The following is an 82,064-nucleotide window of genomic DNA, read 5'->3' as shown; positions in this document are numbered from 1 at the left end:
GGTTCTCTCATTTAATCAGCAATCCTCCAAATTTGGAAAAAAGCGCCCTTCGCGTTAGCTAAGGTGTTAAGGACTAGCTCTGTCAACGATCACTCATATCTAATATACGCTAAACACCGCTTTCTGAACTTTTGTAATTTTTCGACCTTGTCCATCCCTCAATGTCAATACCCTCGTGCCTTAAATAATTGTAAAGCGTTGTTTTACTTCCAATCTTTAATTGCTCGCAAATTTGATTGGTAGTGTATTTTTTACTCAAATACAAAGTTGCTGCTAAGCCAGCAAGCTCCTTTGACTTCTTGGTCAGTCCTTTAGGTCGCCCCCCTACTCTTCCACGCGCCCTTGCAGCTTCCATTCCTGCCAAAGTACGCTCCATCAATATTTCTCTCTCGTTTTCAGCAAATACTAAGCTAAGCATGTACCATAGCCTACCCATTTTGGTAGAAGTGTCAATACCCTCCGAAATACTCCGGAAGTCCACGCCCATTTCCTTCCATTCAACCATCAGCTTGATCAACTCATAAGTTGTCCGACCCAGGCGGTCAATTCTCCATACAACTATAACGTCCCCTTTCCGAAGCTCCGAAATCATCCTCATATATTCCGGCCTTTGCGTAGAAGCACCGGAAATCTTTTCATGATAAATTTTTTCACAACCTGCTTTCTTAAGAGCATCAAATTGCAGATCCTGGTTCTGCTCAGTCTTCGAAACCCTTATGTATCCAATCACCATTCTGAATAGTACAGTTTAACGTGTCAGTTGGCAATATACAGTAATTTGTTTTGGTGTACCACTAAAATGTAATTTGAAATTGGCAAAAAGCGCCTTTTCATGAACTAAAAGGGAAGAAAAATCCTGGTGCCTGAGAGTACAGAAATACCACAGTTTGAATGTACCCTACTGTGCAAAATATTTATGTTAAAATAGTGCAAGACAATTCTGAAGTTTACACCAAATGGGAAAAGAGATTGAGAGGTCCGAGAGTACGGAAAAACCACCGATTCATGAACAATTAAAGTATCAAATTATATGCACATTTCTCGATGCTAGCATTTAACCCTGTCAGATCAAAATACTGCGGCTACTTCATTAGCTTCTCAATGTCCTTCCTGTTACTTCCCCTCCCGTCCATGACCATTGTTATTTAGATTGTTGTTAATTATATACGAATCCATCATTTAACGACACATCCGTAACATAATTGACGTAAAACTCTCGTAATCTGTCACAATTCTTGCCATTACGACACGTTTAGCACGCATTTGTCGTAATGTGTCGTAATGAACAAAACACATTTCATTATATCTCAAGAACTTGACTTAATAATAAAGGCTCTCGAACGATTCCCACAATATGCACAGGAGAATTTGCAAAGACTACTGATTGACTTGTCATGGAATTCAAGCCGTTCCCTACCCTCAGCCTTTTGATGATGTAAATAAACGGGTTTCGCGTCTTGCTACCAATATTCCGCTGAATAAACACAATCTAGCCCCATTGGTATTTGTTGACGTTCCCGACCAACTTTATGTGCAGGGACTTGTTGGGGATTTATGAGCTGAACCAAATTGAACTGTTTAAAGATGTCTTTCTTTGGGCATACGAGCGGTCTGCTTTACGATATGCCGCTGTCATTGGGAGAGCCCGATTTATTTCGTCTTCAACACCGGGAAGAGGTCCGGCCTCTTGGCTCTGGAATTGTTTCTAGTACCATGTCCCAGGTAGAAGCATTGCGAATCATTCGTGATACCGCCCAAAAATTACCTGAAACCGATCAAACAAGATTTATTGAGACTGTTGATACAGAACTTCTATCAATGCATGAGGGGAACTACGCCTGATACAGGGTCAGCCCGTTACAGTATTCGCGCTGGAAAGAAGTTTGGGGGAAATAGGCCGTTGTAAATTTACCAGAGCAGCAAAATCTACTGCGAGTGCCCTTCCTTTATGGAAGCCGGAAGCACAGGTAGAGTAATACCTATTTTGTAAAAACCCATGTAATCTTTGATCGGAGCTAAACGGATTTCATCGGGCAATGCATCATATCCATTTTCTTGGTCAGGGTAAATGATCAAACAATCAATAAGTAGGTTATCAGGAATACTTAGGGTTTGGTAAACCTTTTTCAATCGTGCATAACCGCTTACCTGCCGAATGTCCAAATGATCTGCGCGGGAAGCGTATCGCGGCTTATATTTTGCGTCGACCACCATCTTATATCGTTCTGAATTTAATAGAAAATCCAATTTGCTGCCCCTGTTGCCAAATTGATAACTGATCGCGTTCGGATGCGGGAAGCGATCTTTAAATAGTCCCAGTACATACAATTCGAAAAGCTTGCTCATATCGATCCAGAAAGGTGGCGTCCTGACCACGGCACTCCATTCGGTATTTGAAATATTGTAGCCAAATCTTCTCAGAATCAGCCGTGCCAGGGCAAGTGCCTCCGAATATTCTTTATAAAAAGCATTTGTTTGGCTGTGCTTCATTTCTTCCAGATTCACATCGACATTCACCGCTTCGAACGCCGGCACAATATAATTGAGCATATCCTGTACAAGCTCCGAGGAGTGATCCATTTTAAAAGCGAGCCAATGGCGTTGAACAAAATTAAGGGCCTTTTTCAGAATTCGATTTTCGAGGCTGTTTACCCCGAATTCATCAAAGGTGCATAAAGTGTACAGCGGTTTATTTTTGGAGATATTTTGCTTCATAGTCTGTGCCACCATCACCTTACCTTTTACTCGTGCGTGCAGGTTACTCCCTACTTTGTAGTACGACTTTTTTAGTCCTTTTCTAACAATTTCCGTCATCACACGCAGAAACTGCGCAATGAGAAGCGGGGTGAGCAAATCCAGTTGCTGCGGTATTTCGATGTAGGGTGCATCAAACCTGATTTCAAATAATTCGTCGGTATAGTTAGAAACATCAGGATGCTTCAACCCCGAAAAGAGCATTTTTAAGTAATCCGTCTGGCCGCTATTCTTGTTGAGCTTAGGCTCAACATAAAGTGCCGTCTCATTTTCTACCACCCAGTCGACACCTACGAAATATGAAAGCTTGCAGTGATATCCCGCTTCGTCTCGGGTAATCGTGTAGCAATTTTGATCGTCCTTCCTTTTGAGAAAATCGTATTTGTAAACGCCAGCGGGTACCAACGGGAGCTGCACTGCCACTTTTCCATCAAAATGCTCAAAATGAGTAAGCAGCTTAAACATGCAGGGCAGCAATTTTTTCTTCGGCCATTGACATTAACAAGCCATCCTTTACATATTCTTTTAATAAAGGTAATATTTCATATTTGAGTCGGATCTCCATCTCCGCGACCACTTCATGATCGTTTTGCTTGTCAGACATGAAGTAACTGTGACCAATCCATACATCGTCCGGGCGAAAGTCCGATGCCAGATACACAGATCTAAGAGGCCTTGGATTTTGCCAGTCCATCGAGTCGTAATTTTTCACAAACAATTCCGAAACCTGTCTGAAAAGATTTTTCGCTATCGGATGAATTGGAAACTCCGATGGGAGGATATCTACAAAGGCAAACCTACGGCGAATTGCGTAATCGATGTGGCCAACACTCCGGTCCGCAGTGTTCATGGTGCCGATGACGTAAAAATTGGGCGGCAGTCTCAAGCTTCTGTAACCGTCAATATCGTACATACTCGAAACAGATTCATCCCGGTACTCCAACGCGTAAATCAGCTCTCCAAGAACTGCCGGCAGGTTAGCTCTATTGATCTCATCTATGATAAGGACATATTTACGTTCCCTCACCACGCCGGCGGAATAAACGGGTTCATTCGGCAGGAATTCTTCCAGTTTCTGCAGCATCTTAAAATCATAACTAGCGTGCTGCCTCGCTCTACCCGACAATGCCTTATCGCCCTTAATGTCCTGTCTGCTTTTTGCCCCGCTGGCAAAGGCCGTTGTCAGGTCAGAGAATTTCATCCGTTGCCCATTTTCAACTGCCCACGAATCTCCAGAATATCTGAAGGCATCATCATCTACCTGAAAAATTGCCACTTTCTCATTGATTTTGTATTTCCCATCCCTGTCGATAGTATCCTGAACATGCTCTGCAAAAAGCTTAATCTGTTCCTTTATCCAGATTTCTTTTGAGAGAAGGGCATTGTCTTTACGGGAGTCCAGATAATTTTCCAGCGCCTGTCCAGCGAAATCGGCCAATATTTTATTTTCTGTTATATATTCCACATTTGCCCCGTTGCTTTTGACAGTAATTCCCCGCACAAAATCTTCGTAACTATAAGCAGGATGGAACTGAATGAGTTTGATTTGTTCATTTTCAGAAGATTCGGTCCCTTTCTTTAAGAGGTATTTGGCAACTGCATTAGGATACGCCTCCGAGCCTTTCTCTAAAAAGCTTTCATTGCTCAGGCTTTGTAGTACACGCTCGTATTTAAAGGACACGTTGCCATCCTGAGGCGACTTAGTGCTGATTGTCTGACTGCCCAGTGCTGTAATAGTGATAAATTGCTCGTTATAAGGGATCGTTTCTCCTATATATAGACCTGCTTTGATGTCGTCGGCGGTCAGAACCATACCCTCTTTGTTTTGCCCGAGCCCGACCAATGCCCTAGCTATCTGCTTCGCTGTAAAGGTCTTGCCCGTTCCTGGAGGCCCTTGTAGAATTATTTGTTTTTTGTATTCTAATAGATTGATAATATCCGACACACCCGCTGTCGGACTAGGTATTGATAGTTGTTCTTTTAATTCAAAAAAAAGCGGGGTTGTGTTATCGATTTCCTGTAATTTTTGCCAGCCGAAGTCCGCAGATACTTCTTTGACTGTTCCGTATGTGCCGCCGGCAATAGTATCCGCTTGTATTCCGTGTAAGGATACGCCATCCTCAATCATTTCTGGATTTTTGAAAAACCATCGTTCCACATCAGTAGACAAATTCCAGTCTTCGATATCTGTTATTCGGTTCCCAACTGATTTTCCATAAGCAATTAGCTTCCTCTCATATTTTAATAGTAATATGCTTCCAGCTTCAATTTTTTCGTAAACTCCTTTCTGCTTTGTGTCCTTATGAAGAATGAAGGCCGAATTATTTACAATCCGGCTAAGATTTTGTTTCGCATAGTCTTTTGTAGGATCTCCAACACTACAAACATAGAATTTAACCAAATTTTGCATCATAAAATATTCGTTACCAAGCTTTTGAAATTGAAGATTTGCTATTAGCCGTTAAAAATTAAGAGTTCTTTTCGGGTTAGACTGCGCCCAGCACCCGTTTCAACGAATCGATAAATGCCATTTTTGTTGCATCATCTTTTGAAATAGCCCGATACAGATCCAGCTCGTTCCGGCGCTGCTTGCCCATTACTTCTTCGAAAATGCGCCTGAAAGCCAGTTCACGGTTTTGAACGTCGGGATTATTCAGATACTTCTCTTCGTAGTCAGGGTGAACCTGCATGGATTTTGCCAGACTAACAAACTTTACACGCTGCTCCTCCGGCGTCGCTTCCCATCCTTGGAACCAGCGTTCATTGAAACTGTTGACAATCAAATCCAGCGCATCTTCTGTTGTTTCCGAACCATGAGCGCCACGTGGATTTGGATTTTGAGGTTCCAATTCTGTTTCTGAAGCATCTAGACCAATGGATGCGTTTAGTTTCACACGTTCGAGTCCGTATGTAGAAAGATCCACCGAATCCAACAGTTCGTCGTAGACAGTCTTCTCATCTGTTTTAATAGTAAGTTTTGGGATCAGGAACTTAAGGAACCAGAACAGCTTTTCCCAGGCAACGATTTCATAGGGAAGAATAGAAGCCATTTGCCCGTATATCTTCACAAACTGCTTGGCTAAAATCTTGATCTCAGCTTTACCATTATCGTCCAGTTCCAGGTCTGAGTTGAAGCGTTTGGCGACCACATCAATGATCACGCTCAATTGCTGCGCATCAACACCGGCAAAATATTTTTGAACAAAATCCTCAACTTCCGCCCATTCATATACGCCCGTATCATCCAATGTACTTTTGATATCATGCAGTACATTTACATCCGTTGCGGAGTTGAGCGTTGTAGACGTGTAGAAAGGATCAAATGCAACTTTAATTTCATCGGTCGAATTGAAAAAATCAAGCACAAACAAATCTTCCGTTTTCTTTCCCAAATGATCTGCTGAACGGTTTAACCGGCTCAGCGCCTGAACGGCCAGCACGCCTTGCAACTTTTTATCGACATACATCGCTGAGAGCTTTGGTTGATCGAAACCCGTCAGATATTTGTTCGCCACTACTAGCATACGATATTCGTCCATATTGAAATAACGGGCTATCTTGTCGCTAATGTAACCCGGATCTGATGGTTTAGCTGTATCGAGTGACGTCGGAAAATTGTTGATCGTGTCTTCGGTATATTCAATGCCATCCACTTCCTTTTTTCCCGAAAATGCGATGGCAATACTGAACGGATTTCCCCGGTCATTCAACAATTGCCTGAGAGCAAAGTAATACCTTACAGCCGACTCAATGCTCTGCGTGACCACCATCGCTTTGGCTTTGCCCTTCAATTTCTTAGTAGTAACAACCTTTGAAATAAAATGGTCCAGCATGATTTCCGCCTTAGTGCCAATTGTCTGTCGATGCTGTTCAACAAAGCCTTTCAATTTCTTTTGCGCCTTGGCAGTATCAAAAAGCGGATTATCCTCTATAGACTTTTCAATTTCATAGTAGCTGCGATAGGTAGTGTAATTGGCCAGCACGTCCAGAATAAATCCTTCTTCAATCGCCTGCTTCATGGAGTACAAATGGAATGGACGGAAACCGCCACCTTCCTTTGGCACGCCAAACTTTTCGAGTGTGCTGTTTTTGGGCGTGGCCGTGAAAGCGAAGTAGGACGCATTGCCACGCATTTTGCGCGAGCACATTATTTCAATGATCTTATCCTGCGGATCTGGGTCTTCTTCTTCGTTTGATGAACTGCCCAGCGCACGGTTCATATTATCGGCCGCCGAGCCGCTCTGACTTCCATGAGCTTCATCAATAATCACAGCAAAACGCTTATCGCTCAAATCTGCAATCCCGTCCACGATAAACGGAAATTTCTGAATCGTGGTGATGATGATTCGCTTGCCGCTTTCGAGGCTATCTTTCAGTTCCTTCGACGAATAAGCCGGAGCGACGATGTTTTTTACTTCCGAAAACTCGCGGATATTTTCACGCAGCTGCTTGTCGAGCAGTCGTCGGTCGGTCACCACAATTACTGAATCGAATAGCGGATTTTCAATTCCTTTTGCTCCTGGAACCTGGTCGTTTTCCGGGTAGGTTTCTATCAACTGATAAGCCGCCCAGGTGATTGAGTTAGATTTTCCTGAACCTGCTGAATGTTGGATTAGATAACTCTTCCCAACACCGTATCGACTGGCATCAGCAATCAGTTTTCTGACCACATCCATTTGATGATAGCGCGGAAAATACAAACGTTTTTTCGTCAAAGGATCGGTATCCTTACCATCAAAACGGACGAAATGCTGCATGATGTTGGCCACACTCTGGCGTGTCAATACTTCATTCCACAGATATGCCGTTTTGTGCCCGAATGGATTAGGAGGATTGCCTTTGCCAAAATCGTCGCCCAAGTTAAATGGCAGAAAGAAAGTGTTCTTTCCATCCAGCTTCGTAGTCATATAGGCTTCATCCGTATCCACTGCGAAATGCACCAGGCATCGGCCGAAGTTCAGTAGAGGCTGGGTGATATCCCGTTCATTTTTATATTGGTTTTGCCCATGAAACTTGGCATTTTGCCCTGTCCAGTGGTTTTTAAGCTCCATTGTTGCAAATGGTAAACCGTTTACAAACAGCACCATATCAATTTCCTCGCCCGGCTTGGTAAGCGAATAACGAACCTGACGGGTTACGCTAAACTGGTTGCTTTCAAAATTCTGTTTTATTGCCTCACTACTGCTAGCAAGTGGCAGCACATATAGGAATGTAAAATGCGCGTCCTCCACATCCAATCCTTTGCGCAGAATGCGAATGATGCCATTCTTTTTTAGCATACGATCCAGCCGTTCCAGTATTTTGAGTTTCCAGTCACTTTGCTTTTGCAACTTGGCCAGCTCGTCTTTTTGGGTAGTTTTCAAAAAATCCCACAGCCTCACCTCATCCACCGCATAACGTGAATTGAAATCACTTGGTAAGCCCAGATAATATCCCTGACCACTTCTATACAACTGCTTGCGTTCTTCGCAGGATGGAACAGAGGAAATAGCCTTCAAATGTTCTTCGAGCGTTGACCCGGTTAGCTTTTTTTCAATGGCAGATTCGAGGGCGGCTTCGTTGGTTTGGCTGGGCATTAGGAGGTTTTATAAATTACTAAAATTAGGTTACATTTGAAAGTATGAAATTATTTGAAAAATATTCCAAACTGCGCCAGAAGGCATATGTTACATCCATGGTCACCGATGTGGTGAGCGGTAGCATGGCGTTGGAAAATCAGGAAGTTCCCCAGCCGCAGGTACAGGCAATTGTCATTGCGCTGCTACGTGAAGCAGAACTAAAAGGCCGTGAGTTCACTAAGAATTAAATTAGTAAGCTCTTGAACATTGCCTCCGTCCGCTTTTCGTAAGGCATCAATATACTCTTTTCTCGCTTCCCCTTCTCTGTGATACAATTGTACTGGTTCAAATCCTTTTAGCATCGCCGCCGCATTCAGAAGTAAGCGGGCGGTGCGTCCGTTTCCATTATTGAAAGGATGAATCCATACAAAGCGATGATGTAAATAGGCTAATAGCTCGGCGATTTCAGCCTTTTCCTTTACAAATTTCAATCTATAATTTACGTCATCTGCATACTGATACATCAAATTAGGCACTTGTGATGGATGAGGTGGAGTTAACTTTCCAACCTGAACTTCTATTGTCCTCCATTTTCCAGCCCATTCATACAATTCACCAAAAGCACTTCGATGAATGTTCAGAATCAGGCTGATATCAAACTCTGCTTCCTCGTCCAATTCCTGAATCATGATTTCAGATTTAGCAATACCACTAGCCTCATATAAATTCAAAAGATCCTTGTCTGCGATATTTAGCAGATTTTCGTCAATTGATGGCGTATAATTTGTTCCGTCTGCCATGTTGTTTGAACTTTGATCCATTTTTTTGATTGCTATGATTATCAGCAAGTAATCAGGCGTCGAGTGTCAACCTTTCCCTCCTGAGGTGTCAACCTTATCGTTTGGAGGTGTCAACCTTACTCGTCGAAGTATCAACCTTACGTTGTAGAACTGTCAACCTTTTGTATTTGTAGTGTCAACCTTTCCAAAACGTTAAATGCTCGCCCGGCTTGCAACAATAAAGTCTCTCATCAAATCCACCGAGTCAGTAAGCTGTTGAAAGGTATATCTTGTGTTGTTGGCATTCTCAGGATGGTGAATTTGATGTCTTATATACTCTGTCAATATTACGGAAGTCGGACCGACCGTACCGTTTCTAAATACCTTATTGTAAGTAACAGTTTGTTTCCCAAATCTATAAGCACCAAGGAGCTCCTCCGCTTCAATATATCCGTAAAGCTCATTATGATACTCTTCTGTTAGATCTCTGAATGCGATATAGTTAATCTCGTTTAAAGATGGATACGGTAATTGATGAGGTGCTATACTTTCAATACATTTGTTTCCACCTGCATCGACTGAAACCAATCTCAAATTACCAAAATCGAGTCCTTTCACAATTGTGCAACTATGGGTCGTGAGTAACACCTGTGTGTTGGCCGCACTAGCTAATTGCTTGAAAGCCCTGATCAGCATTTTCTGATGATCAGTATGCTGAGACGTCTCAGGTTCCTCAATAGCGTAAATTATTGATCGCGAGTTGCCTTGCCGTTGTCTTCGCTCTGCCTCCGCTCGAAAAAAATTCAATAATACAAGCCGTTTGATCCCACTCCCTCTTTTATTGATTGGAATATTCTCGTCACCAGTTATGGATACTGATTTAAATACATCAACCCATTTAAGAGCGCTGGCGGGCGGAATTACTGGCTTCAACGACGACGCTACTTCCGGATTCATTTCCCTTAACTTTTCCAAAGTGCTATTGGAAACATCTATCAGCCGTTGCTCAACACGCTCAGCGACATCTGCCAGCAAAGCTGTAATCGCGGCATCTGCCATGATCTGTTTTACAGCTTCTTTAAGTGGATCTTGTACTTCACTGTCGCTATCGCTGTTCTTTCTGTCTGACTGGAATAGTGTGTAGAGCGGCAAATATGTTTGCAGCTTTTCCCAAATATCTTTCGTATCCCCCTTGGTTACGTCAAGCTCAATCTCTCCAAGTTGCAAGTCTTCGGCAAAGTGATTCCAAATAGCCGATCGCATCTCCGCATTTACCGATTGATTCGAGCATTCTATGTCGTTGTCTTTGATTATCTTCTTTAACTCTGCGTTCTTCCTGACTAACAAATCAGCACAAGTTGAATTATTAGGGTGGTCTGCATTAATAAATATTTTGGCAGCTCCGGTGTGAGGATATCTCTTGATCACTTCTAAACACCCATTAGCGTTAACCAAGTATTCGCCTTCAAGCGTTGTTTCGTTGGTACTGTCAATCACCACCGAAGTAGGCAAATCATCAAAGATCACGGCAATTGATATATTACTATCTCCAGCGGCTAGTGCAGTCTTGTTTACATCGTCTTTGTCAAGTTTTACAACACCTTTACCATCGTTGAAGAAAATATCGAGAGCTTCCAGCACGGTGGACTTGCCAATATCGTTTTTTCCGATGAGTACCGTCAAGTCATCGAAGTCAATGCAGGTTTCGTTGTAATAACCCCGGAAGTTTTTGAGACGTAGAGATTTAATGCGCATTTTAAAGAAAGTTTTATGGAGGGTTTGTAATTATTAGCTAATTTTTAGGCGACCTTTATCTTCCCCGTCACCGCACTATTGGTCAAAGTCGATTTGTACTCCTTCAACTTTTCAATTTCTTTTTGTTTCAGCGAAACGGCGGTGGCGATTTTTTCACTTATATCACTCAGCTTCTTAGCAATTTCTATTTGTTCCAAAACAGGTGGTAAAGTAATGTACATATTTCTTACTTCGTCTTGATTGATATTTGGATCGATTCTTGTTCCCTTCGCATTTATCATCCAATACTGTCTGCAAAATTTTACATAATAATACACAAACTCAGGATGTGTCTTTTTAGACGGTAAAATCCCACAAAGCGCCTGGTTTAGCGTTGCTTCAAATCTTAAAATGGAGTGTTTTCCTATTGTTCCAGGGCCGCCATACATAGCAACACAAACAGTATTTTTGGGAACTAACTTACAGGCTGTCTCTCTTAACGCCTTGCTCGTGATCTTTTCGGGCACAGTAAAAAGTTCGTCATTATTTAGATCCATAGTCCTTACCCACGGAATATGACCATCATAATAGTCCTTCAAATTTCCGCTTGGCGGTGTTCCACCACTGGTAGTTTGCCCTATTTTTTTTATTTGAGTTAAAAACCAATGCTCCGGAATCTCCCCAATCCATTCAACCCCACTATCCTTCATCTTCACACCCGGATCCAACCCACGCGTTACGGCATTGTGAATGAGTATTTGCCTGCGTTCTTTGAGTAATTCTATTTGTTTTTCTTTGATGGAAATGGCCTGGTCAATTTGGGCCGTTTTGCGATCGAGGAAGTTGGCGATGGCGGTTTGTTCGGCGAGGGAGGGAAAAACAAGCTCACAATTTGCTATATGAGCGAAACTCAACGTTTGCCTAACACCAGAACCTAAGGTCTTCATAAATGCTACATCGAAGATATGAAGCAGCCATTTGTAGTATTGTTTATCTAGTTTAAACTGCGCGTCCAGTACTATATAACCTGAACTTACCACAACATCAATTTCAGACAACGCTATCCGTAAGCTTATTAAGTCATAGTTTAAATTTAACGGATTAATCAAAAAGTCGCCCCTCAGTACAACTTGATAAGATTTTTTGGTAGATTCTGGAATTTTTTCGTCGTCTTTGTAGACAACTTTACCGAAACTTATTGAGCCACAGTTTAAGTTGACATTTGTCGTTTTCTTCTTTTCGAGAAACAATCGTTTGAACTTAGTAATTTCCCAATGATTGGGAATATCTCCCAACCAGTCAACGCCTGAATCTTTATATACCTCGTATTGGCCTTCTATTTCTGTCACGGTTCAAAAGTTTAAAATATCGTGAATCAATCCATCGCTTTCCGCTTCCAAAGCCAAGATATCTTTTGCCACCTCTTCAATACTTCTCAAAGGCTTGTGACGGTAGAAATACTTGTTGAAACTGATCTCGTAACCGATCTTGGTAGCGTCGAGCGTAATCCAGGCTTCTTCAACGTGGGGTTTTACTTCGTGTAAAAAGTATTCGTATATATTCTCTTTGAGCGGCACATTTTCCGTATCCCGCAAATCACTTTCTGTTTCATATTGCAGGTATTCGCCTTTTTTGTTGGTTAGAAAATATCCATAATCAGCCAGTTGGTCTTCCGTACAATCCAGATAATCCAATAGCTTTTCCAGTTTCTCACCTGTAAGTTTGGTGATCCCTTTCACCACTTTTTCAGCCGAGGGATCATACCAGCTCACGGCATTCAGGATTGCGTTCTTTTCAGAGGCAGTTAGCTTGGCACCTTGCTTTTTAAGGACGCTGTCTACCTTGTCTTTAAAAATGTTAAAGTCGTTGAATTCTGCTGTACCCATCGCTGCCAGCAATGCTGTCGCGCTATTTAACAGGTCCAATTGCTTTTGCCAGGTCTCTTTGCTGGTGAGTGATTTGGTTTGTTTAGCATTGAGATTCAGGTCATTTTTTTCACAATAATCCAAAATCGCTTTTTCATGCGCCGCCAGATTGGTATACACTTCTTCGCCAAATTCGGCATATGCCCACGTCATAGGCTCGCGCAAGGATTTTTCAAAACGCAAATCTGCAATACGTCCTTCGGTAAACTGCGCTTTCAGGCGTTTGGGCCGGTCGATGGTCACTTTGTAATAGCCAAAGTCTGCATTCTCAAAAATCTGCGAAGCAATGCCGTCGTCGCCCTCCCGCTCAATCGCTTCAAGGCTGGTATATACCTGCACGATTTCCTTAATATGTTCAGGAGCAAATTCACAGTTTTTATTGCCCAGGTTTTTACGAAGCTTTCGGTAAAGCTGTCCAGCGTCGATCAACTGAACTTTCCCACGGCGATGTGGCGCTTTGTTGTTGCTTAAAATCCAGATATAAGTTGTGATTCCAGTATTGTAAAACAAGTTGTTTGGCAACTGTACGATAGCTTCCAGCCAGTCATTTTCAATGATATACCGGCGAATGTTGCTTTCTCCGCCACCGGCATCACCAGTAAACAAGCTCGAACCGTTGTGAACAGAAGCAATTCGTGAGCCGGATTGACTTTTCTCCTTCGATTTCATTTTCGAAACCATTTCCATCAGGAATAGCAATTGTCCGTCCGATGAACGTGGCGTGGCGTCTGCATCATCCTCCCCACCCCAATAATCTTTGAGTTTGATCTGAAAACGTAGATCAATAATATCCTTGCCGTCTTTGATATACTTCTGTTCACTCGCCCAGGATTTACCATACGGCGGGTTCGACAGCATAAAATCGAAACTCGTTCCGGCAAACTCGTCCGTTGAAAGCGTAGAGCCTACCCGGATATTTTCCGGATTGTTGCCCTTAATCATCATATCCGACTTGCAAATCGCATACGTTTCATCATTGATCTCCTTGCCATACAGATACACATCACCTTTGGCACGTATCTCGCCTTCTTCATCTTTGATGAAATTCTGAGATTCCGTGAGCATACCACCGCTTCCGCAAGCCGGATCGTAAATCGTCATCACAGGCGGCAGGTTGTCTTTGATCGGATCAAAAATGATATGCGTCATCAGATCAATCACTTCACGCGGCGTAAAGTGCTCTCCCGCTTCCTCATTATTATCCTCATTGAATTTCCGGATCAGCTCTTCAAAAACATAGCCCATGCCGAGATTGGAAAGCGGCTGTAACTTGCGACCATCCGGATCCACCTTTTCAAAAGGCGTGAGGTTGATATAAGACGAAGTGAATTTTTCAAGTACGTTCAGCAGCACGTCCTTGCTCGCCATATGCCTTACCTGGCTTTTTAGCTTAAACTTGTCGATAATCTCTTTGACGTTCGAACTGAAACCATTGAGATATTCTTCGAAATTCCCTTGCAATATCTGTTGGCTGTTGGTGGCGGTACTGTGCAACCGCTGCAAAGTCCAGGGGCTTGTATTATAAAACACATAGCCGGAAGCCTGCGTTAGACCATTCTCATCCCATTCCGTAAAACCCGCTTCGTCTTTTTGAAACGCAAGCTCTTCCATCACCGCATCTTTGGTTGGTTCAAGCAGGGCGTCCAACCGCCTCAATACCACCATCGGAAGGATTACATCGCGGTATTTTCCGCGCACATATACATCCCGCAAACAATCGTCAGCGATGGACCAGATAAAAGAGACAAGCTTGTTGTGTACTGCGTTATTCATAAGATATTGTAAATCTGAGGACTGAGCCGTTTAGATGTGGCCGTTAAAATTAGTTGGTTTTCAAGGTATTTAAAAAGATATATATCATTTCGGAACTCGCGAAGCGATTTATCCTGACAACGCAAGACGGAAATGCGATACCTGTCTTAACCCCTACTTGATATTCAGTGTAAAGTCAGCAAATATGGGAACGTGATCTGATAATTTTCTCGCGAGTTTCAAATCATCGAAAGCCCGATAAAAGTGAAGCAATCCACCATTCGTTTTACTTACGAGATTTAGATTGTAGAAGAAATTATCGAACTCAGAAGCAAGACAGTCGTTATTAATACACTTTTGTCGCAACGAAGTTTTCTGTCCCTGAAGCACCGGTCGATAACTCATCTTTTTAAGAGGATTAAAAACCGAATGCGACTGAGGCAAATTAAAATCCCCGCAAAATATAAGGTTATCATTGGGGTACTGCTCAGGCAAGAATTTAAAATATTTAACCTCAGTTTCTGGTTGCATCTTTTTGGTAATCGCATGAAAATTTACCAGGGTAAGCTCACTTCCTCCTATCTTGAATCTCCCATAGTATGGTTCCCTTTCAATGAGCAATCCGTATTTTTTCTCTAGCCAACATTTTCCAACCAATTTCGCCTTCGCCCGTTTCCAAATAAATGCATACTTTTCCACCTTGTGGCTTGAACTTCCTGAAGTGGCATCGCTGATCGCATAGTCGAAAGATGAACCGGTTCGGTTGAGCGCAGTTGCTAACCGAGCCACAGCCTGCGAGCCACCGCTTCCGGCAACTACTTCCTGAATGGCAATGATATCATAAGACTTTATTATAGCCGCTATGAAATCAATTTCCTGAGCATCCTTGGAAACACCAAAGTCCTTCAAATTCCATGAAACGATACTGACATGGTTCTGGGCCTGGGCGATTATGCATACGAGAATTAATTGGAAGGTGTAGAGAAACTTCAAATCGAACTGGTTTAACTAATAATATCAGATAGATAATTTTGAAAATTAAAACAGCCTGATTCCCAAACTGAACAACGTCGTCTGAAAACGCGCATTCACCTCCCGGTTCGCAGATGAACCGCTGTTCTTAGAGTCATGATAGTAAATACTCTGCAAGCCGATTCCTCCATGCAATTCAGTGAACATCATTACTTTGCCTAGTTTGAATTCAACTCCGAAGCCACCAATAAAAGTGGGAAGAAACTTCTTAAGCTCATTGCCGTCACCAATTGTCGTGTAAGTGGAATAGGGTTCATACTGATATAAAATCGGCAATAATCCCTCGAATCCGCCTTTTAGATATGGCCTCACGCGCCATTTTTTGAAAGGGTTCAGTTTAAAGGCCATTGATCCTACGATGCCATTGATCGTGAATTTTTCGAGATAGTAATCGAAATTATCCAGGGAATAATAGCTCGTGCTTTGATATCCCAGTCCCAGAATAAGGTCGACAGGGCTACGGGGATTTACATACGCAAATTGCACTCCGCCACCGTAAGTGAGACCATAATCCATTTTCTGGCTTACTGAATTGATTTCATACGACGGTTTATTGGCTCCTATCGAAGCTAATAGTGCCATATGGAATACTCCTTTCTCTTCCATTTCATCCAGTTCTTCAAGCCCTTTTTGAATTTCAAGGTCTCGCGCAACTTTGTCGCATACGTCTATCTCCGACAGTTTTTTATATTTTGCCCGAGCTTCCTTCAATTTTCCCTCAGCGGTGGCCGTGTTTGCTTCCGTCAATTTTTTCTTGAATTGATTGTTGATCGACTGCATTTGGTCCGCCTTTGTGCGCAGGTCGGCATGAGTTGCAATAAGCAATTTCTTTTCGTCACAATCTGCCTGTCTTTCAAGTTCATCCCATATCAGTCTGGCCTGTTTAGGATCACACTTCTCCAAAAGTTCTTTAGATTTATCGATCGCTTTGCGAAAGGTCTCCAGTCCCGAACAGCTATTGGCCCGGTGATCTTCGATTCCGACTTCACGGGCCAAGATGCTTTGATATTGTTCCGTTGCACGACCATCACCCTCGTTTTTTGCCTGCGCGAGAAAACCCTGGGTCGCGGATACCCGGTTGTTTTCTACACATTTTTTTAGACCTTCCTGAATCTCTGCCGGGAATGCCGATATGAAAGAAGTGAGACTCCTATAGCCACTATACACCGTGGAATCGTTCTTCCTATCACTTTTTAAAATTTGAATCTTTTGGTACACACTTTCGAATTGGTACCTCTTGTCCCGTACTTCCGGAGAACTTACAGTTTGACTGGCCGCTAGATTTTCCAGAACACGTTCGATTTCGCAATTTCTAACCGCCTCTGCAACTGCATTTTTCCCGTCAATTTCCTCAATTAGTGTGGCTAACCTCCTGTTGAGTGACGGCACTTTGACGATAGGGATATAACCCAGCTCGACCAACAGATCGCGCTCCTGGACCTTGCTAAATCCATTATTTTTTTGTGCACTATATTTTTTCTGCCATGCGATGAACTGTTGCGTTGCCACCAGACTCTTGTCAACCTGAATTTTGATATTGCCTGAAATTGAGCCAATCACTGATTTCGCTCTAGTGAAATCCCTAAGGGCATCTTCCGCTTCCCCTAACTCCAACTTTTGCTGTCCCTGATATATGAGTTCCGCAGCAAACACTTGTCGTTCAAGAGATTTGAGTCTGGATTCCTTTGACGCGGCCAATTTGTGAACGCATTCGTCAATACGTTTTTCGAAAATCGATAAACTGCCAATGCCGGCAATGGATCTATGCTTTTTGTAGACGTAAATAGCCTCAGGTAATTTTCCCGCCTTCTGCAATTGCTGACCTTGACTATATAATTCCTCCAATTGCTGAGTCTGAGGAATTCTGAAACCGAAATTCGAACGATAGGCTTTAAAAAGAACCATGGCATCTTCGAACCTTCCTTCATTCAGCTTTTTGTTTGCCTCTTCCCAAACCGTCCATAACTCAGCAGTTTTATCGATTTTTTTCTGTGCAAAAACGGCAACAGGAGAAATCGGCAATACGAACAATAATAGAAGTAAAGCTATTCGCATACCTTCGGAGTTGAATGGGCCAATTCAGCGGCATAGTTATAATACTCGTTGGCGATATGATAAAGCTGTGGAGTATTTGCTTCCTTAAATGCTTTGCATTTTTCATCGCCCATCGCAATATTTTTTGCAATCAAAGCAGCCGTGTCGGATGACACATGCACTTCTGCAAGCTTGACAACAGACGCTTTAACAGAAGACTCCTTTGTTAAAAGAGGCTGGCCAGACTCTGAACTCCCTTGAATAAACTCGTCGATAACCGTGTTGGTTTTGCTGCTCGCATCATTGTGACGCTGAAAGAAGGTTTTATAGTCCACTTTTGCACCCATTGCAGAAAGCCAGTTGTACCAGAGCGTCTTATTGTCCTGATATTCGCCAATGTTCCTTTCATGGATTTCTAACATTAATACCTCCATGCCATCCAGTCGTGTTGACGGATCAACCGGGATGGGATTAGATTTGTTAAAAATGGGCCCATTGGTTACTTCCAGATAACCATCGGTGATCAGTATCGCGATATTTCTATATCGATCAAATAGAGTTGATTTTTTAATGTTGGAGGCTGCCCTATTGTTAAAAAAATCGCGGAAGTCTGCACCCCTAACACCCGCATTTCCCAAGCGGTAAAGCTCTTGGATACGGGATTGAAACTGTGATTCTTCTTTTCTAAGGTAAACAATCGGCGAAGCTGCGCCCAGCGTCGACAAATCAACGATTAGTTGATTGGCCAGGCTTTTAAAATCGCCTTTTGCGGCTTCCTTATCCGAAATATCGACCGCCAGCCGATCATGCATCGTTTCAGGGTAACGATACCGGGAGGGTATGGTTTGTAGAAATGCCTTCCAAGTATGAAATATGATAGCTGTGTCGCTACGCGTTTGGTCAGGGAGGTGTAACCTATTGGACAAATCAGGAACGATGGTAATATTGAGATGTCGGCGAACAGGATACCACGTTTCCAGGTCACGTTGTTGGGCAAACGTAGGTTTGAGCGATTCGATTTTCTCCTCTATACTTTTCAGCCATTTTTCTTGATTTTGAATTTCACTCCACTTTGAATATAATCCTTTTACATGATCATAGGTAGAAGCAGACCTGAGTTCTTTTTGGGCAATAGTAAATTTAGAAGGCCTGATTATGATGTAAATAAATCCTGCAAAAAATAACAAGATCAATAATACAATTAACAGGGGTTTTCGATTCATCATAGCGTGTTGGAGTTTTCATTTAGTTTAGATGAGACCTGATCAAACCAGCGCTTGGCAGCTTGGTTAGCTTCCAATGCAGATCTTTCCGCCATTTCTTTTTGTGCGTGAAAAAGATAATTGATCGTAAAGCTCCAACCTCCGACATATTCCCCGACCATACCATTGAGTGCTGTCAGATCAATTACAATCCCTCCTGACCTCAGGATATTACATTTCCTTTCGATATCCTCTTTTTTCTGGTCGAGATTTTGGAGTTTATTTTTTAGAAGTGCAATTGTGTTACTAAACTCAGACCCCTCGTTGGTCATATTTAATATTTGCGTCTTTAACTTTTCAATTTCTGCTTGTTTTACCTGGTCGGGCTGAATAGTGTACCATTGATGGATTACATGGTTTAATAAATATCCCCAAATCACATACACCACAAAGCCAGCGGCAATTATGATATAGAAATTTATATCTTCATAAGCCATGCCGGCATGCCATTCCTCGCTTGTCTGACCCGTTGCAAATAGAATTCCATGCGCATTTTTGGCAATTTTATAGGCCATAAAGGTATCGAACGCCAAAGTAAACGCCAGTACTGCAACCAAGCCGATATAATTCTTTTTCTCCAGGAAAGTATGGACCACATAACCCATTGCGAGAAAAACGATTGGAAACAAAATAATGAATATCAACGCCCCATTGCCATCCACGGCAGCGTCTTCAAAAACCGTCGGCGCTAAAAAGCCCCCTATCAGCTTGGATGGAACACCGAAAAAGGCGGAGTATCCAGTCGAAGCATAAAACATGAACAAATAGAGTGTCAATAAGACAATAAGCAATGTTGCAATAATAAATGGAAGTGTGTTCGTCTGCACCTGCCCTGAACGTACTTTTTGCAAATCCAACTTTTTATCTTCGATGTCATCGTCTTTCAATTGCTTTTGCACAATCACCTTTTCGAGCTCGCCTTCGGATTTCCCTTTATCAAGTGTGATAGATTGGACTTCCAGCTCATATTGTGTAATTCGTTCCTTTGTGAAGTTCTTTTCTCTTTTTTGAAACTCCGCATAGGCACTGTCCAGACCGGGACTAAGCGCAAAGACGGCAGCTTTCGCATTCAATGCCGCGGCCTTACCTATTTCGAAATAATATTTGCCAGACGTATTGTCATTCGCACGGTGATTGGTCTCAAAATCTGTCATCTTGTGAATTTTACTGAATAGGTAATGGTTACGATTTAATGGTGATCATTTCACCTTCTTTTTGAACAAGTCCTTGTTTGATGCTGAGATCAATAACGGATAATATCTGCTTTTTCATTTCCTCGGTTACCCTGGAGAAACCGAACATTTTGGCAACAAAAGGGACTGCTGCTTCGGGTTGTATCGCCAATGAGTCTCCCACTGTTTTATAAATGGCCTGTTGAATTTCTTCCGGTGATATAAAGTGTAACCGTTTCGACGTACCAGGCATGCCACTGCGCTCTCGAATCATGGGCGTCTCCATTTCAGGAAGCCACAAGAAATTCTCTTTCATTTTAATCTTTCCTGTCCATTGTGCGTGGCCAGCTGCCTCCACTATAGACTGTCGAATCCGGGAACCGACTTTCGAAACACCTGCTGCGTCAGCCAGCCGTCGTGCCATTTCGTCAAAATGTATCGGGCTTTCTATTTTTACTACTTCGTGAATCCATTCTGCTAACTTTCCCATTGCATGCATATGCAGCTCCTGGGTTGAGACCTCGATTGGTAGTGTCGCCATCTGGTAGGAAGAAGCGAGTACCTTTTCTGTTATTTCCTCTCTTAAAACAGTGGGGATATCTTGCAAAATGTCTTGTTCCATGGCGTCATCGAGGGAAATCTGCTGACGAGCTTTTTCAATAGACTCGACTAATCGCTTCAGTTCTCGTTCCTGGTTCCGGTACCAATCTGTACTCCAGACACGATACATGTTCCAGCCCATCCCTTCCAATACTTCTCTGCGAAGACGGTCGCGGTCTCTGGCCGATTTTGCATTGACATAATTATGTCCATCACACTCAACCCCTAAAAGATAACGCCCTGGGTTTTCATCATCGACTACGGCAAGATCGATATTGTATCCCTCAGAACCTACATGTCTACGGACCGTATAACCTGAATTGGTTAAGCAGGCTTCAACATGGTCTTCAAATGGATTGGAAATTGGAACTTTCAGGCCGGAAGTTTCATTGAATTTTCCGTTTTGAGCAAAATAAAGAAAACTCTTCAACGCCCTTATTCCAAACTTTTTGCCCGGAGAAGTGTCGATATCGTCGGCTATCAAATTTGTAAATACTTCACAACGAAGCTTTGCACGTGTGATCAAAACATTCAGCCTTTTTTCTCCGCCCTCATTATTGAGAGGGCCGAAGCTTTGGGGCACCGAGCCGTTTGCAACACGACCGTAGCCAACACTAATGAATATGACATCTCTTTCGTCACCCTGGACATTTTCGAGATTTTTGACAAAAAAGGGCTCGTTGGAATGATTAGAAAAAAATGCTTCGACCTCTGGATTTTTTCTTCGTCTGACTTCCAGGGCATATTGTATTGCCTGCATTTGTTTGGAGCTAAAGGCAACCACACCCAGGGTTTGCTTTGGATGTTTTAACGCATGCTCTATAACGGCATTGGCTACATGTTCTGCCTCTTTTGGATTGCTGCTACTGCTCCCTTTTTCATAAACTGTGTCCGGCAGATAATGATATCGAAGCCCCATCCTTGTTTTAGAACCCGGGCTAGGAAAAATGACAAGTCGATTCTCGTAAAACTCCTTATTGGAAAGACTAATTAATGACTCATGACGACTTCGATAATGCCAGCGAAGCATCCTTTCCGACGCTCCTTGCCCCGTACACATTCCCAGAATGCTTTCCATGTCGGCAGTAACATTTTCTTCGTCATCGATATCACTATTTACTTTATCAAAAAAGCTTGTAGGTGGAAGTTGCTTAGTATCGCCTACCACAACCAATTGTCGACCACGCAGTAGAGCTCCTAGTGCCTCCACCGGTCGTACCTGACTCGCCTCGTCAAAAATAACCAGATCAAATTCGATTGAACCCGGAGGTAAAAAATTCGCAATGGACATGGGACTCATCATGATTACAGGCTTAATGGCCTGAATGGCAAGCCCAGCTTCTTGTACCAATTTCCGAATCGGCTTATGTCTCGACTTTTTGTTGAACTCCGCCTTCAGGATATTTACTTGTCCGCCAGCCTCTTGTCGTGGTACTCCCTCCCAATGCCTCAACGCAGCAACGGCACGGTCATATTGAAATTTCAATTGATCCGCTTTTTTGAAGTTGCTTACTACCTCCTCATGGCTTGCCCTTTCAAATCTTTGCAATGCCATACTTGAGGAAAAAGACACCTCGAGTAGTTTTTCATACCATGCTTTTTGCAAAGTCAATTTCAAGTATACCGGCGCGTCAGGCCAGTTTGCTGCAATTTCAGTCAGAAATAAAAAACCATCCTGTACGACTTTTTCTTCAAGTGTGTTCCAGGCAATTACTTGATGAATTTCCGGAAGTCTGCACTTCCATTGATTGAGTAATTCGAGCTGATTTTCAAATGACTGTTTCGTCGATGGCCAATTGGCTCCCGTCTTATTGCTATCGTACTGCAATAAATTGAGTACATTTTGCGACCATTCCTGAAAATTGTTTTTGTTAACCAAAAGCCTCGCCGCTGAGTTTTTTGCTATTTCACTTGCATCAGCTAGGGACAAAAAAGCCAAAATCTCTCTTGGTAGTTCATTTGACTGAATTCGTTCGTGAACAGTCTTCAGATAGGCAGCACATTTACTAAGTGTCGACCAATCGGACCGCTCTCCAAGCCATCTTTCCCCAAAAAGCTTTTTACCTATTGGTTCCAACTCCTCGATCGACTGTTTTAATCTTTTGGCTTCGAGTATTGCGTCGACATAGCTGATCCTTACCTGTAAGTCGGCCGGCAACTTTGCAATACAGACTGACGCAAGCCTCTTATTGCTTGACTTATATGAACCTATGAGAAAATTATACCATTTGGAGCCATTAGATATCAAATCCTGTCGGATATCCAAAACATCTTGATCCCAGGCTTCGGGAAGAAATATACTGCGATATTCATCCCGTATTTTTGCCAATCGGTCTCCACTTTCAAGCAATTCAATCAGGTCTTGTCTGTTCCGAATCCAGCTTTCGTCTTCAATTTTGATTGCATATACATTAGGACTTTCAGAAACAATATTGGCAAATTGACATAGCAAGTCCACTGCAGCATGATTTCTAGGTAACGATAATCCAAATACCGAAGAAATGCCAATAGTGGCTGAATTCAATTCGGTCAGTGCATTAAAACTATCGTTAAGGAGCATTTGAATTTCCTCCTGTTTATTTGCCAGCAGTAATTTTAAATTACTACCCCAGAACAGCAGATTGAACGGGAGTCCTATATCTAGCAACCGTGCCTGAATTCGATCGGCAGTTGCCTCTGCCTGAGCCATTCTTTCACGACTCCAGTAATATATATCATCAACATGAAGCCTTGGAAGGGTGATTCCCTCCGACAATTCATCGATTTGCAATAAATGTCCAATAACCTGTTGCGCCGATAGCCCACTAGACCCGATCAGGGTGTTGACATCGTCACAATAAGCAGTTAGCTCGTTCCTATGCTCCTTCAAAAGGGACACTTCTTTTTCCAAATGAGTTAACATCGGTTTGCCCAGATCGAGAATTCTTTTCAGTTCCTCATGGAGTTCCTTTTTATTTGCCTTGTGACTATGAAGTTCAAGGCATGCCTCTCCCAACCCTATCCGATCCAACCGCCGTTTAACCACTTCTAATGCCGCCATTTTTTCCGCGACAAACAGTATCTTCTTGCCCTGTCCAACAGCGTTTCCGATGATATTCGTGATAGTTTGAGATTTACCAGTTCCAGGCGGCCCCTGAATAACCATATGCTTTCCTTCCTGGACAGCCAGCATAGCCAAAACTTGAGAGCTGTCCGCATCGACAACGTGGAGTAAATCGTCGGCATTTGTATCCTTGTCGAGATGATCGTCTTCCGTAAATGTCGGCAACGTATCACGAAAGCCATTTTCAAAAAGCGCCTGAAGAATGGGATGATCGGATGGCTTTTTGTGATCCGGCCAGTTGGAACTGTCCAAATCATTATATATCATAAATTTCCCGAAGGAAAAAAAACCCAGTTCGATTGCATCTTTTTCTATCGACCACAACGGCAGATGAGCCACTTTTCCCGCAATCTGATCAAAGTAGTTTTCAAGATTCAACTCGTCATTTTCTGGCAGATTGGGAGTTGTTATGTTAAAATCTGTCAACATTTTCGCTTGCAATGACAGATTGCCTCCTATCTCGCTTCCTGTATATCTCACCCGAAAACGCTCATTCGCACTTGACCTTTCCAGAGAGACCGGAATCAGTATCAATGGAGCCAATCGATGATTCTTCTCGTCGTTTGAGTCAAACCATTTTAGCATTCCCAAGGAAATATACAATATATTGACCCCTTGCTCTTCAATACTCGTGCGAGCAAAATAGTAAGTATTTAGAATTCTCGTTTGGAGTTTCTTCTCAGTCTCATTCGTTTGCAACCGGGTATCGTTATAGGCATCAAACAGCTCTTCCTCTGAAAGTTCGGGTAATTCAGGAACATCTGCGTCATCATCCTTTCCAGGCCTGGACAAAAAGGACATTGGTTTAGACTGTCTTACAAGCAGGTCGTAAATTGAACTGGATTTTTCCTGAACGATATGAAGTCCCCGGGCTTGGGGAACCTTGTAGTTAATGAGGGAATTACGCATTCCCAAATCGAGAAGTTCTTTTCTGGAAGCTTCCAGCTTTGGAAATAAAGTTTCAATCATACCACAAAAAACACTAACAAAAAAATTAATCCCACATGTGCTACAAATAGAACTAGTTGTAACAAGTTGCAAAACTAGATATTTGAAAGGTTACATACCATGATTTCTTTGAATATTTAAATCTTTTTTATTTAACGGTAGAAATTTTGGAAAAAGGAACATTCCTTCCCGTCATAGCTCAAAGCTTAGGGTCAACAACCTCATCAATCTAAAAACTATACTAGATTTCGAATCAATTAGTGGGGATTACGGCGTAGTGATAACTTCGAATCGAAAAAACCAGATTCCCTACCTTTCACCAGAATTAAAATCCTACCAGAAATACAATTTCGATTCTTTTCCTTTCTTGGATTAAAAAATATGGCCAAAGCACCAAAGCTCTGAATATCAGCACAATAATATATAGGCCCCAGGTCCTATTTGACTGCACAGCAACTTGGCTTTTCCTTCAATACAAAGGTATGCCAATGATCTTCACTGTCAAGGGTAGATGAACGTCTCATCCTTCGTCGCCCTTGACAGTTTCGCTCATCGGCATGATAAAGTATTCAAAGAAAAGGCCGTCTCGGGTTAATTGTAAGAGTGCCTTCACTTTTAATACTCGAAACGACCTACCTGATGCTATCGATCCTTACTTAAAATATCCTTTAACCGGGCCATATCATCACTTATCTTTCTGTCCACAATCTTGGCATATTGCTGGGTTGTCTTAATGTTCCGATGCCCCAACATCTTTGAAACACTCTCGATAGGCACACCATTCGTCAAAGTAACGGTAGTTGCAAACGTATGCCGAGCTAAGTGAAAGGTAATATTCTTTGAAATGCCGCACAAATCTGCAATCTCTTTCAAATAAGAGTTCATTTTCTGGTTAGATAGTACGGGTAACACTCTATTTTCGTTCTCGCATTGTGGATGATCTTCATACTTCTGCATTATTTCTAATGCTGCTGGCAAAAGCGGAATCCTGGAGGGCGTGTCCGTTTTTTGCCGTTTGGTGGTAATCCATTTACCGCCGTCAATGCCCTCAATAATTTCGGTCCGCTTCAACTTATATACATCGGCATAAGCAAGACCTGTGTAGCAGCAGAATAGAAAAATATCCTTGACCAGTGTGAGTCGTCCGTCGCCCATATCTTTGTCCCATACTCTTTTCATCTCGCCCTCAGTCAACGCTTGTCGATCGACTTCTCGTCTCGAAAATTTGAAAGCGTAGAATGGGTCACGTTGTAACCAACCCCTTTTTACACACGAGAGCACAATCTTTTTGAAGTTAGCTAAATACTTCATCGCAGTATTATGGCTGATCTTTTTGATTGCCTTAAACCAGAACTCAAATTGTGAGATAAAATCGTAATCCAACTTCTTGATTTCAAAGTCATCCGACTGATATTTCCATTTAATGAAATCGCGGGTATGTTTGAGGGAGGTTTCATACCGCTCTAATGTGCCAGGCGCAAAATCAGCACCGACTAAGGCGGCGATTTGATCGTTATGTTCGCGAAAAATTGTCAAGATGGTTCTCCCTTTTTCGACTCTACCCAAAAGAATATTTTTGATCGCATCCGAAGTCACCTCCTTATCGGCTTCTAGCAATGCTCTCTTGGCTTGGTAGATTTTGGAGGTAAGTGTGTCCAGGTAGGCATTCAGGGTTTTGCTGTCTTCCTTACCCCCTGTGGCCCTACCCGCGCTAACACTCCATTTTGATGGGTGCCAAATACGTTTGGTAGAGATGTCCTTTGGAATGCCATTGACGGTGACCCGGCAGTAGACATAGCGCATTCCATCTGCTAATTCTGGATTGGGTCTTTTCAAAAAGAAAATCAACCCGAAGCTTGTTTCTAACATAGTACATAATGTTTAAGATGAACAAAAATCGAATTGTTATCATTGAAAGTAAAGATGTTCATGAGGTAAACATCTTTTTATCAGCCAGTTAAGTACGTAATCATGGAAGTTTTTTTGAGATTTCTGACTTCCACGATTCGCTACATTTTTGTTGGGAATTTTTGAATATTTTGGTGTAGCTCAAAAAAGCAAAAACCCCATTTAAAGCGTTTAAATGGGGTTTTTGAATGTTTTGACATCATGTCCAGCAGAGAGAGAGGGATTAACGTGCAGATATAGAAAAACATGCTCACAATCAATTAAATAAGGTTTTTACAAAAAGTGACAGGGCTAAAAACCGTTTTTTTTAGCCCCGAAAGTGACAAATACAGTGACAAAATCAGGCTTTCCTTTTCAACATTTTGACCATATCGCGCAGTAGTTTATTTTCTCTTTTTATCATTTCTAGCTCGATTGATTTCGAGTCATGTCTATAATCGATATCACTTGCTCCAACCGAATTTGCATTGCCGATTTGTACTACGTTATTAATATTTAAGGGTGGGTTTTGCTTGTCTATGTCCTTTGATTTTTGGCAACACGGGCTGTGGTTATTAGCTACCAAATTCATCATCAGGCATAACGTAAAATTCTTACACATAATAGATTAGGGGTATTTTTTAGATTTGTACAATTCAATCATGTCCTCAAGAAGCTTGATTTGTTTCTTAAGGTGCTGGTTCTCATTTTCTGTGACGTTGAGCTTATTTTCCATTGCAATAATTTTACTATCCGTGTCTAATCGTTCAGACACTTTATAGCTGATCTTTCCATTTCCGACCATGTTGGCGTTTCCTTCCTGTGATATGTTAATGGCATCGCTTTTAAGAAAATACTCCATACCTACGCCAAACTGATCGCATATCTTTTTTAACACCGACGTGCTAACGTCCCTCTTATTCAATATGTCGGTGAAGTTCTGCCTCGAGTAACTCAAAAGTTTCGCTCCATCTGTAATAGTTACACCTCTACTCTCGATTAACTCCTTAATTCTCAGTCCGAAATCGATGTCTGTAATATTTTCCATTGCATTATTAAAAAAATATTGTCTTGTTTTACTTGACACGTAAGGTTTTTATTTACTATCATTGTACCGTCAATATGCGACGCATTATAGGCAAAAGAAAACATTAATTATTAAACGGTAAGAAAAATGATCAATGAACAGCATTACACTGACTTTTGGAGCCTTTGGAGTAAGTATTTACCTGTTGGCTTTGACAAGAAAAAGGCTAAGGAACAACTTAGCTTATTCTACGGCATCACAGAAAGGAATGTCGAGAAAAAACTAAAAGACAATAAAATACTTACTAGAGACGTCAATTTTATGTACAAAAACCTTGCAATAACATTTGATAGGGAAAAAGGATTTTCCTTCGATCAGCGACAATACGAACTCATTCGCCAAAATGAAGAAATGGAATGCGCTTCAATGTTTGGCCTCTCAAAATCCTGCTGATATGGGAGAGTCTACCAAAGAGAAAATCCCGCTACTGTCAGAACTCATTGAAAGAGCTTCCGAGACACTTTTAAGAGCATCATTGATTGTTGCAGATTTCCGGGTACTAAAAGAGAAATTTCGGTCAATTGAATTCTTAGCAAAACAAGATGATCTTGAACTATTGCGAAGCTACATTTTAAATGAAAATTTAAGCCACGACCCCAAATCAACGACCACAGCACCCAAGCCGGATATCACCCTCAAAAAAACCCTCGAAGCGTACAGAAACGGCAAAAACCTGACACAAGACGACGTTGCGAAGTCACTTCAAGTTTCCCGCACTCAATATGCCTACTGGGAAAAGAGAGAGGCGAAGCTAACCATAGAACAGGCCGTTTTCATAGCCAAGGCAATCGGGATGCCAGTGCAAGACATTTTCAAACCATTTTTTTAATAATCCACCAAAAACAACTCAAATCATGACTGTTCAAGAACTAATAGCGAAGCGTGACGAAATGACAAAGTCAATAAATAAACTTATTGACGCAACCGAAAAAAGAGACGAGCTAATGGGAGCCAAATCTATTGTCCTGTCTATGTCAGTCGACGGTAGCTACAACAAATTAATCGATAATAAGCCCGTCTGCGAAGCTTTCAAAAAATCATATCTGGAAGCATTGGAAAAGGAAATAAAGGAATTAGAAACGGGTTTCGCCTCGCAACTATCCCAAACATTGTACCCATTAACCTAATTCGCTATGTGTACGCTACTTGAAGAAAAAAGAACACTGGTTGGCAAGGTTAATCAGTTGGAAAAGGAAAAAGCGGAGTTAAAAGACCAGATAAAACAAATAGTGCGCCTCGTTTCCGACTTAACTAATGATGGTTATTTGGAAACTAGCTACCCCCTCGAAGTAATTCAAAAAATTGTTAATCCGATCCCAAATGATATACAAAAAGGAAGTCCAACCAACGGGAACGATTGTGTTTTCTGCGATTGACCCGGACTACGAACACGAACTGCAAGTAGTTCAGACTTCCAAAGGGCTACCCTACCAGATCGGATTTTCCCCCAAACCAAAGGCAGATTCACGTCAGGAAATCGACATTAAGGAATTCGCCACAGCATACAACAATGCTATTGATACATATTCTTACTTTTTAAAAATCGACTAATGCACCAGATAACAATAATAACAGGAAAACAAGGTGTTGGTAAAAGCACACGTTGCCGTGAAATTACACGCGGAAAAGAAACCGTATTTTTTAATAGCATAAACTCAGAAAGAGATTTAGGGGCTATAAAAAAAACGACGGAATTTCTAGTGTTAGAAGAATTCGATTTGAAAAGGCAATTGAGCTTGCTAAAGTTCCTAATAAGGTCTCCTCAATTAACATTGAGACACCCGTACAGTACATCATGGGTTACTTTTCCAATGCCCAAAATCATAATTGTTACATCAAGCAAAATTGATTCAGAAACGAGTAAACTACTTTCTAACGCTAAAATTATTAACGTACAATGATAACCTACGACCAACGCCAAAACATAAAACGAGTGCCTATTACCTCATATCTTGCTCAAAAAGGGATATTGCCTGTTCTGGAATCAGGTGGTGAGTATTGCTACTTCTCACCGTTCAGGGACGAAAGAACGCCGTCATTTTTCGTCAATCCTGCTAAAAACTGGTTTCATGATTTTTCAGACGGAAACGGCGGAGACAATATAAAGCTTGTCGGAAAACTTGAAAACACGGATTTCATAGGTGCAATATCGATTTTACAATCAGTTGACCAATCATTTGAAATCGAACTTCAAACTAACTTTCCCGCTTCGCCTCAATATCAGTCTTTCATCAAGAAGGTTGTACCGCTTACTTCCACTGCTCTAAAAAAATACATATATCAGGAGCGAGGTATATTCATGGCCGTTGCCAATAAAAACTTATCAGAAGTTCATTACAGAACGTCCAAAGGCGATTTTTTTAGTGCAGGATTTAAAAACGATTCTGGCGGCTGGGAACTCCGAAATCCAAAGTTCAAAGGCTGTATTGGAAAGAAAGATATTAGCATCCGGGGAAATCTCACGGCATCGCATATATACATTTTCGAGGGGTTTATGGATTACCTTTCCTTCTTATGTTTATATAGGTCGCGACGGAACGTATCAGAGGACAAATACATAATTCTTAATTCATTGTCGATGTTAAACAAGCTTCCTGATCTTTCTGATGCAAAAAGTATTGACCTGTTTCTTGACAACGACGACGCGGGAAAAGAAGCGGCCATCAAACTAACGGAAAGGTACGACCAAGCGATTGACAACTTCGGAACCGCCGAAAACGAATTTAAAGATTTAAATGACCTGCTAATTTTCTCGCAACAGTTATGACAAAACGGCAAAGGATAGAAGAAGCCTTGGCCGATAAGTACGAGTTCAGATGCAATGTCTTGACAGGAACAATTGAATTTCGCTTCAAAAATCAGGCTAAGTATCAAAATCATACTGATTATCACATGAATACGATAATCAGAGAAATTGACAGGGAGCGCGGCGAAAGTGTTAGTCCGAACATGTATCAGAGTATTGTAATGTCTGACTTTTCCGAAAGGTATCATCCAATACGATTCTATTTCGAAAAATTCCTTTCCGAGCTTGACAGGTCAACAGATACGGAAAATATCAAAAAATTGGCGCAAACCGTGACGGTTCCCAATCCAGAAGCGTGGGAACTTTCCTTGAAGCGTTGGTTAATTGCCAGTGTTGCCAATGGGTTGAACGATAAGGATTGCCAGAATCACACTTGCATAGTTTTAACGGGCGGAATGGGATTATTCAAAACCACTTGGTTAATGAACCTTTGTCCGCCAATGCTTTCCCCTGACATGGCATTTACGGGAAAGCTGGACTTGAACCTTGCCAATAAGGACACATTCACGCGGCTAGGAACCAAGTTTATAATTAACCTGGACGATCAGTTACGCAACCTTATGAAAAAGGATAGCGAGACTATGAAAACAATTATTACGCATCCTGAAATCAGTATCCGCCGACCTTATGCCAAGTTTGACGAAACAATTCCGCGTATTGCAAATTTCCTTGCTTCGTTAAATGGTGATGAATTCTTGGCAGAAAATGAAAATCGCCGATTCCTTCCGTTCCGAGTTTCGGCAATTGATATCAACCAAGCTCTAAGGATTGACATGAACTCAGTATGGAACGAAGCTTACTCAATCTATTTGAAGGGCTTGGAGCTTCAAAAATTGGGCAAGAATGGCGACGAAGAGGCAATAGGAGTTTTTGAAAAGGAATACCGCTATTGGTGGACAAAAGCGGAACTGGAAGAAGCTTTCCCGGACATGCAAAGTTTCGCTTATGCGTCCGATGAATTGGAAATGATCACGTCCTACTTTGATATTCCAGAAACCAAAGAACGGGCAAACGTTACAATGACTGCTACCGATGTAGCGTCTTTTCTCAAAGCTAAAACGGGTGGATTACTTCCAAGTACAAAGAAAATCGGCGAAGCTTTAAAAACCCTCAAGGCCATTCAATTCAGTGTTAGGCACAACGGTACTCCGGTCAAAAAGTACGCACTGATTGATAAAAGTTCGACGCCGGAACCGCTTGAAAAACAACCAGAATCGCCTTATTCCAAGCCCAAAAAAGTACCTTTTTAACCTAATAATATGGGACTTAACAGAGTTTTCAGGGTTGTTTTTCAACCAAAAGACCGATCCGAATTTGGGGGCAAAAGAAGGTTTCTTATCAGCTCTAACTCCCTACCTGTCTACATAGGCGAAGAGAACGCAAATAAAGCCGTTGAGAGGGCTTTAAAATCTACGGGTGATAAATACCGCGTGAAACTCCGAAAACACGGCACAATCGATTTTTACTTTAAATAACTATCCAAATGGACTACTTAATCGCAGCATGCATTGTACTTGTCCTGATCGTCATTTTGCTTATATGGAGAATTAGAATATTGGAGATATACCTAAACCTATCCAATTACGAGCGGGATCTTTTCAGAAAAGAGTTGTATTCCTTGAAATTGCATTTCGCCAAAGTGACGGGCACCGAATGGATTAAAAAGGTTCACGGCGGTGAAATTACCTACACAAAAGGAAAACGAGTTGTCTAATTTAAACCAATCAATTTAAATCAATATCAATGAAAACAACAAAAATGGTAATTAACAAGGTTCATGCCAGAAAAACTGAACTACAAGACCTTGTAAAAAAGGCTTCGGTATTCGCTCCCGATTTAGACTTTTTCAGTTCCCAGATATCAAAAGGAACTACCTACATTCTTGACATTATTATGTTTGGAGATTTGGAGGTAATCGGTCAAGTCCTGTCAATAATGCGTGAAGAATCAGAAGAGTTCAGCTATTTACAATCTAACTAATCATATCAAAATGCAAAAACTATCATTAATCGGAAACATTGGTAACGAGCCTACAATCAAAAAACCAAAAAATGGCGGGGAGGAATTTTTATCATTCACAGTTGCATGTAACCAAGTCTATAAGAACCCGGAAGGTGTGAAGGTCGAAAAAACAACTTGGTATGACTGCATATTCAAAAGAACGAAGCTTGCGGCACATATTAAGAAAGGGCATCAGATACATGTTGAGGGTACGCCGTCATTCTCAATATATAAGGATAAGGACGGCAACAGCCAAATTTCTGTAACTGTTTCAGTATCAGAAATCAACCTTTTGAACAATAAGAAAGAAGAAACCGCAAAGTAAATTATCCACTTTAGGTTACAATAAAATTTCAATCTTTCTCCATTTTTACAAGCCCGCCGATTTCGGTGGGCTTTAATCATAACCCCAAACATCTATCTTATGAAATGGTACTTTTTTATTTTCTCTCCTTTAATAGCTCTCCCGTCGTTTTCCCAAGATGTGATACATACACACAATGGCAAAGATATTACAGGGAAGATTTCTGCTATTTCTGAAACATTGATCACATACACATATACTGGTGAAACTTTCGTCAACTCTATCTCAAAAAACGCCGTCGAGTCGATACGCTTCGAATCTGGACGAACTGAACACGTATCCGCCAAAGTTGACATTTCTGGAAAAGAAGGGTACAAAAATGTCATTATAACCAACAATCCGGCAGATGTGGTTGGTTTGGTTAGAAAGGGGGAAGTAAAGGGGAAAGCTGGTGGCTATTGGGGTGCACCTAGATCGCGAAATGGCCAAGACAGAAAGGCAACAGAAAGGATTCAACAAGAAGCATCTAAACTTGGAGCGCATATTGTTTTAGTATTAGTTAATGAAAATTCACGATATTCTCCATATCAGGGAATGGCAGAAAGTTTCAAATCCGGGAATGCCTACGGTTATTGAGAGAATAATCCCTCGATTATCACTCTAAAATCACTCAATTAAGGCTCAATCTTCTTAAAAACCAAACGCGATTTTGCCGCATGAATGCGTCAGAATCGCGTTTTTTCATACATTATTGAGACCTAAATCATAGGTATCCTTTATAAATCGGGCATTCCTTGCCTGTTCCCTCCCACAATTCCCGGGTATCCGCCCGATTCTTCGACGCTAAACCGGGGGAATTTCCAATTTTTCGAGGAATCCCCTCACCTTTGGCCCGTTCTTACTACACTTTTTGGCGAACATACTACATAACCTACTACTAGAAAAATACAATTCTTGTAAGTAGTAGTTTTTGCGGGCTAAGAAAAAAGGAACTGATTTTCAGCACTTTGGCCTTTTTTATATTTTCTTTATATAATTAAGTTACTACATAATAATATATAATAATAAATAGCCTTACGGCTCTGGAAACGAACAAAAAGTGTAGTAAGATAGAATTTTGATACCTACTACATCTTACTACCAACGTTACTACACGGTGCAATTATTTGCAGAAATGAACGAGTGTAGTAAGATCACTTTCAAAACATCATAAAAAAATCCGATCATATTGACCGGATCACGTTTTCCTTTTTCCTTAGCCCGCAAAAATCCTCTTCCCTATCCCCCCAATTCTTCCCTTTGAAGCGGCAAACCAACTATTGCAATCAATTCCCTGAACTGCTTTGGCGTAAACTTTTGCTTACCTGCTTTCCATCCTAATACTTCTTGTCCCGCGTCTCCGATGAAGCGTTCAAACTGTTTATGATCTTGAATATTCCACAGTTTCATTATATCTGCTTTGGAGTAAAAATGAGTTAAAAACCTTGGCTTTTTGGGTTCGGAAATGTTCGCAAATAGTGAAGTTTGTTCGCTCATAATGTGATAGTTACGTTTAATTCTGTATACAATTTACGAATATTTCAACTCACAACAAAGCATTGCACCTTTGTATTAACCAACACGGAAATAAAAAGAAATGTCCTATGTAAACGTAAAAACAGCGGTGGTATTAAATCCTGATTATTTCAGGAATGCGGCACTTGCATACAACGCAAACCAGACCGACAGAAAACAATGGTTGCAAAGGCAGATAATACTACTTGAATCAGCAATCTACAAATACAAAGTTGCGATTCAGGACTTAATGAATCAGGGGGCAACACTCGATGGAAAAAGCGACGCGGCACAATGGATGCAAAGTATCGGCTCCGTAGCAGTTGTTATTCCGAACATTTGGGTTCAAGCGGCAGGCGCGATTGTATCAATTGCCGGGGCGATAGTTGGTGCGTCGGAGCGAAAAAAGGATAGCAAGGCGTTGGCGCAACTTGGAAAACAAGCCGCATTAATTCAGCTTGAAGCAAGCCAGATTAAGACCTATTATGACAATTACAACTCTGAATTACAGAAAATAAAATTATTACCAATCGCCCTGTTTGGAACGGCAGCATATCTATTTAGAAAATGAGCGAGTACACAAGTTCACGCGGAGACGGTAAAGGCCGTAGCGAAACTCCCGGAGGCACATATACACCGCCTGATACAAGTGTATCGCGACCAACAGGAGGATATTCCAATAATGGAAACACGGCAAAAAAGGGGCAATTCGTATATGTTAAAGCAGGTTATCGAATCAATTTTTACAACCAGTCGATTGGAGATGAAAAGGTGGGCAAGGCAGGAGGAAAAGGGGGACAATCCGAAGACCCAAACCGGACAGGACCCGACTATGTAGGCGTTACCACAGGAAAACTAGAAAACGGGAGAGTGCAAGTTGATTGGGTAAATCGATGGTTTCAGAGTGGCGGAATTTTTAATTGGAAAGGAGAGTATAAAACAGAAAACAAAACCAGTTGGGTCAATTTGGATTCGGTTGATATCGTAGACAAATACACCGACTCGTCAAATCCAACAACCGACGATTACATTCCTGATACGGACGGCGGCGGGGGTGGTACCAGTAGCGGAATCGACGCTACTACATTAGGGCTTGCGGCAGTTGGCGCGGCTTTGATTTTCGGAAAGAAGAAACGGAAAAGGAGATGAAATACACCAAGTATAAAGGCGAACCGATTATCAAATTTAACCCTGACTCATTGCTTTTGTCTGGTTATGTTTCCGTTAATCCGAAAACCGATACCAACGAATTCGCAAGCCCCCTACTACTGAAAAACGGGAAGCCATTGCCAAAGGCGGGAACCATGTTTACAGTGGGAGCTGAAAGGGTTTTTTACTATACGGATAAGGAGCTTTCCAGCGTGTACAAAAACCCGGCAAGACCGGATTATGATTTAAGCGTTGCAACAGTTGAGGGATTTGAAGTAGGCTTGTTTACGGGCAATTTCTTTGCAAAAGATGGCAAGCTATTTTCCGTTGAAGTCAACCACATTTCACCATTAAATGATAGCGGGGAATTTTTCAAATATACCTCACAGATTAATTGGGTTGCGGTTGACCTTGATTACGTGTCTGAGACGCAAGGGGAATTACCAAAAGGCTACATTATCAATTCATCAGGTCTGATATCCTATGATTTTGATTCAATGCCTAAAACCGACTTAACCAAGGAAACGGACGAAACCCCGAAAAAGAAAAATAACTATTGGTGGATTATCGGTTTGATAATTCTATTTCTATCAAGAAAATGAAAAACAAAAACGTATTCATCCTGATAATTATAGGTTTTGTACTCTGGATAATTCAGAAAAAGCGGGCATTCGATTCTCTGGAATTGCGCCCGGCATTTCCAAAGAATTTCAGATTGCAGGGAACAACCCTTGTTTTCGACCTTCCTTTTAATGCTTTCAACGGTTCATCCGGGACGCTAAACATCGGTGGGGTTGATTTAAAGGTGTATGCTGAAAACCAATATATAGGCCGGGCGTTCTCTTCATTACAACAGCGTATAACGCCATACGGTCAAAGCATTTTGACCACGCAGGTAATAATATACCTGGGCGATTTGGCATCAGCAATGCCGGGCTTTTTGAATGGAATTCAAGATCAGGCCGTCAATATGCATTTCAGGGGAAATATCAATGTAGAGGGCATCTATGCCAATGTTGACGTTCCACTTAGTTTCAACTTACCAAAATTCAGATAATGGAAGTCACTGATTACATATACAATGCTGACGGAACCGTCACAATTGTATACGCAGATGGGAGTTCAAAAACCTATCAGCAAACGGGCGGATATGGCGGCACTAATCCCACATCAACCACGCCCCCCGGAACGTACGGCGGAACCACAACATCAAGCGGTGTAAAATGGTGGGAAAAATTGTTTGGCATAGTTCCGGCATTAGCTCAATCCATTTTCGGAGGAAATCAAAGCACCAACCAGACAAGCTATACGCCGACCACATCAGGCGGAAACAGCAACAATAACCTGATGCTAATTGTCATTGCCGTTGTAGTTGTGCTATTCTTCTTAATGAACAAAAAATAAAACCTAATAAACTAGTATTCAATCAAATAACAATTTAAAAAATGGAAGACGTAAGAATTATTGCCAACGTCGGTATTAAGAAAGGCTATAGCGGCGACGGGATTATCTGGATAGGTAAAACCGCTGGCGGAACCTACCTTGCCACCGTTCAACATAAGGTTGGAGAAGTTACCACTTGGAGATACTATCGCCGCTCAATGATCGAGGCCGGGTATCAGTCTGGCGACGTACTATTGTCAAATGACGTTAATATCGCCTTGTTGACGGATACCGTAGAACCAGCATTCGTAACACCGGGTTCTGATCCTTTCTTGGTTATCCCATCTGTAACCAACGGCGCGGATTTGCCACGTTTGTATGAACTGCAACCAGCCTACACTTTAAAGGGCGACGGCGTAACGGCAACGGAAATCGACAAGATCAAAGCGGCGGGCGGAACTTCTGGACTGAAAACGGACGGTACAGGCGACACATCAGGCACGACTGATAACACAACAAGCAAGGGCTTACTTGACGGATTTTTCCCGAAAGATTTCGGATTGCTTTTTTCTAACCCGATTCAATTCCTGCAAGACAACGCATTGTTTGTAGGGGCGGTTGCGGGGCTCATCTACTACATGCGCAGAAAGAAGAAAAAACCACTCTGGATTTTCTAACATAAACAGCCAATCGGCGGAGGGAACCCAAGGTAATTATCCTTAATGGGTTCCCTAAAATCAAAAATTTAAAACCTGTATTCTTTATTAAGACAATGGCAAAACTTAAAAAATATCCGAAACAGCCAAAGGCAAAGGCATCATTGGCTACATGGGAAAATTACCGCACCAAATGCCAAGCAGTGGACAAGCACAATAACGGAATCAAGACGGACGCGGCCAAAAAAGCGAGCGTTATCAAATCGGTTTTGGTGCTGAAAAACAAGCGTAAATAACAATCATAATACCCGCCCGCACAGGCGGGTATTATTCCCCTATCCTACATATGAGCACTTCACAAATTGCCCTTGATCAAGTTGCAGAACGCAAGCTCCCCTTTTGGAAACTATACCGTGGAAGTGACAGGATTGCACAATGCGATCTTGACGAAAATCCCGAACAAAACCCGGATGAAGCGCTTAAACAACTTGAAACAGAAATTGAATCCAGACGGATTACGCCCGGCAACTACATGGTTAACACTTACCGGAAATCAAGCGGGGAAAAAGGAGGGTTCAAATATTACTTCACAATCCACGCAAACGAAGCTCCAATGACACATGTACGAGGCGCAATGCAGCAACCGGATGATCTCTATAACCGTGTTGCACGAGACATAAAAATTGAAATGATGTTGGAACGCATCGAAACTAAGATAGATGCAATCGGCAAATATATTACCACGCAGGCCACATCTGACAAGGAAGATGACAACGAGGGTTTCAAAATGATCATGCAAATATTTGGTCAGGCGATGAAAGCTAAAACCGCCGCGGCTACCCCTGCCATTGCATCAAATGGTTTCTCTTCATTGAAATAAATCACCAACCCATAAAAGCGAATATCAAATGGCTAATGACGCACAAACAACTCTCGTAAATTTTGCAGTTGCATTCGAACAAATATTAGGTACTGAAAAAACAAAAGTACTTATTGAAAGCCTGACAGAATTTGCAAACAATTGCCCCGAAACAGTTCAGGAACTTGATGAATTGGTCATGGAAAATCCGCAAATGTTTTCAGGACTTCTGACGCCAAAAGGTGTAAAAGAAATAAAGGAATACATTGAAATGGCGCAAAACTTCATCCCGTCAATGGGTATGTTCGGAAAATAAAATAATCAATACTAAATACAATTTAAAATGCAGTTCGCGACAATACTCGAAATAATATCGCTTATAATTCCTCTTGTTCTTGCAACAAGCAAGACGATAATTAAGGGAAATAAAAAATATATAGTCGCCGTTGTCGCGTACTTCATTTTAAAGAAAATGGCAGTAGAAGCCGCCAAACAAAAGGCACTTTCCGAAATACAAAGTGGCGGCGCATACTTGAACGCGGGCGCTTTGGCAACACTATACAAACAGGCAATGAATCCAAGCGGGTATGAATTCCTTATGGATAACGACGGAACCGACGAAGAACTAATATTTGAGCTTGCAAGCAAAACGGGAAATTTCAAAGAGGTATTCAATACATACCGTACCCAATACAACAGGAATTTAACAACTGACTTGCAAAATGAATTATCCTCTGACGAATACAGAAGATTTCTCGCAATACTGAACTGATATGAAAAAAAAGGATGACAACACCCTACTTTACGTAGGCGGCGGGCTTGCACTCATTTTATTGATGTCAGCAAGTAAATCAGGCAAAAATGTATCTGTAACAGCCGATTTTTTACTTGGCTCATATCAGGATTTGATATCTGTTAAAACGCCATTGAATTACAACGGCTTGCCACTCCATATTTATCTGGCGCGCAACACCCCGGATTACAACCAGATAAAAGAAGACTATCTGCAATCCACAAACCGGAACCTTACCTACGATATAATTGAAAGGCTAACCCCTACTCAATTATCTGAATTCGTGGCGGAACTCTGGAAAAACAATGAACAAGTTTTAGCGGCTTAACATGGCAAACCTGATAGTAAAAGATAGCACGGTTAACCTGATTGCAGGCTTTGAAGGTTTTTCAGCGTCGGCAGTTTGGGACTACAAACAATGGTCAATCGGATTTGGGAGCGGAAAGATGCCAAATGGCCTGCCAGTAAAACAAGGCGACAAGGTAACCAGAGCGCAAGCATTAGAGATGCTAAAAAGGGATGTACAGACATTTGCTAACAGTGTTAACAAACTTGTCACAAGCAACATTAACCAAAACCAATTCGACGCCCTAACATCTTTCTGCTATAACCTTGGAGCAGGTGCCCTACAAAGCAGTACTCTTTTGAAATTGGTAAACGCCAATCCGTCAAACTTCGAGGGAATCAAAAAGGAGTTTCTAAAATGGGTAACGGCGGGCGGTGTAGTGTTGGAAGGTTTGCAAACCCGTAGAGAAAAAGAATCCAATTTATATGCGAGTGGAGCGGTTTCGGCAAGTAATATTATTTGGATTGTATTGATTGTTGTACTATTTCTTTTCATAAAAAAATGATCAATACACTTAAATATTATCTCTCCACAATGTTTGAGAAAGGCTACGCATCATTCGCAATTTTCATTACTGTATTCAGGGAATTGTTTGCAAAATATATTTTCAATGATTGGGAGTTTGTAGGGTTCCTTTTTATTGCAATTATTCTCGACACATTTTTTGCAACATTATCAGTTGTAAAAAATCAGGGAGTAAAAAGCCTTTCGATGAAAGAAGCAGAGAAATTTCTAATTAAGATTTTTCTGTATTTCGGCACACTGATACTTTCCCATATTTTGGGAAAATTCACAATTCACGGAAAGCCAAATAATTACTTTACTTGGATAGATACGTTTCTGTATTCCTACATGATGGCAAAGGAAGCATTAAGCGTAATGAGGAATATAAATTCTGTTTCTCCAAGTTTTATTTCGAATGTGTTTATTCAAAAAATAAATAGGTTCCAAAAAACAGGAAACGTTTCCGATTTAATAAAAGACGAAGAAAACGAAAATAAACAATGATGAATTTAAAAGTGATCCAAACCGTGACATCTGTCATTACCGCACTAAGACCATTTGCATTTGCTATGATCGGCGGCGCAGTTGTCGCAGGCGTTCAACAATGTTCAAATAAACCACCAGTTCAATTGGTCGTAACCAATCAGCAGTATGAAAATCAAATTGACGACATTCGGGCAAAGCAAGAAGCTATATCTAATAGCTTGCCTAGCATTGATTCCTCTTTGCGCTATCTGTCAAAGCGTTACAAATAACCCTCCTAAGGGGCTTTCAATACTTGAAAGAAAAGCCCCGGAAATCGTGCGGGACTTGCAAATGTGTGATCTGGTAAAGGTCGAACGAGATATTTTAAAGTCCTACAATATTTCCCTCTCCGCTCAAAACAATGAGTTATCCGCCAACCACAAAGCGGTTTATGATCAACTCCTGATTCAGCAAACCAAGACCAAGAAAAGGGGGAAAGTAATTTTCATGCTCGTAGCCGTATTTATCCCTATTATCATCATACGAAAATGAAGAAAATAATCATTGCATGCCTGCTTTTCCTGCTTTGGGAAATGTACAAACGACAACGCGAGCAGGCGCGTTACAACGTCCTTTTAAATTCGGTTAGACGCATCCCAATAAGCAATAACAGCCTAACGACGGGAACGGGCGAAACCGATACCGCCACACAGCAACTAGTTCAACAGTTGCAAGGTCAGGTTGCTAACCTGACTAATAAGATAAACGATTTTGAAGAACTAAACTTTGGACTTACATAATGAAAAAATTATTTTTCTTAACGCTTTTGTGGCTTACCTCGTATAGCCTCTTTGCGCAAAATCCGATTCGGGATGCAAAAAATGCCGTGAGTGCAACGAAAGAAGTCCGATTGAATATGCTGCCGAACGGCACTATTTCCGGCATCTTCGAAAAAGTGATTGGCCTTGTTGAAGGCCGTATTCCGTCAATGACCAAAGCGCAGTTCTTGGCAGGTCAGGCAGATACTACTGCCCTTGTGGTTTTATTGAAAGAACCGCTGAACTCTCAATACTATGTGTATTCATATACTGGCGACACAACGGCCAGTACGTCGGATAAGGACGGACAATTCGACGGATACCGGAAAATTGTCGCTGGTAAAAGGAGCTACGAGATTCAGGAACGAGTTGTAACACCGGGTCAATTCGGCGCAAAAGGCGACGGTATAGCAAATGATTTTGCTGCATGGCAAAGAACTATTGCTTATGTCAAGGCACAATCAAAAGCACCTGCGATCATTGCCGACGCCGCCGCCTATGAGTTTGCAGGCGGAAACCTGATCATTGACAAAGCCAAGATTTCTATATTCTCGAATGGTTCAGGGATTGAGAATGGCCAGATTAGTGTTTCTTCTCCTACGTGGGGGCAGGAATACAGTGCTACAGTTCAGGGTTTGAATTTCAAATACGATACGTTCATCAAAAACAATGGCACTGATCGTAGTGGGCGATTTGGTGTTTACATCAAAAATGTAACGCGGGTAAAAGTACTTGACAACACTTTTGAAAATACGAACTCAGGAGTGTACTTCGAACCTACGGGTTATAAGCAGGCAATAAAAACAATCAAAATTGTCGGCAATAAATTTGGTAAGTCAAATTACGGCATATGGATTCCGAAAGTAACGGATTCGACCTATGCCACTGTTCCCGCTGGCAACAATAAAGCTACGCGCCTTGTAGGCGATATAACTGTTACAGATAATGAGTTCCGAGGCCCAGAACTTGACGCCGTAAACATGTATGGAATTGACGGGATTCAATTTCATAACAACCTCATATTCATGCCTAATTACCTGAACTCGGCGGGCTTTGCATCTAAAAGGTACAATTTTGCATGTGAGGGATGCACGTATATGAATATGACTGGAGGGCAGTTTTTTGAGGCAGGACTCGACGCCGTTTTATTAGTCAACTGTGATTTGGTAATCTTTTCAAATAATCACATTGCGTTACCTGGTCAGACCTGGTCAGGATCGGCAATACATATAAAACGCACCTCCGCTGTTTCAGACGCTACCAAGTATTTTGAAAGTTTCAATTTCAATAACATAACCATCGACGGAAGTACAGAAAAGGCCGTATTTCTCGAAGGAAACGATTTCCCATCGACCGGATACCGTTTTACAAACATTCACCTTCGCAGGTTTTTGCAATCAGGCGTTTACTATGGTGACGACGGCGACATTACACCACCGCGCCCACTTCCAACGAACGTTCCTAAATATTCATTGTACGCCGAAAAAGCTTATAACAACGTCATATGGGATGCCGAAGTTGATCAATACAATTCAGACAGGCACTATGTTAGTTTAGGTCAGGGTGGGCGGTTCCATGAGGGCAACGCGTACAATAATACAGAGGTAAAAGGTACTTCGCTCAATCCGACCGGAATCACAGATTTCACGGCAAAGGATGATAAGCAGTATATTTTTGAAAATAAATTCACTCGTTCATCGACTGGATATAATGATCCGGCATTTTGGACGACCAATACGGGTATCATAGCAAAGGATACTTCTTTTGCGATCGGGCCACGAGGTACAGTCAATGCGGCAGGCGGGAAACTCACGGCCACTTCTACCAGTGGAACCCACTATATCAGCACAGCCGGGACGATGGCCGTTACGAAAACTGTCGGTGATTCTTCTGCCTTGACATTTTCAGGATACTTTAAAGCTCCAGCCAATAGTACCCGACCAGTAGTTTCGATTATGTTGGCAGGCGGTTTCACGAATTCAAAAGGTGCACAAATTGTGTTTGATGCAAAATCGGGTGTAATCGGCTATGCAAAGGGAACCACATTTGGAGGGTACACTAGTGATGGGATGTATGTCAGAAATCCAATTATCACCAAGGCAGAAGACGGTTGGTGGAAAGTTGTCATCACGTGGCTTCCTGCTTCCGGGTCAGCAACGACCAATGTAAGAATTCACATGGCAGAAAAGATGAGTCCAGTAGGATCATTCACTTATGCCGGGGATGCAAACAGTGTACTATATCTGGCGGATTTACAATTGAGCAATACCAATATTGAACTTCCTCATAGTGTCACCACCGGAACAGCAAGGGCAAGAACTCCAATTGTTTACAGCACTTCAAGCATTAACAACGTTACTGACAACACGGGGACAATCATTTACACTCCTGATGGTGTAGGCGGTTTGATTAGCAAATATATCGCTGATGGAAAAGCACGGGTAAGAGAGAATCAAATCATATCTTCTGGAAACATGACGTCTAGCGCGTGGAGCGGCACGAATGTAGCAAGAACGAATATTACAACAACTGCAACCCCATCAGCTTTTTTGGGGAATGTTCTCAAGGTTTCTGAAAATAGTACGGGCAATGCACAGAGGGCGGTCTATCCTGCTAATGGAATCACAAAAGCGGATTCGGCTATCGTGTATACCTATGATTTTAAAGCGAAAGCCGCAGAGATCAAATTTATGAGTTTGCTGCTAACCAACAGCACATTTACAAATGGGGTTAGGGCTGATTTTGATTTGGAAAAAGGAGAGGTTTTAAATGGAAGTACGAGTGTTACAGGAGGATATGAATTAAGAGCTATTCGTATTTCCAAAGAGAATAACGGTTATTATCATTATGCAATAACCTTCCTCTCTCCTGCTGGTGTTACCTCTGTTAGACCAGCTCACTATTTTAAACCCAATGGCCTCTCTATTGGAAATGCAGCTTATACGCCGGGGCCGACAACCGGAAGCGGTTTAGGATTGGGAACGGATGGTTTTTTAATGGCCGAACCACAGCTGACAGAAACTTATTACGCTATATCATATAGTGCATCTTCGGCGGGAGTTCCTGTTACAAAAACACTATTGACTGACTGGAAAACTATGGAATGGACTGTTAGCACTGCTACGACAGCTCAGACAAAAACAACACTCAATGCGTCCTATTCCACTTACAAAGCAGGTTCGGTTGTGTTTTTCCCTTCAATGACAGGGGGGGCTACAAAGTTTACAAAAGTAGATGGAACGTCAACTAGCGATTGGATTGCGCAGCCTGTTTCTATAACACCATAACTAACACATTCCAATGTCAAAGAACAATTTTGAATCATTCCTTTCCAATAAGAACAACCGGGGTTTCATATTTTTTATGATCGGTGTCATTTGCCTGTACTTCTACACTAAGCAGAAGTTAAAGCAATCTGAATCAAACGATTCCTATTCAAGTCTGAAATCAGGATATACCACAGGCGGAAAGGAAACGGACACAGACACTACAACCACCGTACCAGAAACAGAACCCCCTGTGAACAATACCTACATTTCACAAGCGTACGGTTCGGAAGTGATTACTTCAAGCGGGCGAAATTTCTCATTCAGCGGATCGCCTAACCTGAAACTATCTTTTGAAAACGGAAACATTACCGATGCAACGCCCGGACTTGTTCACGGTAACCCATCGCGGTATAATGGAAAATATTGTTTCTACATGATCGGTTACAGTTACTTCAATGATAACGGCGACAGCGCACATGTGTATGAAGCGTTCCAAGGTCAATACTTACCTGACGGTGTTTACACGATCCGCCGTTTTGATTGCGACGAAGATATTAAAACATTGACGGATTTTGAGGCGGGCATATCTGGTTATCCGATTGCAACCGGGGTTAATGAGTTTAACGCCCAATTATCAGAAGTCAATGTAATTATCCGAAGCGGTGAAAGCTCAACGGTTCCGGGATGGCTTAAAGTATCAAGGGCTTTGAACTTTGTTGAGAATGTGCCAAACAAAGCTTTTGGAAAGAAGATCTTCGCAATTGAATCCATTAATAGAGGGGACACGCCAGAAAAATACCATGCAAAGGGTGTTCATACTCAAATGCTATTTGGTTCTAATGCGAATCAACCCAACACGTTCAGGTGTTTTGAAATGCGGAAATTGAACGACGGAGAACATTACTCTGATCAGGAAATCAGGGATTCCTTACGCGGCTGGATTTATCAGTATGGCTTAACACACAACAGTGTCATTACTGATCAGTTCCCGGAAAACGCCGGGGCACAGTATGCGGAAATGTCGAGCCGGATCGCACTAGCTTATGAAGAGGCGTTTAATCTTTTGAAAGAACGAAACCCTGCATTGACCAAAAGAGATATGAACCTCTTTGGAAGCTACGGCGGAGACGACCTTTTTGGGTTGATATACCGCAAAGCATTGGCAGTTATGAGCAAGGCCGATCTTGCCAAATATCTAGGCGAGAAAGTTTTTAGTTCTTGGAATGAAGAAACTGGTAGTTTCCGCAACGACACAGTAGCCTACTATGAATCTGGTCAGCACAAGAAACGAAACGTGAACGTATCATACTATATGTACAATAACATATTCATGATCCCTTACGAACTGGTTTGTGCTAATGAGCGGGTTAAAATTGGCACCAAAACCTATCAGGAGGAAAACAACGAATCTGATTGGTTTGTATTCGGTTGGATTGGAAATCAAACCCGCGTGACGGGCGAAGATGGCTCTCAGATTGGTGTAGAAGAAAATGGAACCGGGGAAATCATCAAATACGCAAATGGTGATATATGGCGTTACCCCTCTTTCAATTCAATGATTGGCGAACATCATACCCTTGGATTCTGGTCAACTCTTTTAGGCCGGGGAATTGGGCTTTGGGATGGCGGCGGGACTGGGTACGGAAAAGACAAAACCAAAATTGACTACTACGCCCCTAATGCATGGCCAATCAAATGGCGGCCAACGGGTGGCGATTGGCAAGAATATCAATCAGGTGTTAATGGCGCACCATTAAACGCGGCAGATGGGTTGAAAGATGCGCTTTACGCTACCGTAGTTGACGTTACAATGGCCGGGCGGCAGGATGCCCTGCAACTCGAAGGATACGCCGACGTAATCAATTATGCCTCTTACAATAGTAGCCGTAAAAACTTCGTAGCAACGCCCGGACAAGCAGGATTCCATCTAAACGGTTTCGGGGTTCTTAACAGGGGAATGCTTGCTTTCAAAGATGCATTTGACCAAAAGGCCGGTTTGTCACTAATCACCCAGGGGGCAAAAGGAAAAGGTGCGGTTTACTATAACGGTTTCCTTTCAGCAGACGACTACGAAGATGATGTTACATTGACCCATAACGGGCAAACTGTTAACCTTGGCCGTGTGTATGGCCGTCAAACAGTTTTTAGAAAGTTTTAGATAAGGGTTTGTGAAATCATATGTATTATAAAGGCCGTCCGGTATCCGGGCGGCCTTTATTGTTTTCCAAAAATAGGCAATTATGTACGAGTTGGGACAGGAGGGTGGACATCCAAATTTGACCGCTTAGTAAGTTGTCTGCTGCCTGAAATACAATTGTGAAACTATTTTTGCATTTTGAGAGGAAAATTCAAACATACTCTAGATGAGAGCAGAAAGACTAAAATTTATAGGCGAGATTGAAAGACTTAGGAAATCAAAAGTAGTTTTATATGTTACTGGCACTAGGCAAGGCTTGGAAACGCAGATTGAAACGGACATTCTTCCAATTTTTGCGGATCACTTGGATGAGGTAGGCGACGTGGGTAAGATTAGTCTTATTTTGTATTCAAATGGCGGTAGCACCTTGGCAGGATGGAGTATCGTTAATCTAATTCGTAGTTTCTGCAAAGATTTTGAGGTAATTACGCCATCTAGATGTCAGAGTGCAGCAACTTTATTAAGCCTTGGCGCAAATAGGATAATAATGACAAAGCAAGCCACCTTAGGCCCTATCGACCCTAGTACTAACGGATTTATGAATCCATTAGTAGTTGTTGACGGGCAGCAAATGCGAGTTCCTGTTAGTGTAGAACACGTAAATGGATACATAGATATGGCAAAATCCGACTTGAATATTACCGATCAGAAAGAATTGAAGGATGTTTATTTAAAATTAGCAGATCATATTCATCCTTTATCTCTTGGTAATGTGTACAAGTCGAAAGCCCAAATTCAGATGCTTGCCGAAAAATTGCTTAAATACCACGAGATAGAAGTCGAAGATATTCCTAAGGTAGTCAGCTTTCTTTGTTCAGAATCAGGTAGCCATGATTATACGATATATAGAAAAGAAGCAAAAGAATCCTTGGGTCTAAATATTGAAAAACCCGATGACAATTTATACGCAATCATAAAGGCAATCTATCAGGATTTTGAAGCGGAATTAAACCTTAGAAACCCTTATAACCCTATGGTTGCACTGGGCGGACAAACTACAGTGCATTATGAACATCGAAGAGCCATTTTGGAGAGTATTTCAGGTGGTGGTGATACTTATATAAGTAGAGGAACGTTATCTTTACAACCGATACCTGGAACTACTCAAGCTACGTTGCAAGATAATCGTATATTTGAAGGTTGGTCACATGAAAACGCATAATAACTATATGACAAAACAATCTACTACGGGGGTTAATCCTTCAACGATCACTTTAAGTAGTACAGCTGCAATTCCTAGTTCAGGAGGAAACACAAGTCCGAACTTTGCATTATTTGGTAAAGTGGTGCCGACGAAAAAGGTGGTGTATTCAAGTGTAAAATAAACTTTGTTGCGAACTGGAAATTTCAGAGAGGCTTCGGCCTCTTTTTTGTTTTTAAAACAACTATTGATACCAAAGCAAGTAACTGATATTTGGTTGACAAATATAGGCAACTATATACTACTTGGGACAAGAGGAAAAGCGAGCACCCATTCCCTAAAAGTCGGGGGTAATTTTTGGAGGGGCCAATTCATCAGTGTCAATACACTTAGACCTTCTCATGGTTGGGAGACACACCTTTAAATCAAAGAGCGTATCAACCTCCTAATAGTCTTCGCGGCTTTGCGAGGGACTCTTAGGATACTGTCAGTACCGGGGTTGGGTATACTTGCAAATGTTAAAATATTTTAGCATAGAAACGCATAGAAAAATTTTGCGATTCGTTATATTTGTGAAAATTGCACAGAAATACAAAAAAGTTCAATCAAATATAAATAATATACAATATGCTTATCGCTTCATCTAGTAGAAAACTTAGTGACAAGCCTCAGCTTATTGCTGATTATTTTATCGCATTAGCTAATTCTACTGGAAGTTTAATTACAAATCTAAAATTGCAAAAACTGGTATTTTATACCCAAGCGTGGCATCTTGCTGTGTTTGGATATGAAATTTTTAAGGAAGACTTTCAAGCATGGGTGCATGGGCCTGTTTTGCCACCGCTTTATGATCAATATAAATATCTTCAATGGAAACCAATTGACAGATCTGATTTGACAGAAGATTCTTTGCCACAAATTTCGAAAGAACTTTCAGCAAATGTTCAGGAAATACTACATGACGTAGTTGAGGAGTATTTTCATTTAGATGCTTACGCGTTAGAAAAAAGTACTCACCAGGAAGATCCTTGGTTGAAAGCTAGAAAAGGATTATCTCCTGACGAACCTTCAACTAATATTGTTACTAAGACAGATATGATCAATTACTATTCTCAGTTTGTAAAACGGAATGGGTAAGAATTTTGATCGGGGAAAGCCAAGTGCTAAGGGAACAAAGTATATTGAGATACCAGACAAAGAGTCTACCCATTTAGATTTAGTAAAGTTTTCATTCAAATACCTAATCTTAGATAATGATCTGTTCTCCTACAAAGATAGGGGAAGTGAGTATTTTATAAGTTTTATCGAGAGGTTAAAGCACATTTGTTGTATGAAGTGCCAAGAGCTCAAATATCCAACGGTTCAAGCATTAAGAAATCACTATATTGACTGGAGTGCTACATCTCAGGAGTCCTTTGGTTTGAAAAATGAAGACCAACTTGTTGATAGGCCTTTTCAATTTGGGATTACAGGCAATGAGCATGGAAGAATAATAGGTTTTTTCATCGAACCTACTTTCTATGTTGTTTGGTTTGATCCAAATCATAATACTTACTCATAGGGAACTTTCGCATTAGAGTGAAGAAGGATTCTTTCATAATCCTTCTTCACTTCCATATCCATTGCTTCGAGCTTTCGTAGTTCTTTAAGAAATCCTAGCTTTTCATCTTCCGGCACACATTTGTGAGGCAAAGACGTGGTGTCTGGCTGTCCTGTCCCAACTGCTATATAGTTACCCAAATATATTATTCCACCTACCATGAATAATCATTGACCTTTGGATCAGTCCTAAGCCCTAACGACTTAAGGTAAATGTCTGTGATCTGGATACTGCTATGCCGTAACATATTCTGTAATTCCTTTATTCCAACGCCCGCCCGGTAGGCATTTACCGCGCCTGTGTGTTTCCAACTGTAAAGAGTGTAACCCCGATCAGCCAACCCAAGTGCCTTAAGAGCCTTTTCGTGCCTTCTAAAAGGAACCTGCTTTCCAGAAACTATTAAACCGGGTTTAATTCCTTGCCCAAACAATAAGAAATTATCAGGTAGATTGGCTACAATCCCTTTTCGCATTAGCTCATGTAACGGCGGAATAATTACCGCCGTTTCAGTTTTACCATTCTTGGAGATTTGTCCGGGTACTGTTATGAACGAGTAGTCGGGTGAGATATTCTTAAATCTTATTTTCTGCAACTCACCCGGACGGATAAAAGCATAGTATATAAACCTTGTGAACAAATATAGCTCAGGTTCGTTTTTGCTTAAATACTCTTCTACCCTAACCCGGTCATCATCTGTAAAAGCTATATTCTTTTCACTTTCCTTTATTTTCAGAGCTTTTACCTTGAAAGGGTTTTCTTTAATTCCAGTACGCTCCATGAACTTACTGTAAAGCGTTGCAAGGCTAGCTATGTTATTGTTTGCTGTTCGCGCTGAATTATGCTTCTCCGCAATAAGCCAGTCACGAAATACAACCGCGTCCGGGGCTGTCAGGCCGGAAGGAATAGAACGATTAACATAGTATTCTGAAAATTTATTTAATGCTGACTGGTAAGTAATTACAGATTTGTGTTCAAGACTGCCAATTGAAATGTTCAATATGTTTTGCAGTGCCACAACTATATTTTGGGGTTCCTTGATTTTCTCATCAATAGGCTTCACTTTACCGAAAACATAGCCTGATTGTAAGTGCTTGGTAATTTTCTTCATTACCTCATTTGCCCAAAGGTTGCGTTCCTTCGCCGTTTTAAACTTCTCAGGGCACATGATCCTTTTCAGCTCCATTTGTTCCGTACCTACATTCATTGCCTGAAACTGAACATACCAACGTTTCGTAAGATCGCCTTTTCTATTATACAATTTCGGCAATATGTAGGCTCTTTGCCCTTCGTGTTTGCTCATTCCGAACGTTTCAGAGTCATTGTAAAAAGTAACAATGACAGTGACAAAAATCAAAAATGCCCCTCCAATTGCTTGGAAGGGCATTTGCAGAGAGAGAGGGATTCGAACCCCCGGACCTGTTACAGTCAACGGTTTTCAAGACCGTCGCAATCGACCACTCTGCCATCTCTCTAAATATCTAGCCGTTTGCTAAATGTGGTGCAAAATTAACCAGAAAACTTTCATCTGCAAGAATTTTCATCAAAAAGTTTGTTCACACTAGCTTAAAACCAGTTGGCATCAACGTCGTCGTCACACTAACTATCTCAAATACAATCGGATCCGACGGCGTGACTTTTTCTAATAATTTTCAAAAAATTGCCTCCTTTGAAAACGCGCACTCAATAACTTTGGTAGTTTCTGATCCCACCCTGAACTTTTCCGAAGTTCGGTGCCCTAGGAGCCAAATGATTTCCCCATCTCCATTTACCAGCACCTTTGTTTCTTCTTTCTGAAATCGGTCAATTTTTAAGTCAATCAATATATCACTTATCTTTTTTCGCTTACCCTTCATCCCAAAGGGAGCCATTTTGTCGCCCATCTGCCATTTTCGCACGGAAAGCGGGAAGGTAATTAGGTCTCCATCGAAAAATGCAATACGTTGATCATTGTTGAAATCTGGAATATTAGGTAATTCCAAAAGAAGCAACCTGCCGTTTCCAACTTCAAAAGATCCTATACTTTCAATCACGATTTCAGCGTACTCCCCTTCAATAATCTTCCCGACAATAATATCTTTCCTATCGATTAATAACTTAAATTTTTCGGAGTAGAATACTCTACCACTCTCTTTTTTAAGTGACTCATATATCTTCCGTGATTGATCGTATTCAAACCCAAATGAATCAATAATGAACCATAACCGATAGATTGGCTCTTCGACCATCAATATTGAATCAATTGGTATTCGGAAGCCTTCCCCTTCTTGAACGACGACTCCGGCGGACCATTGCCGAAGATAAAGTTCGACCAGATTACCGGCCGCAGCCACTTTTTCAGAGGTCACCCCGTACGTATTTTCAAGGGAAGGATTAAGTTTTTTCAATACGGGAATGACCTTATGTCGGATCAGATTGCGTTTATAGTTCAACGACGAATTCGAGCTATCTTCTCTCCATTTCAGCGCTTCCTCTTTTACATACTTGTCAATCTGGCTTCTGTTCGCGAAAAGTAATGGACGAATAAGACGCCCGTTGACCGGCCTTATCCCTTTCAAGCCGGCAATCCCCGTTCCTCTGGTCAAATTTAGCAACGCAGTTTCAAAGGAGTCGTTCAGATGATGTGCGGTCGCAATCCATTCATATCCATTTTGCTCCCTAATCTGTTCAAACCAACGATACCTTAACGCTCTTGCCGCCATTTGGGTAGAAACAGAATACTCATGGCAATATGCCTTTATGTCAAATTTTATGGTAAAAAACGGAAACTCATACTCTTTGGAAAGCCCTTCTACAAACAATTCATCATCATCCGAATCCTGCCCTCTCAAACCAAAATTACAGTGGGCAACTCCGGCTTTCAATCCCGCTTTGTGGAACAAATTCATCATCACTACTGAGTCAATCCCACCACTCACAGCCAGTAAAGTGGAGTGCTCTGTCAATGCCGGTTTGAATTGGTTAATAAAAGTTAAAAAAGAATCCAACATATCCTTATCCCGTCGTATTTGATGTACTTTTGAGTTGCTGTAGCCCTGTAAATCGTTTCATAAAACGACTTAAAATGCAGATTTTCAAAGTTACAGCATTGGAAATGAACCTGATGAAAAATTTATATATAAAAAACCGCAACACTTTTAAACCATTCAGCGTCAATTACATCACAGGTATAGCGATGATTATGATATGCCTGTCCGGTTGGCTGACGCCAGGAGTTCTGATGGCTCAAAATGTACCTTCAGCGACTGGATCTACTGATTTGGTCGAGATCCTGAAATCGGACGAGTTAGAAATAATCAACGAGAATGGTGTTGAAACACGAAAAGTAACAAACGGCGTTTTCAAGCACAAGGGGGCACTTTTGTATAGCAATCTAGCCATCCAAAACAGGACTACTAACGTGATCGAGGCTTATGGGAATGTTCGGATTGTTCAAGGAGATACCATTACTGTGACAGGAGACACGCTCTATTATTACGGAAATACCCGGTTAGCGATTGTAAGTGGAAAGAAAACGGTCTTGACCGATAGGAAACGGACTCTCACTACCCGTAAAATGGAATATGATATGGCGAATGGAATTGCATATTATAAGGTTCCCGGAAGAACGGTCGACGAAAGTGATATTTTAACCAGTCAGGAAGGATTTTATAACACCCTGACTAAAGAATTCACCTATTATACAAAGGTGAAACTAGTCAACAAAAAATATACGCTTACAACGGACACTTTGCTGTATAATTCGGTGACCAAATGGAGCTATTTTAACGGGCCGAGTAAAATTGTAAACAAAGACGGAACGGTACTCGCAACCCGTGGTCAATATAACACGGAAAGCAGTCAGTCGGTTTTTAAAACTCGAACAACCGTTGATAATGAGACATATACACTCACAGCTGATTCTCTTTCCGTTGATGGAAAAAGCAATAATGGTATGGGGAAAGGGAGTGTTGTCATTGTAGCAAAGAAAGATAAAACGGTATTGAATGGCGACGAGGGATATTATGTAAAGGATAAAGGTTTCTCAAAAATTTTTGGGCATGCCTATGTCAGAAATGTAGTTTCGGATGACACATTATATATCCGGGCCGACACGCTTTATTCATATGAAAACGCGCGTGACAGTACCAGGAAGCTGGTAGGCAACAAAAATGTGTTTATTTATAAGTCTGACTTTCAAGGTCAATGCGATTCGATTATATATAATACGGCTGACTCTATTATCAAATTTTTCAGGAAGCCTATTTTGTGGAGCGATCAGTACTATCAAATGGAAGCCGATACGATCACGACGTTCCTGGTTAACAATGAGATAAACAGAATGTTACTTAAAGGTCATTCATTTGTCATAACAGAGGATACGTTAGTCAAGCAATTCAATCAGGTTAAAGGAAGAACGATCAATGCCTATTTTGGTGAAAAAAATATGTTGAAACAGGTGTTGGTGGACGGAAACGGAGAGAGCGCATATTATGCAGTAGACGACAAGCAGAAAATGATTGGTTTGAACCGAGTCGAATGCGCCAGGATGAACCTGCAGTTCGTAGACAACCGGGTTAATAGAATTGCGTTTATAGGCAAACCGGACGGTCGTCTCATCCCTCCTTCCAAAATATTGGTGGCGGAACGCGAGTTGGAGGGATTTAGTTGGCGGATTGAAAGCAAACCAACGAAGGAAAAGGCCACCTGGCAAGAAAAATAACAGATAACAGGTGCTTTTCAGGCACAATTTTTGAAGAATAATAAATTTATTGCATTGATGATACAATAAATTTTGAACATCCAAAAAATTCTATATATTTTTGTAATATACATACTGCATGTGGAACTCGCGTCAGTATGGTTTCCAAAGACATGCTATGAGAAAAAATATACTCCTCTTAATACTGACGATTACCTTCCTGGGAGAGTTTGCGTACGCGCAATCGACTCAGAGTGGTAGCCGTCTGAACATGACAAAAACGAAAAAACCGGCTATCGTTGCGACCAAATTCTCGATGGCTCCATCCAACCTGATATACAAACCACTATCTCTTCAAAATCCGAAAGCGATCAGTGCATTTTATAGAAATTTCCTTTTTGCTCCAAACACTTCAACAGAAAGCAGTGCCATACTAGTATCTGAAGAGGTTGAGAAAAACATTGAAAAGAAAGTTCCGGCTGCATCTGCAAATATCAAATCGGAAGAGCAGTTGTTTTCGAACGACAAAATATCGGTATCTAATATTTACCCCAATCCAGCAAGTGAGTACGCCGAATTGGACTACAATATGTTACCTGCGGTGAGAGACGCGAAGGTAGTCTTTTATAATATTCTGGGTTCTTCAATGAATGAATTCACGTTATCAAAAAACGAGAAAAAGCTTCGAGTAAATACCCGCGAAATGCCAACAGGGCTATATTTTTATCAATTGGTGTTAGACGGAAAGAAAGTAGCCACCAAAAAAATGCTCGTTCGGCATCAACAGTAGCGTTTCAAATACTTTATGAGCTGCACATTCGTTATGGATCGTGTAGCTTTTTTTTATTACCTTTGCGGTCATATGCGAAATAATGGTCTTGCAAGTACAATCTTGCTCTTTTTGTTTGTAATAGCACTTAGCTCTTGCAGTAAGTTTTCCAAACTTCAAAAAACTGGTACTGACCAGCAGAAGTACGATGCCGCGATGACCTATTATAAAAAAGGTGATTTCTACAAAGCTGGAATCCTTTTTGAAGAGCTTATTCCTTTATTGAAGGGAAGTACAGAATCAGAACTTGCTCAATTCTATTATGCTTATACCCAGTATCAGCAAGGTCAATATAATACCAGCCAATTCCTTTTCAAGAAATTTTACGATACATACGCCAGAAGCGACTACGCTCAGGAATCGTATTATATGCACGCGTTTTCTTTATACAAGGACTCTGCGCCATATAACCTCGACCAGACCAGTACTTTTACAGCAATATCCGCCTTACAGGATTTTATCAACACCTATCCTGACAGTCCTTTCCGGGAAGAATGTACCAAGTTCATATTAGAGCTTCGCTCAAAGCTGGAAAGGAAGGCTTACGAGAAAGCCAAACTTTACTACAAAATCAGTGATTTTAATATGATGTCGCTGAAGTCGTCTGTAATTTCGATCAGCAACTTTCATAAAGACTTCCCTGATTCCAAGTACAACGAGGAGTTGGCATTTTTGAAAATGGATGCACAGTACCGTTTCGCTGCCAACAGTTTGAACTTTAGTTTGGATCAGCTGATTAAACAAAAGGAGCGTTACCAGGCCGTAGTAAAATTTCATACGGAATTGGTAGACAAATACCCGAATAGCAAATACCTGAAGGATTCAGAAGGAATGTATGAAAACAGCCAGAAAGAATTAGAATCAATTGCAAAAGTTGAGGCGAATCAGCTCAAAAATAAACAATCGCTGCCAAATCCAGAGACAAAGCCTGCAAAAGTGACTGCTCCATCATCGGCAGAGACAAGGGCAGAATAAAAGAGAAAAAATTAAGTTAGAATCAATAGATAAAACATACCAAGTGAATATGGCAACGAATCCATCCATCATAACACGCGATACTGATAAGATCGCAGATGTAACTGGTAACCTGTACCAGTCTGTTTCTGTGATCTCGAAAAGAGCCCGTCAGATATCCAGTAAGATGAAAGAAGAATTGAATAACAAGCTGGCTGAATTTGCTTCAGGTGTTGATAATCTTGAAGAAGTTTTTGAAAACCGTGAGCAAATCGAGATTTCGAAATTCTACGAAAGAATGCCGAAAGCCGGAAGCATCGCTATTGACGAATTCATAGAAGGCAAAACTTACCATGCCTTCCGCGACAGTTCGGAAGAATAATTGGTCCTAAAACCACTGAGGCCAGTCGCAATTCACCGAAAGGTGTTTTACGTCTGGCTTTTCTTTTGGAACAAATCGCAGGATTTCCGACATTGCCAATTCGATATACCTATCAACTAATGAGAATCAATCTCATATTCCATGCTTAAAGGCAAAAAAATACTTCTGGGTGTCAGCGGAAGTATAGCTGCATACAAATCTGCGATACTGACCCGTCTTCTAGTAAAAGAGGGAGCGGAAGTGCAGATTGTAATGACTGAATCAGCAAAGGACTTCATCACACCGCTTACCTTATCAACCCTCTCCAAAAAGCCGGTTCTAAGCACATTTGCAAATAATGAAACAGGACTTTGGAATAACCATGTTGAGCTGGGTCTTTGGGCTGATGCGTTCATCGTTGCGCCCGCTACAGCCAAGGTTATTTCAGGCTTTGCAAATGGATATAGCAACGATCTTTTGAGCACGACTTATCTGTCTGCGCGATGTCCCGTTTTTATTGCACCAGCTATGGACCTGGATATGTATCAGCATCCGGCCACACAGAAAAACTTGTCTACTTTGTCAGACTACGGCAATATCATTATTAGCCCGGAATTTGGTGAACTTGCAAGCGGACTCGTTGGCTCAGGCAGATTGGCAGAACCTGAAGCGATTGTAAGGGTTTTAGAAAAACATTTCGCTGCAAGATCCGTTGCCAAAGGCAAACGTGTACTGATCACTGCCGGGCCAACTGTGGAACCTATTGATCCTGTCCGTTTTATAAGCAACAGGTCTTCAGGGAAAATGGGATATGCCATAGCTGAAGCTTTTAGCAACGCAGGTGCTCAGGTAACGCTCGTAAGTGGACCAGTATCCATTCAATTACAGAATGACGATATTCAACTTTTAAATGTTGAAACTGCAGCGGAAATGAGTGCAGCAGTTGCAGAGAAATTCGAGAGCCATGATCTTATTATTTTCGCAGCGGCCGTGGCTGATTACACCACGAAAACCGTGGCACCTCAAAAGATAAAGAAGAGCTCCTCGGAAATGACGATCGAGCTGATTAAAACAAATGACATCGCAGGGACTTTGGGTCCACTTAAAAACGATAATCAGTTGATCATGGGATTTGCGCTAGAAACAGAGAATGAGCTGGCAAATGCGATGGATAAACTTACTCGTAAGAACTTTGACTATATTGTTCTCAATTCGTTGAACGATTCAGGAGCAGGCTTCGCGCACGATACCAACAAAATATCCGTTATAGATAAGTACGGTGCTGTTGACGAGTTTTCGTTAAAATCTAAAAAGGAGGTAGCCCAGGATATTCTAAATATTGTACTCCAAAAATGGAGCGAAGCATGAAAAAAGTCTTTTTTATCCTTTTGTTGACATTTTTTGCATCTGATCGGTCATTTGCTCAGGTGTTCCAGTTTACAGTAAATGTAAATTATGATCAACTTGTATCGCAACAAAAGACAGATCCTCAGTCTATGGCTAAGCTTCAGTCTTATATATCGGATTTTCTGAACAGTTATAAATTTTCGGATGATGTTTTCGGGAAAGATGAGAGGATAAAATGTAAACTGAACCTCAATCTGGTTTCTTCACCCGCTCAGGGAATCTTTGAGGGAAATGCCCAGCTGATTGTCACAAGGCCTGTTTTTAATTCAGATTATGAAACGGTTCTTTTTACTTATGTTGACAAAAATGCCAAATTCACATATTTACCCACTACCCAACTTTATTTTAACGAAAATAGCTTCACTGAGGAACTCCCCTATCTCTTGGCATTTTACGGATATATCGCGCTTTCATTTGACTACGATTCCTTCAGCAAACTAGGTGGTACACCTTACTTAGAGAAAGCATTTAATATCGTCAATCTTGCTCGAAATTCTTCCGGTTATAAAAAAGGTTGGGAACAGGGTGGAGATTCAAAAAACCGATATTCGTTGATTGAAAATCTCAGAAGTCAGCAATTTATTCCCTTCCGTGAGAGTATGTATAATTATTATCGCCTCGGTCTTGACGTTGTCACTGAAAATCCTGCCGAAACCCGTATTAAAGTGATGGAAACCTTGAACACAATAAGGGATGTTTCCTTACAACGACCAGCTAGTATCTTAATTAATTCATTTTTTGACGCTAAATCCACAGAACTTTATAATATCCTTGCCGAAGGAAGTCCCGAACAAAAATCGCAGGCATATACGCTGCTAACCAACCTGGACCCGGGTAAAACGCAGCTATATCAACGACTTTCTCAATAGTTTCCGCATCTCCCCTATTTCAAAATGAGTAAACGAATCGTCAGAATTACCGGAGCGCATATTTCGTCTTCGATTGCGGATGTTCTTAATAAAATGGTAAATGTGGTGTTGGATAACGGAGAAACTTACTTTGGAACCATCCACACCAACAACCCGACCGAAATTACATTTTTAGACACCAGAAGCCATTTACACAAGTTTCAAATCAAAGACATATTCGAAATTTTATACGATCAAACTAGTCATTACTGACAACGGGAGTTCCCGCTGATCACATGTTACTAATTTTCGAATTGTTTTTATGTTGGCTATATTCGTAAACTGGAACAATCAAAAATCCACTAATACAAAACTTACCTTTACACCATTGCCTCCTATTCAAAGTAATGCTTTCCAATCTTCTGATCAAGAACTACGCATTAATTAAGCACCTGGAAATGAGCCCCGACCCAGGGCTTAATATTATCACAGGTGAAACAGGAGCAGGAAAATCCATCCTGTTAGGTGCAATCGGACTCTTACTGGGAAACCGTGCGGATACCCGTACACTTTACGACAGCTCTGAGAAGTGTGTTATTGAAGGAACATTCAATCTGGCCGGCTACGAAATGTCGCAAATGTTCGAGGAAGAGAATATTGATTTTTCGGATGAGTGCATAGTGAGAAGAGAGATTGCCGTTTCGGGAAAATCGCGGGCGTTTATCAATGATACGCCCGTAAATCTGGATACACTCAAAAATATCAGCAACCAACTTCTGGATATTCACTCCCAAAACGATACCATTCTATTGGGCAACAACGACTTTCAGTTACAAATTATTGATTCCTTTGCTGGTAATAGCGAATTACTTACCGAATATAAAACTTCATATCAGCTTTATAAACAAAGAGTTACTGAATTTGAAAGTCTGAAAAAGGAAGCTGCGCAACTTCGTAGAGAATCGGATTATGATCAATTTCTATACGAAGAGTTATACAATACGCGCATCGAGCCTGACGAACAGGATTCTTTGGAAAAAGAGCTGAATATTATTGAAAATGCTGCCGAAATTAAAGAAAAGCTAAGCACAGCGCACCAATATCTTGACAATAGCGACACATCGGCATTAGAACTCCTGAAAGGCTCGATCGGCCAACTGAATCAAGCTGCCCGCCTCGTGCCGACCTATGATAGTCTTAGAGAAAGAGCGCAAAGCTGCCTGATCGAATTGCGTGATATTGCAGATGAAATCAGTGAGCTCGAAGAGACGGTGTTTGTCGATCCTGCGCGTGTGGAGGTGATACAGGATCGGCTCAATATCTTTTACAATCTCTTGAAAAAGCATCATGCTTCCACTTTGCCTGAACTTCTTAATATTCAGAACCGACTGGGGGAAAAACTGCATACGGTGATGAACCTTGATGACGCGCTTCAAAAAGCAGAGAAAGCGCTCGACATCTCGCAAAAAACCATGATTCGCCTGGCTGAGTCTCTTTCCAAGCGGAGGGTCGACGTCCTGGATTCTATCCGAAAACTTATTCTTGAGAGACTTACGGATTTGGGTATTCCTAATGCAAATATCCAATTTGACGCAAGCAAAACATCTCCCGGGCCTTCGGGCATTGATACCATTGTTTTTCTGTTCAGCAGCAATAAAGGCATTGTACCTCAGGAATTAAAACAAGTTGCCTCTGGAGGCGAATTTTCACGATTGATGATGGTGATTAAGTATATCGTTGCTGATAAGAGGAAATTACCTACCATTATTTTTGATGAGATAGACACGGGTGTGTCGGGAGAAATTGCCAAAAAAATGGGAAAGATGATGCTGAATATGGCTCAGAAACATCAGATTATTGCCATTACGCACCTACATCAGATCGCCAGTAGTGGGAACGCACATTATTTCGTTTATAAAGATCATTCGTCTGACAAGACGGTAAGTTCGGTTAAACGGCTTACTTCTGACGAAAGGGTGATGGAAATCGCACAGATGATAGGCGGACACAATCCGTCGGAGGCAATCATATCAAACGCCCGCGAAATGATATTAAAGGATTAAGCTTATTTTTGCCATTATTAAATAACCCACCAACAAACGCCCTTATATGAAAAGAGCTGTACTCATATGTCTAATGTCTTCCGTTATCCTGTCATGTCAGCAGGAGCGTGATAAAGTCAATGACCTTGAAGCAGAAGTATTGCAGGTTCATGACGAAGTAATGCCCAAAATGGAAGAGATGGTGTCTCTGAATGCGCGCCTTTCAAAAAAGATTGGCAGACTGGATAGTCTTCAAAATGAAGGAATTACTGGTAACAGTCTTGCTCAGGATCGTGCCAAGATTATTGGCATCATCAGAAAGCTTGACGAATCAGATAGCTTAATGATGGTTTGGATGCACGGATATAACGGCGACTCGGCCAAGAAACTGGATACCAAAAAAGCATTAACATATTTTGAAACTGAAAAAATAAAAATTGATAAAGTGAAATTGCTAACCGATAAAAGTATCGAAGAGGCAAGATTAATATTAGAGTAAATATCATGAATGGACACAAAGGAAGAGGTTTTATATTAAATCTGTTGACGTTAATAAGTATAGTTTCTGCTGCTGTTTCTTGTCAGTTTGAAAGGAAGAAGTTGCCAATATATGGTGAAAGAGATTGGACTAAAAAAGTGGTTGATGGGAAGGAAGTCGTCGATACCATCTATCATACCATCCCGCCCTTCAAGTTTGTAAATCAATATGGGGATACCATCACCGAATCTTTGGTAAAGGACAAAATATATGTGGCCGATTTCTTTTTTACCACCTGCCCAACTATTTGCCCAATCATGAAAAAGGAAATGAAGGAGGTTTTTAAAGAATTTAAAGAAAATCCCGACGTTCTGATCCTTTCTCATTCCATTGATCCTGAGCATGATACTGCTGCATTACTACATCAATATGCTGAAGACTTGGGTGTTCTGAGTCCTCAATGGCAATTTTTGACAGGGGAAAAAGAGAAGATTTATGAGATCGGCCAGAAAAGCTATATGGTTCCAACCAAGGAAGATAAGACAGCCGAAGGTGGTTTTCTCCATAGCGGTGCGTTCATTCTGATTGATAAGGACCGCCATGTAAGAGGAATGTATGACGGCACGACCGAAGAAGGAAGAAAAAAACTGATTGCAGATATGCATATTCTATTGGACGAATACAAAAATTAGCATGAGAAATATGCGTAATGCGATATTCGCCCTTTGTCTTTCGGGATTCTCGGGTATTTGGATATTCTCCTGCCAGAGCGCCGAGGAATTAAAAAAGGAGCAGTATTTCGTGGAAGGGTACCAGCTTTATACAACGCACTGCGCCAATTGCCACCAGGACAACGGGAAAGGAATGGCCAATCTATATCCACCGCTTCTGGAAGCAAAAGTCTTTCAGCAAGCTGAAATAATGCCCTGCATGATCAAATATGGCACGCCCGGTTCGAAAGGCAGACCTATGCCAGGAAATGCCAAACTCACCGACCTGGAAATTGCAGAAATAATGACTTTTGTGAAAGTGAAATGGGGTCGGGATTCGTTGATAACAACTACCGAGTTTGTGCAGAATTCACTTTCGAAGTGTCCTGGGAAGTAGAATTCGGAAGCCCCTCAAATCTATAAGTACCAGTTCCTTTCCGGAATTTTATTCTTGAAAAATCCTGTTCGGCGTCCATGCCGACTGCGTTAGTCACCTCGTTAGTCAGCTGATTTCTGATCGAAATCGGCTTATCAGTAAATACCTTCTGTGTTCGTGGGCTCCACCGAAGTTCCGAGGTTTTGAGAATCTCGTTAGTTTGGGATTTTACAACTCTGACATTCCCTATTACCAGATAAATATCTGAGCTCTTCTCATAACGCCCCGAATCTGCACGCAGACGCGTGATCAGTAGACCTGTTGGATCATAGAAATCAATATTGACGGTATCCGGAAAAACTTTATCCTCGTTGCGATACTTCAACTCCTTAGGAGTCTTCATCTGCACCTTTCTCATACCCTGCTCGCTATATAGCACCTGCACATCGTTTACGATCTCGATAGGTCCGTTGTAAGGTTTTCCAATTTTGTCTTTTTTTTCTTCACAGGAAGAAAACAGACTGGCACATAAAAGTGAAACCAGCAGGTAGAACCCACTGGCTAAAATTGTTTTTATATATAATAAATTCGTCATCAACGATTCAGAATTATTCAAGTTTTTGTTTAACAAACCATCTATCCATCAACGTCAGCCCAAGCACCATTCTTGCATACCGCTCGCGAACCATTCCACCTGCTGTGGAATTACCACGCTGACCGCCGACAAACGCCACTGAGATATAGTTAGAGTACCCCTGCCCCATTGGAAATGTAACCCCGATACTGATATTAGAGTCATTAACTCCTCTTCCATTCACAACGTATGCTGTAGGACCGGTGCTGAAACCTGCCCGGTAACGAACCCGGTTGAAATAAGCAAGCGATGTAAAGCCAGGCAAATACTCCGCACCTACATGAAATCTTCTGGCATTCCTCATCCCGTCATTACTTCCGGAATATCCCTTGTATTTTGACCAATTCTGATAGCTATAATCGGCAGATAGCAGTAACTTATACGGCCATTCAAAGCTAATACCTGTTCTGTATTGAGATGGTAATGTGAGTGACCCACTCAAATTGTTATCAAGCGTATCAGATAAAAATGGACTAGAAAGACCTGAACCCACTTCAACAGTCGTAGTGCTAGATGCACTCAGCTGGTTACCCAGGCTATAAGTCCCTCCAAGGTTAAAAAACAATTTGTTGTTCTTCTTTACCGGAACCCGCAACGCAAAACCACCTCTCAAAGAGACATCAGATACCTGTATTCTATCATTATAGCTTACCTCATAGTTGGACGCTTCTCCAAAAGGCAAAGCGATTTGCACTTGAGACGACCTTTTGGTATTTCCGAAAAAATACGACGCTTCCAGACCTAAGCTAAGATATTTTCCAATCTGGAAAGCATTCGTTACCGACGCCTTATTTAACCCCCCTTTTCCACTCGTGACGTAATATGCCGGGTAAGCAGTTCCTGGGATGGTTCGTGTAAATGTATTTTCAAAATCCACAAAACTATATGGCATAAGGCTCACACCAAGATTCCATTTTGTCGAAACGGGAAAGTTCAGAGCCACATATCCAAGGTTGACGCCTAAATTTTTTTGATTACTTTTTCCGGAAGCGATATCTTTATATTGACCTACAAGTCCAAAATCAAGTGTCGTAAACCGATTTCTAACCCATAATGCTGGATTGAGATTGTTTGTTTGAAATCCGTTTCCAACACTCACTCCGGCTTGACCCATACCATAGCTATCGGAATATGCTTCTCCTAAAAGCTCGCCAATACCTAATGAAGAATATGGTGAATTCCCGAGACCCTGGGCATTTGAGTGAATGGAAATCAGACAACTCCAACCTAACGTAATTACTAGAGTCAGTAATTTAAACCTACTTTTAAGAGACATTATATGTTAAAATTCTGTTCAAACCGATTAAAACTAATTCCGGCACCACAAAGATGGGTGGTTTCAGGCTACTTTCAAAGTAAGAGGCATCGCCACCACATAATAGTACGCGCATTGTGCCATAAATGTGTCGGTAGCGTTCTATAATTCCTTCCATTTCTGCAAGTATCCCATTCATCACCCCACTTTCGATGGCCTGGTGCGTGCTTTTTCCAACAAAAACCGGGTCTTTTTCTGCTGATAATAATGGCAGTCTCTTAGTAAACGTATGAATAGCCTTAAAGCGCATCTCAACTCCCGGAGAAATAATTCCACCCTGAAATACAGCTCCTGCATCGATCATGTCGTAAGTGATGCAAGTTCCCATATCTATGATCATCACATTTTCGCCGGGATACATATCATTCGCACCCACGGCAGATGCCAGTCTGTCAGCCCCCAACGTTTCAGGTGTGAGGTAATCTTTTTCTATCGGAAGCGGTGTTGTCCCAGACAAGTTCAATACAGGTATATCCAGCCCCAGAGCTAAGATAAAATCTTCTACCCTCAAACTGACCGAACTAAATAGAATATGTTCAGGTCGCGATCTGGTAACGATTTCCACCACGTCAGTTAAAGAAAGCCCCTTTTCGAATTTGATCAACTGATCTTTTTCAAAGAAACCTATCTTAAAAAACGTGTTGCCACTGTCTATGACTATATTCATAATCCTGCAAAATTCATCTTTTAATCGGATATATACTAACCGCGTTGAGCGGCCAATGTTATATTTGGCTTAAATAATGTTAAAAAGAGCAAATCAAATGGAACAATAACTCATTACATGTTTGTTACATTGGTATCGCAAAATAATTTAGAAGAATATTTGTTTTGTTTCGGAGCGTACGTTATCTTCGCAATACGATCAATAACCGATTCCCCCCAGATTATTTCAATTCAAAGGTAGCTATTCAGGTTACGTCGGCTAATAAAATTCTTTTCGAATAGTACTCACGACCCATCATTAGTTTTAATTATTACTGACTTTTATAGTTAATATTTCTAATCCTTAAGTGCTTCCTGGCAAAGACCAAAGCCTAAAAATCCATATACATACATCAATGACCGTCACTTGACTCCGGGCCTTCCGATCCCGATGTTGCGAACAAAATATCATTTACAATCTTAAAAACACGTTGGTAAGAAATCCTCTTACTTCTTCTTTGTATGCTTACAATCGATGATTTGAACATTAAGCTTCTATCTGAACTTAAAGAGATAGCGGCAGGCTTGGGTATTGTTGACAGCAAAGTACCTAAAAAAGAATTGATCAATAAAATAATGTCCTCCCAAGAAAACACATCCCCTCAGTCAGAAGAAACCGAACTTTCGACTGACGAGCCAAAGAAAAAGAGAGCAAGAAGGCCTCTCTCGGGAAATGAAGAACAAGATTCTGTTAGCCCCAATATCAAACCTCTCTCAAAAGGCCCTAAACCTAAAAGAGACGCAAAACCTCAAATAAAATTCTCCGCTCCACTTTTCGATACAGTTCAAACCAGAGAAATCATTTCCGATATGGGAGAAGATACGCTGGATGACCTTGGAAAAGAGGAAATCCCTGAATCTGCTTCTATCGACAATGCCTCGACAAATGAAGAAGTAGCACCTCAGACAGAAGTAACCGAACAACCTGCGGAAACGCCGGTTTCGGAAGGAGAGAAACCTCAAAGAAAACCTCACGAGCAGGGAGAAAAAGGAGCTAATCAAAACCAGCGTGAGGATCCATCCTCAAAAATCAAGCGTAACTATAATAACTACGTTAGAGAATTTGATGGTCTTATCGTTAATGAAGGTGTGCTCGAAATTATGCAGGACGGCGGCTACGGCTTCCTTCGCTCTGCCGATTACAACTACCTTGCAAGTCCGGATGATATATACGTATCACCGTCACAGATAAAACTATTTGGACTAAAAACGGGCGATACCGTCAAAGGACAAATCAGACCTCCGAAAGAAGGTGAAAAATATTTTGCCTTGCTTCGGGTAGAAACCGTTAACGGTAAAACTACTGAAGAAATCAGAGATCGTATTCCTTTTGAATATCTTACTCCTTTATTTCCTGAGGAGTGTTTGAGATTAAGCTCACGACCTGACCAATACTCAACCCGGATATTGGATTTGTTTGCTCCGATCGGAAAAGGACAAAGGGGTATGATCGTGGCTCAGCCCAAAACTGGTAAGACTGTTCTACTTAAAGAAATTGCAAATGGTATTATAAGAAACCACCCAGAGGTGTTTTTGTTAATACTTTTGATAGACGAACGTCCGGAAGAGGTTACAGATATGCAGCGTAGCGTTCGCGCTGAAGTAATTGCTTCAACATTTGATGAGCAAGCCGACCGCCACGTTAAAGTGGCTAGTATCGTGCTCGAAAAAGCGAAAAGGATGGTAGAATGCGGCCATGACGTCGTTATTTTGCTTGACTCTATCACTCGTCTTGCCCGTGCATACAATACTGTTGTTCCTTCTTCTGGTAAGATACTCTCAGGTGGTGTGGATGCCAACGCACTTCACAAACCAAAACGTTTCTTTGGAGCAGCGAGAAATGTTGAGAACGGTGGTTCCCTAACCATTATAGCAACTGCCCTGATCGATACGGGTTCTAAAATGGACGAGGTTATCTTTGAAGAATTTAAAGGTACTGGTAACATGGAACTTCAGCTTGATCGTAAATTGAGCAACAAACGTGTTTTCCCCGCTATTGACGTGATGGCATCTGGTACCAGACGTGAAGATTTACTTCTTGACAAAGAGACATTGAAAAAGGTTTGGATTTTGAGAAAACATATGTCTGATATGAACCCAATGGAGTCCATGGACTTCCTGCTGGAACATATGAAAGGCACCCGATCCAATGAGGAGTTCTTAATCTCCATGAACAGATAGCATTGCAAAGGCCACTTTATTTTCACAAAGTGGCCTTTTTTATTTTCATTTGATGTGACTTCCAGTCCTTATTAGTATATTATAAGTACCTCTTACTTAATAGGTCAATACTAATAACGCTAAGACATGTTCAAATCAAAAACTTTTTGGTGGACACTTCTAGTTGCCTGGTTGGTAGGTTCTTCCTATTGGCATGTATGTCAGATCCGGCAGCTTTGCGGCTTCACCCTTATCCCTTCTCTATTCAATGTAAATCATGTTTCACAAAAATCCCTTCTCGCTCAGACATTAAAAGATTCCATCGAAAGAACACTGCATTCCCGTCGTAACAATGATTTCTCGTTCGCTATTTCAGGCTATACGCCCGATACAACCACGATCGGCGATGAGATTGATACCCTTATTCAGCGGCTGGCTGCTAACAGCTCGCAAGTTCTAGATATCAAGGGTGGATATCTGAATGCAGAAAACAACAACTCGCCATTCGCTAACCTTGGGATCGCAAGGGCTGAACAAATCAAGTATCTGATCGTTTCCCGGGGAATTCCCACGGAATCCGTACGAACGACTGGTATTGTCGCCAAGGAAGCTTTCATTTACGGGGATAGTATCACGGGTATTATTAAAATGGAAATTGCAGGCGCGACAACCATTGTCGAAAAAGCCGCTCCGAAGGATCAAAAATTCGAAGTTTTGTTCAAACCCATCGACCTCTATTTTTCGTTTGGCAGCTCTGATTATGTCAAAACATCCGAAAATCAGGAGTTTCTCGCACTGGCAAAAGTATTCCTTGACGCCGACCCGAATAGGAAACTCGTCTTGACAGGACATACGGACAATGAAGATAGTGCAGAATGGAATCTGCAGCTGTCTGTCAAAAGGGCGTCCTCGATACGAAAAAAGTTGATAGCTTTGGGAATCAACGGCGATCAGATTGTAGCAGTCGGCAAAGGGGAAACCGAGCCCAAAGAGTCAAACAGCACATTGAAAGGGAAGAGAGCCAATCGTCGTGTAACAATGGTCGTTCAATAGATAACTTCGAAAAATGATTCAGTTTTATATACCTAAGGACCACGAGACATTACTACAGTACATCGTCATGATGATCATTGCTTTGCTGCTGGGATTTGCTATCGGCTTTGTTAATCACAAAAAACATTCCCTTTATCTGGAGGATATGCTGGCTAAAATTGAGTTTGACCTCGAAAACTGTCTGAGTATACATACCCGATTCCAAAACGATCTGGTAAGAGAAAGCAAACCTGAAGTACTGGATTTGGCCCATAATGAAGACTCTCCCAAAATAGAAAAGGATGATCTTTCGGCATTGCTGGGAATACAATCTAAGGAGCAGAATTTGCTCAATCAACTGGGTATATTCACGTTCAGGCAGCTTCATGTACACCATCCTATCCATTTGAAACAGCAACTCGCACGTTGGGATGAAAGTTATCAGATCAGAGACGTGGTGATCTGGCAGCAGCAGGCCGGACTTGCCGCGTCAAGAAGCTGGGATGCCTTGAAAGAGCTGCAAGTGGAGCTGCAGGCTAACAACAAGTTTTAAAAAGTTTGCCGTATGTGGCTTAATGAAAACCTGCATTATAAGAAATGATTCATCTGGACACCAACCTGCATCCTCAGTTAGAAGCAATTTTTGAAATATTATTTCTGCTTATTCCCGCGGCTTTTACCGGCTTTTTGCTCGCTAAACTGCTCAGGCGTTTTAATACCAAAAGTTTGAAAAGCAAAATTGTTTCAAGCCGACAGGAATTAGCAGAATGCCAGTCCAATCATTTGAAACGGACATCTGTTATCACACTTTCTGCTACTCCAAAAACCGTCAGAAAAGAACAGCCAGTAGTAGAGAAGTCAACAGAGATAAATTCGGACGATTTGACGATTGTTGAAGGAATTGGACCAAAAATCGAGGAATTGCTGAATAAGCAAGAGATTTACACTTACCTGCAGCTGGCCGAAACCTCGCCTATTCGCCTGGTATCCATCCTGAAAAATGCTGGTGCGAGATTTCAAATCCATGATCCGACGACATGGCCACAGCAAGCTAAATTGATCTCAGAAGGAGATTTAGAAAAGTTCAACGAACTCAAGCAACGAATCCTTCTGGGGAAATATCATTAAAAAAGACCGCCGTCTCCGGCGGTCTTTTCATATTAATAACTCCAAAAATCAAGAAAAACCAGCGGGTGTCAAGTTTGAACTTTTACACAACAAATGACAATCCCCTGACAAAACCTGACTATATATTCCATTTGCCAAAAAACTTCGGCTTTCGTCCCGACTATATCGTACTAACAGTCCGCTGAATGAATTGAGTCAAGTCATTTCCACTCAACAAGCCTTGTGACAACAAAGCAAGATCAAAAACCTGTTTTGCTATTACTTTTTGATGCTCAGAATCCTCATCCTTCAGTATTCTTCCAATCAGCGGATGGTTTGCATTAAGTGACACAGTATACATCAACGGCATATCACCGAACATCGACTTTTGCCCCGAAGTTGCCTGCATGTCGGTCATCCTTCTCATAAATTCAGGGAAAGTAATCACTACCGGAAGTTCGTCTACCGGCATTGGGTCTACCTGAATATGAGCACTTTTACTAGTTGATATCTCTTCAAATATCTTCTTTACCGCATCCTGATCTTCCTGAGAAAGGACGCTTTCCAACTTGAACTCTTTCTCAATAAGCTTGTCCAGCGTATCAGAATCCACTCGTTTGACGCTCACCTTTTCGAGCTTTTGCTCAATGGCATTGATGAAATGTGAATCAATTACACTCGACAATACCAGTATATCATAGTTACGTTTCTTAGCCGATTGAATGAACGCATCCTGCTTTTGCTCGTCAGAAGTATATAGCCAAACCTGTGTATCATTTTGATCCGTCTGGTTCTCTTTCACAAACTCACGATATTCTTCGAAAGTGAAGTATTTGCCGTCCACGTTTTTCAGTAAACAGAAATCTTTTGCCTTTTCATAAAACTTCTCGTCGCTGATGATACCGTATTTAACGAACAAACCAATATCGTCAAACTTCTTCTCAAACCCTTCGCGGTCGTTTTTGAAAATTTCAGAAAGCTTGTCGGCTACCTTACGTGTAATGTATCCGTTAATTTTCTTCACATTTCCGTCGGCCTGCAAATAACTTCTTGAAACGTTAAGAGGGATATCCGGCGAATCAATTACACCATGCAGCAACTGGAGGAAATCGGGAACGATATCCTTCACTTCGTCTGTAATAAATACCTGACGGCTGTAAAGTTGAATTTTCTCGCGTTGACCCTGAAAATCGTTTTTCAATTTAGGGAAATACAATACCCCGGTCAGGTTGAACGGATAATCCACATTCAGGTGAATCCAGAACAATGGATCTTCACTGAATGGATATAGCTCTTTATAGAAAGCAAGATAATCCTCGTCTGTCAATTCAGACGGATTTTTGATCCAGATAGGCGCAGGATTATTGATAATCTTTTCTTCAAACTCGATCTGAATCGGCAGGAATTTGCCATATTTCTCGAGAATCCCTTTCAGACGATATGATTCCAGAAATTCGTCTGAATCTTCCGCGATGTGAAGAATGATATCACTTCCTCTCTCCTCTTTTTCAACCGACGAAAGTTCAAATTCTGTCGATCCGTCGCAAACCCATTTTACGGCTTCGGCACCTTCCTTGTAAGATTTGGTAATGATCTCAACATTGCTGGCAACCATATAGGCAGAATAAAACCCAAGCCCGAAATGGCCGATGATCTTACCGTCTTCACCTTTGTCTTTATATTTCTCTACGAATTCAGTTGCTCCTGAAAACGCAATCTGGTTGATATACTTCTTAATTTCGTCAGCGGTCATCCCGATACCGTTGTCGCTGATCGTAATCGTTCTGGCGTCTTTATCAAGCTTAACTGTCACTTTCAGATCGCCCAACTCGCCATTATACTCACCGTAAGACGCCAGTTTTTTGATTTTCTGGGAAGCATCTACCGCATTGGAAACGAGCTCTCTTAAGAATATTTCGTGGTCCGAGTAAAGGAATTTCTTGATAATCGGAAATATGTTTTCAGTATGGATACTGAGGTTTCCTTTTTCCTGAATCACTGATTCCATAGTTATGACTGGTTTTAGATTTATATTGAATTTAAAATTTTTCCTTTGACAATACTCCCCACAAATTAGCGTTCCATTAACATTCACACACGATCACACTGACACATTGTCAGCCGGACCGGATTATAAAAGCAATTGGTATAGGTCTGCCTTTTTACTAATATTGCGAAAATGATAGTTGAAAAATCTCGAATCAGAACTCAATAACTTTAATTCTTAAAATGAACTTCGTAAAAAAATTAATAGCCGGAATACTTCTCTTCTCCGGGGTGTCGTGTACAACAATGAATTCTGTCCCTCTTTCGAACTATACCGTTTTCACAGAGGATTTGAGGAAGGATCTGGAGGCTGCGGGTATTCCGTTGAATAAAGTGCAGTTTTTCAACGACAAGCCGATCACCATTAAACGGGAAGTTTCGGATCCAAACGATATTAAGGTAAACCCGGAAGGCCAGATTACGATGAGTAACGGAAAAAGTATCCAGACCATTAACGTATTGCCGTTTACGCCGGGGGTTTCCTTGTCTTCGACGGATGGTGCCATATTTGTTTCCTGGGATGATACGCAATCAGATCAGAAAGGCATGAAGTTTAATCTGAGCGGTCAGCATTATTTTATCGATGTACTGTCAAACAACAAGTTTGAATACAAACAGAGAACTTTCGATCTTCAATCAGGAAATGGAACCCGACTTTTTGTAAAAAAGGATCTTTTAAAACAGGTGAACAATTCGAGAGAAACCTTGAAAGGAAGAAAAGTAGGCAACTAAGTAGCTAAAAGAATATTATAAAATGGAGCAGTTCTTTCGGGATTGCTCCATTTTTTATTTTAAATCTGTCCCCGACTGGGAGTAAATTTTATGACAATCACTGATCGTATTATCCTGATAATCTCAAGTCAATTTTGAAAATCAGTTCAGGTGAAAATGGGGGTCTTTCTTGGCATTTCCATCCGATCCGGCTTGCTGGATAATCCTCGCACCCTGAATAAAAACCAAGACAACCAATCCAATAATAACGGCCATCGTGATCTGAAAAAGCAGAATATTGTCAACGCTGGCCATATCACTTTTGGAATCTCTGATCAACTCTTTGCCCACCGACGATTGTAAACTAGTCAAATCATTTAGATTTCTTATTGTTTCAGGAAAAACAGACTCATTTGCTTTTTCAAATATCACCCTTGCTGCATCTTTTTGGCCTGCCTCGCACAGCTGGATAATTCTCTTCTCTGCACGTATGTATTCGTCAAGATTATTCTTCAACGCCGATAAACTCTTTTCCTCCTGAGCAACCAGAAAGGACTTTTCAAAGGAGTTCACCAAAGAGTCGGTCGTTGCATTATTAGCCTGGAGCTTATGGCCCGCCTCGGCAAGCATCGCAGCATCGTCGGTCATTAATGCTTTTTCAACCGCCAACCGTTTATCGTAAAGATTTTCGGTAATATATACAATCGTTGTAGCAGGCAGCAGTCTGTCCTGATAAATAGAACTGGCCGACTTACCCATGTCTGCAATATTATGCCTTGAAATGATGGTGCCCAAAATAATGACTAGCATAATTCCGGTCAGCAACATCGCCGCTTCCATTTTCTTTTGAACCACAAATGACCATTTCATAGCAGGTGGTAGTCTATGTTGATTGATTACTAAAAGTATGAATTCCAATCATTTATAACGCTGTTTCAATCATAATATTTGAACAACAAAAACTCCATCGGACCAGCTTTCGCTTGAATCCGATGGAGTTACAAAATACTAATCTCTAAATTTAAATGTATTACTTGCTGTCGCCTCCGCTCATTACGTCGGTGTTATTGACAGACTTAGTCTTTTTACGTGGAGCGTCGAAGCTCATTTTTCCTATGGAGTAGCTGAATGTGACTTTGAAATTCCGGTTATATAACTGAGTGGAACTGCTTTGATTGAACTGGGCCGACTTTAGATCCGAGGTAAACTTCACTCCTTTTGTCAGGAAGTTTTCTGCACCGAAACCGATGCTACCCTTTTTGTTGGCAAAGTCTTTTTTGAAACCAAGAGAGTACATATAGAATCCAGTTCTCGAACCTTGCAACTGGATTTCCCTACCCCGATAAAAACCGAACGCCTGCAGGCCCCAGCCTTTTTGCAAAGATATTTGCGACATAATACGTCCGCCGTAGGTCCACCCCGAATTGTTGGCCATCACAGAAGTTCCTTCTGCCGTGGTGGTCTGACCTTCCATGTAGGTATGCAGAAGGTCGATACTACCATTCAAAGTCCATTTCGAAGTCAGATATACGTTTGCAAAAGCGTTCATCCCGTAAGCTTGCTGCTTACCAATGTTGGCATATGATGTCAAAATCGCACCTGCCAGTGTATCAATCGAAGTACGAACCTGCGTAATGGAGTTGTTCGTCTGGCGTGCAAAAGTTGAGACATTCAGATAAGTCTTTTTGATATTGGTACTTAAAGCCAATTCAAAGTTGTCCGTCAGTTCGGGACTCAAAACCGGGTTACCCATACTAATGCTCTGCGGGTTTGAAATATTCACGTTTGGATTCAGTTGTTGAACACCAGGACGTTGAATACGGCGGTTATATGCTGCCTTGATAGTTGTAGATCCGGAAAGGCTTTTCGACAAGTTGATACTTGGCACAAGATTACCATAATTTGGAATTGCAATCGCGCCCTTATCTCCCAAATCAGCCGTGATGCCAGTATATTCATATCTGGTACCAGCCTTTAATGTGTACTTGTTTTTCGTGGTCAAGGTATAGGAAACATATCCTGCCCCTACATTCTGATTGTAATTCAAAGCTCCCGCAGGGCGACTCGGGTCAATGAAAAACTCATTGGAATCGCCAGCCAGCAAATATTTATAGTCGCTGTTTACATTTCTGAAAATCCCTTTCACACCAAACTCAATCAACTGGTTCTTTCTGATCGGCGTCTGATAATCAGTCTGTAATGTCAATTCAGAATTGTAATTTTTGTTTTCATTTTTCTGCTTTTCCGAAACTGCACCTGTTTCTGAATATATGTCAGTATTAAAACTGTTCGTCAATCCGGTGCGGCTGTATAGCGTGGATATACTCCACTCCTGTTGCGGTTTAAATGTGCGTATGTAGTCAACGTTGAAGTCTACCGTTCCTGAAAGGTCTTTTCGGTCAATCTTTCTTTGTCCGGTTGAATTCAGTATGTCATTTTCAAACTGGTTGATCGTCAGGTTTTGTTTCTGAATAAAATTCCTTGTACCATATCTCAAACCAGCCGATAAAGCCTGATTTTTTCCAAGATCATAGTCGAACCCAAGTGAATATTGGCCAAACAAACCTCTATCCTTCGAAGTGGAGGTTTGATTAGTAAGAAATGAATCCGTTCCCGAAAAAGTAGTCTGATTCATCACGCCATCCGCTTTGTTGTAAAACGCACGGCCAAAGCCGCCGAGAGTGATACCCATTTTGCCTTTACGATAACTGCCGTTCAAGCCCAGGTTAGACCCCCTGTTGCCAATACCTGAATCAACATTGAGTGTCAGACCTTGCAGATTGTTCTTTTTTGTGATGATATTAATGATCCCTCCGGACCCTTCCGCATCGTATTTTGCTGATGGAGAAGTTATTACCTCTACCGATTTGATCATATCAGCCGGGATCTGCTTTAAAGCGTCTGCAACATTACTTGCAATGATAGTGGAGGGCTTATTATTGATTAAAACTCTGATATTCGAACTTCCTCTTAAAGAAACGTTTCCATCCAGGTCAACTGATAACATTGGTACTTTCCGAAGCAAGTCGGAAGCATCACCACCTTTTGAGGTGATATCTTTTTCTGCATTATATACCAGTCTGTCAACCTTTTCTTCCACCATTGCCTTCTCTCCGGTGATCGTCACCTCCTGAAGATTTTGAACACTGGCAGCCATCAGGATATTACCCAGTGCCAAATCTTTTCCTTTTGAAACGACAAGGTTATTGATTGCTTTTTCTTTAAATCCGATGAAGGATATCAATAGTTTATATGAACCGGGCGCAACTTTGGTTAGGGAAAAACCTCCCTTTTCGTCAGCAACCGTTCCGTCGATCACTTTATTATCTGCCAACGTGATCAATGCAATACTGGCAAACTCAACTCCTTTTTTGGCAGTTGAATCGACAATCGTTCCTGAAATCTTAGAGTCGCCCGTTGGGGTGTTCTGTAATGCCGCCGGGCCTGATGCAGGGGCAGAACTATTTTGAGCAAAACTTGGATTTATACAAAACCCTCCGATAAGGAGGATCATAAAGGAGAGTTTTGTAATAAAAAAATTCTTCATGGTGATATTAAGTAGATATGAGTTGGGGGTACTGTCGCTTTTTATTTTTGCCTTATTTGACAATACAAATAACATTATTGTATTCCGAAATAATTTTCGAAATAGACGAGTGCATGCTTTTTGTCTACCAATTGCCCGATTTCGCCCGACGATTGAATTCCAATAGATATAAAAAAAAGACAATCCGATGAAGGATTGTCTTGATGTATTTCGCTCTAAACTTGTATTTCAACTCATTTCGGCACCTGTGCCCGTGTCCGCATATACCCCATCAGATCAGTTATTTCCTGATCCGACATCGTTTCGAGCAAACCGACGGGCATCATAGAAGAAGGTGTCACCTCACGGGTTTGAATATCCGATTTGTTGATCAATACTGCATCCTGACCCACTACACGCAACGTAATTTGTCGTTCAGTTTCCTTAGTAATATTACCTACATAGGTCCGGCCATCTCTTGTTGTAACGACGACCATTTTATAGTCATCCTGTATTTCTCCGCTTGGATCAAGAATATTGCCCAACAAATACTCGGTATTAGACCTGTTCGAACCTGTCAGCTCCGGCCCTATATTCCCGCCCTCACCATACATTTTATGACACGGAGCACAGGTATTTGTAAAAACACGCCGACCATTACTCACATTCGCGGACTTGATATGCTCTTCAGTCAGCAATGAACGATACTTTTTGTACGCTTTCTCATCTGACGCGATGTGATCAATCGGCCCCCAGACCTCCACAAAGCCACTGCCAACTACCCTGCGCAACTGACGGGCAAGGTATACCGGAACTTCGCTTTTAGAAATCGTTTTTTTGGAAATCGACTGTGTGAGCAACCAGCCATATTTCGGGCGGGATGCGAGTGTTTGCAAAGCTTCGGTCTTCTCTTTTGGATTAAAAGTCGGATAACGATCCAATAGTAATTTCCCCAACGGATCCTGATCATATGCCGCAATGGCCCGGATGGCATCCAGCCTCAACTCACGATCATTGAGTAACGCAGGAAACTCGGCAGCCAATTCAGGACGCTGTTGTACTGCTAATGATTGCAAAGCCTTTTTTCTTTGATCGATAGGCGATTTGCTGTTTTTCAAAACAGTCATGTAATTTTTTGCTAACTCAGTATCTCCGAAATAGGCTGATATTTCATTACTCAGCGCAGAAATCTTACCACCCTGCGTTTTCAGTTTTGTATATAAAGGTTTCCAATTCGCGGGAGTTTTGATATCAGTGCGTCCCTCCAAACCGTCACGCATCCCGGATAGCAGGTCTTCCTGATTCTTTTTGGCTGAACTGATAGCTGAAATCAACAGGTCCGAAGCGTCTGCATCCACAGTGCGTCTGGCAACAAAGTTTGTTACCATCGGAATTCGGCTTTCCACTGCGAGCGAAAGCGATTTGCTTGGATCGACTTTCACCAGCGGCTCCATTCCAAACCATATCATTTTGGGTAAATTATGATCCTCGGCATCTTCCTTATGCGTCAATAGCCCTGCCACAATGTCCCATCTCGACGCCATATCCAGCCGTTGCAACGCTGAAGCCAAATAAAGTCTGACTACCGGCGAAGGATCACTTTTTGCCATCGCCTCAAATTTTTTAAGAATCACTGACGAAGGCTGTTTTTCCTCACACAAAAACTGAATTGCCCAGGATCTGATATATTGATTTTGATCGTTTAGCGCATCCTGTAAATTTTGCTCCGTAAGACTATTGATTACCTGCAAAGCCCAAATTGCTCTCAGTCTATTTGATTCGTTTGATTTATCACCGAAAATCGCGAATAACCTGGCGGTAGCGGCTTTGTCTATTTTTCCTTTGAAAGCTCTGTTTTGTAGAATGACTCTCGCTGTTCTTGCGTGCCATTCACTTTTACTTTTTTGAAGATCTGCCAGTTGAATATCAGTCATTTCGTCCAGATTGGCATATCGACCAGCCCAGTTTTCTGCGTTCGAAACCGTTGGCATAATCCTGAAAATTCTCCCTGTCTCCGAATTCAATACCGACGAACCGCAAATATCTGCGTCATGCCAGTCCAGCACGTATAGCCCCCCTTCCGGCCCGATTTCCATACTGAATCCAACCCATTGCGCATTATTAGCCATCATAAAATCATCTCCATGCTTCCCTACAAATCCTGACCCTTTGGGCACGAGAATATCAGATAGAATTCCGTGTTCATGGATATTAGCCATAAAAATCTTTCCTTTTTCTGATGCTGGAAAAGCGTCAGAAAGATATACCCTTGCACCACCATGCGCGGAGCGATGGCTATGATCGGCGATTGTTTTGATATCGTTGTAAACATATGGATTAAAGTGGCTGCCACCTTGCCGGTGATATATGCCACCGGGAATAACGTACCACAAATGAGGTATCACACAAGCAGTTATTAATAATTGCCCGTTTGCATCATAATCGATACCCCATGGATTACTAAAACCGTGGGCAACGACTTCAAACTTATCCTTGGTCGGATGATATCTCCACACACCACCATTGATATCTGTGCCTTCACCCTCCAATATATCCTCCGGAAACGGATCATTGTGTTTATATATTTTGCCCTTCCCTTTTGGTTTTCCAACTTTAGACGGCGTAGCAAATCCTTGTAATCCATACAACCATCCGTCCGGCCCCCAGTGAAAGCTGTTCAAAGTTTCGTGTCTGTCGCGAATCCCCCAACCAGTCAGGCGAACCTCGATATCATCCATATCGGCTTTGTCATCATGATTTTTATCGGGTACAAACAGAAGGTTTGGCGGAGCACCAATGAACACGCCATCAAACCCAACCGCGATTGCTGAAGGAAACGCGATGCCTTCCATAAAAACCTTTTTGGTATCGGCCACGCCATCGTGGTCGGTATCTTCCAATATCAGAATCCTGCTGTCGCCGGCATTTGAAAAACCTTTTCCTCGCGACTCGTAATCCTTATTTTCAGCAATCCACATCCTGCCCCGATCATCCCAGCAAAAAGCCATCGGCTGTGTCATCATCGGTTCCGAAGCATATGCATTTACCTTAAATCCATCCTTTATTGTCATGGCCGAAACGGCTTCGGACGCGCTCAGAAACTTCGCTTCCTTTCCTTCCTTTTGAGCGAGAGCCCAAAGTGCAGTAGAGTTGTAAATGCCCGTATTTCCAATAAACTCTCCAAAATTTTTATTGAGCCCCAAGTCATCAAAAGCCCCAGTATATACCACCAATTCATGTTTGATGGTTTCGCTTTCCCCTTTCTTGATATGCCAATCACCCTTTCTGGCCCGTGCTGGTCCCGCACCCAACTGACCGTCGACGCGCCAGATCTGTGGATATCCCTTATTTTCCGGATGATCGAGAATAGCAATATGTGCCAAATCGTTCCGACCTTCAACCTGCATACCAATGTCAACCCAAGTCGCTACCTGCCCCTCCGCCTTCTCGTTTTTTTGCCGGGCAGCATTCACTACGGCTCCATTGATTCCCTCCTTCCAAGGCATGCGTACAAACAAGCCGCCATAGTCATATTTACCTATTGTCACGTCTGTCTGCGCGTCGCCAACCCACTCGATATCAAGGAGATATTTATTATCTTTTTCACGCATCGACCAGTTTTGAGTTTCAGTCAATACAGTATTTCCTATGGAATCCAACAGGTTATATACGGTCTGCCATTTTACAGTCTCCCCTTTGTCCTGAATCACGTTGGCAGAAACCCGTTTCCAATAGTCTCCATCCGGATGATGGAAATAGTCACGGCCATTCACGCGGGTATATCCCCAATAGATACCAGTTTGATGTTTATGATGACCCGGACTATATTCCGTCAGCGTACCTTTTCCATCAGGAGCTACTAATGGATGGATGAAAGGTCGAAAATTAGCTTTTGCATTTTGAACCAAAATAGGCGATTTTTCATCCCCACGATATACGCTGATCGTCTCCCCTTTTTCATCCTGTACGAGCCTCAGCTTGGTTTCTTTCAAAACTACCGAACCGTGATCGGAGTCATTTTTAAAAATTGTCCTGTCGTAATTCAGACCTACGAAAAGAGCGAGAATGAGTAGATATTTGGGCATTGAATTGGGCAAATTTGTGAATGAGCGAATGCGTGAGTGTTTCTCGTTTAAGCTTCTTTAATAAAATTGATGCTGTTGTCAGGAATTGCCTCTTGATTGTAGTTTTGGCAGTTGACCTGCGAATTTTCTCTTTCTTTCAAAAGAATATATCGGAGCATAATTACTTGCTGCCAAATTTTCGCGCGTCCAAGCATTTTAGCCGTAAGCAAGGATCTACACGGACAGTTTTCTCACTTCGTTTCTGTAGAATTTGCTCGTTTCTGAACCGGTTGCTGACTGTTTTGCCCAATTAAAATGGGACCATTGAAGAACATTCATCAAAAGAGCTTCAAATTCTCTGGCATGAAAATTTCAAAACCCCGTACATTTGCCGTTGATATTAAAAAACTTTGCTCCCGTTACAGACTCAAATCGCGACTTATGAATGATGTTGTTATAGATTTCTCCAAGGTACATCAGATAAAACTTTTTGGTATTACCATTTTGGAGCCTTCCTCGGTGATAAGCAGCTTGATGATGACAGTAATATGTCTTTATGCATTTTTCCACCTGAATCGACTGGGAAGATCACATCGAATGTATCAGCAAATTCAGTATTTCTTTCTTTTTATGGGGATTGCCACCGCAATTGGAGGTGTACTAGGTCACGGATTTTTATATCTGACTGGTATGAGAGGAAAAATCCCAGGCTGGTTTGCCAGTATGATCGCCGTGGCGTTATTCGAACGGGCTGCGATATGGCATATCAAACCACTTCTTTCCAAAAGGAATGGAAATGCTTTGGGTTGGCTCAACTATCTGGAACTTGCCATATTCTTTGTATTGACTTTCATCACTCTTGATTTCCGTGTGGTAGAAGTTCACGCCTTTTACGGGCTGTTCCTAATGCTTTGTATGATTGAGATTTATGTCTATAAAAAGAAAAAAGATCCTGGAAGTGTCAATATCTTCATTGCAACGGGGTTGGGTGCGGTTTCGGCGGGATTGCACGCTCTAAAATTTAGTTTCGGTCCCTGGTTCAATTACAACGATATCAGTCATATCAGCATGGGAGCTTCGATATGGTTCTATTACCTCGGCGCCAGAAGTATGGTGTACTACGGCAAGGAACATGACAAGATTGAGGCCGTGAAGCAGGCAATGGAGCTAGAGGAATAGCGTTTACGGTTAAGATTGGCCGGAAGGTTGTCAGGTACAGTCAGGATTTACCATGAAGTTGTGAGGAAATGGCCATGTTGCCGGCGAATTGAAAGATGACTGCCGAAAGCCTATGTTATATTGAAAAAGTCCCTGGAAGACGAAGATGTTATCTCTTTTTTCCAGGGACTTTTTCTAAAAGCTATTGGTCAACAGCTAATCACTTATTTGGCTGCGGCGTATAACGCAAATACGGTTTCACGATATTTAGACCTTTTGGAAACTTCTTTTGAGCATCTTCTGTGCTGACAGCCGGTACAACTATTACGTCTTCACCATCTTTCCAGTCTGCCGGAGTAGCTACGCTGTGGTTCGCCGTAAGTTGAAGAGAATCAATAACCCGCAGGATTTCAGTGAAATTACGGCCGGTTGAAGCCGGATATGTCAAAGTAAGTTTTATCTTCTTATCTGGCCCAATCACAAATACCGATCTAACGGTCGCTTTCTCGCTTGCATTCGGGTGGATCATATCATAAAGCTCCGCGACTTTACGTCCTTCGTCTGCTATAATCGGGAAGTTAACTTCGGTGTTGTTCACTTCATTGATATCCGGAATCCAACGATTGTGCGAATCAAGATCGTCAACGCTTACCGCTAATACCTTAACATTGCGCTTTTCAAAATCGCCTTTCAATAACGCTGTCTTGCCAAGTTCCGTAGTACATACAGGCGTAAAATCTGCAGGATGTGAGAACAACAATCCCCAGCTACTTCCCAGCCATTCATGGAATTTTATAGGTCCCTGAGTGGTATTTGCCTCGAAATCAGGGGCAATATCTCCAAGTCTTAATGACATACTGATATGGTTTAAATTGGACAAAAAATTTAATCTACTAAGTAAATAGACTTAACACAAATTTAAACAAATAGTTTCATTCTCAAAGCCGTTTTATATACCAAAATTCGAATCCAGCTACTTGTGCCATTGCTTTCAGAAATAGCCGGACGACTACTCCTCATTATACTTTTAACACGCTTTTAAGATGCCTTTAATTGCGTTTTAATTGAGCATAACATTCTTTGCTTAACATTTTGATTATAATGTTGATCTGTGGTGCCAAATATCATGCTCTCAGAAAATGCGGAATACCCGCGAGCTATATCATAAGTAAACGATTTGCAGCAACAGTTATCCAAAAGACCTCATATCTACTAGTAAATACCAATACAGGACTGTGCCTCCCCGTTTCCTCCGGCGATAATTGATGGGCTTGCCACCGCCAGCGTTTTCATCCGGAGATCTCGGGAGGCACAGTTCAGAAAGACCCTGGAGGATCTATAAACATTGTTAATTCCCATTACCTGTTCATATTTAGTTAACCCGAAACCGCCCTGTATTCTTGAACAGGGTGGTTTTTTGTTGGTTCTGTCATTCCGACAGCGAGATAACA

77 protein-coding genes and 1 tRNA gene are annotated in these 82,064 nt (G+C 41.6%); 49 read left to right on the top strand and 29 right to left on the bottom strand.

Annotated features, from left to right (window positions below):
- Positions 1-109 precede the first annotated feature (109 nt).
- Complete coding sequence (locus AC1XUD_RS24885; protein WP_483363754.1) at positions 110-733, bottom strand: recombinase family protein; 624 nt, start codon at positions 731-733, stop codon at positions 110-112.
- 851 nt (positions 734-1,584) lie between these two features.
- Between AC1XUD_RS24885 and AC1XUD_RS24880 the strand changes: the two genes are divergently transcribed.
- Positions 1,585-1,842, top strand: a complete 258-nt coding sequence (locus tag AC1XUD_RS24880; RefSeq protein ID WP_483363753.1) for a hypothetical protein — start codon at positions 1,585-1,587, stop codon at positions 1,840-1,842.
- 84 nt (positions 1,843-1,926) lie between these two features.
- Here AC1XUD_RS24880 and AC1XUD_RS24875 read toward each other — a convergent pair whose 3' ends face one another.
- From AC1XUD_RS24875 to AC1XUD_RS24865, 3 genes are all read right to left on the bottom strand, one after another.
- Positions 1,927-3,219, bottom strand: coding sequence for a 5-methylcytosine restriction system specificity protein McrC (locus AC1XUD_RS24875; protein WP_483363752.1), 1,293 nt, complete (start codon positions 3,217-3,219; stop codon positions 1,927-1,929).
- Positions 3,212-5,167: an AAA family ATPase gene (locus tag AC1XUD_RS24870; protein ID WP_483363751.1), complete on the bottom strand. Its 1,956-nt coding sequence runs from the start codon at positions 5,165-5,167 to the stop codon at positions 3,212-3,214. The genes AC1XUD_RS24875 and AC1XUD_RS24870 overlap by 8 nt, the downstream gene beginning before the upstream one ends.
- A 73-nt stretch (positions 5,168-5,240) precedes the next feature.
- A complete protein-coding gene (locus tag AC1XUD_RS24865) occupies positions 5,241-8,330 on the bottom strand; it encodes a type I restriction endonuclease subunit R (protein WP_483363750.1) in 3,090 nt (1,029 codons plus the stop codon).
- 44 nt (positions 8,331-8,374) lie between these two features.
- On the opposite strand from AC1XUD_RS24865, the gene AC1XUD_RS24860 reads away from it, so the two are divergent.
- Positions 8,375-8,560, top strand: a complete 186-nt coding sequence (locus tag AC1XUD_RS24860; protein ID WP_483363749.1) for a hypothetical protein — start codon at positions 8,375-8,377, stop codon at positions 8,558-8,560.
- Here AC1XUD_RS24860 and AC1XUD_RS24855 read toward each other — a convergent pair.
- From AC1XUD_RS24855 to AC1XUD_RS24805, 11 genes are all read right to left on the bottom strand, one after another.
- Complete coding sequence (locus AC1XUD_RS24855; RefSeq protein ID WP_483363748.1) at positions 8,531-9,133, bottom strand: Fic/DOC family protein; 603 nt, start codon at positions 9,131-9,133, stop codon at positions 8,531-8,533. The two genes, AC1XUD_RS24860 and AC1XUD_RS24855, sit on opposite strands and share 30 nt — an antisense overlap.
- A gap of 171 nt (positions 9,134-9,304) precedes the next feature.
- The gene (locus tag AC1XUD_RS24850) at positions 9,305-10,846 is read right to left on the bottom strand and encodes an ATP-binding protein (RefSeq protein ID WP_483363747.1); all 1,542 of its coding nucleotides are present in this window, start codon (positions 10,844-10,846) and stop codon (positions 9,305-9,307) included.
- Between the two features lie 44 nt (positions 10,847-10,890).
- Positions 10,891-12,120 (bottom strand): restriction endonuclease subunit S, encoded by a 1,230-nt coding sequence (locus tag AC1XUD_RS24845; RefSeq protein ID WP_483363746.1) that lies wholly within the window; start codon positions 12,118-12,120, stop codon positions 10,891-10,893.
- Between the two features lie 57 nt (positions 12,121-12,177).
- Positions 12,178-14,523 carry a type I restriction-modification system subunit M gene (locus tag AC1XUD_RS24840; RefSeq protein WP_483363745.1) on the bottom strand — a complete coding sequence of 782 codons (2,346 nt, stop codon included), beginning with the start codon at positions 14,521-14,523 and terminating at the stop codon, positions 12,178-12,180.
- 153 nt (positions 14,524-14,676) lie between these two features.
- Positions 14,677-15,495 (bottom strand): endonuclease/exonuclease/phosphatase family protein, encoded by an 819-nt coding sequence (locus tag AC1XUD_RS24835; RefSeq protein WP_483363744.1) that lies wholly within the window; start codon positions 15,493-15,495, stop codon positions 14,677-14,679.
- Between the two features lie 45 nt (positions 15,496-15,540).
- A complete protein-coding gene (locus AC1XUD_RS24830; RefSeq protein ID WP_483363743.1) occupies positions 15,541-17,589 on the bottom strand; it encodes a hypothetical protein in 2,049 nt (682 codons plus the stop codon).
- On the bottom strand, positions 17,580-18,794 hold the full coding sequence (locus AC1XUD_RS24825; protein ID WP_483363742.1) for a hypothetical protein: 1,215 nt from the start codon (positions 18,792-18,794) through the stop codon (positions 17,580-17,582). Before AC1XUD_RS24825 ends, AC1XUD_RS24830 begins: the two co-directional genes overlap by 10 nt.
- Positions 18,791-19,984: a hypothetical protein gene (locus tag AC1XUD_RS24820; RefSeq protein ID WP_483363741.1), complete on the bottom strand. Its 1,194-nt coding sequence runs from the start codon at positions 19,982-19,984 to the stop codon at positions 18,791-18,793. Before AC1XUD_RS24820 ends, AC1XUD_RS24825 begins: the two co-directional genes overlap by 4 nt.
- 28 nt (positions 19,985-20,012) lie before the next feature.
- Complete coding sequence (locus AC1XUD_RS24815; protein ID WP_483363740.1) at positions 20,013-24,674, bottom strand: DUF3320 domain-containing protein; 4,662 nt, start codon at positions 24,672-24,674, stop codon at positions 20,013-20,015.
- A 621-nt stretch (positions 24,675-25,295) separates the two neighbouring features.
- A complete protein-coding gene (locus AC1XUD_RS24810; RefSeq protein WP_483363739.1) occupies positions 25,296-26,522 on the bottom strand; it encodes a site-specific integrase in 1,227 nt (408 codons plus the stop codon).
- Between the two features lie 646 nt (positions 26,523-27,168).
- Positions 27,169-27,588: a helix-turn-helix domain-containing protein gene (locus AC1XUD_RS24805; protein WP_483363738.1), complete on the bottom strand. Its 420-nt coding sequence runs from the start codon at positions 27,586-27,588 to the stop codon at positions 27,169-27,171.
- A gap of 126 nt (positions 27,589-27,714) precedes the next feature.
- Between AC1XUD_RS24805 and AC1XUD_RS24800 the strand changes: the two genes are divergently transcribed.
- The 10 genes from AC1XUD_RS24800 to AC1XUD_RS24755 all read left to right on the top strand — a co-directional run bounded on the left by AC1XUD_RS24800 (position 27,715) and on the right by AC1XUD_RS24755 (position 33,374).
- Positions 27,715-28,020, top strand: coding sequence for a hypothetical protein (locus tag AC1XUD_RS24800; RefSeq protein WP_483363737.1), 306 nt, complete (start codon positions 27,715-27,717; stop codon positions 28,018-28,020).
- Complete coding sequence (locus tag AC1XUD_RS24795) at positions 27,971-28,456, top strand: helix-turn-helix transcriptional regulator (RefSeq protein WP_483363736.1); 486 nt, start codon at positions 27,971-27,973, stop codon at positions 28,454-28,456. The genes AC1XUD_RS24800 and AC1XUD_RS24795 overlap by 50 nt, the downstream gene beginning before the upstream one ends.
- A 25-nt stretch (positions 28,457-28,481) precedes the next feature.
- Positions 28,482-28,754 carry a hypothetical protein gene (locus AC1XUD_RS24790; RefSeq protein WP_483363735.1) on the top strand — a complete coding sequence of 91 codons (273 nt, stop codon included), beginning with the start codon at positions 28,482-28,484 and terminating at the stop codon, positions 28,752-28,754.
- 193 nt (positions 28,755-28,947) lie between these two features.
- A complete protein-coding gene (locus AC1XUD_RS24785) occupies positions 28,948-29,178 on the top strand; it encodes a hypothetical protein (RefSeq protein WP_483363734.1) in 231 nt (76 codons plus the stop codon).
- 346 nt (positions 29,179-29,524) lie between these two features.
- Positions 29,525-30,394 (top strand): CHC2 zinc finger domain-containing protein, encoded by an 870-nt coding sequence (locus AC1XUD_RS24780; protein ID WP_483363733.1) that lies wholly within the window; start codon positions 29,525-29,527, stop codon positions 30,392-30,394.
- 125 nt (positions 30,395-30,519) lie between these two features.
- Positions 30,520-31,683, top strand: coding sequence for a VapE domain-containing protein (locus AC1XUD_RS24775; protein WP_483363732.1), 1,164 nt, complete (start codon positions 30,520-30,522; stop codon positions 31,681-31,683).
- Between the two features lie 233 nt (positions 31,684-31,916).
- On the top strand, positions 31,917-32,147 hold the full coding sequence (locus AC1XUD_RS24770) for a hypothetical protein (RefSeq protein WP_483363731.1): 231 nt from the start codon (positions 31,917-31,919) through the stop codon (positions 32,145-32,147).
- A 29-nt stretch (positions 32,148-32,176) separates the two neighbouring features.
- Positions 32,177-32,413, top strand: a complete 237-nt coding sequence (locus AC1XUD_RS24765) for a hypothetical protein (RefSeq protein ID WP_483363730.1) — start codon at positions 32,177-32,179, stop codon at positions 32,411-32,413.
- Positions 32,414-32,423: 10 nt separating this feature from the next.
- Positions 32,424-32,759 carry a single-stranded DNA-binding protein gene (locus AC1XUD_RS24760; protein ID WP_483363729.1) on the top strand — a complete coding sequence of 112 codons (336 nt, stop codon included), beginning with the start codon at positions 32,424-32,426 and terminating at the stop codon, positions 32,757-32,759.
- 99 nt (positions 32,760-32,858) lie between these two features.
- The gene (locus AC1XUD_RS24755) at positions 32,859-33,374 is read left to right on the top strand and encodes a hypothetical protein (protein WP_483363728.1); all 516 of its coding nucleotides are present in this window, start codon (positions 32,859-32,861) and stop codon (positions 33,372-33,374) included.
- 642 nt (positions 33,375-34,016) lie between these two features.
- On the opposite strand, the gene AC1XUD_RS24750 is transcribed toward AC1XUD_RS24755, so the two are convergent.
- The gene (locus tag AC1XUD_RS24750) at positions 34,017-34,274 is read right to left on the bottom strand and encodes a hypothetical protein (protein ID WP_483363727.1); all 258 of its coding nucleotides are present in this window, start codon (positions 34,272-34,274) and stop codon (positions 34,017-34,019) included.
- A gap of 100 nt (positions 34,275-34,374) precedes the next feature.
- Between AC1XUD_RS24750 and AC1XUD_RS24745 the strand changes: the two genes are divergently transcribed.
- From AC1XUD_RS24745 to AC1XUD_RS24650, 20 genes are all read left to right on the top strand, one after another.
- Positions 34,375-34,863: a hypothetical protein gene (locus tag AC1XUD_RS24745; protein WP_483363726.1), complete on the top strand. Its 489-nt coding sequence runs from the start codon at positions 34,375-34,377 to the stop codon at positions 34,861-34,863.
- Complete coding sequence (locus tag AC1XUD_RS24740; protein WP_483363725.1) at positions 34,860-35,441, top strand: hypothetical protein; 582 nt, start codon at positions 34,860-34,862, stop codon at positions 35,439-35,441. Before AC1XUD_RS24745 ends, AC1XUD_RS24740 begins: the two co-directional genes overlap by 4 nt.
- On the top strand, positions 35,438-36,043 hold the full coding sequence (locus AC1XUD_RS24735; RefSeq protein ID WP_483363724.1) for a hypothetical protein: 606 nt from the start codon (positions 35,438-35,440) through the stop codon (positions 36,041-36,043). Before AC1XUD_RS24740 ends, AC1XUD_RS24735 begins: the two co-directional genes overlap by 4 nt.
- The gene (locus tag AC1XUD_RS24730) at positions 36,040-36,498 is read left to right on the top strand and encodes a hypothetical protein (protein ID WP_483363723.1); all 459 of its coding nucleotides are present in this window, start codon (positions 36,040-36,042) and stop codon (positions 36,496-36,498) included. Before AC1XUD_RS24735 ends, AC1XUD_RS24730 begins: the two co-directional genes overlap by 4 nt.
- Entirely contained in the window at positions 36,498-36,845 is a 348-nt protein-coding gene (locus AC1XUD_RS24725; protein ID WP_483363722.1) for a hypothetical protein, read from the top strand. The genes AC1XUD_RS24730 and AC1XUD_RS24725 overlap by 1 nt, the downstream gene beginning before the upstream one ends.
- A 41-nt stretch (positions 36,846-36,886) precedes the next feature.
- Positions 36,887-37,501: a hypothetical protein gene (locus tag AC1XUD_RS24720; RefSeq protein ID WP_483363721.1), complete on the top strand. Its 615-nt coding sequence runs from the start codon at positions 36,887-36,889 to the stop codon at positions 37,499-37,501.
- Between the two features lie 95 nt (positions 37,502-37,596).
- Complete coding sequence (locus AC1XUD_RS24715) at positions 37,597-37,776, top strand: hypothetical protein (RefSeq protein WP_483363720.1); 180 nt, start codon at positions 37,597-37,599, stop codon at positions 37,774-37,776.
- Between the two features lie 50 nt (positions 37,777-37,826).
- The gene (locus tag AC1XUD_RS24710) at positions 37,827-38,360 is read left to right on the top strand and encodes a hypothetical protein (protein WP_483363719.1); all 534 of its coding nucleotides are present in this window, start codon (positions 37,827-37,829) and stop codon (positions 38,358-38,360) included.
- Between the two features lie 28 nt (positions 38,361-38,388).
- A complete protein-coding gene (locus AC1XUD_RS24705; RefSeq protein ID WP_483363718.1) occupies positions 38,389-38,655 on the top strand; it encodes a hypothetical protein in 267 nt (88 codons plus the stop codon).
- 27 nt (positions 38,656-38,682) lie between these two features.
- Positions 38,683-39,111, top strand: a complete 429-nt coding sequence (locus AC1XUD_RS24700) for a hypothetical protein (protein ID WP_483363717.1) — start codon at positions 38,683-38,685, stop codon at positions 39,109-39,111.
- A gap of 1 nt (position 39,112) precedes the next feature.
- Complete coding sequence (locus AC1XUD_RS24695; RefSeq protein ID WP_483363716.1) at positions 39,113-39,460, top strand: hypothetical protein; 348 nt, start codon at positions 39,113-39,115, stop codon at positions 39,458-39,460.
- 1 nt (position 39,461) lies between these two features.
- The gene (locus AC1XUD_RS24690; protein WP_483363715.1) at positions 39,462-39,983 is read left to right on the top strand and encodes a lysozyme; all 522 of its coding nucleotides are present in this window, start codon (positions 39,462-39,464) and stop codon (positions 39,981-39,983) included.
- Positions 39,980-40,486, top strand: coding sequence for a phage holin family protein (locus tag AC1XUD_RS24685; protein ID WP_483363714.1), 507 nt, complete (start codon positions 39,980-39,982; stop codon positions 40,484-40,486). The genes AC1XUD_RS24690 and AC1XUD_RS24685 overlap by 4 nt, the downstream gene beginning before the upstream one ends.
- Positions 40,483-40,737, top strand: coding sequence for a hypothetical protein (locus AC1XUD_RS24680; RefSeq protein ID WP_483363713.1), 255 nt, complete (start codon positions 40,483-40,485; stop codon positions 40,735-40,737). The genes AC1XUD_RS24685 and AC1XUD_RS24680 overlap by 4 nt, the downstream gene beginning before the upstream one ends.
- Before the next feature lie 258 nt (positions 40,738-40,995).
- On the top strand, positions 40,996-41,247 hold the full coding sequence (locus tag AC1XUD_RS24675) for a hypothetical protein (RefSeq protein WP_483363712.1): 252 nt from the start codon (positions 40,996-40,998) through the stop codon (positions 41,245-41,247).
- Entirely contained in the window at positions 41,247-44,552 is a 3,306-nt protein-coding gene (locus AC1XUD_RS24670) for a hypothetical protein (RefSeq protein WP_483363711.1), read from the top strand. Before AC1XUD_RS24675 ends, AC1XUD_RS24670 begins: the two co-directional genes overlap by 1 nt.
- A 13-nt stretch (positions 44,553-44,565) precedes the next feature.
- On the top strand, positions 44,566-46,692 hold the full coding sequence (locus AC1XUD_RS24665; RefSeq protein WP_483363710.1) for a hypothetical protein: 2,127 nt from the start codon (positions 44,566-44,568) through the stop codon (positions 46,690-46,692).
- A 205-nt stretch (positions 46,693-46,897) separates the two neighbouring features.
- Positions 46,898-47,893 carry an SDH family Clp fold serine proteinase gene (locus tag AC1XUD_RS24660; RefSeq protein WP_483363709.1) on the top strand — a complete coding sequence of 332 codons (996 nt, stop codon included), beginning with the start codon at positions 46,898-46,900 and terminating at the stop codon, positions 47,891-47,893.
- Between the two features lie 606 nt (positions 47,894-48,499).
- The gene (locus tag AC1XUD_RS24655; RefSeq protein WP_483363708.1) at positions 48,500-49,009 is read left to right on the top strand and encodes a Panacea domain-containing protein; all 510 of its coding nucleotides are present in this window, start codon (positions 48,500-48,502) and stop codon (positions 49,007-49,009) included.
- Positions 49,002-49,433 carry a hypothetical protein gene (locus AC1XUD_RS24650; protein WP_483363707.1) on the top strand — a complete coding sequence of 144 codons (432 nt, stop codon included), beginning with the start codon at positions 49,002-49,004 and terminating at the stop codon, positions 49,431-49,433. Before AC1XUD_RS24655 ends, AC1XUD_RS24650 begins: the two co-directional genes overlap by 8 nt.
- Here the strand turns inward: AC1XUD_RS24650 and AC1XUD_RS24645 are convergent.
- The 4 genes from AC1XUD_RS24645 to tilS form a co-directional block, all read right to left on the bottom strand.
- Complete coding sequence (locus AC1XUD_RS24645) at positions 49,424-49,633, bottom strand: hypothetical protein (protein WP_483363706.1); 210 nt, start codon at positions 49,631-49,633, stop codon at positions 49,424-49,426. The two genes, AC1XUD_RS24650 and AC1XUD_RS24645, sit on opposite strands and share 10 nt — an antisense overlap.
- Positions 49,627-50,772: a tyrosine-type recombinase/integrase gene (locus tag AC1XUD_RS24640; RefSeq protein WP_483363705.1), complete on the bottom strand. Its 1,146-nt coding sequence runs from the start codon at positions 50,770-50,772 to the stop codon at positions 49,627-49,629. The genes AC1XUD_RS24645 and AC1XUD_RS24640 overlap by 7 nt, the downstream gene beginning before the upstream one ends.
- Before the next feature lie 87 nt (positions 50,773-50,859).
- A tRNA-Ser gene (locus AC1XUD_RS24635) sits at positions 50,860-50,944 on the bottom strand.
- A gap of 177 nt (positions 50,945-51,121) precedes the next feature.
- On the bottom strand, positions 51,122-52,459 hold the full coding sequence (gene tilS, locus AC1XUD_RS24630) for a tRNA lysidine(34) synthetase TilS (RefSeq protein ID WP_483363704.1): 1,338 nt from the start codon (positions 52,457-52,459) through the stop codon (positions 51,122-51,124).
- A 74-nt stretch (positions 52,460-52,533) separates the two neighbouring features.
- On the opposite strand from tilS, the gene AC1XUD_RS24625 reads away from it, so the two are divergent.
- From AC1XUD_RS24625 to AC1XUD_RS24575, 11 genes are all read left to right on the top strand, one after another.
- The gene (locus AC1XUD_RS24625; RefSeq protein ID WP_483363703.1) at positions 52,534-54,171 is read left to right on the top strand and encodes an OstA-like protein; all 1,638 of its coding nucleotides are present in this window, start codon (positions 52,534-52,536) and stop codon (positions 54,169-54,171) included.
- Positions 54,172-54,328: 157 nt separating this feature from the next.
- A complete protein-coding gene (locus AC1XUD_RS24620) occupies positions 54,329-54,940 on the top strand; it encodes a T9SS type A sorting domain-containing protein (RefSeq protein WP_483363702.1) in 612 nt (203 codons plus the stop codon).
- A 72-nt stretch (positions 54,941-55,012) separates the two neighbouring features.
- Positions 55,013-55,954: an outer membrane protein assembly factor BamD gene (locus AC1XUD_RS24615; protein ID WP_483363701.1), complete on the top strand. Its 942-nt coding sequence runs from the start codon at positions 55,013-55,015 to the stop codon at positions 55,952-55,954.
- A gap of 49 nt (positions 55,955-56,003) precedes the next feature.
- Positions 56,004-56,315: a DNA-directed RNA polymerase subunit omega gene (locus AC1XUD_RS24610; RefSeq protein ID WP_483363700.1), complete on the top strand. Its 312-nt coding sequence runs from the start codon at positions 56,004-56,006 to the stop codon at positions 56,313-56,315.
- A gap of 141 nt (positions 56,316-56,456) precedes the next feature.
- Complete coding sequence (gene coaBC / locus AC1XUD_RS24605; RefSeq protein ID WP_483363699.1) at positions 56,457-57,662, top strand: bifunctional phosphopantothenoylcysteine decarboxylase/phosphopantothenate--cysteine ligase CoaBC; 1,206 nt, start codon at positions 56,457-56,459, stop codon at positions 57,660-57,662.
- Positions 57,659-58,570 (top strand): type IX secretion system protein PorD, encoded by a 912-nt coding sequence (gene porD, locus AC1XUD_RS24600; protein WP_483363698.1) that lies wholly within the window; start codon positions 57,659-57,661, stop codon positions 58,568-58,570. The genes coaBC and porD overlap by 4 nt, the downstream gene beginning before the upstream one ends.
- Positions 58,571-58,594: 24 nt before the next feature.
- On the top strand, positions 58,595-58,822 hold the full coding sequence (locus AC1XUD_RS24595; RefSeq protein ID WP_483363697.1) for a hypothetical protein: 228 nt from the start codon (positions 58,595-58,597) through the stop codon (positions 58,820-58,822).
- 134 nt (positions 58,823-58,956) lie between these two features.
- Entirely contained in the window at positions 58,957-60,612 is a 1,656-nt protein-coding gene (gene recN / locus AC1XUD_RS24590) for a DNA repair protein RecN (RefSeq protein WP_483363696.1), read from the top strand.
- Positions 60,613-60,658: 46 nt separating this feature from the next.
- Positions 60,659-61,090 carry a polysaccharide deacetylase family protein gene (locus tag AC1XUD_RS24585; protein WP_483363695.1) on the top strand — a complete coding sequence of 144 codons (432 nt, stop codon included), beginning with the start codon at positions 60,659-60,661 and terminating at the stop codon, positions 61,088-61,090.
- Positions 61,091-61,095: 5 nt separating this feature from the next.
- Positions 61,096-61,761: an SCO family protein gene (locus AC1XUD_RS24580; RefSeq protein ID WP_483363694.1), complete on the top strand. Its 666-nt coding sequence runs from the start codon at positions 61,096-61,098 to the stop codon at positions 61,759-61,761.
- 1 nt (position 61,762) lies between these two features.
- Positions 61,763-62,176 carry a c-type cytochrome gene (locus tag AC1XUD_RS24575; RefSeq protein WP_483363693.1) on the top strand — a complete coding sequence of 138 codons (414 nt, stop codon included), beginning with the start codon at positions 61,763-61,765 and terminating at the stop codon, positions 62,174-62,176.
- Here AC1XUD_RS24575 and lptC read toward each other — a convergent pair.
- The 3 genes from lptC to AC1XUD_RS24560 are packed head-to-tail and all read right to left on the bottom strand — an operon-like array spanning position 62,130 to position 64,771.
- Positions 62,130-62,750: an LPS export ABC transporter periplasmic protein LptC gene (lptC, locus tag AC1XUD_RS24570; RefSeq protein ID WP_483363692.1), complete on the bottom strand. Its 621-nt coding sequence runs from the start codon at positions 62,748-62,750 to the stop codon at positions 62,130-62,132. The genes AC1XUD_RS24575 and lptC overlap by 47 nt on opposite strands.
- Before the next feature lie 13 nt (positions 62,751-62,763).
- Complete coding sequence (gene bamG / locus AC1XUD_RS24565) at positions 62,764-64,065, bottom strand: BamG family beta-barrel-assembly machinery protein (protein ID WP_483363691.1); 1,302 nt, start codon at positions 64,063-64,065, stop codon at positions 62,764-62,766.
- Positions 64,055-64,771 carry a type III pantothenate kinase gene (locus AC1XUD_RS24560; RefSeq protein WP_483363690.1) on the bottom strand — a complete coding sequence of 239 codons (717 nt, stop codon included), beginning with the start codon at positions 64,769-64,771 and terminating at the stop codon, positions 64,055-64,057. The genes bamG and AC1XUD_RS24560 overlap by 11 nt, the downstream gene beginning before the upstream one ends.
- A gap of 500 nt (positions 64,772-65,271) precedes the next feature.
- Between AC1XUD_RS24560 and rho the strand changes: the two genes are divergently transcribed.
- The 4 genes from rho to AC1XUD_RS24540 all read left to right on the top strand — a co-directional run bounded on the left by rho (position 65,272) and on the right by AC1XUD_RS24540 (position 69,129).
- On the top strand, positions 65,272-66,990 hold the full coding sequence (gene rho / locus AC1XUD_RS24555; RefSeq protein ID WP_483363689.1) for a transcription termination factor Rho: 1,719 nt from the start codon (positions 65,272-65,274) through the stop codon (positions 66,988-66,990).
- 126 nt (positions 66,991-67,116) lie between these two features.
- Positions 67,117-68,022 carry an OmpA family protein gene (locus tag AC1XUD_RS24550; protein ID WP_483363688.1) on the top strand — a complete coding sequence of 302 codons (906 nt, stop codon included), beginning with the start codon at positions 67,117-67,119 and terminating at the stop codon, positions 68,020-68,022.
- 13 nt (positions 68,023-68,035) lie between these two features.
- A complete protein-coding gene (locus AC1XUD_RS24545) occupies positions 68,036-68,554 on the top strand; it encodes a hypothetical protein (protein ID WP_483363687.1) in 519 nt (172 codons plus the stop codon).
- Positions 68,555-68,598: 44 nt separating this feature from the next.
- Positions 68,599-69,129 (top strand): hypothetical protein, encoded by a 531-nt coding sequence (locus tag AC1XUD_RS24540; protein WP_483363686.1) that lies wholly within the window; start codon positions 68,599-68,601, stop codon positions 69,127-69,129.
- A 160-nt stretch (positions 69,130-69,289) separates the two neighbouring features.
- Here AC1XUD_RS24540 and htpG read toward each other — a convergent pair whose 3' ends face one another.
- Positions 69,290-71,116 carry a molecular chaperone HtpG gene (gene htpG, locus AC1XUD_RS24535; protein ID WP_483363685.1) on the bottom strand — a complete coding sequence of 609 codons (1,827 nt, stop codon included), beginning with the start codon at positions 71,114-71,116 and terminating at the stop codon, positions 69,290-69,292.
- Positions 71,117-71,400: 284 nt separating this feature from the next.
- On the opposite strand from htpG, the gene AC1XUD_RS24530 reads away from it, so the two are divergent.
- On the top strand, positions 71,401-71,886 hold the full coding sequence (locus AC1XUD_RS24530) for a hypothetical protein (protein WP_483363684.1): 486 nt from the start codon (positions 71,401-71,403) through the stop codon (positions 71,884-71,886).
- A gap of 141 nt (positions 71,887-72,027) precedes the next feature.
- On the opposite strand, the gene AC1XUD_RS24525 is transcribed toward AC1XUD_RS24530, so the two are convergent.
- The 3 genes from AC1XUD_RS24525 to AC1XUD_RS24515 all read right to left on the bottom strand — a co-directional run bounded on the left by AC1XUD_RS24525 (position 72,028) and on the right by AC1XUD_RS24515 (position 79,476).
- Positions 72,028-72,735: an MCP four helix bundle domain-containing protein gene (locus AC1XUD_RS24525; RefSeq protein ID WP_483363683.1), complete on the bottom strand. Its 708-nt coding sequence runs from the start codon at positions 72,733-72,735 to the stop codon at positions 72,028-72,030.
- A 160-nt stretch (positions 72,736-72,895) separates the two neighbouring features.
- Entirely contained in the window at positions 72,896-75,379 is a 2,484-nt protein-coding gene (locus AC1XUD_RS24520) for a TonB-dependent receptor (protein WP_483363682.1), read from the bottom strand.
- A 266-nt stretch (positions 75,380-75,645) separates the two neighbouring features.
- Positions 75,646-79,476 (bottom strand): PVC-type heme-binding CxxCH protein, encoded by a 3,831-nt coding sequence (locus AC1XUD_RS24515; RefSeq protein WP_483363681.1) that lies wholly within the window; start codon positions 79,474-79,476, stop codon positions 75,646-75,648.
- Between the two features lie 342 nt (positions 79,477-79,818).
- Between AC1XUD_RS24515 and AC1XUD_RS24510 the strand changes: the two genes are divergently transcribed.
- On the top strand, positions 79,819-80,634 hold the full coding sequence (locus AC1XUD_RS24510; protein WP_483363680.1) for a DUF6962 family protein: 816 nt from the start codon (positions 79,819-79,821) through the stop codon (positions 80,632-80,634).
- Positions 80,635-80,833: 199 nt separating this feature from the next.
- Here the strand turns inward: AC1XUD_RS24510 and AC1XUD_RS24505 are convergent, their stop codons facing one another.
- Together AC1XUD_RS24505 and AC1XUD_RS24500 are read right to left on the bottom strand one after the other, a co-directional pair.
- Complete coding sequence (locus AC1XUD_RS24505) at positions 80,834-81,469, bottom strand: peroxiredoxin (RefSeq protein WP_483363679.1); 636 nt, start codon at positions 81,467-81,469, stop codon at positions 80,834-80,836.
- A gap of 356 nt (positions 81,470-81,825) precedes the next feature.
- Positions 81,826-82,064, bottom strand: a 239-nt coding sequence (locus tag AC1XUD_RS24500) for a hypothetical protein (protein ID WP_483363678.1), incomplete at its 5' end; no start/stop codon positions are given.

The sequence above is a fragment of the Dyadobacter sp. HNCC25DJ184 genome (assembly GCF_056895215.1).
Note: the sequence above shows the minus strand (reverse complement) of the source record. Positions and strands in the feature narration are given on the sequence as shown.

Bases quoted from the DNA above. Each gene is read 5' to 3' on its own strand.
- AC1XUD_RS24885 (WP_483363754.1), bottom strand. From the start codon at position 733: ATGGTGATTGGATACATAAGGGTTTCGAAGACTGAGCAGAACCAGGAT.
- AC1XUD_RS24880 (WP_483363753.1), top strand. From the start codon at position 1,585: ATGTCTTTCTTTGGGCATACGAGCGGTCTGCTTTACGATATGCCGCTG.
- AC1XUD_RS24875 (WP_483363752.1), bottom strand. From the start codon at position 3,219: ATGTTTAAGCTGCTTACTCATTTTGAGCATTTTGATGGAAAAGTGGCA.
- AC1XUD_RS24870 (WP_483363751.1), bottom strand. From the start codon at position 5,167: ATGATGCAAAATTTGGTTAAATTCTATGTTTGTAGTGTTGGAGATCCT.
- AC1XUD_RS24865 (WP_483363750.1), bottom strand. From the start codon at position 8,330: ATGCCCAGCCAAACCAACGAAGCCGCCCTCGAATCTGCCATTGAAAAA.
- AC1XUD_RS24860 (WP_483363749.1), top strand. From the start codon at position 8,375: ATGAAATTATTTGAAAAATATTCCAAACTGCGCCAGAAGGCATATGTT.
- AC1XUD_RS24855 (WP_483363748.1), bottom strand. From the start codon at position 9,133: ATGGATCAAAGTTCAAACAACATGGCAGACGGAACAAATTATACGCCA.
- AC1XUD_RS24850 (WP_483363747.1), bottom strand. From the start codon at position 10,846: ATGCGCATTAAATCTCTACGTCTCAAAAACTTCCGGGGTTATTACAAC.
- AC1XUD_RS24840 (WP_483363745.1), bottom strand. From the start codon at position 14,523: ATGAATAACGCAGTACACAACAAGCTTGTCTCTTTTATCTGGTCCATC.
- AC1XUD_RS24830 (WP_483363743.1), bottom strand. From the start codon at position 17,589: ATGCGAATAGCTTTACTTCTATTATTGTTCGTATTGCCGATTTCTCCT.
- AC1XUD_RS24825 (WP_483363742.1), bottom strand. From the start codon at position 18,794: ATGATGAATCGAAAACCCCTGTTAATTGTATTATTGATCTTGTTATTT.
- AC1XUD_RS24820 (WP_483363741.1), bottom strand. From the start codon at position 19,984: ATGACAGATTTTGAGACCAATCACCGTGCGAATGACAATACGTCTGGC.
- AC1XUD_RS24815 (WP_483363740.1), bottom strand. From the start codon at position 24,674: ATGATTGAAACTTTATTTCCAAAGCTGGAAGCTTCCAGAAAAGAACTT.
- AC1XUD_RS24810 (WP_483363739.1), bottom strand. From the start codon at position 26,522: ATGTTAGAAACAAGCTTCGGGTTGATTTTCTTTTTGAAAAGACCCAAT.
- AC1XUD_RS24805 (WP_483363738.1), bottom strand. From the start codon at position 27,588: ATGGAAAATATTACAGACATCGATTTCGGACTGAGAATTAAGGAGTTA.
- AC1XUD_RS24800 (WP_483363737.1), top strand. From the start codon at position 27,715: ATGATCAATGAACAGCATTACACTGACTTTTGGAGCCTTTGGAGTAAG.
- AC1XUD_RS24795 (WP_483363736.1), top strand. From the start codon at position 27,971: ATGAAGAAATGGAATGCGCTTCAATGTTTGGCCTCTCAAAATCCTGCT.
- AC1XUD_RS24790 (WP_483363735.1), top strand. From the start codon at position 28,482: ATGACTGTTCAAGAACTAATAGCGAAGCGTGACGAAATGACAAAGTCA.
- AC1XUD_RS24785 (WP_483363734.1), top strand. From the start codon at position 28,948: ATGATATACAAAAAGGAAGTCCAACCAACGGGAACGATTGTGTTTTCT.
- AC1XUD_RS24780 (WP_483363733.1), top strand. From the start codon at position 29,525: ATGATAACCTACGACCAACGCCAAAACATAAAACGAGTGCCTATTACC.
- AC1XUD_RS24775 (WP_483363732.1), top strand. From the start codon at position 30,520: ATGAATACGATAATCAGAGAAATTGACAGGGAGCGCGGCGAAAGTGTT.
- AC1XUD_RS24770 (WP_483363731.1), top strand. From the start codon at position 31,917: ATGGACTACTTAATCGCAGCATGCATTGTACTTGTCCTGATCGTCATT.
- AC1XUD_RS24765 (WP_483363730.1), top strand. From the start codon at position 32,177: ATGAAAACAACAAAAATGGTAATTAACAAGGTTCATGCCAGAAAAACT.
- AC1XUD_RS24760 (WP_483363729.1), top strand. From the start codon at position 32,424: ATGCAAAAACTATCATTAATCGGAAACATTGGTAACGAGCCTACAATC.
- AC1XUD_RS24755 (WP_483363728.1), top strand. From the start codon at position 32,859: ATGAAATGGTACTTTTTTATTTTCTCTCCTTTAATAGCTCTCCCGTCG.
- AC1XUD_RS24750 (WP_483363727.1), bottom strand. From the start codon at position 34,274: ATGAGCGAACAAACTTCACTATTTGCGAACATTTCCGAACCCAAAAAG.
- AC1XUD_RS24745 (WP_483363726.1), top strand. From the start codon at position 34,375: ATGTCCTATGTAAACGTAAAAACAGCGGTGGTATTAAATCCTGATTAT.
- AC1XUD_RS24740 (WP_483363725.1), top strand. From the start codon at position 34,860: ATGAGCGAGTACACAAGTTCACGCGGAGACGGTAAAGGCCGTAGCGAA.
- AC1XUD_RS24735 (WP_483363724.1), top strand. From the start codon at position 35,438: ATGAAATACACCAAGTATAAAGGCGAACCGATTATCAAATTTAACCCT.
- AC1XUD_RS24730 (WP_483363723.1), top strand. From the start codon at position 36,040: ATGAAAAACAAAAACGTATTCATCCTGATAATTATAGGTTTTGTACTC.
- AC1XUD_RS24725 (WP_483363722.1), top strand. From the start codon at position 36,498: ATGGAAGTCACTGATTACATATACAATGCTGACGGAACCGTCACAATT.
- AC1XUD_RS24720 (WP_483363721.1), top strand. From the start codon at position 36,887: ATGGAAGACGTAAGAATTATTGCCAACGTCGGTATTAAGAAAGGCTAT.
- AC1XUD_RS24715 (WP_483363720.1), top strand. From the start codon at position 37,597: ATGGCAAAACTTAAAAAATATCCGAAACAGCCAAAGGCAAAGGCATCA.
- AC1XUD_RS24710 (WP_483363719.1), top strand. From the start codon at position 37,827: ATGAGCACTTCACAAATTGCCCTTGATCAAGTTGCAGAACGCAAGCTC.
- AC1XUD_RS24705 (WP_483363718.1), top strand. From the start codon at position 38,389: ATGGCTAATGACGCACAAACAACTCTCGTAAATTTTGCAGTTGCATTC.
- AC1XUD_RS24700 (WP_483363717.1), top strand. From the start codon at position 38,683: ATGCAGTTCGCGACAATACTCGAAATAATATCGCTTATAATTCCTCTT.
- AC1XUD_RS24695 (WP_483363716.1), top strand. From the start codon at position 39,113: ATGAAAAAAAAGGATGACAACACCCTACTTTACGTAGGCGGCGGGCTT.
- AC1XUD_RS24690 (WP_483363715.1), top strand. From the start codon at position 39,462: ATGGCAAACCTGATAGTAAAAGATAGCACGGTTAACCTGATTGCAGGC.
- AC1XUD_RS24685 (WP_483363714.1), top strand. From the start codon at position 39,980: ATGATCAATACACTTAAATATTATCTCTCCACAATGTTTGAGAAAGGC.
- AC1XUD_RS24680 (WP_483363713.1), top strand. From the start codon at position 40,483: ATGATGAATTTAAAAGTGATCCAAACCGTGACATCTGTCATTACCGCA.
- AC1XUD_RS24675 (WP_483363712.1), top strand. From the start codon at position 40,996: ATGAAGAAAATAATCATTGCATGCCTGCTTTTCCTGCTTTGGGAAATG.
- AC1XUD_RS24670 (WP_483363711.1), top strand. From the start codon at position 41,247: ATGAAAAAATTATTTTTCTTAACGCTTTTGTGGCTTACCTCGTATAGC.
- AC1XUD_RS24665 (WP_483363710.1), top strand. From the start codon at position 44,566: ATGTCAAAGAACAATTTTGAATCATTCCTTTCCAATAAGAACAACCGG.
- AC1XUD_RS24660 (WP_483363709.1), top strand. From the start codon at position 46,898: ATGAGAGCAGAAAGACTAAAATTTATAGGCGAGATTGAAAGACTTAGG.
- AC1XUD_RS24655 (WP_483363708.1), top strand. From the start codon at position 48,500: ATGCTTATCGCTTCATCTAGTAGAAAACTTAGTGACAAGCCTCAGCTT.
- AC1XUD_RS24650 (WP_483363707.1), top strand. From the start codon at position 49,002: ATGGGTAAGAATTTTGATCGGGGAAAGCCAAGTGCTAAGGGAACAAAG.
- AC1XUD_RS24645 (WP_483363706.1), bottom strand. From the start codon at position 49,633: ATGGTAGGTGGAATAATATATTTGGGTAACTATATAGCAGTTGGGACA.
- AC1XUD_RS24640 (WP_483363705.1), bottom strand. From the start codon at position 50,772: ATGAGCAAACACGAAGGGCAAAGAGCCTACATATTGCCGAAATTGTAT.
- tilS (WP_483363704.1), bottom strand. From the start codon at position 52,459: ATGTTGGATTCTTTTTTAACTTTTATTAACCAATTCAAACCGGCATTG.
- AC1XUD_RS24625 (WP_483363703.1), top strand. From the start codon at position 52,534: ATGCAGATTTTCAAAGTTACAGCATTGGAAATGAACCTGATGAAAAAT.
- AC1XUD_RS24620 (WP_483363702.1), top strand. From the start codon at position 54,329: ATGAGAAAAAATATACTCCTCTTAATACTGACGATTACCTTCCTGGGA.
- AC1XUD_RS24615 (WP_483363701.1), top strand. From the start codon at position 55,013: ATGCGAAATAATGGTCTTGCAAGTACAATCTTGCTCTTTTTGTTTGTA.
- AC1XUD_RS24610 (WP_483363700.1), top strand. From the start codon at position 56,004: ATGGCAACGAATCCATCCATCATAACACGCGATACTGATAAGATCGCA.
- coaBC (WP_483363699.1), top strand. From the start codon at position 56,457: ATGCTTAAAGGCAAAAAAATACTTCTGGGTGTCAGCGGAAGTATAGCT.
- porD (WP_483363698.1), top strand. From the start codon at position 57,659: ATGAAAAAAGTCTTTTTTATCCTTTTGTTGACATTTTTTGCATCTGAT.
- AC1XUD_RS24595 (WP_483363697.1), top strand. From the start codon at position 58,595: ATGAGTAAACGAATCGTCAGAATTACCGGAGCGCATATTTCGTCTTCG.
- recN (WP_483363696.1), top strand. From the start codon at position 58,957: ATGCTTTCCAATCTTCTGATCAAGAACTACGCATTAATTAAGCACCTG.
- AC1XUD_RS24585 (WP_483363695.1), top strand. From the start codon at position 60,659: ATGAAAAGAGCTGTACTCATATGTCTAATGTCTTCCGTTATCCTGTCA.
- AC1XUD_RS24580 (WP_483363694.1), top strand. From the start codon at position 61,096: ATGAATGGACACAAAGGAAGAGGTTTTATATTAAATCTGTTGACGTTA.
- AC1XUD_RS24575 (WP_483363693.1), top strand. From the start codon at position 61,763: ATGAGAAATATGCGTAATGCGATATTCGCCCTTTGTCTTTCGGGATTC.
- lptC (WP_483363692.1), bottom strand. From the start codon at position 62,750: ATGACGAATTTATTATATATAAAAACAATTTTAGCCAGTGGGTTCTAC.
- bamG (WP_483363691.1), bottom strand. From the start codon at position 64,065: ATGTCTCTTAAAAGTAGGTTTAAATTACTGACTCTAGTAATTACGTTA.
- AC1XUD_RS24560 (WP_483363690.1), bottom strand. From the start codon at position 64,771: ATGAATATAGTCATAGACAGTGGCAACACGTTTTTTAAGATAGGTTTC.
- rho (WP_483363689.1), top strand. From the start codon at position 65,272: ATGCTTACAATCGATGATTTGAACATTAAGCTTCTATCTGAACTTAAA.
- AC1XUD_RS24550 (WP_483363688.1), top strand. From the start codon at position 67,117: ATGTTCAAATCAAAAACTTTTTGGTGGACACTTCTAGTTGCCTGGTTG.
- AC1XUD_RS24545 (WP_483363687.1), top strand. From the start codon at position 68,036: ATGATTCAGTTTTATATACCTAAGGACCACGAGACATTACTACAGTAC.
- AC1XUD_RS24540 (WP_483363686.1), top strand. From the start codon at position 68,599: ATGATTCATCTGGACACCAACCTGCATCCTCAGTTAGAAGCAATTTTT.
- htpG (WP_483363685.1), bottom strand. From the start codon at position 71,116: ATGGAATCAGTGATTCAGGAAAAAGGAAACCTCAGTATCCATACTGAA.
- AC1XUD_RS24530 (WP_483363684.1), top strand. From the start codon at position 71,401: ATGAATTCTGTCCCTCTTTCGAACTATACCGTTTTCACAGAGGATTTG.
- AC1XUD_RS24525 (WP_483363683.1), bottom strand. From the start codon at position 72,735: ATGAAATGGTCATTTGTGGTTCAAAAGAAAATGGAAGCGGCGATGTTG.
- AC1XUD_RS24520 (WP_483363682.1), bottom strand. From the start codon at position 75,379: ATGATCCTCCTTATCGGAGGGTTTTGTATAAATCCAAGTTTTGCTCAA.
- AC1XUD_RS24515 (WP_483363681.1), bottom strand. From the start codon at position 79,476: ATGCCCAAATATCTACTCATTCTCGCTCTTTTCGTAGGTCTGAATTAC.
- AC1XUD_RS24510 (WP_483363680.1), top strand. From the start codon at position 79,819: ATGAAAATTTCAAAACCCCGTACATTTGCCGTTGATATTAAAAAACTT.
- AC1XUD_RS24505 (WP_483363679.1), bottom strand. From the start codon at position 81,469: ATGTCATTAAGACTTGGAGATATTGCCCCTGATTTCGAGGCAAATACC.